Source organism: Sphingopyxis sp. EG6, assembly GCF_003609815.1.
In the GTDB taxonomy this organism is placed as follows: domain Bacteria; phylum Pseudomonadota; class Alphaproteobacteria; order Sphingomonadales; family Sphingomonadaceae; genus Sphingopyxis.
Window position 1 is genome coordinate 747,140 of the sequence record NZ_AP017603.1, and the last position, 111,447, is coordinate 858,586.

Sequence of the window (111,447 nt, forward strand, 5' to 3'; positions counted from 1 at the left end):
TGTGCAGGTGCCCCCGCCGGCCGCCTATTTCGAGCCGATCAACTGGCACCGGACGGCGCTGCACGAACTCGGGCACGCCAGCGGCCATCACAGCCGGCTCGCGCGCGACCTGTCCGGCTCGTTCGGATCGCGCAAATATTTCGTCGAGGAATGCGTCGCCGAGCTGGCGAGCGCCTTCTGCTGCGCCGCGCTCGGGATCACGCCCACCGTCCGGCACAGTGACTATATCGGTGCGTGGATCGAGACGATGCGTGAGGACAATCGCGCCATCGTCCGCGCCGCCTCACAGGCCAGTAAGGCGGCCGACTGGCTCCTCTCCTTCCTGCCGGACGCGGGCGGCCTCGGCGCGGATGACGACCTGCGGGAGGCGGCGTGATCGACCGTCTGCCAGCCTGGTGCGTGGCGCTGCCCCTTCAGAGGAAGAGGGCGGCGCTTCGCTTCGTGACGGATTGAGATCCGAGAGAGAGCCTCTTGGAGTCCGTCATGGAGTGAAGACCATGGCCAAGGCCACACGCAAGAAGACCCCCGTCGCCCCGATGATCGAATTTTCCCGGTCGCGCGACATTCCCTTCAACCGAATCCACCTGTCCGACAGCAACGTCCGCCAAATCGACGTCGAAGACGGGCTCGACGAGCTGACCCATGACATCGACCGCCGTGAAGACATCGTGCAGGGCCTCAACGTCCGCGCGGTGCTGGACGCCGACGGCGCCGAGACCGGCGATTTCGAGACCCCGGCCGGCGGTCGGCGCTATCGCGCCATCGCGCGGCTCGTGCAAGCCGGGCGCTTCCCCGCCGATGGTCTGGTGCCGTGCCTCGTCAAGAAGGCCAATGCGAAGACCTCGGCGGTCGACGACTCCTACGCCGAGAACGTCATCCGCCTGGCGCTGCATCCGCTCGACCAGTTCAAGGCGTTCAAGCGCATGGTCGATGACGGCATGTCGAAAGAAGAAGTCGCCGACGCCTATCGCACCACGCCGCGCTACATCGCCCAGCGCCTGCGTCTCGCCCGTGTCGCCACGTCCCTTCTCGACGTCTATGCGCGCGGCGAGATGACGCTGGCCATGCTGGAGGCGTTCACCGTCAATCCCCACCACGCCCGCCAGGAGCAGGTCTGGGAGGCAATCCAGCGCTCGCACAACCGCCAGCCCTGGCACATCCGCGACCTTCTCACCGAGACGACGGTTCCGACCGACGACAAGCGCGCGCTGTTCGTCGGCGTCGATGCTTATGAGCAGGCCGGCGGCGTCATGCTGCGCGACCTCTTCTCCGACGAGGACGAGGGCTGGCTGGAAAACCCCGAGCTGCTCGACCGGCTCGTCTCCGACAAGCTGAAGGCCATCGCCGACGAGGTGGCGGCCGAAGGCTGGAAGTGGGTCGCGGTCGATACCGATCTGCCCTACGGCCATGACCGCGGCCTTCGCATCCTCGCCGGCACCTTCCTCGACCTCACCGACGCCGAGCGCGCGACCCGCGAGGCGCTGCGCGAGGAATATGAGCGGCTGGAAGCCGAGAACGCCGATTACGACGAGCTGCCCGATGATGTCGATGCGCGTCTCGGCGAGATCGAGGCGGCGCTGGCCGCCTTCGAGAAGCGCCCGACGATCTACGACGAGGCCGAGATCGCCCGCGCCGGCGTCTTCATCAGCATCGGCCGGGCCGGCGAACTCGTCGTCGCGCGCGGCTATGTCCGCCCCGAGGACGAGGCGCCCGTCGATGTCGAGGGCCAGGACAACGCCGGCGATGGCGAACCGGGCGCCGAGACCGGCGCGGTTGCCGCCCATGCCGGCGTTCAGCGCGCCGTCATCACCATCGGCGGCGAGCCGGTCGATGCGGAGGACGACGAGGATGAAACCATCAAGCCGCTCCCCGAACGGCTGGTGATCGAACTCACCGCCCATCGCACGCTCGCGCTCCACGAGGCGCTCGCGAACAATCCGCATGTCGCGATGACGACGCTCCTGCACCGCATGGTGATGGAGCGCTATCATTACTCGGCTCCGACCGGCTGCTTGGAGATCTCCGTGCGTCAGCCGTATCTCTCGACGCAGGGCAACGATCTTGGTGAGACGCCCTCGGCCAAGGCGATCGGCGAGCGTTACGACGCCTGGAAGGCTGATATGCCGACCGACGAAGGCGCGCTCTGGGACTGGCTCGCCGCGCTCGACGACGCCAGCCGGATGGCGCTGCTCGCCCATTGCGTCAGCTACGGCATCAACGCCCTCTATGAGCGGCCCAATCCCCATAGCGGGTCCGGCGTCTCGCAGCACGGCCTTGATCGCCGCCTTTCCGGCGCGGATCGGATCGCGCGTGCGACCGGCTTCGACATGGTGGTCGATGGCGGCTGGAGGCCGACCGTCAGCAACTATCTCGGCCGCGTGACCAAGCCCCGCATCCTCGAAGCGGTTCGCGAAGGCGCGGGCGAGCGTGCCGCCCAGCTCATCGGCCATTTGAAGAAGGGCGACATGGCGAAGGAGGCCGAGCGCCTGCTGGCCGACACCGGCTGGCTCCCAGAGCCGCTGCGCCTTGCCGATCTCGACGGCGATGTCGCCGGGGCCGAAGGCGGCGGCGAGGCCCAGGAGCTGCCGGACTTCCTCGCCGACGACGAGGACGATGGCGACGGCACCGACGATACCGACACGGCCGATCTCGACGACGAGCGCCATCTCGCCGCGGCCGAGTGACCGGAGGGGCGTCCGCGCCCCTTCGAGCCCATCCACCTCATCGGCCCCGGTCCTCAGACCGGGGTCTTTTCATGTCTGGAGAACCGCCATGGCAATTCCCGAACACGCCCGCACGAACTTCAACACCCTGCTGCGCGCGGCAGGAGACGGCAATCTGGCCCTCATGGAGTGCCTCGATGCCGACACCCGCAAGCCGCGATACGTCCTTTGCGCCGTCGACCGCGATCACGGCGACTATGTGATGACGCCCTTCGGCCATCTCGCCGACGGCAACCCCTATGATGCCTATCTGCCACCGGACCCCGACGATCCGACCGGATTCCTGTCGGCAGACGCGAGCACGGCGTCGTGACCGTCGACGACATCTTCGCCGAGGACCGGCGCAACCCTCCCGCGGAGCGCTCGCTTCCGTGGGAGGAAGTCCGCGACGGGATCATCGTCGTGGTCGAGCCGAAACCGCATTGGGCGTCGGACATGGCGGCGTTCCGGCTCATGGATCGCCAGTGGTGCGACTATGCCGACTGGCGGGCGAACGGCCCCGGCGCGCGTTTCGTCCACAATCCCGAAACGCGCGGCGACGATGTGATTATGAAGGCGCGCGCCATGATCGCCCGCGAGATCGCGGACGGCCTCTAGGATGCGCAAGAGAGATAGAGAGGGGCCGGGACGGGTTTGAGCCCGTCTGGTCCGAGAGAGAGCGCCGGCGGGCTTGCCCTTTTCCGCTCTCCCGAGGATGTCCCGATGAACGCTCCGTTCCCTCTCGCCAATACGCTGTCGGCAGCACCGCTCGCCGCGCCCGTCGATCCCGCCGCCGCCGTCCACGCGGCCGCGCTCGCGCTCCTGCCTCATCTCGAACGCGGCGCGCGCGTCGATGCCGCCATCCTGCGCGGCGCCATGGAAACCGCGTTCGGCGCGTCCGACGCCACCGGCCTCTGGGACTGGAAAACCGCCTATGAGGCTTGCGAGGCGGCGACCGTCCTCTTCCTGCGCAAATATGGCAGGACGCTGCTCCGCAAGGCCGGTTCCACAGCCTCGGCGCTGCCCCTGCTCGGCAAGATCGCCCATCTCCTGCCCACCCACACGCGCCGCTCCGAAGAGAGCCAGGCCCTCCAGCAATTCTCGACTCCGATCCCGCTCGGCCTCGTCGCTGTCGCCGCTGCCGCCATAACGCCTTCGGATCGCGTGCTGGAACCATCGGCCGGCACCGGCCTGCTCGCCATTCTGGCCGAGATCGCCGGCGGCACACTCGTTCTCAACGAGCTGGCCGAGATGCGCGCCGCGCTGCTCTCCTCCCTCTTTCCGGCCATCGCCGTGACCCGCTTCGATGCGGCACAGATCGACGATCATCTCGACGCGGCCATCGTCCCTTCCGTCGTGCTGATGAACCCGCCATTCTCGGCCATGGCGCATGTCGATGGCCGGGTGGCCGACGCGGCGTTCCGCCATGTCGCCTCGGCGCTCGCGCGCCTGGCGCCCGGCGGGCGGCTCGTCGCTATTACCGGCGCGAACTTCTGCCCCGAGGCTTCGGCTTGGACCTCGGCCTTCGCCCGCCTGCAGGAGCGTGGCCGCGTCGTCTTCTCGGCCGCGATCGACGGCTCGGTCTATGCCAAGCATGGCACTACCGTCGCCACGCGCCTGACCGTCATCGACAAGCTGCCGGCCGAGGACGCCACCGTCTTCCCGGCCTCTCCCGGAGTCGCGCCCGACACGGCGACGCTCATGGGCTGGATCGAAACGCTGGTGCCCGCGCGCGCGCCCGTCGATTCGGCGATGCTGGTTCCGGTCGCGGCGCCTCTCGCCCCGCGCAGCGTGCGCGGCTATCTGAACCGCGTTGCCAGGACCGCACCCGCCGCTGCGGCGACCGACCCGGATGGCGTCGCGCTCGACTATGAACTCCTCGACGCGCAGGCCGAGGACAGCGGCCGCCTCTCCGACGCTATCTATGAAGAATACGGATTGCAGGCGATCCGCATCCCCGGTGCCCAGGCCCATCCGACCAAGCTGGTCCAGTCGGCCGCAATGTCGAGCGTGGCTCCACCGAAGCCGAGCTATCGCCCGCAGCTCCCCGCCAACATCCGCGATCTTCTGTCCGACGCCCAGCTCGAAACGCTGATTTACGCGGGCGAGGCCCATTCCGACTATCTCGCCGGTTCGTGGACGGTCGATGAGACCTCCGATCTCGTCACCGCCGCGCGCGACGACGCCGAAAACGCCGTGCGCTTCCGGCGCGGTTTCATGATCGGCGACGGCACCGGCGTCGGCAAGGGCCGCCAGTCGGCCGCGATCATCCTCGACAACTGGCTGCAAGGCCGCCGCAAGGCGGTCTGGATCTCGAAGTCCGACAAGCTCCTCGAGGACGCGCAACGCGACTGGTCCGCGCTCGGCATGGAGCGCCTGCTAGTCACGCCTCTGTCACGCTTCCCGCAAGGGCGGCCGATCACGCTCAGCGAAGGCGTCCTATTCACCACCTATTCCACGCTGCGCTCCGATGATCGCGGCGAGAAGGTTTCCCGCGTCAAGCAGATCGTCGAATGGTTGGGCTCCGATTTCGATGGAGCGATCATCTTCGACGAAGCGCACGCCATGCAGAATGCCGCCGGCGGCAAGGGTGAGCGGGGCGACGTCGCCGCGTCCCAGCAGGGACGCGTGGGCCTTCGCCTCCAACACGCGCTCCCCAATGCGCGCATCACCTATGTCTCGGCGACCGGCGCCACCACCGTCCACAATCTCGCCTATGCCCAGCGCCTCGGCCTCTGGGGCGGCGAGGACTTCCCGTTCGGAACCCGCGCCGAGTTCGTCGAGGCGATCGAGGCCGGCGGCGTCGCGGCGATGGAGGTGCTGGCCCGCGACCTGCGCGCGCTCGGCCTCTACACCGCCCGCTCGCTCTCCTTCGACGGCGTGGAATACGAGCTGGTCGAGCACGCGCTGACGCCTGAGCAGACCCGCATCTACGACGCCTATGCCGGGGCCTTCGCCATCATCCACAATCATCTCGACGCGGCGATGGAGGCGGCCAACATCACCGGATCGTCGGGCACGCTGAACCGGCAGGCCAAGTCCGCCGCGCGTTCGGCCTTCGAGAGCGCCAAGCAGCGCTTCTTCGGCCACCTCCTCACCAGCATGAAGACGCCGACCCTGATCCGGTCGATCGCGCGCGATCTCGATGAAGGCCATTCCGCCGTCATCCAGATCGTCTCCACCGGCGAGGCGCTGATGGAGCGGCGGCTGTCCGAACTGCCAACCGAGGAATGGAACGACGTGCGCGTCGACATCACGCCGCGCGAATATGTTCTCGACTATCTCGCCCATTCCTTCCCGACGCAACTCTACGAGCCGTTCACCGACGGCGACGGCAATATCTCCTCGCGCCCCGTCTTCCGCGACGGCCAGCCCGTCGAAAGCCGCGAGGCTGTCGCACGCCGCACCGAGCTGATCGAGAAACTCGCCAGCCTGCCGCCCGTGCCCGGCGCGCTCGACCAGATCGTCCAGTATTTCGGCACCGACATCGTGGCCGAGGTGACGGGCCGCTCGCGCCGCATCGTCAGGAAAAGCAGCCCCGGCGCGATCGACCGGCTCGCGGTCGAGAACCGCGCCGCCTCGGCCAACCTCGCCGAAACGCAGGCGTTCATGGATGACGCCAAGCGCGTGTTGATCTTCTCGGACGCCGGCGGCACCGGGCGCAGCTACCATGCCGAACTCTCGGCGCGGAACACGCGGCTGCGCGTCCACTATCTGCTCGAACCGGGCTGGAAGGCCGACGCCGCCATCCAGGGCCTCGGCCGCACACATCGCACCAACCAGGCGCAGCCGCCGTTGTTCCGCCCGATTGCGACCGACGTAAAGGCCGAAAAGCGCTTCCTCTCAACGATCGCGCGCCGTCTCGACACGCTCGGCGCCATCACGCGCGGTCAGCGCCAGACCGGCGGTCAGGGCCTGTTCCGGCCCGAAGACAATCTGGAAAGCGCCTATGCGCGCGATGCGCTGCGCCAGCTCTATCTCCTCCTGGTGCGCGGCAAGGTCGAGGGCTGCTCGCTCGACCGCTTCGAGTCCGCCACCGGCCTGAAGCTGATGGACTCGACCGGCATCAAGGACGAACTGCCGCCGATCACGACCTTCCTCAATCGCCTGCTGGCGCTGACCATCGAGCTTCAGGGCGTGCTCTTCACCGCCTTCGAGCAGCTTCTGACGGCGCGTATCGAGGGCGCGATCGCCAGCGGCACCTATGATGTCGGCCTGGAGACGCTGAGCGCCGAGCGGTTCATCGTCACCGACCGCAAGACCATCTACGCCCACCCCGGCACCGGCGCGGAAACCCGGCTGCTGACCATCACCCAGCGCGAGCGCAACCGTCCGCTCTCGCTGGACGCGGCGCTCGGCCATCTCGATGACCGGCGCGCCCGGCTCCTCGTCAATGAGCGTTCGGGCCGCGCCGCCGTGCAGGTGCCGACGACGAGCATCATGCTCGACGATGGCGAGATCGAGCGTCGGGTGCGGCTGCTACGGCCGATGGAGGCGCATAACCTGCCCGTCAGGGCCATGGGCGAAACGCACTGGATCGAAGCCGATCACGCCGCTTTCGCCGCGGCCTGGGCCGCCGAGATCGCCGAGGTGCCGGAATTTTCCGACAGCACCATCCACGTCGTCACCGGCCTCCTGCTGCCGATCTGGAAACGCCTGCCGAACGAATCGACCCGCATGTATCGGCTCCAGACCGATGACGGCGAGCGCATCATCGGCCGCAAGGTCTCCCCGGCCTGGGCCGTGAACGCGACCACGACCGGCGCTACCACGCTGACGGCGGACGACGCCTTCATGGCGCTGATGGACGGACGCACCATTCTCGATCTCGCCGAGGGCCTTCAGCTTCGGCGCGTCCGCGTCATGGGCGCCAACCGCATCGAACTCTCCGGCTTCACCGACACGATGCGCGAGCGGCTCTCGGCCTATGGCCTCTTCCACGAGATCATTTCGTGGAAGCTGCGCATGTTCGTGCCGACCGATGACAAGGGCGCGGCCGTCGTCGACAGGCTGCTCGAACGCTGGCCCGTCCAGCGCATCGGCGAAAAGGAGGCCGCATAATGGCCCGCCTCGACGCTGGCGAACTCGCGATCCGCCTCGGCCGTCAGGCCGAGGCGGTATGCCGCCACTATCTGTCCTCGGGACACCGCGAGGGGCGCTACTGGCTGGTCGGCGATGTCCGCAACACGCCCGGCCGCTCGATGTTCGTGCGCCTCAAGGGTTCGGAGACCGGCAAGGGCGCGGCAGGAAAATGGATCGATGCGGCGACGGCAGAACATGGCGATCTTCTCGACGTCATCCGCGAAAGCTGCGGTCTCATCGACTTCAAGGACGTCGCCGAGGAAGCGCGGACGTTCCTCAGTCTTCCCCATCCTGACCCTGAACCGGGGAGATGGAAGGGGAGCGCCGCACCCGCACCGGCAGGATCGGCGGAAGCGGCGGGGCGGCTGTTCGCCATGTCGCAGTCCATCGCGCGGACGCGCGTGGAGACCTACCTCCGGGATCGCGCCATCACGGCCTTGCACGAAACCGGCGCGCTGCGCTTCCATCCGCGCTGCTACTATCGGCCCGACGAGCACTCACCGACCGAGATCTGGCCGGCGATGATCGCCGCCGTCACCGACCTCTCCGGCAAACTGACCGGCGCGCATCGCACCTGGCTCGACCCCGGCGGCTTCAGCGAAGCGCGACTCGGCCGCGCGCCTATCGAGACACCCCGGCGTGCGATGGGTGATCTACTCGGATCGGCCGTCCGCTTCGGCATGGGCTCGGAAGTGATGGCGGCCGGCGAAGGCATCGAAACGGTGCTGTCCGTCCGATCCGTCCTGCCCACCATGCCGTCCATGGCGGCGCTCTCGGCCGCGCACCTCTGCGCGATCCTGTTCCCGGCGACGCTGCGGAGGCTCTATATCGCCCGCGACAACGATCCGGCGGGCGACGGCGCGATGAAGACCCTGATCGAGCGCGCCGGCGCAGTCGGGATCGAGACGGTCGTGCTCACACCGCGCCTCGGGGACTTCAATGAGGATCTCCGGCTGCTCGGTCGCGACACATTGGCGGCGGGGCTGCGGGACCAGATCATCCCCCGGGATGTCGCCCGCTTCATGTCCCTGGCGGCCTGACCGGCAAGGGAGGGTGATGGGGCCTCGCGGCGTCGGGACGATCAAGGTGATGGCGGGGTTTTCGTCTCAAGGAGCCGCACCCACGGCCTTCTGAGAGGGCGATCGGGCGACAGCCGGGCCGGACAGGCAATAGCTGCGCCCGACGATTTTCCGCCGCGTCCTGCGGACGCTTTGCATCGCGAAGCAAAATCGCCGGCCTTCGCCATCCTCCTCTGCGTTCCGGCCTTCCGCTTCGCGTCAGGTGCAGGTCCGTCCCGCCCGCCGCCTTCGTCGCCATGAAGGCCGCGATGGGCGCGGTCACGAGACGAAGGAAGTCCGCCATGACCGAAGAACACGACACCAGCTACGAACCGCACCACGCCTCCTCCCCGACCGATCACGTCCTTCAGGAACTCGCGCTCTACGGCTACCGTCCCTTCGAGGACGAACCAGACCCGCGGCCGCTCCCCGAAGGCCATGTCGTCGCCGGCAGCATCGCTGACATCTTCGACGCCCTCGTGGTGGCGCTCGCAGATACCCGCCTCGAACCCGACCTCGAAGAATTGCTCTGGGGCACGGTCAACCTCTTCCACCGCGCCACCGACCGGATCGAACGCGAGCTGGACGATAACGAAGTCGCCCAGCGCCGCCTCCAGCGGGAACAGGATGGCTCCGAGGTGAAGTCGGTCGAACTCGAACGCCTGACGGCCGAGGGACAGACCCTTCTCGAACGGCGCGACGCCTTCGAGCTGATGCGCGACCAGGCCGCCGAACACTTCGAGCGCAACACCCATTCGATCTGGCGGCCCCGCACCGGCTCGATGGTCAACCATCGCAACCTGACCGCCGCGATGATCGACAGTCGCGACTTCCTCGCCGCCAAACGCCGCGCCTCGAACGAGGTGCTGTTGCCCGCCGGCCCCAAGATCGCCTTCACCGGCGGTCTCGACTTCAACGACCACCGCCTGATCTGGGCCAAACTCGATCAGGTTCTCGCCAAGCACCCCGACATGGTGCTGCTGCACGGCGGAAGTCCGAAGGGCGCCGAACTCATCGCCGCGAAATGGGCCGCCAATCGCAAGGTCGTGGAGGTTCCCTTCAAGCCCGACTGGACCAAGCACGCCAAGGCGGCCCCCTTTAAACGCAACGATGCGATGCTCGATACGATGCCGATCGGCGTCATCCATTTCCCCGGCACCGGGATTCAGGACAACCTCGCCGACAAGGCCCGCAAGCTCGGCATCCCGGTCATGAAGTTCGACGGCGGCGCGTAAAGCGCCGCCTTTCAACTCAACCTTGCTGAGCGTCGGGATTGTTGGTGATGGTCGGCGTTCGGTCGTCGCTTGTTCGACCGGAAATGAAGGTAATCGTCGGAACCTCAACATCATGTTGCCTGACGCGGATCGACGGGCCATCCGGCAAGCGGCGACCGACATCGCTGGCGACGACGAGGCCGTTCGGCTCCAGAAGGCGGCGGATGACCGCATCCACATCGTCCCTGCCTTTGGCGCCAAGGGCATCCCAGCGATACCGCTCTCTCAAGGATTGCTGCACGAAATCCGGCGGAGGAACGGCTTCGCCCTTCCAGTCTCCGGGCGGGCACAGGATCGCCTCGATCCCGAAGAAATGCTTGCGCAGATGGCTGAGCCGTTTGTGGTGCTTGATCTTCCTCGGCGTTGCCGACGCGGAGGCCAGTTTCACCTCAAGCTCATCGGCGATGTCACTGGCAAAGGCCAGATTGATCCCCTTGATGGTCGGCGTTGTCCTGACGAATGCGGGATCGCGCGTTACGCTGTGATGATTGTAAAACATATAGAGCGGTATCCACGGATCAGGCGCGTCGCGCAGAACCCGGAACTGGTAGTCCGTGGCCGTCGGCGGATAGTGAAGCAGCTCATTGTAAGCGCGATGTTTGATCTTGACCGCTTTGGAGCCCTTGTCCGCGGCGTTCAGGCGCTTGGCCTGAATCCTGACGCAGAGGTTGCGGCGGCTCTCGGCGTGCCAGAAGCGCAGATCAAGATCGCCGCCAGTATTGACTTCGACCGGATATTGAATCACGAGATTGGGGCCGGCAAACGCAGCCAGCGCACCCGTGAAAATATCGGTCATCGTCTCCTCCCGAAAACGCCCGCGCTCAAGATGGCTTTCGCGATCGAGAAGCTGGCCGATCAAGAGCGGCAGCTTGGTCGCCAGTTCACACATTGTCGTCGGCATGAATCCCCCTTTGCGAACACAGATAGAATTGCGCCGGGGGTGACGCCAGCTCGGGAGCGCCGCCCGTTCACCGTTACTTTCCCCAACACACTGTCCTGGCGTCCCTCTAAAGCAAATCCGCTTCCCCAAGCTGACTTGACGAATGGATCAAAGCTCACTCTTATCTTTTGCGAAGAACCGGAGAAGCAACATAGTCGCAGGCAGAGCGTATCCAGAGGCAGCCTGTCGTGATCCTCATCCGTTCACCCGGAGGTTTCCATGACGCTGATCCTTCTTGCCGCCTCGCTGACCATCGCGCTTAGCCTGATTGCCTGGCACCTCGCCATCTATGCGCTGCCCGTGATGACCGCCATCACGGCGTTCCAATATGCCCATGGGGCCGGCGCCGGCTTCCTCATGTCCGCCGCCGCCGCCATCGGCGCGGGGCTCGCCTCGGTCGTGTTCGTGCTCGCCGTCCTCGGTTTCGCGAAGAACCCGGCCCTGCGCCTCGGCGCGCTCGCGCTGTTCGCCACCCCGGCGGCTATCGCCGGCTACGCGCTGGTGCATGGCGCGACGAAGACCATGATCGACTCGGCCATCGCGCTGAACCTGCTCTGCGGCGCGAGCGGACTGATCGTCGGCATCGCCGCCCTCATCAATCTGAACGGCGTCGCAGGCTCCAACCCATCCCGTTGAGGGGCGGCGCTCCAGCGCTCCCATGCCGATCCTGGCAGCTTTCGCCGCCGGTTTCCCCTTCCGGTCAGAGGCTGGCGTCAAAGCCGTGGCGCTTCGATCGTCCCATCCCCGGCGCGCTTCATCCGGCACTGAGAGAAGATCGACATCGGCGGAGATCCGGGCGCGGAGAAGGTCGGCGCGATGCCGGCCAGTCCCTTGGCTGCGTCTCGGTCGTGGCCGTGAACCCCGTCATCCCTCACGCGCATGGTCTGGAGCCACGCCATCTCCTGTCGCCGGATTCGATCCTGTCCTGTTGGTGTCCTGATAACCCGTCAGGCGCTTCGCGGTGACGAGGGCCTTTCCCATCGCAGCGATGCGGTGATCGGGTCGAAACGGCCTGATGCGATGCGCAGGGCGTCGATGCGGGCTGGGGCCTGATCCGGGCGTCACGCCGGCAAGGACGATGGTTCTGAAAAGGCGTCTCCATCGGGCTTTCGGACGCACCAATCCCCCCGACTGACTGATCCCCTAAGTCCGTTCTGTTTCCTCCGGCAACCCCCGCGGTTTCCGGCCGTGTTGCCGCGCAAGCGCGGCTGCCCGCACCACCCGGACCTTGCGGGTCAAGCCGCCGCCGAGGGCGGCGATGCAGGAGTCTCCAGACGTCCTTTTTCGGGTCTCGTCGGAGGGAATGGTCCCTTCGGGAAGCAACGGAGACTTGAAAATGCAGAACATCGTCATCCTCGCCGGCAACATCGGCCAGACCCCGGAAACCCGCAACACCCAGAGCGGCACGAGCATCACCCACTTCACCCTCGCTACCTCGCGCCCCCGCTACTCGGAAGGCAAGGTCGTCCGCGACAGCGAAGGCCGCCGGGTGCAGGACACCGAATGGCACCGGATCACCGTCTTCAACGGCCTCGGCAAGACGGTCCAGGCGCATTGCGACAAGGGGATGAAGGTTCTGGTTCGCGGCCGCATCCACTACACCAAATGGACCGACCAGCAGGGCAACGACCGCTACGGCTGCGAGATCATCGCCGAGACGGTCGACTTCCTGAGCCGGGCCAAGCAGGCCCAGGACGGCAACGACCAGCGCGACATGGATGACGACATCCCGTTCTGATCGGAAGGAAAGAACCCGGCGGCGAAAGCCGCCGGGATTTTTCATGTTCGCGCAGGACCACCGCCACACACGGGCGATATCGCCGCCAGATCGCGCCATCCCCGGTTGACGCGGAAGGATCGAGAGGCTGGCGCTAACGGCGCCGTCATATTCGGCGGCAGGCATCACATTCGTCCAGACGATCACGACGGACGATGCGGCCATCGGGGAGCCAGTGTCGCGAAAGCGGCGATGGCGGCTGTGAGGCTCACCCGGCTTGCCGAAGAGGCACGAACCACCCCGCTCTATGGGCTCAACCTTGGTTCTGGTCCCGGCCTTCCAGGGTCAACCCTCATGGGGTCCGCTACGCAAGCGTGCGGTCGCTTCAGCTTCGCCTGCGCGATGACCCCGGCCCAGACCAGAACACTTCGGCCGCCGTCGAGCGGGGAATGGTCCCCGCCGGAACGGGAGCCGGATCATGAGCTTCACCACCGCCAACGCCTACGCCGTCAGCCTGGCCGCCACCCTGATGGTCGCCATCGTCATCTTCCGCGCCGGCGACGGCACCATGAGCGTGATGCCCGCCACCGAATATGACGGCGATGAAGACAGCATCGTCTCCGAGATCGATCCCTTCGCGTAGGCCAGCGAGGCATTCGTCCCTCTGAACGCAAGGGTGTTCGCGACCATGCCGATCCGACGGTGCGGACCGGCGGTGCGGCTACGCCCGAGGACATGGCCGTGCTCGCCGTACTGCGCCCGGCTCGCAAAACAACAACTGTGATGCTACGAATAAATTAACCAATAAATTGATCGTGTTAGCCGATCCAGTTATCGCGACAAAACGGCTACAGTTATTTCCACCGATGCTGGAAGGTCTCTATTCGGGCGTTGCTTTGCATGTGTCCGGTATAGAGAGGTAACGCCATGCTGAGCATCGACTGGCGTTCTCCGGCGGCATACAGATTTGCCAAGAGCATCCCCGCTGCCGGTTTCGCTTGGGAATATCTTCGCCGCGATGACGAGTATCATCGCGAGTTTCAGGCCATCACCGCGTCGCCCAAACCGGACCCGGAGCGGCTGGAAGCGTTCGCGCAGCGCTGGGGGCTGCGATTTTCCGACTGATCCTGAAACCCCATCCGATCGGCAATCGCTGTTCTGGAATCCGAGCCTTCAACCGCGGGCCATATGGCTCTCTCCCGTGCAGCATCACGCCAACGAGATGCAGCCGATCGTCACGCTGGCGCATCTCGACGGCCTTGACCTGCGCCAGGCCGCGGACGGTTGGCACGGCATCTGGCAAGTCAACGGCGTTGCGCACCAATTCTGGTTGCCCCACGCCGTTCCCGACGCCGCGGCTTTCTATGGAACAGTCCTGCCGATGGACGACCTCTACGACCTGCGCGTTCACGCTGCCCGGAGACTTTGGCGGTCCCTCAAAGGTCGACCGCCCGGTCCTGATTTTCGCGCGTTGCCCGAGCAGCTCCGGCAATGGCACATCCTGTCCTTGCGTGCGCTCGACGCGCGCCTTCGTGGAGAGAGCTACCGCGCCGTCGCCGAAGTCCTGCTTGGTTTCAGCGGCACGAAAGAGGATTTCGAGGTCGATCCACGCAAGAACAAGGCTCGCCGCCTTGTCGCCCATGGCATCAGAACGATGCGGGGCGGTTATCGACTCCTGCTGCAATATCCGATCAAGGCAGTGGGCAAGTAAGCTTACGCCTGCCTGCCGCCGCGCGTAGCCATTGCAACCGCCTGTTCCAGAATGCGCCGATAGCCTGAGCCTGAGAGCCACTGCGCGCGGGCGAGATGACTTTCCCAACAATGGCGGCTGCGCGCTTCTTCGGCAATTGGATCGCGATGCAGGACGATGCGAGCGACCTCCCGCCAGTCCGCGCCGTCCCGGCTGGCGTCCAACAGGCGCAGGTAGGTGACATAGTGCTGCTCGTCATAGGGCGAGACGGCGTTTCCGCTCGGCGCTTCGTCCGCAACGTCGGGATCGAGTTCGACTGCAACTGGCATAACTATTCCCCAAGTCCGAGGTGGCTTGGTCTGCGGTACGCCCCCGCAAACATCCTCTATGACTCTTGGTGATCGGGGAGTTCGAAACCGTCACGAAACGGCCCCGTGGCCTTTAGTTCGGGTGAACCTGTTGCATACGCCACAGGCTCCCCGACCATAAGGTCAAGGAGTGTGGTGCTGTAACGGCCAACACCAACCGTTCGTGAGGGGTTTCGACGCCCCGAAGCAGTGCGTTCCTGCTCCGTCGCCAGTCATAGCCGAACCACGCGGGAATGTCTTCGCCGAATCTACCCAGTCGACAATGACCCGCTGAATTACCTCAGCTTATTCGTTCCGGAAAAGCTTCTTGGGGTGCCGCCTGCGCATAGGCGCAAATGCGGCACGCTACCGGCCGCCGATCCCTCGCCATGGTTCGCCATAGCCCGCCGCCACGACGGCAGCGGCATCCATCGACGAACCAGAGGTGATCCCTATGGCCATCCGCCCTAACGCGGACATGCCGCCGCGTCTGCTGCGCACACAGGAAGCCGCGCGCTTCCTCGGCATCTCCATCCGCACCCTTGAGAAACATCGCACCTACGGGACCGGCCCGACCTATCGCAAGGTCGGCGGTCGCGTCCTCTACGCCATCCGCGATCTGGAAGCCTGGACCGAGATCGGCACCCGCAAATCCACCCGCGATCCGAACGCCGGCACGGTCTTTCCCGCGCGTCCGCTGACACCGCAAGAGCGGGGTGAGTGCTGAATGCTGCGCGACGACGATCATAGCCCCGCCGCCGGGCAAGGCCGCGACGCCAGCGAACGGAGCCGCCTCGACCCTTTCGTGGTCGCGACCGGCGATGCGAGCCCGCGCGATCAGCGCGACCTGATGGAACGGCCGTTCTTCTCGCTCGCCAAGGTCAAACGCACCGCGCCAATCCTCTACGAATCCGGTGGCGTCCGCGTCGAGGTCTTCGGCATGGCCGAATACGGCATGGCGACCATCTGGGACGCCGACGTGCTGATCTGGGCCGCCTCGCAGATCGTCGCGGCCGAGAATAACGGCCTGCGCACCTCTCGCTTCTTCCGCTTCACGCCCTATCAGCTCCTCATGGCCGTCGGCCGGGGAACCGGCGCGCGGGAATATCGCCTGCTCAAGAACGCGCTCATCCGCCTGCAATCCACCTCCATCCGCACGACCATCCGCCAGGGCGAGCACTGGCGGCGGCATCAATTCTCCTGGATCAACGAATGGGAGGAGCTGACCACCCGCGACGGCCGCGTCGAGGGCATGGAATTCGTCCTGCCCGACTGGTTCTATCGCGGCGTCACCGATCGCTCGCTCGTGCTGGCGATCGACCCAGCCTATTTCCGTCTGACCGGCGGCATCGAGCGCTGGCTGTATCGCGTCGCCCGAAAACATGCCGGACATCAGCCGCACGGCTGGCTGTTCGAGGTCACGCACCTTCACCAGAAATCCGGCAGCATGGCGCGGATTTCGGACTTCGCGCTCGACCTGCGTCGCATCGCCGCCAAGCAATCGCTGCTCGGATACCGCCTCGAAATCTACCGCGAAGGCCGCCGCGAGCTGCTGCAAATCCGGCCCGCCGGCACGTCCACAGTGCCTGTTGAAAAGGGTGTGGAAACACTCGTGACTTCGGGCGCAAAGGGTATCGGGACTTCAGGCGCAGCACTATCGGGACTTCAGGCGCACGAACCCCAGTTAAGCCTTTGGCCTGCAAAGCGGAATCCGGGCGCTAACTTAGAGTCTAACCAAGAATCTAACTTTTCTTCTTTGACGGGCGCGCGCGCAAAGCGTGGTGCCGGTGCCGCAAGGTCCGTCGCCGACGTATTGCGCGACCTGTTCTCGCATGACGCCCCCGGCAGCGACGGAGAGCGGCTATGAGCGGCAAATCCTCCCGCCGCGTGCATGGCCGTCCGCAGCCGGACGGGCCTGCGCCGTTCACCACCCTGGTCGAACTAACCTTCGAGAAACGCAAGGTCGAACGCTGGATCAGGTTCGGGCGCAAGAGCTACGAACAGATCCTCGACCGTCGCCGCAGCATCGTCGGCTTCGCGCCCGACAGCATCTTCGCTTTCGTCCGCTGGGCGGCGGGCGAGTATGGCACAATCGTCTCGCGCATCGACATCGTGCGCGCCATCGGCCGCGGCGAACCCTTCCAGACCTTGCCCTTCGTGCAGCCGGGCGGCGACATCCTGTTATGGATCGACGGCTGGCCCAAGGTCCAGCGCGCGCTTGCCGCGATCGACGCGGTGGAAGGGCTCGGCCTCGATCCCGCCGAGGCTTCGCCCGACCACTGGCGGCACGTCCATAACCGGCTCGCCGCCGGACTGGCGCCGAACGCCTACACACCCGAGCGTCATGCCGCGTGGATCGGCCGCCGGAGGATCGACCCATGAGCCGCCGCCGCATCGTCGCGGTGTCGGCGTTCGCCGTCATCGCCATCGCCGCGACCGCCGTGGTCGAGATGCCGACACGGCTGGTCTGGAACGTCACCGCCAGCGCGCCGGTCGGGCTCTACGCCATCGCCCCGGCCGAGCGGCTAGCAGTGCCCGAGCTGGTCGCCATCATGCCGCCCGAACCGCTCGCCCGCTTCATGGTCGCGCGCGGCTATGTCGGCGACGGCGTGCCGCTCTTGAAGCGCGTCGCAGGGCTTCCCGGCCAGCAGGTTTGCCGCACCGGCCGCGTCGTCACGGTCGATGGCGCGGCGATGGGCGATGCGCTCGACCGCGACCGGATCGGTCGCGATCTGCCCGTCTGGCAGGGCTGCCACATCATCGCGCCCGGCGAACTCTTCCTCATGAATCCCGGCGTCCGCGACAGCCTAGACGGCCGCTACTTCGGCCCCGTTCCGGCGCGCGCCGTCATCGGCCGTGCGCGGCCGCTCTGGACCGACGAGGACGGCGACAGCCGCTTCGTCTGGCGCGCCCGAACGCCTTCCGCCGCGCGCTGACCGCTTCGCCGTTGGCGGGAGCGGTGCCCGCCGATGGCTTTTCCACCACCACCGCATGGAGACAGTCATGCCGCAAATCGGTCAATTCCATCGCGACGCATCCGGCTTTGCCGGAGAGCTTGTCACGCTCACCCTCAAGCGCGAACTCGTCATCGTTCCCGCCGATCCTTCGGACTCGGAGAACGCGCCAGACTATCGCGTGCATCACATCGCCGATGACGGCCCGGAAGTTGGCGCGGCATGGAAACGCACCGGCGAGAAGGCCGGCGAATATCTCTCCGTCCTGCTCGACGATCCCGCCTTGCCGCAGCCGATCCGCGCGAACCTCTTCCGCGACGACGATGCGGGATCGTCATGGTCGCTGCACTGGACGCGCCCGAAGTCGCGCGAAGAGCGGGACTGAAGCCATGCGGTCCCGTATCATCACCGCGCGCAAAGCCCGCATTCCTTTGTTCGCGGGAAAACCGTCTCATTCCTTCGTCCCGCTCGACCACAAGTCGGCCGGCGCGCGCAGCGAAGGTCAGGGGCGGCCTCCGGCCGGCGCTTCGCGCGCACCCTTGACCGCAGCGAGCACGCTGGCAGGCTGGTGGTTCGGCGGAGAAAGATCGTCACGGCGCAGGACCGTTCTTCTCCTCGCCATCGCGCTCGCGCTTCCGGCGGGGCCGACGGTCACGATCGCGCAATCGGCATCCGTCATGCGCCCCGCCGCCGATCCGCACCGCGCCCACATCACCGAGGCGTCGCAGCGCTTCGGCATTCCCGAGCACTGGATTCGCGCGGTGCTGCGCGCCGAGAGCGCGGGCGACGTGCGCGCGATCTCAACGGCCGGGGCGCTCGGCTTGATGCAGGTCATGCCCGACACCTGGGCGGGCTTGCGCGTGCGCTATCGGCTCGGCAGCGATCCCTACGATCCACGCGACAACATCCTCGCAGGCACCGCATATCTGCGCGAGATGTGGGACCGCTACGGCAATGTCGCTGCGATGCTCGCCGCCTACAATGCCGGTCCCGGCCGCTACGACGATCATCGCGCGACGGGCCGCCCGTTGCCCGCCGAAACCCGTGCCTATGTCGCTGCGCTGCTGCCGCTGCTTGGCGGGGCGGCTGCGCCCGAGACGCCGGAGAAGCGTTCGGAACCGCCGCCCGATTGGCGCGAGGCACCGTTGTTCATCCTGCGCGCGGCCGACACGCAAACCGCAGCCGGGCCGTCATCAGGCGCACAGTCCGGCGGACGATCCGGCGACGGTCGCGCTGCCGTTCCGGTGCGCGATCCCGCCGATACGGAGCTGCAGCGCGGCGTCATGTTCGTGGCCCGAGCGAACGGCGGAGGGGTGCGATGAGCATCGCGTTCTCGCGTTCGAGCGGGCCGCATCCGGTGTGCAGTCAGGCAGGGGGTCGCCTGGCTGCATTCCAGGTTCTCAGGGCAGGAAGGGAAGAAAGGGCGGAGGGCAAGATAAAGGAAACCGGCACCATGGGGTGGCGGTTTCGGGGCAAGCCCTTGTCTGCACACTGTTTTGGGGCACCGTTTCCGGCACCTTCCTTGTGGAACCCGCGTGCCGCGTATCGGCGGAAAGCCTTGGCTTTACAGGGTTTCGACCGGCACCATAGCCCAATATCGGGAGGTTTTCTGCGTTTTAGGCCGGAGGCGCATCCTTGAGCGCCGACGACGAATTCCACTTCCGGCCGAAGCCCGGCCGCATCCGCGCCGATACGCCGAAGGCGGGCAAGGCCAGGAGCTTTCTCACGCAGGCGAAGAAGCTCGCCCGCCAGCAGAGCAACAGCCCGTCGCGGTCCTCAGCGTCATCGCCATCGCGCTCCCGATCGTCGGCCACGGCCAAGGGCGGCAAGGCTTCACGGACGAGCGCGCCGGGCCTCAAGCGCGGACGCGGTGCTGCCTTCGTGCGCGCCCGAACATTGTCGGGCGGCTGGAAGCACAGCGCACCGGGGATACGCCGCGTCGTCGTCAAAACCCGCTACGTTCAGGGCGCGGGCAAGAACGGGAAGTCCGCCGCTCATCTGCGCTACATCCAGCGCGACGGCACTTCGCGTGATGGCGAGCGCGGCCAGCTTTATTCCGCCACCGAGGATCGCGCTGATGGCGCAGCCTTCGTCGAGCGCGGCGCGGATGACCGCCACCAGTTCCGCTTCATCGTCTCGCCCGAGGATGGCGCGGACCTATCGGACCTCACGGCCTATACCCTAGACCTGATGAGCCAGGTCGAAACCGATCTCGGCACGAAGCTCGATTGGGTCGCAGTCAATCACCACAACACCGGCCATCCTCATGTGCATGTCATCGTCCGCGGCAAGGACGAACTGGGCGAAAACCTCGTCATCAACGGCGACTATCTGGCCAACGGCATTCGTGAGCGGGCGAGCGATCTGGCGACGCTCGAACTCGGCCCCGTCACCGAGATCGAGCAGAGCCGCAAGCTCTCGGCTGAAGTCGATCAGGACCGTTTCACCCGCATCGATCGCACTATGACCGAGGAAGCCCAAGACCGCCTTCTCGACCTGCGCCACGAGCCCGCCGATCCGAAGCGCCAGTTCAACCGGACGCTTCGCCTGCGTCGTCTCGCCAAGCTGGAGAAGATGGGCCTCGCCACCGAGCACGCACCGGGCGTCTGGGAGTTGGGCGAGTGCATGGAACCGGCGCTGCGCGAGTTGGGCGAGCGCGGTGACATCATCCGCACCATGCACAAGGCGCTGAAGGCTGATGGGCTGGAGCGCGACCCCATGACCTTCCGGATTCACGACGCCGCGCCGGAAGTCCCGATCGTCGGCCGCGTCGTCGATAAATATCTGACCGACGAGCTGGGCGAGAACCTGACCGTCGTGGTCGATGGTATCGACGGCCGCACGCACCATGTCGCCGGCATCGACGCCGCCCATGTCGCGGATGCCCGGATTGGCAGCGTCATCGAGATCGGACCGGCCGAAACCTCGAGCCGCCCGTCCGACCGCACCATTGCGACGATCGCCGAGCGCGGCGTCTATCGGCCGAGCCGCCATCTTGAACAGGCGAAGTTCGAGGGCCGCGTTCCGGGCGGCGATTACGACGGCTATGTCGATGCCCATGTGCGTCGGCTGGAGGCCCTGCGCCGCGCCGGGATCGCCGAGCGGATCGACGCCGACCAATGGCGCATCCCGCAAGACTTTGAGAGCCGCGCCGCCGCCTATGACGCCGGCCGCAACCGGCAGGCCAATATTAGCATCCTCGCCACCGCCCGGCTCGAACAGCAGATCGGCGCGGACGGCGCGACCTGGCTCGATCGGCGGCTGGTCTCAGCCGAGACGTCGGATCTCGCGCCCGCCGGCTTCGGCCGCGAGGTGCGCGACGCGATGGACCGCCGCTGCGAGCATCACATCGACCGGGGTGATGCGGCCCGCCAGCCGAACGGTGGCATCGCCTATCGGCGCAATCTTCTCGCCACTCTGCGCGAACGGGAGGTCGCCCGTGTCGGCAGTGAACTGGCTGCAACCAAGGGCCTGCCGTTCCGCGCCGCTGCTGACGGCGAGACCGTCAGCGGCCAGTTCACCGGCACGGTGCAGCTCTCCAGCGGCAAGTTCGCCATGGTCGAGCAGAGCCATGAGTTCACCCTTGTCCCATGGCGGCCGGTCATCGACCGTCAGCTCGGCCGTGAGGTGAGCGGCATCGTTCAGGGCGGGTCGGTGTCGTGGCAGTTGGGCCGGCAGCGGGGGCTGGGCTTATAGACAATTTTCTCTCAGGAAAGCTCAGCGATTGCTTCCTCGAACGCTACGGGGCTGGCAAGCACATTCGCCAACAACATTGCCCCTTCCAGTATAGCCATTACTCGCATTGCCTTTGCCTGCGACAAGCCACCCCCGATGAGCTTTTTAAGCCCAAGCTCGAAAAATCGCCGTGCCTCGACTAAGACCTCATTCGGAAGATTACCCGAGGTAGCGCCGAGCGCACCGCACAGGCACATTTTGCCATCACTGCGCAGCGCGTGCTGGAACGCTGCTATCCAAGCTCCGACCACGTCGCTGCCGCCTGCCATTTCCTTGTCTATCGCAGCCATGAAACGCTCGGTGTAACGACGCGCGACTGCCGCTGCCAGGCTCTCCTTGGTCGGAAAGTGATAATGCACGCTCGCACTCTTCACGCCTACATCAACGGCGATCTCTCTAAAGCTGAATCCGTCATAGCCTGCGTCCCTTATGCGACGCTCGGCAGCGTCCATGATGGCATCCGCCGTCTCGCTCAATTTCTCATCCTTTCATCTATCATCTGACAGATAGGTCTTGCGCGGACCGAACGCAATCGCTATGTGTTGTCTATCTACCGATAGATATACAAAGGAGCCACAGATGCGTTTTGAAGGAAAAATCGTTGCAATCACCGGCGGGGGGTCGGGTATCGGAAAGGAAACCGCCTTGCGCTTCGTTGCGGAAGGTGCCCGTGTGGCGATCAACGGCCGTGATCTCGGCAAGCTCGAAGCCGCTGCTCGTGAAATCGACCCGAGCGGGCAGAAGGTTGTCGTCTCGGCTGGAGACATCGCCGATCCGGCAACCGGCGTGGCTCTCGTGGACGCGGCCGTTTCGCGCTTCGGCAGGCTCGACGTGCTGGTCAACAATGCCGGCGTGTTCAATCCCAAGCCCTTCCTCGAACTGACCGAGAAGGACTACGACTGGTATCTTGATACTATTCTGAAAGGTAAGTTCTTCACGGCGCAGGCCGCCGCCAAAGCTATGAAGGACAAGGGCGGCGCGATCGTGCAGACAGGCTCGATGTGGGCGATCCAGGCAATCGGCGCGACCCCTTCGGCTGCCTATTCCGCCGCCAATGCCGGCGTCCACGCCATGGTGCGCAATCTCGCCATTGAACTCGCGCCCTACAAGATCCGCATCAACGCGGTCGCGCCCGCTGTTGTCGAAACCCCAGTCTACAACACCTTCATGACCAAGGAGCAGGTCAAGGAAGTGCTGCCGACCTTCGACTCTTTCCATCCGCTCGGTCGCAACGGCCAGCCGCGGGATGTGGCCGAGGCGATCCTTTTCCTCGCCTCCGAGCAGGCGTCGTGGATCACCGGCGCCATCTTGCCTGTCGATGGCGGTGTCACAGCCGGACGACAGTAGTTGCGATAGGGGCGGTGCTTTCACCGCCCCATAATTATTCCCGCGCCGGCACAAGTCCCTTCTGGCTGCCGCCCTGAAATTCACGTCTGCGGCGTCGTCTGAATATCGGCGTCTGCTTTTCGCCCCATTCAAAGGAACATGGACCCATGAACAACATGCAAGACTGGAACGCCTATCGCGGCGCGCTTCTCAATCGCGTTGGCGATTTCGCCAAACTGAGTCCCGACGTGATGCGCGGCCTCCATAGCATTGAAAACAGTGCAGCCAAGACCGGCAAGCTGGAGCCGAAAATTCACGAACTGATCGCGCTCGCCGTGGCCGTCACGACTCGTTGCGATGGCTGTATCTCCGTCCATGCCAAGAAGGCTGTCGAGTTGGGTGCGACGAACGAGGAAATCGCCGAGGCTCTCGGCACCGCGATTGCCCTCAACGCGGGCGCGGCTCTGACCTACACTGCTCGCGTCTTCGATACGATCGAAGCTCTTCCGAAAGAATGACAAGGAATCGAGGGTTGCTTTGCCTGCCCTCGTATTCTCTCTCGAAAGCAAAACACCTTGAACTATCCTGTCCTCATTATCGGAGGCGGCCTCGCCGGCCTGAACGCAGCCCGTCTCATTCATGAGGCCGATATCGACTTCCTGCTATTGGAAGCGCGGGACCGGCTCGGCGGCCGTATTCTTTCAGCCGATGCCGCTGGCCAAGTATCCGATGACGGCTTCGATCTCGGACCTTCGTGGTTCTGGCCAGACATCCAGCCAGCAATGGGTGATCTGGTTGGTAGGCTTGGGCTTCCCTTCTTTCCGCAGAACAGTGCCGGCGATGTTGTCTTCCAGAGGATGTCGCGGGAGACGCCGCAACGCTATCGCGGTATGCGGCAGGAACCGGAATCGATGCGGATCGCCGGAGGAACGGGAGCCATTATTTCCGCGCTTGCGTCCGGCCTTCCGAAAGAGAGTATCCGCCTCGGCGCTCGCGTGACAGCTATCACGCTCAGAGGGCCGGAGGTCGAGGTTGGCTTCATCGATGCGAGTGGTGCAAAGAGAACTGCAAAGGCGGCGCACGTCCTACTTGCTGCGCCGCCACGACTGATCGAAGCGACAGTTTCCTTCTCACCTGCTCTCGACGCGGCAACGGTCCGGCGTTGGCGCGAGACGCCGACTTGGATGGCCCCACACGCGAAGTTCTTCGCACTCTACGACCGGCCCTTCTGGCTTGAGGCTGGTCTATCCGGCACAGCCCAAAGCATGGTCGGCCCGCTCGTCGAAATCCACGACGCGACGACAGCTTCAGGGCAAGGTGCATTGTTCGGTTTCGTCGGCGTACCCGCCGGGCAACGCGCGGCGGTCGGACGCGACGCCATTATTGCGGCTTCCGTCCAGCAACTCGCACTGTTGTTCGGGCCGGCCGCCGGAACGCCGCGCGCGACGCTGTTTAAGGATTGGGCGGCCGACCCCCTCACGGCGACCAAAGACGATCAATCAGCCGGCGGCCATCCTGTCCCTTCGGCACAGTCATGGGTCGGCGCTGAATGGCAGGACCACGTCGCTCTGGCCGGGAGCGAAACCAGTCTTACCGAGCCTGGCTATCTCGCCGGTGCGGTCGAGGCGTCCAAACGCGCCGCGGCCGCCATCGTGAGCAAACTGGCCAAGTCTGGAGAGCGGACCTCCGCTGCTCCCTCCGAACAACCTGGATTCAGGGAATCAGACCATGAAGAGCACATATCGAGCCATGCAGGTCACAACGCCCGGCACGCTGGAACTGGTCGAGCGCACGACGCCTAAGCCCGGCAAGGACGAGGTGTTGATTGCGGTCGAAGCTTGCGGCATTTGCGGCGCAGACAGTGCTGATATTGAGGGTGCCGATCCGTCCCTGAATCCGCCGCGCGTGCCCGGCCACGAGGTCGTTGGGCGCATTGTCGCCATCGGTGAAAACGCACCGTCGATCTGGAAACTCGGGCAGCGCGTCGGAGTTGGGCGGCTCGGGGGTCATTGCAATGAATGTGCCCAGTGCCGTCAGGGCCAGTTCCAGCTTTGCGAGAAACAGAACTTCGTCGGCGCATCGTGCGACGGCGGCTATGCCGAACTGATGCTCGCGCGTGGTACCGGCCTCGTTTCTATTCCTGACGAACTCGATTCCGAGGAGGCCGCGCCGATCCTCTGCGCTGGTATCGCCACTTTCAACGCGCTGAAGAAGTCGGGCGCGGAAGCCGGTGATCTCGTCGCAATCCTGGGAATCGGCGGCCTCGGCCACATGGCGCTGCAATATGCCCGAAAAATGGGTTTTAAGGTCGCAGCGATCGGACGTGGGCGGGACATTGCCGAAGATGCTCTCGACCTCGGCGCACACCTCTATATCGACACCAAGTCTGAAGATGCCGCAGCCAAGCTCAAATCCATGGGCGGGGCGACGGCGATCATCACCACGATCGGCAATACCGAAGCAGTGTCCTCGCTCCTGGGCGGTCTCGCACCGCGCGGCCGTCTTGTGCTGCTTGGCTCGGGCAAAGACCCGCTGCCGGTCTCGTCCGGCCAATTCGTAGTCGGCGAACGCAGTCTGCGCGGCTCCATCACCGGGACGCCCTACGAGAATGAAAAAACTCTCAATTTTAGCGTGCTCGCCGGCGTGCGCCCGCGGATAGAGACCATGCCGCTAGAGAGGGCTTTCGAGGCTTATCGAAAGATGAAGTCCGGTGACGTCAAATTCCGAATGGTCCTGACAATTAAGGAGGCGGACGATGCGCATTAACGACGATCTGACCAAACCTGTCATCGTCCATTCCGCGAAACTCGACTGGGTATCCAGCCCGGCGGCGGGCGTCGATCGACGCATGTTGTTCCGCATCGGGCGTGAAGTAGCGCGTGCAACAACTATCGTGCGCTACGCCCCCGGCAGCGTGTTCCCGCGCCACACCCACACCGGCGGGGAAGAAATCCTTGTTCTGGACGGCACATTTCAAGATGAACATGGCGACTATCCGGCCGGTAGCTACTTCCGCAACCCACCCGGAACGTCTCATGTCCCTGCCGCTAAGGACGGCTGCGTCATTTTCGTTCGTCTCTGGCAGTATCGCGAAGGCGACCAAGCGCAGATTGTACACCGGCCCGGAGAGGGTGAACGGGTCGAACCGCGTGCAGGTGCAGATTCCGCGACTGTTCTCTTCGACGACGGCCACGAGCAAGTGCGCCTGGAGGACTGGAAAGCGGGTGAGACGGTAACGATCGCCAACGCACGCGGATTGGAGTTCTTCGTCCTCTCGGGCGGAATGATCGTTGCTGGTGAAACGCTGGAGCCACTGAGTTGGGGGCGGCTGCCTGCCGGCACTGACCTTATCACGACCGTCGGCGCCGAAGGCGTCAAAGTCTGGCTCAAGGATGCGCCGCTGATACATCCCGACGTTCTCCAAATGCCGGAATAGACCGGCCCAATCATTTGCACTGTTCCTATTAGGAAAGAAAACAGAAAATCCAGCGCCAAGGAAAATACGACGAGTTCTTGTGAACGGTGAAAGTTGCGTTGCTTTGGAGCCAGGTTGATCTTGGCGGTAGACCTGTAGGGAGTGATATGCGGCGACAGGGAAAGAAAAGGCACGACGCACCGGAATTGATTTCACTGCCTAGCCGTCGTGTTCCGATGATCGCTCTGATTCAGACCCTTGCCGTTGCAGAGTATCTCAGCTTCCATCGCGCGGCTCGGGCGCTCGGCACCAGCCAGTCGAGCGTAAGCGCGCGGATCAAGGCATTGGAGGACGACCTTGGCATCGTCCTTTTCGACCGCAATACACGCGGCGTCCGTTTGACCGAAGCCGGCCGCCGTTTTGTCGATCAGGTCCATGACGCCATCGGCATCCTCGACCATGCGATCAAGACGGCGGGGATGCAGGCGCGCGGTGAGGAAGGGGAACTACGGATCGGCCTTCATGGCTTGATTCCCGGCGGCTTTCTCGACCACCTGCTGAAGCGATACCGTGTGGAACATCCCGCCATCGCTGTCGCTATGATTGAGGGATCGGCACGCGATGCGATCATGCAAGTGAGAGCGCACCAAATCGACGTCGCGTTTCTAGTCGGAACCTTCAATCTACTTGATTGTCTTTCTCGGCCGATCTGGACCGAACCGTTAGTCGTCGCACTGCCGGCAAACCATCGGCTCGCCGACGCGTCCGCCGTCACATGGGCCGATCTCGCCGATGAGACATTCCTTGTGCGGCACGGTGGCACGGGACCGCAAGTCCATGACCATATCGTGTTGCGTCTTGCTGGGCGCTGGCCACCACCCGCCATCCAACGCTTCGAAGTAGAGCGCTGCACGCTGCTGTCCATGGTTGCGCAGGGATTCGGGATCACAATCCTTGGAGCCGCGAGCCGGCTGTTCCCGACAGCAGGTATCGTCTTTCTGCCTTTCCTCGACGAGCCGGAGCCGATTGTATTTTCGGCGGTCTGGTTGCCGCAAAATCGCAGCGCCTCACTCCAAAACCTGCTGGCGCTGGCAAGTGAAATGGCGCGGTCAATGCCGCCCAACTGACTTCCTGTTGTTCGCCAACAAGCCCAAGCGTATCGCCGCGACGCCAACCCATCCTATTCGCCGCCTACAGTATCCAGCGCCCCTCCGGGATCGTCTTAGCTGTTGCACCTCCCGAAAACCTCCATTCTCTGATCGGCTCCGACATTTTTGCCGATTGGAGCTTGTATGCGTGGAGGCCGAATTCTCTGGGGTCAAATTGCCGTCGTCCTGACCATCGTGTTCGTGATGATGTGGGCGGCGACGCAATGGACCGCATGGCGGCTCGGCTTTCAGGCGCAGCTCGGGGAACCCTGGTTCGAGTTGGCGGGCTGGCCGATCTACTATCCGCCGGCCTTCTTCTGGTGGTGGTTTTCCTACGACGCCTATGCGCCGTCGATCTTCACCGAAGGCTCGATCATCGCCGCATCCGGCGGATTCATCGCCATCGCCGCCGCGATCCTCATGTCCCTCATTCGAGCGCGCGAAGCCCGCAACGTCGCGACCTACGGTTCGGCGCGATGGGCCGAGAAGGAAGAGGTGTTGGTGGCGGGGCTGCTCGGCCCCGATGGCGTCGTGCTCGGAAAATACGAACGCGATTACCTGCGCCACGATGGCCCCGAACATGTCTTGTGCTTCGCCCCGACCCGCTCCGGCAAGGGCGTCGGCCTTGTGGTGCCGACGCTGCTGACCTGGCCGGGGAGCTGCATCGTCCATGACATCAAGGGCGAGAACTGGACGCTGACGGCGGGCTTTAGAGCGAAGCATGGCTGCGTGCTGCTGTTCGATCCGACCAACGCAAAATCGTCGGCCTACAATCCGCTGCTGGAAGTTCGGCAGGGCGAATGGGAAGTCCGCGACGTGCAGAACATCGCGGATATTCTGGTTGATCCCGAAGGCAGTCTCGACAAGCGCAACCACTGGGAAAAAACCAGTCATAGCCTGCTGGTCGGCGCGATCCTGCACGTCCTCTACGCCGAGACGGACAAGACGCTGGCCGGCGTCGCCAACTTCCTCTCCGACCCGCGCCGCCCGGTGGAAGCCACCTTGCGCGCGATGATGGACACGCCGCATCTCGGCGAAGCCGGCGTCCATCCCGTCATCGCGTCGTCGGCGCGCGAGCTGCTGAACAAATCCGACAACGAACGCTCCGGTGTGCTCTCCACCGCCATGTCCTTTCTCGGCCTCTACCGCGATCCGGTCGTGGCGCGCGTCACGGCGCGCTGCGATTGGCGCATCGCCGATCTTGTCGGAAGCCGAAAGCCGGTGAGCCTCTACCTCGTCGTGCCACCGTCCGACATCAACCGCACCAAGCCGCTCATCCGCCTCATCCTCAACCAGATCGGCCGCAGGCTGACCGAGGAGCTGACTGCAACGGCCAAGCGCCACCGGCTGCTTCTGATGCTGGACGAGTTTCCGGCGCTGGGGCGGCTCGACTTCTTTGAATCGGCGCTCGCCTTCATGGCGGGCTACGGCCTCAAGGGGTTCCTGATCGCCCAATCGCTCAACCAGATCGAGCGCGCCTACGGGCCGAACAACGCCATCCTCGACAACTGCCATGTGCGCGTGAGCTTTGCGACCAACGACGAGCGCACCGCCAAGCGCGTGTCCGACGCGCTCGGCACCGCGACCGAACTGCGCGATTCCACCAACTATGCCGGCCATCGTCTCTCGCCCTGGCTTGGCCATCTCATGGTCTCGCGGCAGGAGACGGCGCGGCCGCTACTGACGCCCGGCGAGATCATGCAGCTTCCGCCGTCCGAGGAAATCGTCATGGTCGCAGGCACCCCACCGATCCGCGCCACCAAGGCCCGCTATTTCGAGGACGCGCGCTTGCAGGAGCGCATCATCACGCCGCCCGAGCTGGCGGCCGCTCCCGCCAACGCCGCCACGTCCGACGACTGGTCGGGCCGCGTCGTCGCGGCGACAGGCCAGGCGGGCGCGATGGGCGCAGGCGAAGACGGCGGCGATCCGGCCAATGCCGGTATCCGCCGCGAGCCGGAATTGCCCGAGCACGAAGAGATCATCCCGCCGCCACGGCTCGCGCAGGAATTCGAGCTTCTGGACGACGAACCCGATGTCGATGCCGCCAAGGCCAACGCCATGCGCAGCCGTATGCGGATGGTCGCGCGGCAAGCCTCGCTCGACCCCGGCGACGGCATCGAACTTTGAGGACCGCACCATGACGCCCCGCACCCGCAGGAATGTCTATTTCGATCCCGCCTTGCTTAAACAGGTCGACGCCCTGGCGATGCGCCGCAAGGTCTCGGCATCGGCCATCGTGGAGGCCGCGGTCGCGTCCTTCCTGTCCGGCGACACGACCGAGAAGCTGGAGGCGGCCATGTCGCGCCGCCTCGACAAGCTCGGTCGCCAGGTCGATACGCTCGACGAGGATCTCGCCGTGCTCGGCGAAACCCTCTCGCTCTTCATCCTAATCTGGCTGTCCGCCACGCCGCCATTGCCGGAGAACGCACAGGCCGCCGCACGCGCGAAGGGCGCCGAGCGGTTCGAGGGCTTCATGCAGAATCTCGGCCGCCGGTTGGCGAGCGGCGACAGGTTCCTGAAAGAGCTTTCGCGCGACGTCGAGTCGATACCCGAGGGGCCGACGGCGGACCGGCAAGCGACGAACGGCGCTCCGCCAGAATAACCGATCCGTCCTATTCGCCGCCGATAGCCGCCGATAGCCGCACGCCTCTCGATACTTGTTGAACAGGCCCGATTTCGGGCTCTTTTAATCATCCCCGATCGGGGAACTGTCTGTTGCGTCCCCTTCAAATTTGGGGACGGCATGACTTCTTCTCACCAGAAACCGGAGGCGATCCAGCGTGGCGCGCGAATGCTCCGCACCGCGCTCGGCCCCGCCATCGCACGCTTTCTGGAAGACCCCGCCGTCGTCGAGGTGATGCTGAACCCCGACGGGCGCATCTGGATCGACCGCCTCTCGGAAGGACTGTCCGACACCGGCGAAATCCTGTCGCCTGCCGATGGCGAGCGCATCGTGCGCCTGGTTGCTCATCACGTCGGCGCGGAGGTTCACGCCCGGTCGCCGCGCGTCTCGGCCGAACTGCCCGAGACCGGGGAGCGGTTCGAGGGCCTGCTTCCTCCCGTTGTCGCGTCACCGGCCTTCGCCATCCGCAAACCCGCCGTCGCCGTCTTCACGCTCGACGACTATGTAGCCGCCGGGATCATGCGCGCCGATCAGGCCGCGACGCTGCGCGAAGCCGTCGCATCGCGTGCCAACATTCTCGTCGCAGGCGGCACCTCCACCGGCAAGACCACGCTTACCAACGCGCTGCTCGCCGAAGTGGCGAAGACCGCCGATCGCGTCGTCATCATCGAGGACACGCGCGAGCTGCAATGCGCTGCGCCCAACCTCGTCGCCATGCGGACGAAGGATGGCGTGGCGACGCTCTCCGATCTCGTCCGCTCATCGCTACGCCTGCGCCCCGACCGCATCCCCATCGGCGAGGTGCGCGGCGCCGAAGCGCTCGACCTCCTCAAAGCCTGGGGCACCGGCCATCCCGGCGGCGTCGGCACCATCCATGCCGGAACCGGCATCGGGGCGCTGCGCCGCCTCGAACAGCTCATCCAGGAAGCCGTCGTCACGGTCCCGCGCGCGCTGATCGCCGAGACGATCGACCTCGTGGCCGTCCTCTCCGGCCGCGGCGCCGCGCGCCGGCTCGCCGAACTCGCCCGTGTCGAAGGGCTCGGGCCGGACGGGGACTATCGCATCACTCGCCCCAGCCCTTTGGCCACCCCCAGCAGCACAGGAGAACCCTCATGATCCGTATCCCCATGCGCGTGCGCCGCACCGTCGCGACGGTCGCCGCCGTCGCCTATGTCAACCTCGTCCTCGCGCCCGCCGCGCACGCTTCCGGCTCCTCCATGCCGTGGGAAGCGCCGCTCCAGAAGATCCTCCAGTCGATCGAAGGCCCGGTCGCCAAGATCATTGCGGTCATCATCATCATCGCGACCGGCCTGGCGCTTGCCTTCGGCGACACATCGGGCGGCTTCCGCAAGCTGATCCAGATCGTGTTCGGCCTGTCGATCGCCTTCGCGGCATCGAGCTTCTTCCTGTCGTTCTTCTCGTTCGGCGGCGGGGCGCTCGTCTGATGGCAGTCGCATTCGAGCAACTGGACGTGCCGGGATTCACGGTCCCGGTTCACCGCGCGCTGACCGAGCACATCCTGCTCGGCGGCGCGCCGCGCTCCATCGCGATCCTCAACGGGACGCTGGCCGGGGCCGTGGGCCTCGGCCTGCGCCTCTGGCTGGTCGGCTTGGCTATCTGGGCCGTCGGTCATTTCGCGGCGGTCTGGGCGGCCAAGCGCGATCCGCTCTTCGTCGAGGTCGGGCGCAGGCACCTGCGCATCCCCGGCCATCTGTCGGTCTGAGGGGACGCAGCCATGATGAATCTCGCCGAATATCGCCGTTCCGCCAGCCGCCTCGCCGACTATCTGCCGTGGGTCGCGCTCGCCGCCGAAGGCGTCGTGCTCAACAAGGACGGCAGCTTCCAGCGCACGGCGCGCTTTCGCGGTCCCGATCTTGATTCCGCCGTCGCCGCCGAGCTGGTCGCGGTTGCATCCCGCATCAACAACGCCTTCCGTCGTCTCGGCTCCGGCTGGAGCATCTTCGTCGAGGCGCAGCGCTCCGAAGCCGCGACCTATCCCGATAGCACTTTCCCCGATCCGGCCTCCGGCCTGGTCGATGCTGAGCGCAAGGCCGACTTCGAGGAAGCCGGCGCGCATTTCGTGTCCGGCTATTTCCTGACCTTCCTCTATCTGCCGCCCGCCGAGGAAGCCGCCCGCGCTGAGACCTGGCTCTACGAGGGCCGCGAGCGCACCGGCGTCGATCCCCATGAAATCCTGCGCAGCTTCACCGACCGCACCGACCGCGTACTGGCGCTGCTCGACGGCTTCATGCCCGAATGTGCTTGGCTCGATGACGCGGAGACGCTGACCTATCTGCACTCGACCGTTTCGACGAACCGGCATCGCATCCGCGTTCCCGAGACGCCGATCTATCTCGATGCGCTGCTCGCCGATCAGCCGCTGACCGGCGGGCTCGAACCGCGCCTTGGCGGCGAGCATCTGCGCATCCTCACCATCATCGGCTTTCCGACCGCGACGACGCCCGGCCTGCTCGACGATCTGAACCGTCTGGCGTTCCCCTATCGCTGGAGCACCCGCGCGATCCTGCTCGACAAGACCGACGCAACCAAGCTCCTCACCAAAATCCGCCGCCAGTGGTTCGCCAAGCGCAAGTCGATCGCCGCGATCCTCAAGGAAGTCCTGACCAACGAGGCGTCGGCCCTCGTCGATACCGATGCGTCCAACAAGGCGGCCGACGCCGACATGGCCTTGCAGGAACTCGGCGCGGATGTCGCCGGCATGGCCTATGTCACGGCCACGATCACGGTCTGGGACGCCGACCCGCGCATCGCCGACGAGAAATTGCGGCTGGTCGAGAAGGTCATTCAGGGCCGCGATTTCACGGCCATGACCGAGACGGTGAATGCGGTGGACGCCTGGCTCGGCAGCTTGCCCGGCCACGCCTACGCCAATGTCCGCCAGCCGCCCATCAGCACTTTGAATCTCGCCCACATGATCCCGCTTTCAGCAGTGTGGGCGGGGCCGGAACGGGACGAACATTTCGGTACGCCCCCCTTGCTCTATGGCAAGACCGAAGGCTCGACCCCGTTCCGGTTATCCCTTCATGTCGGTGACGTCGGCCATACGCTGGTCGTCGGCCCGACCGGCGCGGGCAAGTCCGTGCTGCTCGCGCTCATGGCCTTGCAGTTCCGTCGCTACAGCCAAGCCCAGGTCTTCGCTTTCGACTTCGGCGGCAGCATCAGGGCGGCCGCGCTCGCCATGGGCGGCGACTGGCACGATCTCGGCGGCGGCCTCACCGAAGGCTCCGACGCTTCCGTCTCACTTCAGCCGCTCGCCCGCATCCACGATTCCTACGAACGCGCCTGGGCGGCCGACTGGATCGTGGCGATCCTGATGCGCGAGGGCATCACGATCACGCCGGAGGTGAAGGAGCATATCTGGACGGCGCTAACATCGCTCGCGTCGGCCCCGGTCGAAGAACGCACCATCACCGGCTTCGCCGTCCTGCTCCAGTCTAACGACATCAAGCAGGCGCTCCGGCCCTATTGCGTCGGCGGGGCCTATGGCCGGCTGCTCGACGCCGAGGCCGAACATCTCGGCGCGGCCGACGTGCAGGCGTTCGAGATCGAAGGGCTGGTCGGCACCGGCGCGGCGCCCGCCGTGCTCGCCTATCTCTTCCATCGCATCGGCGACCGGCTCGACGGCCGCCCGACGCTACTCATTATCGATGAAGGCTGGCTTGCGCTCGACGATGACGGGTTTGCCGGCCAGCTCCGCGAATGGCTGAAGACGCTGCGCAAGAAGAACGCCAGCGTCATCTTCGCCACGCAGTCGCTTTCCGACATCGACAACTCGAGCATCGCTCCGGCCATCATCGAAAGCTGCCCGACACGGCTCCTCCTGCCGAACGAACGCGCGATCGAACCGCAGATCACGGCGATCTATCGCCGCTTCGGGCTCAACGATCGCCAGATCGAGATCCTGGCGCGGGCGACGCCCAAGCGGGATTACTACTGCCAGTCGCGGCGCGGCAATCGCCTGTTCGAGCTGGGCCTGTCCGAAGTCGGGATCGCGCTCTGCGCCGCATCCTCCAAATCCGACCAGACCCTGATCGCCAACCTCGTCGCCGAACACGGCCGCGAAGGTTTTCTCGCCGCGTGGCTGCGCGCCCGCGACGCCGCCTGGGCGGCCGACCTCATCCCGACTTTCCCCAAAGCAGCAAAGGAGTCCTGACCATGATTATCCGCCGTTTCCGCTCGCGTGCCATGGCGCTCGCCGCAACCATGCTCGCGGCCGCGCCGCTCGCGCTGTCGCCGATGGTGGCGACGCCCGCGCACGCCATCATCGTCTTCGATCCCTCGAACTACGCGCAAAACGTCCTGACCGCCGCGCGCACGCTGGAGCAGATCACCCACCAGATCACCTCGCTTCAGAACGAAGCGCAGATGCTTATCAATCAGGCGAAGAACCTCGCCAGCCTGCCGTTCTCGGCGCTCCAGCAGATTCAGCAGTCCGTCCAGAAAACGCAGCAGCTTTTGCAGCAGGCCCAGGGCATCGCCTTCAACGTCCAGCAGATCGACCAGATGTTCCAGCAGAAATATGGGAACGTCTCGCTCTCGGCGTCCAATCAGCAGCTCGTCGCCAATGCCCGCGACCGTTGGAAGAATACGGTCGGCGGCTTGCAGGACGCGATGCGCGTGCAGGCCGGTGTCGTCGGCAACATCGACAGCAACCGCGCGCAGATGTCCGCGCTGGTCGGCCAGAGCCAGTCCGCCACCGGCGCATTGCAGGCGGCGCAGGCCGGCAACCAGCTTCTCGCGCTCCAGTCGCAGCAGCTTTCCGATCTCGTCGCGGTCATCTCCGCCAATGGCCGGGCGAGCGCGCTCACCGATGCGGAACGCGCTGCCGCCGCCGAACAGGGGCGTGAACAGCGCCGCAGGTTCCTGACGCCCGGCGCCGGCTACCAGCCCGGCAACGCCCAGATGTTCAACAGCGGCAAGTAATCGCCAGAAGGAGCAGCCTCATGGACGGCAAGATGCTGGCCCGCCTCGGCGCTATCGTGTTCGTCGCTGTCGCCATCACGGCAACGGCGATCGAGATGACCCGCAAGGAGGACGCGCCGGCATCTTCGCCGACTGCCCTTCACCAACCCGACCGCGATCCGCTGCGCGAAGGCCAGCGCCGATGCCAGAGGCTCGGCCAGAAAGCGGCCGATGACGCCGACTGCCTGCGCGTCTGGTCCGAGACCCGCGACCGCTTCCTTGGCCGCGCGCCCGCGCCGGCCGCACCGGAAGGAAGGTGAGTCATGGGCGGCGCAGGCGTCATCGACAACTTCCTCGGAACCTTTACCCGCTACATCGACTCAGGCTTCGGCCTTCTCTCCGGTGAAGTGGCCTTCATCGCCACGACGCTGATCGTCATCGACGTAACCCTGGCCGCGCTCTTCTGGTCCTGGGCCGCCGATGACGACATCATGGCGCGGCTCGTCAAGAAGACGCTGTTCGTCGGCATCTTCGCCTACCTGATCGGCAACTGGAATAGCCTGGCGAAGATCGTCTTCGACAGCTTCGCCGGCCTCGGCCTCAAGGCCAGCGGCACCGGCTTTTCGACCGCCGATCTGCTCCGCCCCGGCAAGGTCGCACAGACCGGCCTCGACGCCGCCCGGCCGCTGCTCGAATCCATTTCTGACCTCATGGGCTGGGTCGCCTTCTTCGAGAACTTCATCCAGATCGCGTGCCTGCTCTTCGCCTGGGCGCTGGTCATTCTCGCCTTCTTCATCCTCGCCATTCAGCTCTTCGTCACCCTGATCGAATTCAAGCTGGCTACGCTGGCCGGCTTCGTCCTCATTCCGTTCGGCCTGTTCGGCAAGACCGCCTTCATGGCCGAAAAGGTGCTCGGTAACGTCATTTCGAGCGGCATCAAGGTTCTGGTGCTCGCCGTCATCATCGGCATCGGCTCGACGCTGTTCAGCCAGTTCACGCAAGGGTTCGGCGGCCAGACCCCCAGCATCGACGACGCCATGGCCGTCGTGCTCGCCGCACTCTCGCTGGTCGGTCTCGGCATCTTCGGTCCCGGCATCGCCAACGGCCTCGTTTCCGGTGGCCCACAGCTTGGCGCGGGCGCGGCGATCGGCACGGGCCTCGCCGTCGGCGGCGCCGCCATGGCCGCAGGCGGTGGTGCGATGCTGGCCGCGAAGGGTGGAACCGCCTTGCTCCCCGGCGGAGCCGCAGCGGCGCGCGGCGGCGCGACCGCGGTAGGTGCTGCGTCTGCCGCTTACAGCGTTGGCTCGCTCGGCAAGTCCGGGGCTTCCGGCGTCGCATCAGGCATCGGCGGTGCCGCCCGCGCAGCCGGCAACGCCGCAGGCAATGCCGCGTCGTCGCCGCTTCGCCGTGCCGCCGCCAGCCTCAAATCCAGCTTCAGCGACGGCGCGAAGGCCGGCTTCGGTGCGACCGGCGGCTCTTCGACCATGGGAACGGTAGGCGGCGAAGCTGCCGCCGCCGCACCCACGCCATCGGCCACGACGGACGGCACGCCGCCCAATTGGGCCAAGCGCATGAAGCGCGGCCAGACGGTCAGCCACGGCGTCAGCGCCGCCGCCCATGCCGTCCGCTCCGGCGACAGCCACGGCTCCGGTTCTTCCATCAACCTCTCTGAAAGCGACCGCTCATGAACCTCTTCAAACGACCCGCCGCGCACTACGGCAAGACCGTCCAACCCGAGACGCCCTATCAGAATGCCGCCCAGGTCTGGGACGAGCGGATCGGCTCGGCCCGTGTGCAGGCCAAGAACTGGCGCTATATGGCCTTCGGCTCGCTGATCCTCTCGGCGGGCTTCGCCGGGGCGCTCATCATCCAGTCCGCGCGCGGGACCGTCGTGCCGTGGGTGGTGCAGGTCGACAAGCTCGGCCAATCGCAGACCGTCGCGCCAGCCGTGGCGGATTTCCGCCCGACCGATCCGCAAATCGCATGGCATCTCGGCCGCTTCGTCGAGCAGGTCAGGAGCATTCCCGCCGATCCGATCATCGTCCGCCAGAACTGGCTTCGCGCCTATGACTGGACGACCGATCGCGGCGCGGCTGCGCTCAACGACTATGCCCGTACCAACGATCCGTTCGCCAAGGTCGGCAAGCAGCAGATCGCCGTTGAGGTCTCCAGCGTCATTCGCGCATCGCCCAACAGCTTCCGTGTCGCCTGGATGGAGCGGCAATTCGAGAACGGCGCGCTCGCCTCGACCCAGCGCTGGACCGCGATTCTCACGATCACACTTCAGCCGCCGCGCGACGCCGAACGGCTGAAGGCCAATCCGCTCGGCATCTACGTCAACGCCATCAACTGGTCGCGGGAGATGGGCCAGTGAACCGCGCAATCCGCAAGCCCGCCGCCATCGTCCTCTTGCTGTCCGCCTCAGTGCTCGCCGGCTGCGCCACCAACCGGCCGCCCGAGATCAGCTACGACGCCAGCGTGCCGCCGCTGCCCGCCGTTCCTGCGACCGTCACGGACGAGCGCCCGAAGCCCCTCAACACGCCGCCGGCCTGGACCGTCGCACGCGGCGGCGAGACTGCCGGCACGCCCACCGGCCGCGTAGAGAACGCCAATGCCGCCGCGCGCGTGCAGCCGCGCCGCGAGGGCTATTACAACGCCATCCAGGTCTATCCGTGGTCGGAAGGAGCGCTCTATCAGGTCTATGCCGCGCCCGGCCAGATCACGAGCATCGCGCTCGAACCGGGCGAGAGCCTGACCGGCTCCGGGCCGATCGCGGCGGGCGACACCGCCCGCTGGATCATCGGCGACACCGAATCCGGCTCCGGCGTCGGTCGCCGCGTCCTCGTGCTGGTGAAGCCCTCGCGGGCCGACATCACCACCAATCTTGTCATTACGACCGACAAGCGGACGTACATGATCGAGCTGCGTTCGGGCGAGAAGCCCTATATGCCCGCCGTCGCCTGGGCCTATCCGTCACCCGCACGCGGCGGGCAGCAGGCCATCCCGGCAACGCCGGTCATTCCCGCCGCCCCCGCGCGCAACTATCGCTACGGCCTCACCGGCGATACGCCGCCCTGGAAGCCCGTCGCCGTCTATGACGACGGCCGCCGCGTCTATGTCGAGTTCCCGCGCGGGATCGTGCAGGGCGAGATGCCCCCGATCTTCGTCATCGGCCCCAACGGCGAAACCCAGATCGTCAACAGCCGCATCTATCAACACATCCTGATCGTCGACCGGCTGTTCGGCGCGGCCGAGCTGCGCCTTGGTGCCGGCGACCGCCAGCAGACCGTCAGGATCGTCCGCACCGACGGGAGGCCACAATCATGACCGAGACCCCAGACACCAATGCCGCAACGATGCGCCTGCGCAGCGAGCCGCCGCGCGTCACCCGACTATCGCGCAAGATGCTCGCCAGCGTCGCCGCTGTCGCCCTGATCGGCATCGGTGGATCGCTGATCTATGCTCTCCAGACCCGCGCGCCGGGCGATACCGGCGAAGAGCTCTATTCCACCAACAACCGCCAGACCGCCGATGGTCTCGCCGGATTGCCGAAGGACTATACCGGCCCGGTCCTCGGGCCGGCGCTGCCCGGCGATCTCGGCCGACCGATCCTCGACGCGCAGAACAGCGGCCAGCCCGTCGCCACGCCCGCGGTCCCGACGCCCGGCGTCAGCGAGGCCGAACAGCGCCGCCGCGCCGAGGAAGAGGCCGCCCGTCTCAGCACCGTCTTCTTTCAGTCGCGGCAGGGCTCGATGGCCGCCAGCCCCGCCGGCGCGATGCCCGGTCTTGCGGGCCTCGACCTGGCCGGCGCAGCGGGCCAGCCTGCCACCGGCCAAGACAAGCAGCTCGCCTTCCTCAATGCGGCGGCCGACCGCCGCACGGTCACGCCCGATCGCGTCACGCCGCCGGCTTCGCCCTTCGTGCTTCAGGCCGGCGCCGTCATCTCAGCGGCGCTCATCACCGGCATCCGTTCCGATCTTCCGGGCCAGATCACCGCCCAGGTCACGGAGAACATCTATGACAACCCGACCGGGCGCATCCTGCTCGTGCCGCAGGGCACGCGCCTCATCGGCCAATATGACAACGGCGTCCAGTTCGGACAGCGCCGCGTACTGCTCGTCTGGAACCGGCTCATCATGCCGAACGGCCGCTCCATCGTTCTCGAGCGCCAGCCGGGCGCGGACACGCAGGGCTATGCCGGTCTGGAGGATGGCATCGACTACCACTGGTGGGATCTCGCCAAGGCCGCCGCGCTCTCGACCCTGCTCGGCGTCGGCGCGGAACTCGCCACCGACGACAATGATCGCCTGATCCGCGCCGTCCGCGACGGAGCACAGGATACGGTAAACCAGGCCGGCCAGCAGATCATCCAGCGCCAGTTGCAGGTCGCGCCGACGCTGACCATCCGCCCCGGCTTCCCGGTCAGGGTCATCGTCACGCGCGACATCGTGTTCGAGCCCTACAGGAACTGACCATGGCCAAGCTGAAACTCGGCCCCATCGCCGACGACAAACCCGTCAGGATCGCGCTGGAGCTGCCGGCGGCGCTCCATCGCGACCTGACCGAATACGGTCGCCTGCTCGCTGAAGGCGGCGCGCCGATCGAACCCGCCAAGCTGATCGTGCCGATGCTGGAGCGCTTCATTGCCACCGATCGCGGCTTTGCCAAGGCGCGGCGGACGCCGGGCTAAGCCGTGGGAGCGGCGGTTACGCTCCCGCTGCTCCCTACGCTTCGACCTTCTCCAGCCAGCGCCGGCGGGGTGCCTTCTGCGCGTAGGCGCGAATACGGCACGCTACACGCCGCCGATCGCCCTCCACAGTCCGCCATGCGCCGAGGAGATCGCAGTCACGTTGCTGGCCGCCTCCCGGCGAACGCTGAACACGGTGCTGAAGGAGCGAGGCGCGCTATGGCGACCCTGAACGTCGGAGCTACCGACAAAGAAGACACGAAGGCCCGCACCACGCGGATCGCTGGCGACGGGGGCCGGAGATGAGCCAATCGCCCCCACTCACCAAGCGCACCATTCGGCGGCATCAGCTTCGCGAGATCGTCCCGCTTGCCGACACGACCATCTATGACATGGAACAGCGCGGCGAGTTTCCGCAGCGCTTCTATCTGACCGCCCGAACCGTGGTCTGGGATCTCGGCGAAGTGGAGGCTTGGCTTGAGCAACGCCGCCAAGCCTCCAGAGCAAAAGCCATCAAGCGAGCGCCGTCACCTGACGTCAATCTGAGGAAAGCCCGGCCCGTCAAAGACTAGGCTCGGGAACCAGAAGGTCCATGGACGCCGGATAGAGCGTCGGGACGTATTTCTGGCCTGCGACCCAGGCGTCGATGAGATTGGCCCATTCCTGCATCATGTGGCGGCGCTGGTGCTCATATTCCGCCTTGTTGTAGATGCCGCGCGACGACCGGCCGTCCTCATGCGCGAGGCACTTTTCGATCCAGTCGCTGTTGAAGCCCAGCTCGTTGAGCAGTGTCGAGCCCGTCCGGCGGAGATCATGGACGGTGAACGGGTCCAGCGGCAGTCCCGCCTTCTTGGCCTGCTCGACGACCGCATAGGTCACGCGGTTGAACGTCGCCCGCGACATCGGCGCGTCCGCGTCATAGCGCGACGGCAGCAGGTATCTGGAGTTGCCGGCGCAGGTCTTGAGCGCGACAAGGATGTCGATCGCCTGATCCGGCAGATAGACATTGTGCGCCTTGGAACGCTTCATCCGTTCCTTCGGGATCGACCACACCGCATTCTCGAAATCCACTTCATCCCAGGTCGCGTCCTGCAACTCGCTCTTGCGAACCATGGTGATGAGGAACAGCTTCAGCCCGAGCCGGATGGTCGGCAGGGTCGCCACATGCTCAAGTTGGCTGAGCATGACGCGGATTTCAGCGGGCGATAGCGAGCGGTCCTTGGGAACGAAGGTGGCGATCGAGGCCGGCCCGACTTCCTCGGCGGGATTCGGCACCTTCTCCCCGTGCAGGATCGCGAAGGCGTAAACCAGCTTCACGATGTCCCGGACATGGACCGCCGTGGCGGGCGCGCCACGGGCTTTCACCTTCGCACACATCGCCCGCAAATCCTCAGAGCTGATTTCCGTCAGCAGCCGATTCCGAAACGTCGGAAGGATGTCCCGCTCGTAGATCGAGCGGCGCATCGCACGGGTGCTTTCAGCCATCCGGTGCTCTTGCAGCCAGCGTTCACCAAACTCGCCGAAGCTCTTTGCCTCCTTGATCCGGCGCTTCTCCCGCTGCTTTTCCTGAGCAGGCGACCGCCCTTCGAGAATGGCGCGCTGCGCGTCGATCAGCTTCTCCCGCGCACGCGCCAGAGATAGGTCGGCCGAGCCGTATCGGCCAAGCGTCAAGGTCTCGCGGCGACCGTTCATGCGGTAGTCGTAACGAAACACGATGGCCCCCGAGGGCTGCACCGCGACGTACATACCGTCACGGTCAGCGACCTTGTATAATTTGTCTTTTGGTTTCAGTGCCTTGATGGCGGCGTCAGTCAGCATTGGACCCTCCGAAATCGTTCAAAAAACGCTAGAGAGCCACCAATTATACCGTCAGGCCAAAACCGGCCTCCCTGAACGGAACATTTCCTTTTTATTTCAAAGAAGTAATGCCGAAAAAAATACCGTCATAAGCTCTCTAAGCCGTGACGGTATATGCAATCTGACGATGAAACAAGAGCCGCCATACCGTCAGCTATACCGTCGATCCCGAGGCATGCCCCGCGATAGACGGCGATAGATGGCGGACAATTTATTTAGCTATTTCAGCGTGTTATGGAGGGCTATAGCGTAAAATCGGCGGCGTTCGGATGGGCCTGAATCATTCCCACTCGATCGTCCCCGGCGGTTTCGACGTATAGTCGTACACCACGCGGTTGATGCCCTGCACCTCGTTGATGATGCGCGTCGCGCAGCGGCTGAGGAAGCTGGCGTCGAAGGGGTAGATGTCAGCGGTCATGCCGTCGGTCGAGGTGACGGCGCGGAGCGCGCAGACATGATCGTAGGTGCGGTAATCGCCCATCACGCCGACGGTCTTCACCGGGAGCAGCACCGCGAACGCCTGCCAGATCGCATCGTAGAGACCGGCATTGCGGATTTCTTCCAGATAAACCGCGTCGGCCTTGCGCAAGATGTCGCAGCGTTCCTTGCTGACTTCGCCGGGGATACGGATCGCGAGGCCGGGGCCGGGGAAGGGGTGGCGGCCGACGAAGATGTCGGGAAGGCCAAGCTCCTTACCGAGCAAGCGCACCTCGTCCTTGAACAGCTCGCGCAAGGGCTCGACGAGCTTCATGTTCATGCGCTCGGGCAGGCCGCCGACATTGTGGTGGCTCTTGATCGTGACGCTGGGTCCGCCGGTGAACGAAACCGATTCAATCACGTCGGGATAGAGCGTGCCCTGCGCCAGGAAATCGGCGCCGCCGATCTTCTTCGCTTCTTCCTCGAACACGTTGATGAATTCGGCGCCAATGAATTTGCGCTTCTTTTCGGGATCGGTGACGCCCGCGAGGCCCGCCATGAAGCGCTCCTCGGCATCCACGACGACCAGCGGGATATTGTAATGGTCGCGGAACAGCCGCTCGACCTGTTCGCGCTCGTTCATGCGCAGCAGGCCGTGGTCGACGAAAACGCAGGTGAGCTGCTCGCCGACCGCTTCGTGGATCAGCACCGCCGCGACCGCGCTGTCGACGCCGCCCGACAGGCCGCACAGCACGCGCTGGTCGCCGACCTGCGCGCGGATTTCGGCGATCTTGGTGGCGCGGAATTCGGCCATCGTCCAGTCACCGTGGCAACCGCAGACGTGGCGGACGAAATTGGCGATCAGCTTGGCGCCGTCGGGGGTGTGGACGACCTCGGGGTGGAATTGCGTCCCATAATAGCGACGCTCGTCGTCGGCGATCAGCGCAAAGGGGGCGCCGTCGCTGACCGCGACGATGCGGAAGCCCGGGGCGAATTGGGTGACCTTGTCGCCGTGGCTCATCCAAACCTGATGCCGTTCGCCGACCTCCCACAAGCCGTCGAACAGCACGCAGGGTTCGGTGACGGTCAGGAAGGCGCGGCCAAATTCGCCGTCGCGCTCGCCATCGGCACCGCCGGGTTCGACGCGGCCGCCGAGCTGCTGGCTCATCACCTGTTGCCCGTAACAGATGCCGAGGATGGGGAGGCCACTGTCGAACACCGATTGCGGTGCACGCGGGCTGCCGTCAGCGGGGACCGAGGCGGGCGAGCCGGAAAGGATGATCCCTTTCGGCTGCATGCGTTCGAGCGCGGCCTCGGCCAAAGTGAAGGGGACAATCTCGCTATAGACCCCCGCTTCACGGACGCGGCGGGCGATGAGCTGGGTCACCTGGCTGCCAAAATCGATGATCAGGATTGATTCACCATGATCGGACTTCGGCGCGGCGGATGTGTCTGGAGTCGGCATGGCTGGCCGATAAGGGCAGCGCGCCATGCTGTCCAGCGGTCGATATGGCCCGTTGGTGGAACGCGGATGGCCTCGACACATTGTTGCGACAATTGCGACATAAATGAACCGGCCACAAAGATGCGCGTCAGCAAGGGTTCAGTCCGGTCGCGCCAAAAAGAAGCAAGAAAAAACAGAAGGCTCTCCCCCCATGAAGCATGCCCATCTCTCCCTTTCCGCGCGCGCGCTGTTGCTCACCGCCAGCGCCGCGCTCGCCTGGCCCGCCATGGCCGAAACCGATGCGATGCCTGCCAGCGCCGCGGTGACGGCGATCGCTGACCAGCCATCGGCGCCGGTCGTCAGCGCGTCGAGCGACCCCGAAGATGAATATGAAGAGATCGACGGCGACGAAATCGTCGTGACCGCGCCGCGCCTTGCCGGGCAGCTGGAAACCGACATCAAGGCCGAGGCCGAGCTCGATGAGGCGGCGATTGCCAGTTACGGCGTATCGAACGTGTCGGAGCTGCTCGAGGCGCTGGCGCCGCAGACGCGCTCGGGCCGTGGGCGCGGCGGCGGGCGACCGATCATCCTGATCAACGGACGCCGGATCGGCGGCTTTGGCGAAGTGCGCAACCTGCCCCCTGAGGCGATCGCCAAGGTCGAGATTTTCCCCGAAGAAGTCGCGCTGCAATATGGCTATTCGGCCGACGAGCGCGTCGTCAACATGGTGCTCAAGCCCAATTTCCGGCAGGTCGCGGTCGAGGCCGAAGGCGGCGTTCCGACGCAGGGCGGGCGGTTCCAGAGCGAAGTCGAGGGCAGTTTCCTGGCGATCGGCGAAAATGGCCGGGTCAACGTCAATGCGGGCTGGGAACAGTCGACGATGCTCACCGAAAGCGAGCGCGGACTTGGCCCCGCAACGCGCAGCTTGTTGCCCGAAAGCGATACCTATCTGATCGATGCGACGATCCAGCGCAGCCTGAACAAGGTGACCGATGCGTCGATCAACCTGCGGCTGGACCAGACCGACAGTCTGTCGTTCCTTGGTCCTGTCGTCGCGGGCGGCGATGTGCCGCTGGAACGTGACAGCCGCAGCCGCAATCTGACGACGACCGCCAGCGTCAACGGCATGCTCGGCGATTGGCGCTGGTCGCTGTCGGGCAATTATGGCGACGCCGATCAGCGCACCTTCACCGACCGGGTGACCGGCGCGCGCGACCGCTTCGACAGCAGCCAGCAAAGCTTTGGCGGCAGCGCGAACCTGTCGGGGACGGTGACCGAGGGCTGGGCCGGGCCGATCCGCCTGTCGATGACCGGCAGCTATTCGGGGCTGCGCTTTGACAGCCAGTCGGAACGCTCGGGCCTGGTCACCACCACCGATCTGTGGCGCGATACGCCCAGCGTGTTCGGCTCGCTGACGCTGCCACTGCTCGATCCCGAATATGAGGTGGGCAACATCGGCCGGATGTCGCTGACGCTGAGCGGTCAGGTCGCCAATCCCAGCGATTTCGAGGCGCTCAAAAGCTGGGGGGCGAGCCTCAACTGGGGCGTCACCGACAATCTGTCGCTGATCGCCAGCTTCAACAATGACGAGGCGGCCCCCGGCATCCAGCAGCTCGGTGCGGCACCGCTGGTGACGCCCGCGGTCACCTATTATGATTTTGCGACCGGGCAGACGGTGGAGATTACGACGACGACCGGCGGCAATCCCTTCCTGCTCGCCGAACAGCGGCGCGACCTGAAGCTGGGGCTGAACTGGGAAGTACCGATGATCGAAGGCCTGCGCCTGTCGGTCAATTACAACCGCAACAAGAGCAACGACACCGCGAACAGCCTGCCGCTGCTGACGCCCGAGATCGAGGCGGCGTTCCCGGGCCGCGTGACGCGCGACGCCAATGGCGTATTGATCGCACTCGACCAGCGGCCGGTGAACTTCGACCAGGTCGAAAATTCGCAGATTCGCTGGGGCTTGAACTTCGGCAAAAGCTTTGGCCAACCCGAGCAGGCTGGACGCCCCGGTGGCGGCCCGGGCACAGGTGCGGCAGGCCCGCGCGGCGCTGGTGGTCCGCGGATGGGTGGGCGCGGCGGGCGCGGCGGCGGCGGGCCCGGTGCCATGTTTGGCGGCGGTCCGCAGGGCGGACGCTGGTCGGTGTCGCTGTATCATACGTACAAGCTGACCGACACGATCCAGATCCGCCCGGGGGTTCCCGAACTCGATTTGCTCGACGGTTCGGCGACCGGCAGCGGCGGCGGCAGCAACCGCCACCTGCTCGAACTCGACGGCGGGCTGTTCTACAAGGGGCTCGGCTTTCGCCTGAGTGGCAAATATGACAGCGGCAGCACGGTGACCGGCGGCACCGCGGGCGACCTCAACTTCGGCGATCTTGCGACGTTCAACCTGCGCTTTTTCGCCGACCTTAATCAGGTGCCGAAGCTGACCGAGAAGCTGCCGTTCCTGAAGGGATCGCGCCTGCGCCTGTCGATCGACAATCTGTTCGATGCGCAGCGCAAGATCACCGACGCGAACGGGGTAGTGCCGCTGAATTATCAGCCCGGCTACATCGACCCCTTGGGCCGTTATATCGAGCTGGAGTGGCGCAAGACGTTTTGACGAACATCTTCCCTCCCCCTTGATGGGGGAGGTAGCGAGACTTGCCAGCTTGCTGGCGTAGTCGCAGCGGTGGGGGTGGGCTCTCGGTCTGAAACTACGGTGCAAGGCCGCACCGCCACCCCCATCCAACTTCGCCTAATCACTTCGCGATAAGGCTGCGTATCCTTCCTCCATCAAGGGGGAAGGGATCAGGCTGCGACACGGACGGTTTCGAGCTTGCTTTCGGGCATCTGACCAGCGGGGACAAATGACAACGCCTGGACGAACTGCCCCGTGCAGCTCATCCAGCTGTAGCGCGCACCCAGCGCAGCGGCGTCGGCGCGGTCGCACGTCAATGCGGTATCGATCGCGCGGCCTAGATCCTCGTCGAGCGCTCCGGCGCCATCGCGGATGATGTCGCCGGGGCCGGGAACCGGGAAGGCGGCAACGGGCGTCCCGCAGCTCAGCGCTTCGATCACCACCAGCCCGAAGGTGTCGGTGCGGCTGGGGAAGACGAACACGTCGGCACCGGCATAGGCCGCCGCGAGCGCTTCGCCGCCAAGCTTGCCGAGGAACAGCGCGCCGGGGTGCTGCGCCTTGAGTGCCGCAAGCGCGGGTCCATCGCCGACGATCACTTTCGTTCCCGGACGGTCGATGTCGAGGAACGCCCCGACATTCTTCTCGACCGCGACGCGGCCCACATAGAGCTGGATCGGGCGCGGCAGACCGGCATAAGAGGGGTGTGCGGCGCGGTCGGGGCGAAACAGATCGTGGTCGACGCCGCGCTCCCACATCATCGTCTGCTCAAGTCCCTGTTCGGCGAGTTCGCGCACCAGGCTGCGCGTCGCGACCATGATGTGCCGCGCAGGGCGGTGGAACCAGCGGATGAAGCGCCAGACGACTTTGGGGGAAATCGGCAGCCGCGCCGCGACATATTCGGGAAAGCGCGTGTGATAGGCAGTGGTGAAGGGAAAGCCGTGCTTCAGGCACCAGCGCCGCGCTGCCAGCCCCAATGGTCCTTCGGTCGAGATATGGATCGCCTGCGGGGCGAAGGCGCGGATATGCCGACCGACCTTGCGCCACCCCGCCAGCGCTAGGCGGATTTCGGGGTAGGAGGGGCAGGGGATCGACCGGAACAGGTCGGGCGAGACGACCGCGACCTCATGCCCCGCCTGGCGCAGTTCGGCGATCGTCGCCTGCAGTGTCCGCACGACGCCGTTGACCTGCGGCTCCCATGCGTCGCTGACGATCAGGATCTTCATGCGGCGCGCGCCGGTGCGGGCAGTTCGAGCGTCGCGGGAGCGCTGCGCTTCGCGACTTCCTCGGCCCAGTGCAATATCTCCATTCGCCCGTCATGATGCTCGACCAGCGCGGTGCAGCCTTCGACCCAGTCGCCGTCATTATAATATTCGGTGCCCTCGATCTCGCGCATCTCGGCGCTGTGGATATGGCCGCACACCACGCCGTCGACCCCGCGCGAGCGCGCGGCGTGGGCGACGACTTCTTCGTACCGCCCGATGAATTGGACCGCATTCTTGACCTTGTGTTTGGCGACCATCGACAGCGACCAATAGGGGAGGCCAAAGGCGCTGCGGATGCGGTTGACCACCACATTGCACTTCATCAGCGCGGTGTAGGCAGCGTCGCCGACGAAGGCGAGCCAGCGGTGCGCGAGCATCACTGCGTCGAACTCGTCGCCATGGACGACGAGCAACTTGCGACCGTCGGCGGTTTCGTGGATCGCCTCGCGGCGGATTTCGACCCCGCCGAAATCGAAGCCGTCGAACGGTTTGACCATCTCGTCGTGGTTGCCGGGGACATAGACGACGCGCGTACCGCGCTTGGCGCGCTTCAGCACACGCCAGACGACGTCATTATGCTCGGGCGGCCAGAAATGCCGCTTTTTGAGCCGCCAGCCGTCGATGATGTCACCGACCAGATACAGGGTTTCGCAATCGACATGGTCGAAGAAGTCGATAAGCATCGCGGCGTTGCAACCCCGGGTGCCGAGGTGGATGTCGCTGACCCACACGCTGCGATAGTTGCGGCGCTCGCCGATCACGCGTTCGGGAATATGCGGATCGGTGGTGAAGGGATCGGCAAAACGGGCGGGGATCGGCAGGGTCGAGATCGAGGCCATGTCATGCTCCGTGGCAGCCTTAGCTGCTCACGGGCTAGACAGGAGTTTTGTTACACTGTGCGATTCAAACCCGCGTCGGTTCGGCGACGGTTTGGCGGCGGTTTTGTGACGTTAGTCGGGTAACGTCGCCCCCGCGCAGGCGGGAGCCGCGATCGGTTTACGCGGCCCTGCAGGAATAGGCGGCTAGCGGCCCCCGCCTGCGCGGGGGCGACGAATTACGTCCGCCGGATCACCAGATTGCGGATCTCGCTCATATCCTCGATCGCAAAGCGCACGCCCTCGCGGCCGAGGCCGCTGTCCTTCACCCCGCCATAAGGCATGTTGTCGACGCGGTAGCTCGACACGTCGTTGACGACGATACCGCCGACGTCGAGATGATCCCACGCCTCCAGCACCTTTTGGATGTCGCTGGTGAACAGACCGGCCTGCAGGCCGAACTTGCTGTCGTTGACCTCGGCCAGCGCTTCGTCCCATTGGGCGAATTTCGACAGCACGACGACCGGGCCGAAGGCTTCCTCGACGACGACATCCGCATCGCGCGGCACATCCTCTAGCAGCGCCGCCTCGAGCATATTGCCCTCGCACCCGCCGCCCGCGAGCAGCGTTGCGCCCGCGGCGACCGCATCGTCGATCCAGCCTTTCAGCCGCTGCGCTTCCTTGACCGAAATCATCGGCCCGATGAAGGTGTCGCGATGCTTCGGATCACCCGATTTCAACGTCTTGACCTTCGCGGTGAGCATGTCGCGGAACTTGTCGTAGATGTCCTCGTGGATGATCGCGCGCTGGACATGGATGCAGCTTTGCCCCGACTGGTAATAGCCGCCAAAGATGATCCGCGCGAGCGCATGGTCGAGGTCGGCGTCCTTGTCGACGACCACCGCCGCATTGCCGCCGAGTTCGAGCACGACCTTTTTCTTGCCCGCCTTGGCTTTCAGATCCCAGCCGACGCCCGGCGATCCGGTGAAGGACAGGAGTTTCAGCCGCTCGTCGGTGGTGAACAGGTCGGCGCCTGCGCGGCTCGCGGGCAGGATGCTGAACGCGCCCTCGGGCAGGATGTCGCATTCGGCGAGCACCTCGCCCATGATGATCGCGCCGAGCGGGGTCAGCGACGCGGGTTTCATCACGAACGGACAGCCGATCGCGATCGCCGGGGCGATCTTGTGCGCGGCAAGGTTGAGCGGGAAGTTGAAGGGCGAGATGAAGCTGCACGGGCCGATCGGAACGCGTTTCCACATCCCCATATAGCCCTTGGCGCGCGCCGAAATATCGAGCGGTTGCACCTCGCCATAATTGCGCGTCGCTTCCTCGGCCGCGATGCGGAAGGTGTCGATCAGGCGCGTGACTTCGCCCTCGCTGTCGGCGATTGGCTTGCCCGCCTCGACACACAGCGCATAGGCTAGCTCGTCGAACCGCTCCTGAAAGCGCGTCACGCAATGCAGCAGCACGTCGCGTTTCTCGAAACTCGCCAGCCGCGCCATCGGTTCGGCGGCGCGGACGGCGCCCGCGATCGCCTCGTCGATCACGTCGGGGGTCGCCAGCGCGGTACGAAACGCGACCTCGCCGGTGAACTTGTCGGTCACCTCTAGATCGGTGTTCGGCTGCACCGCCTTGTTGTTGAGATAGAGCGGATAGACGTCGTTGAGTTTCATAGCTTACTTCTCCGTTCCCCGGCGAAAGCCGGGGTCCAGGGCTGGAACGCGCAACGGTGGCGCAAGGGCGCTCTGGACCCCGGCTTTCGCCGGGGAGCAGCGAGCAAGGAATTACATTTCCTTCGATATCTTCTTGATATCGATGTTCAAGATCTGATCATTCTCCGAATAATCGACCGGGCAGTCGATCAGGTGCACGCCCGGCGTATCGCGCGTGTGCGCCAGCAGTTCCTTGAGATGCGCGGCGCTTTCCACGCGGTGGCCGTGCGCGCCATAGCTTTCGGCATATTTGACGAAATCGGGGTTGCCATAGGTCAGCCCCCAATCCTTGAACCCCATGTTCGCCTGTTTCCAGCGGATCATGCCATAGCTGTTGTCGTTGAGGATCAGTACCGTCATGTTGAGCCCCAGCCGCACCGCGGTTTCCATCTCCTGGCTGTTCATCATGAAGCCGCCGTCGCCGCACACCGCCATCACCTTGCGGTCGGGATAGACCATCGCCGACATCATCGCCGACGGCAGCCCCGCGCCCATCGTCGCGAGCGCATTGTCGAGCAGCACGGTGTTCGGGCGATAGGCGGTGTAACCGCGCGCGAACCAGATTTTATAGACGCCATTGTCGAGGCAGATGATGCCGTCGTCGGGCATCGCGTCGCGGATCGACTGGACCAGATGCGGGGGAAAGATCGGAAAGCGTTCGTCCTTCGCCAGCGGCGCGGTATGGTCGACCTCGCCCTGACGATAGGCCAGCATATGGTCGAATTTCCAGCTGCCGCTGGGGACGATGTCTTCCTTCATCTGCCAAACGGCGTTGGCGATGTCGCCGATCACTTCGATATGCGGGAAATAGACCGGATCGACCTCGGCGGTCTTGCTCGAGATGTGGATCACCGTCGGGCCATCTTCCTTCATGAAGAAAGGCGGCTTTTCGATCACATCATGGCCGAGGTTGACGATGCAGTCCGACGCCTCGACCGCGCGGTGGACGAAATCGCCAGCCGACAGCGCAGCGCAGCCGAGAAACTTCGGGTGCCGCTCGTCGATCACGCCCTTGCCGAGCTGGGTGGTGAGGAAGGGGATGCCGGTCTTTTCGATGAACTGCAGCAACATGCGGCTCGTCATCGTCCGGTTGGCGCCTGCGCCGATGACGAGCACCGGGGATTTTGCGTTCTCCAGCGCCTTCACCGCCTCGCGGATCGACTTGGTATCGGCGTTCGGGCGGCGCGAATGGCTGCGCTTCAGCGGACGCGAATCGGTGTGTTCGTCGGCAATATCCTCGGGCAGCTCGATATGCACCGCGCCGGGCTTTTCTTCCTCGGCCAGGCGAAACGCCTCGCGCACGCGGCTCGGAATATTGTCCGACGACGCCATCTGGTGGGTGAATTTGGTGATCGGCGACATCATCGAACAGACGTCGAGAATCTGGAAGCGGCCCTGTTTCGATTTCTTGATCGGTTTCTGCCCGGTGATCATCATCATCGGCATGCCGCCGAGCTGCGCGTAAGCGGCCGCGGTGACGAAGTTGGTCGCGCCGGGGCCGAGCGTCGCGAGGCAAACGCCGGTCTTGCCGGTGTGGCGGCCATAGGTCGCGGCCATGAAACCGGCGCCCTGTTCGTGGCGGGTCAGGATCAGCTTGATCTTCGTCGACCGCGACAGGCTGTCGAGAAAGTCGAGATTTTCCTCGCCCGGAACGCCGAAGATATATTCGACACCTTCTTCCTCCAGGCATTCGATGAACAGGTCGGATGCTTTTTTCATGTGACAGTCGCCCCCTCAGCCGCGCACCGCCATCGGTGCAGCCCCAAGCCATGCTGGCGACCCACAGCATGATTATTCGGTGCAGCGGCGCTCGTCGTCAGGCCGCGAGTCCCTGCTGCTCCGGTGCCAGTTTGTAACGAGGGGGGAGGGGGTTGTCACCCTAGCGTTGGAAGGACCGCGGAGACAATTCCCTCCCCCTCGATGGGGGAGGCAGCGAGACTTACGAACTTGTTCGTTAGTCGCAGCGGTGGGGGTGCCGTCTGGGCATGCGATGACGGTGCCATGACGCGCCCTCACCCCCATCCAACGTCGCCTAATCGCTTCGCGATAAGGCTGCGTATCCTTCCCCCATCAAGGGGGAAGGGCAGCGCAGTCAATCCACGTCAAACAGTCCCGCCAGCTGCTCGACCATCGTGCCGCCCAATTGCTCGGCATCCATGATCGTCACCGCGCGGCTGTAATAGCGTGTGACATCGTGGCCGATGCCGATCGCGCACAGTTCGACGGGTGAGCGGTTTTCGATCCAGTCGATCACCTGGCGCAGATGCTGGTCCAGATAGGCGCCGTGGTTCACCGACAGCGTGCTGTCGTCGACCGGCGCGCCGTCGCTGATCACCATCAGGATGCGGCGTTCCTCGGGGCGCCCGATGATGCGCTGGTGCGCCCACATCAGCGCTTCGCCGTCGATATTTTCTTTGAGCAACCCCTCGCGCATCATCAGCCCCAGCGATTTGCGCGCGCGGCGATAGGGTTCGTCGGCGGGCTTGTAGATGATGTGGCGGAGGTCGTTGAGGCGACCGGGATGCGCCGGGCGGCCCGCGGCCAGCCAGTCCTCGCGGCTCTGTCCGCCCTTCCACGTCCGCGTCGTGAAGCCCAGGATTTCGGTCTTCACGCCGCAGCGTTCGAGTGTGCGCGCCAGGATGTCGGCGCTGATCGCGGCGATGCTGATCGGCCGCCCGCGCATCGATCCCGAATTGTCGATCAGCAGCGTGACCACCGTATCGCGGAAGTCGGTGTCGCGTTCGATCTTGTGGCTCAGCGACTGGCCGGGCGAGACGATGACACGCGCCAGCCGCGCGGCGTCGAGCTGGCCCTCTTCCTGGTCGAAATCCCACGCGCGGTTCTGCTGCGCCATCAGGCGCCTCTGCAACCGATTGGCGAGCTTGGTCACCGCGCCCTGCAGATGCTGCATCTGGGTATCGAGATAGGCGCGCAGCCGCGTCAATTCGTCGGCATCGCACAATTCGGTCGCGAGGATGATCTCGTCATGCTTGTCGGTGAAACGCAGGTAATTGAAATCGGGAATGTCGCTCGGCAGGCGGTTGGGGCGCACGGGCAACATGCCCTCATCGCCTTCGCCGCCCATTTCGGGTTCGCCATCGGCTTCCATTTCCTGCGCGTCGGGGTCGCTGTCGCCATCGTCAGCCTGATCGCCCGCCATTTCGGCGCGCGCATCGACCTGGCTTTCTCCGGCGCCGCCGTCCTCGCTTTCCTGCTCGTCCTGGCTTTCCTCGGCTTCGCTCTCATCCTCCTCGCCGCCACCTTCGCCGCCCTGTTCCAGCGGTTCGTCGCTGTGGATCAGGTCGAGGTGGCGCAGCGCGAGCTTGGCGGTTTCGGCGAACGCCGCCTGATCGTCGAGCAGCATCGACAGCGCGGTCAGATCGCCGCCGGCTTCCTTGGCGATCCATTCGCGGACCATCGAGAGACCGGTTTCGGTCCCCTGCGGTGCGGCGTCGCCGGTCAGCGCCTCGCGCAGCATCAGTTCGAGCGCGCTCGACATTGGGACATCGTCGCGGCCCTGCGCGCGCGAAATCGGGTCGCTGCGCATCCGCATCGCGAGGCTCGCCGACAGGTTGGCGCGCATCCCGTCCATGTGGCGCGCGCCCAGCGCCTCGATCCGCGCCCGTTCCATCGCATCGAACGCCGCGGCAGCGAGCGGTTCGGTGGGGCGCGCCGCCGCGTGCAGCTTCTCGCTGTGATGCTTCATGCGCAGCGCATAGCCATCGGCAAACCCGCGCGCTTCGGCGACCTGATCCGCCGGGAGCGTGCGCGACGGCGTCGGCACCTTGATCGCCTTGCCGATCTGCGCCGGGGCATCGGCGGTAAAGCCGACCTCAACCTCGGCGTCGCGGGTAACGGCGCGCGCAACGCTCGACAGCGCGGCTTTGAAATCTTCGAGGGGCGATTGGGCGGTCATGGCAGGATGCGGTCTTCTAAAGCCCTCCCCCTTGATGGGGGAGGGTTGGGTGGGGGTGAGGTCTCGGCCAAAGCTCTTGTCAGAATGGTAGCAACACCGTCAATATTGGCGAGGACATCATTGTTCCAGAAACGGATCACGCGATAGCCGTCATTTTCGATGATCGCCGTGCGCGGCGCGTCGATAGCCTCATTATGTTGCCCGCCGTCGATCTCGACGACCAGTCGGGCGCGATGGCTCGCGAAATCGGCAATGTACTGACGGATTGGGACTTGGCGGCGGAATCTCCAATTGGCAAACGCCGTGCGTAGCAGAGTCCAGACTTTCCGTTCAGCGTCAGTCATTTCCGCCCGGAGTTTACGAGCACGCTTCGTAGTTCCGTCGGGCGGTGTTCGCTTCACGGTGCGAAATTATCCGCTCTGCTGCGGCGGTGATGAGAAGACCTTCCCCCTTGATGAGGGAAGGATACGGAGCCTTGCCGCGCAGCGGCTAGGCTAAGTTGGATGGGGGTGACGGTGCGCCGTTGCGCCGTCGCTTCAGGTCGAGAGCACACCCCCTCCGCTGCGACTAAGCCAGCAAGCTGGCAAGTCTCACTGCCTCCCCCATCAAGGGGGAGGGATCCAAACTGTCCGGCGATAGGGTGTGAAAACTGATGCGTCGCGATGATGTGCTGTACCCGGCATTCGGCTTGCGGGGAATATAGCTATGCTTGCTTGACCTTGCACGAGCGCGGGCGCATCCGCGCGGCATGGTCTCTCCCATGCGCCGTCCCTGGATCGTCATCCTTTGCGCCGCCTTCATCGTCACGCTGGCGATGGGGGTGCGCCAGTCGTTCGGGCTGTTCCTGCCGCAGATGAGCACCGATATCGGGATCAGCCGGTCGGATTTCGGGCTGGCGATGGCGCTTCAGAACCTGCTGTTCGGGCTGGTGCAGCCCTTCGTCGGCGCATTAGCGGACAAGCATGGCGCGGGGCGCGTCGTGCTGGTGGGGGCGCTACTCTATGCCTTGGGGCTGATCGGCGCGGCGTTCGCGACCGACGCGATCGGGCTCCACATCAGTTTTGGCATTTTCATCGGCATGGCGCAGTCGGCGACGACCTTTGTCGTGGTGCTGGGTGCGGTCGGGCGCGTCGTCAGCCCGGAAAAGCGCAGCAGTGCGTTCGGTATCGTTACCGCGGGCGGCTCGCTAGGCCAGTTCCTCGTCGTGCCGCTGGCGTCGATCCTGCTCCGCGATATCGGTTATCACGAGACGCTGTGGATCATGGCGGGGCTGGTCGCGCTCTGCGGACTGCTCGCGATCGGGGTCGCGGGGCGGACCGATGGCGGGCCGGGCGTCGCTGCCGACGTCGAGCAGACCGCGCGCGAGGCGCTGCGCGAAGCGTCGGTTCACCGTGGTTTCTGGCTGCTCAACGCCGGATTTTTTGTCTGCGGTTTCCACATCGCGTTCATCGCGACGCATCTGCCCGCCTATCTCGACGACAAGGGGCTGGGGATTGAAATCGGGGCGCAGGTGCTGGCGCTGGTCGGGCTGTTCAACATCCTTGGTTCTTACATCTTCGGCCGCGCGGGCGACGTGCTGCGCCAGAAATATGTCCTGTCGGGGCTTTATACCGCGCGCTCGGTGGTGATCGCCTTGTTCCTTTTCATGCCGCTCAGCCACGCGAGCGCGCTGGTGTTTGCAGGGGCGATGGGCTTTCTGTGGCTTGGCACCGTGCCGCTGACCAGCGGCATCGTCGGGCGCATCTTCGGCATCCGCTATCTTTCGATGCTCTATGGCATCGTGTTCCTGAGCCACCAGGTCGGCAGCTTTTTCGGCGCGTGGATGGCGGGGCTGATCTTCGACGCCACCGGCAGCTATGACATCGCCTGGGGCTTTGCGATCGCGCTGGGGGTCTTTGCGGGACTGGTTCATCTGCCGATTGCGGATGCTCCCGTCAGGCGGTTACAACCGGCATGAAATGGGCGCGGCAGGACGCAGCAGCGCTCGGGCTGTTCGCGGTGATTGCGGCGGGTGGGTTGTGGCTGTGGCGTGGCGAAGGCCCAGCCGTCTGGCTCGCCGACTTTGCCATCATGTGCGGCTTTTAGAAGCTGGCAGCCACCGGCACGCGATTGCAGATCGCTTCGTCATCGGGCTTCGGTTCCGCCGGGTCGGGAAGCAGCCGGAACACATGCGCCAGGTGCGTTGCCACCCGGTCGGGTCGCGCGCGCTTGTCGGCTACCACGTCCACGAAGTCGCGGCACGCGACCGCGCTGCGCAGGAAATTGCTATGCCCAGTGGTGGTGCGCGACACATCGGTGGTGTCGACCACGGTCAGGCCTGCAACCGATTTCGGATAGCAGCGCACCGGCAGTCCCTTGGTTTTCAGATCGGCAGCTTCAAAGGGGTTGAAGCAATAGGGCGACCCCAGCCGCGGATAGCCGTGCAGCGCGCGTGACGCGGCGAGTGCCTTGTCGGCGTGCGAGACGTAAACGGTGATCCGCCGGTTGTTGGCGACGCGGCGCGGCGCCAGCACTTCTTCCTCGATATCGCGTTCGAATGTTTCGCGATCGATGTCGGGCGATGCCAGGATGACGTTCGAGATGTTGCTGCTGTCGGCGCTGCTCGACGTGCGGTCGACAAAGGCGATGGCCGGGATCACCAGCCGCGCGCCCAGCGAGTGCGACACGACGACGATTTCCTTGACCCACGGCCGCTCGGCGAGCGTTTTCAGGAAGTCGCGGAAATTGCGGACGTCGTGATACATGTTGGTTTCGTCGACCGCATAGCTCAGCACCTCGCCCTGCGACGGCCAGCTATATTCGATCACCGGCCCGTCGAAGCCCGTCATCCGGGCGATCTGCGCGGCGTCCTTCGACGTCGTCTCGAATGTCTCGCGATAACCATGGACATAGAGCAGCACGCGGCCCTGCCGCCGGTCGGTCTCGGCCTGCAACGCGGTCCACCAGTCCACTGACGCCTGAAACGCCATCGGCGTACGCAGCTTCTTCTTGCCGCCGACCTCGCTTTCGCGCGGCACGGCAAAGCGGCCATAACGGATCGTGTCGCCGCGGTGTCGGAGCAGGCGGATATCGTCGGTGCGGCAGTCGGGCAGGCGGCTCGTCGCGAAGAACAGCGGCAAGGCGTCGCCATCGACCACTGCGCCCGGCTGGGCGGTGCAGCGCGGATCGGCGACATAGTCGGCATGGCGTACGGGGCCATAATCGACCGCGGCGATGCTGCACCCAGACAAAGCCAGCGTAGTTGCGGCCACCAACAGGCGGCGCGGCATCGTCACTTGCCGATTACGCTTTCGGGCAGGTCTTGGCCGAACACGCGCTGATAATATTCGGCGACAATCATCCGCTCGGCCTCGTCGCACTTGTTGAGGAAGCTCAAGCGGAACGCGAAGCCGATATTGTGGAAGATCGCGGCGTTCTGCGCCCAGCTGATCACCGTGCGCGGGCTCATCACGGTCGAGATGTCGCCGTTGATGAAGCCCTGGCGGGTCAGGTCGGCGACCTTGACCATATTGGCGACGGTCGTGTCGTCGGTGTCGGGCACCTTGGCGAGGATGATCGCGCTTTCGGTCGCGGCGGGCAGATAGTTCAGCGTGACGACGATATTCCAGCGATCCATCTGGCCCTGGTTGATCTGCTGCGTGCCATGGTACAGCCCGCTCGTGTCGCCGAGCCCGACGGTGTTGGCGGTCGAGAACAGGCGGAAGTGCGGGTTCGGGCGGATGACGCGGTTCTGGTCGAGCAGGGTCAGCTTGCCTTCGGTCTCCAGCACGCGCTGGATCACGAACATGACGTCCGGACGGCCCGCATCATATTCGTCGAACACCAACGCGGTCGGGGTTTGGAGCGCCCAGGGGAGCAGGCCTTCACGGAACTCGGTGACCTGCTGGCCATCGCGCAGCACGATCGCGTCGCGACCAACGAGGTCGATGCGACTGATGTGCGCGTCGAGGTTGACGCGGATACACGGCCATTTCAGCCGCGCGGCGACCTGTTCGATATGCGTCGATTTGCCCGTGCCGTGATAGCCCTGCACCATCACACGGCGGTTATATTTGAAGCCCGCCAGGATCGCGAGCGTGGTATCGCCGTCGAAGACATAGGCGGGGTCAAGGTCGGGGACACGCTCATCGGCCTCGCTGAAGGCCGGGACCATCATGTCGATGTCGACCCCGAACATCTCGCGCGCGCTGACCTCGACGTCGGGCGCCGCGAGAAGCGTCGAACCGTGGTGATCGGGGAGGCTGTTCGGAATATCGGTCATGTCACAAGGTCCAGCGAAGGCGGTCGGTAGAGAGTCGCCGGTCGCGCGGCGCTTCGGCTAGCGCGGTATAGGCGTCGGTTTCAGCTTGCAACGCCTTTTCAGAGCAACCCAAGCGCCTTCATCACCGCAGACGGGTCGTAATAGGGGCGTTCGCAGATAATTTTGTCGCTATCCGGGGCAAATTCGAAACTCGCCGCCATGCGGATGCGGAACGCCTTTCCGGTCGGCTCGATCGTGCGCAGGCCAAGCTTCAGCGGGCCAAGATGCGTGCCGGTCAGCCAGAATTCGACGAGCACGGTATGCGTCACGGCGTCCGCGGCGATCGCGATGACTTCGTTCGCCTGATCGGGAAAAGGCTCGCGCGACGCCGCGAAATAGGAGCGGACCGCGGCTTCGCCGTCAAACACCGTGCCGGGGCCGAGCAGTTCGTAGCGCGGATGATCGAAGGTCGCGATGACGCCGTCCCAATCGTGGGTGATCTCGAGCGCCATATGGCGGCGCACCACGTCGATCCGTGCTTGGTCCAGCTCGCTCATTGCGCGTCTCCTATGCGAATGCCTTGGTCTTCCTCAGCAACTGATATGCTGCAACCACCTCGCCGAGTCTCGTCTCGAAACTACGATCGCCGCCATTTCGGTCGGGATGATATTTGCGCACCAACTCGCTGTAGCGGCGGCGGAGCGCGGCGCGGTCGGCGTCGGCGGCGAGGCCGAGCAATTGCATCGCGGCCCGTTCGTCGCGCGAAAGGCCGGGGTTGGCGGCCTCGCGCCGCGCTTCGTCCATTCGCTGGCGAAATCGCGCGCCGAGCGCGTCGATGGGATCCTTGAAATCGGCCCAGCGCGGCGGCAGGTCGGCGCTGCCTGCGGCGCGGAAGGCACGGCTTTCGGTTTCCCAGCCCGCGGTCGGCGATTGCGCGGCCATGATCTGGTCGGCGCTCATGCCTTCGAAGAAATTGTAGCCCGCGTTGAATTCGCGGACATGGTCGAGGCACAACCAGCGATATTGCGGCGGCCCGTCGGGCGAGCGGGTCCAAGCCATCGGCGCGCGAAATTCGCCCGCCTCGCGGCATCCGGGCACGGCGCACGGTGCCTCGCGGGGAACGCGGCCATGGAAGCGGTTAGGGCGAGGAGGCGTGGACAAAATGCGCTTTCGAGGTGGGGAGCAGGGGACGGGGGGTCTTATAATTTGGCGACGGACCACTTATGGTCAACCCCATGAGCAGCAATGGCCCCGTGCAACAAGAGATGGAAAGGCTGCTCCGCGCGGCATTTCCCGATGCCAATTTTGTCGTGAGCAACGACAGCGCCAAGCATCATGGTCACAGCGGAGACGATGGATCGGGCGAATCGCATTTCAGCCTGACCATCGAATGGGCAGGGTTCGCAGACATGAACCGCGTCGCACGCCAGCGTACGGTGAACAAGGCGCTTGGCGATTTGCCGGGGCAGCGCGTTCATGCTCTCGCGATCAAGGCGACGGCGCCGGGGGAGTGACGATGGTTGCCAAGGTGAACCTCGCCGAAGCCTTCGCCAAAATCCCCGAAGCCTGGAATCCGCATGTCGCGGGCGACATCAACAATTTCCAGATCAAGCTGGTCAAGCTCGAGGGCAAGTTCGATTGGCATCATCATGATATCGAGGATGAATTGTTCCTGGTCGTCGCGGGCCGGATGAAGATGGGCCTGCGCAGCGGCGATGTGATCGTCGAGCCCGGCGAGTTCATCATTGTACCGCGCGGGGTCGAACATTGTCCCGAGGCGCTGGACGGCGAATGCCATGTCGTGTTGCTCGAACCGGGATCGACCCTGAACACTGGCAATGTCGAGACCGAAAAGACGCGGCGAACGCTGGCAAGACTGGACGCGCGATGACGGCCGCCCCTGTCGAGCTTCGCTACCGCTCGCGGTTGCGTACGCCCGCCGCCGATGTCTGGGCGGCAGCGATGTCGCTTGCAGGGGTCAACGCCGAGGCGATGCCGATCTTCCGGATGACGGCCCCGCCGGGAATTCGCGGGATGGTCGATGCCGAATTTGTTCCGGGGCAAATGCTGTTTCGCAGCCGCGTGCTGGCGTTCGGGCTGATTCCATATGACTGGACCGAACTGACGCTGGTCGAATTCGAACCGGGCAGGCGTTTCGTTGAGCGGTCGCGGATGGGGTCGACGCACAGCTGGCAGCACATCCGGACCGTCGATCCCGTGGATGGCGGTTGCGTGGTCACCGACGAACTGCGCTTCGAACCGAAATGGCCGCGGCCGATCGCCCGGCTGATGATCGACATCGCCTTTCGCAATCGTCATCGTCAGTTGAAGCGCCGGTTTGGCAAATATGGAGATGCCCCAAATGCCTGACGCCGACTTGCAGATTATCACCCCCTCGACCCACGACCTTGGCGCATTTGAGGTGCGGCGAACGCTGCCGAGCAAGGCGCGCACGATGGTCGGCCCTTTCATCTTCGTCGACCAATTCGGCCCGGCGCATTTCGACATCGGCGCGGGCATGGACGTGCGGCCGCATCCGCACATCAATCTGGCGACGGTCACCTATTTGTTCGAGGGTGCGATCGACCATCGCGACAGCCTGGGGACGCTGGCGACGATCCGCCCCGGCGCGTGCAATCTGATGACGGCAGGGCGCGGTATCGTCCATTCGGAGCGCACCCCGGCGGCCGAGCGGGCGACCGGGTCGGGCATTTCGGGGATGCAGACCTGGCTCGCCTTGCCCGACGGTCAGGAAGAGATCGAACCGGCATTCGAACATGTCGCAAAGGGCGACCTGCCGCTGATCGAGGATAGCGGCGTTTCGGCGCGGGTGATCATGGGCAGCCTGTGGGGCGCCACCTCGCCGATCACCCAGCATGCCGCGACGATCTACGCAGACATATTGATGAATGCCGGGGCGAGCATTCCGATCGAGGCCGAGGCCGACGAACGCGCGGTGCTGGTGGCGCTCGGGGATGCCAGTCTCGATGGCGACCGGCTCGATCGCCACAGCCTTTACATATTGAAGCCGGGGCAGGCGATGACGCTGCGTGCCGACAGCGACGCGCGGGTGATGCTGCTCGGCGGCGAAGCCTTCGCGACGCCGCGCCATGTATGGTGGAATTTCGTCAGTTCGTCGCGCGACCGCATCAACCAGGCCAAGCATGATTGGAGGGATGGCAAATTCCAACTGGTTCCGGGCGACAGCGAGGAATTTATCCCGATACCTGAGGTGCCGAAGACGGTGAGTTATCCGTAGGGGTTGGGTTGCGGCCGGAAGCTGCCGGTCAATCCAATCCCCGTTCGTATCGAGCGAAGTCGAGATACGCGTGGCTTGGCGTGAGTCTTCGGCGTGTCTCGACTTCGCTCGACACAAACGGAGGTAGGAGACGGGCGGGAATCCACCCCAACGCCGCCGCGATCCATCCTTTCAACCCGCACCGCCATTTGCTGCAACTTGCCAGCCACGCGCTTCCTCGCCATCAGGTTTCGAAACGAAACCAAGGGAGCGATGGCGATGATCGGCGATTTTGAGCAGCAGCGCGTGAAACTTTCGACCGGTGTGGAGCTCGATGTCGTCGATATCGGCCCGCGCGACGCCCCGGTGCTGATCTTCCTCCACGGCTTTCCCGAATCGCACCGGACATGGCGGTACCAGCTGCCGCATTTTGCCGAGCGCTTTCGCTGCATCGCGCCCGACCAGCGCGGCTATCGCGGTTCGTCGAAGCCGCAGGATGTCGAATCCTATACGCCCGACAAGCTGATCGCCGACGTCTTCGCGCTCGCGGATGCGCTGGGCGTCGGTGAATTTACCGTCGTCGGCCATGACTGGGGCGGGGCGATCGCGTGGGGGGTAGCCTTGGGTGGCCAGCCGGACGGGCTGCATCCGGCGTGGTCGGGCCGCGTCACCCGCGCCGTCATCGCCAACGCCCCGCATCCCGCGATCTTTCAACGCCTGCTGCAGACGAACGAACAGCAGCGCGCGGCGAGCCAGTATATCAGCATCTTTCGCGATCCGGCGAGCGATGCGATTATCGAGGCGCATGGTATCGCGGGCATCCTTGCCCACGCCTTCGCGGGCCGGGTGCCGAGCGGCGGGATCCAGCCGCCCGACGAGATCGCGCGATTGCTGAAGGATTGGGAAGATCGCGATACCTGCCGCGCGATGATCAACTGGTATCGCGGTTCACCCGCCATCGTTCCGGCCACGGACGCGCCTTATGCCGAGCCGCCTGCGGTGCCGTTCCCCAGGCTCACCATACCGACGCTCGTCATCTGGGCGCTCGACGATGTGGCACTGCCGCCATGCAACCTCGACGGGATGGCCGACCTGGTTCCCGCCGTCGAGATCGTACACGTCGCCGATTGCGGCCATTTCGTTCCGTGGGAAGCGCCCGATGCAGTCAATGCGGCGATGGATGCGTTTCTGACCAACGGCTGATTTGGGCCACGGTGACGCCCCCAAAAAAGGTGGCGGGCGGCATATTTGCCGCCCGCCTTGGGGGGGGTCTCGTCAGGCGCGCCAAAGGGCGCACGAAAGGGGCGATGCAACAGCATTTTTTCCCCAATTTCCGCCGTTTCGGAAGAATTTGGAGCTTCGATTTAACCATAGATTTGGCGTAAATGGCAGGCTTTCACATTCTCCCCAACTTGCCATACTTGTGTCATGGAAGTGGGAGGACTCAGGGTCGCCTCGATCGTTGATCGTATCGAAGGTCCGTTGAGCTGGACGGTCGAACGCGACGTCCATCTCCTCTACTTATACGAAGCTGGAAGCTATCATTGGCTGGAAACCTGGCTGGACGATCAGCGGACCTCGCTGGGCGACCCCTTGCCCGGCGAGATGTGGCTGGCGCCCGCCGGACGCCGCTATCATGGCGAAGCAAAGGGCGGCGGGGTCCGCTATATCGAGGTGGAAATACCCGCGGCACGGCTGGTCGTCGCGCCGGACGCACGCGCGCTTGCCGGGCATTATGACATGGCCTTGGCCGCGCTGGTGCGCGCGCTGGCCGCAGGCGACGCCGCCGCGGCCGATCCGCTGGTCACCATCCTTGCCAAAACGATGGAAGCCATGGTGGGGCGCCGCGATTCGTCCGCGGTCACCCAGCGCATCAACGACTTGATGGCCTATATCCAGACCCAGCTCGAATTGTCGCTGACGGTTGAGGAAATGGCGGCCGAGGTGGGGATGTCGGTCAACAGCCTGATCGTTCATTTCGCGCGCGCGACGGGGTACACCCCGGCGCAATATATGCTGCGCCAGCGGCTGCGCCGCGCCTGCTGGTTCCTGATGAACCGCCCGCTCTCGGTCGCCGAGATCGCCTTTGCGACCGGCTTTTCCAGCCATGCGCACCTGTGCGCGATCTTTCGCCGCAAGCTGGGCATGTCGCCGGGCGAGTGGCGACGGCGCCATGTCTCGGCGATTTTGCCGCCAGCCTGGGAGGACTGATCGATGTCGCATACGGCAATCATGCTGCTCGCCGGACTGGCACTGCTGACCCTGCTCCGCCTGACGAACCGCGACGCGGCACGGGCGACGCGGATGTTCCTCATCTTGTGGCTGGTCATCTCGATCGGCAACCTACTCGTCGGAGTGCTTTACGCCGGTTACGGCTGGGTCGAGGAAGCCGGGATATGGTTGCTGGTGTTCGGCGCCCCGGCGGCGGCTGCGCTGTTGGCGCGGCGGATCGCGGCTTAGTTTTCGGGCCGCAGCAGGCAGCCGCTCACGCCCGCATAGCGCGCACTGCGCGAGGCGAGCAGCGGGACGCTGCCGGTCACCGTCTTTGTCGCCGGGTCTTCGCTAAGCGATACCATCTCCATGCCGGGTTCGAAATCGCTCTGGCAGCTCTCCAGGCTGCGCCCCTGGACATAGCGGCACGAACAGCCGACCCGCGCCGCATAGGCCGATCCGAGTTCGGCCTGTGCCTTGAACGACGGGAATTTCCAGATCGCAAAGCCGGTCAGCAGCACCGCAAGGACGAGCAGCCATGGCAGGCAGCCGCCCCAGCGGCTCGGCGTCTTGCCGGGGCGCGGTCGGGTTGCGGATTGTGTCTCGGGCAGCGGTGCCGCGGTCGGCGTCTCGCCCGTTGAAGGACCGGTCGGGTTGGTGCTAGTCACTCATCCCATGATCACGAAAAAACGGCTGCTGGCAAGTGCCGCTCTCGCGATGCTCGGCGCCTTGTCGCTGGTACAGGCGGCGGGGCAGGGCAACATGGCGCCCGCATCGCCCGCGCCGAAATTCGGCACCTCGCTCGATGAAGTGGCGGCAACCGACACGCTGCAACCGCTGCCGGTGCTCCCCGCGGCGATCAAGGCGCGCGCCGATGCGCTGTTCGTCAATGGCGACGACGTCGGTGAGACGCGCGCGCTGATCGTGCTGCGCGACGGCGAGCTGATCTATGAACGCTATGCCGCGGGTTTCGGCCCCGAGACCAAGCTGATCAGCTGGTCGATGGCAAAAAGCATCACCGCGGTGCTCATCGGCTTTCTGGTCGCGGACGGGCAGTTGGCGCTCGACGGTCCGGCGCCGGTCGCGGCGTGGCAGCGCAGCGGCGATCCGCGTGGTGCGATTACGCTGAAGCACCTGCTCCATATGTCGGCGGGGCTCGAGCATGTCGAAAACGGCGATCCGATCTGGCAGGGCGATACCGTCAATATGCTGTTCGGCGGCGGCGCAACCGACATGGCGGGATTCGCCGAAGCGAAGCCCGCGGCGGCGCAGCCGGGTGAGATTTTCAACTACAGTTCGGCGACCAGCGTCATCCTGTCGGACATTTTGGCCGACACGCTGACCCCGTCGCAAAGTCCGGCGGCGCGGCGCGACGCGATGCGCGAATTCATCGCGGGCCGCCTCGTCGAACCGCTCGGCATGACCAGCCTGACGCCCGAGTTCGACGCGAACGGCACGATGATCGGCGGGTCGATCATGCACGCGACGGCGCGCGATTATGCGAAGTTTGGCGAATTCCTGCGCAATCATGGTGTGGTGAACGGCCAGCGGCTGCTGCCCGAAAGCTGGATGAATTTCATGCTGAGCCCGTCGCCCAATGATCGCGGCTATGGCGGCCATATCTGGCTCAACCGGGCGCGCCCGGCGGGAGCGCAGCCGGCGTTGTGGCCCGACCGCGGCCCGAACGACCTGTTCGCGTGCATCGGCCATCAGGGGCAATATATCATCGTGTCGCCGTCGCAGCGGGTGACGATCGTCCGGCTCGGGGTGACAAAGGGCGACCAGTTTCCGGCGCTGCGGCGCCATCTCGCGGATCTGACGGCGGCGCTTTGAGCGGTGCAGGGGCGCGCCGTTCGCTCAAAGTTCAGTAAAGTTCAGCTTTATGCGCTGCCGATTTGCACCTTGGGAGGCGCCCGACGCGCGCGGTGCGCCCGATCGTGTGCAAGCCGGGGAGCGACGGCTTGATCCACCGCATCAACGAGCCGGGAAGAAGGCTGGCACAGCCGGATAATGTAGGAAAGCGCCTTTTTTTTTGCGGCGGATGGTGGCTTGGAGGTGGGAAGCGGACGGAGCAATCCTCCCCGGAACGGGGAGGGGGACCAGCGAAGCTGGTGGAGGGGCACCATCGGTTTGCCTTGCCGCCGAAGTCGTACTCCACCGCGAGGCTCCCGGAAAGCGCAGTTCTTTAGGCCCGGCGCTGCGGTAACCTCCTGTGCCCCTCCACCACCCTTCGGGTGGTCCCCCTCCCCCGGTGGGGGAGGATCGGCTATGTCCGCAACGGGTCGCAAGCCGACACGCCGTTTTTTTTACAGCAGGAAATCGCCCACCAGCGTCGTGACGCAGCGACCGGTCAGTTCGACCATGTCGCCGTCGAGGCGGCAGCCGACGTGGCCGCCGCGCGCGCTGGCCTGATAGGCGGCGAAACGGTCGCGGCCCAGGCGCGCTGCCCAATAGGGGGTGAGGACGCTGTGCGCCGAGCCGGTGACCGGATCTTCGTCGATCCCGGCACCGGGGGCGAAGGCGCGGCTGACGACGTCGGCGCCCGACGGGTCGCCGTCGCCGGGCGCAGTCGCGATGTAAAGCACATCGCCGCCTTCCTTCAGCGCGCGGAAGTCGGGAGCCAGCGCACGAACGCTCGCCGCATCGCGATAGGCGATGATCGCATAGCCGCCGGGGTGCCACTGCGTCTCGACGGGATCACCGCCCAGCGCGCGGACGATGTCGGGCATCGCCTTTGGCGCCGGGGGATAAGCGGGCAGCGCCATGCGGTAGCCTTCGTCGTCGTCCCCGTCGCCAGCGACGCGAGATACCTGCAAGATGCCCGCCTTGCGGGTGCGAAAGCGCATTTCCTGCCGCCATGGTGCCGCCGACAGCAGCACATGGCCGCTGGCGAGCGTCGCATGGCCGCACAAGGCGACCTCGACCGTCGGGGTGAACCAGCGCAGCTCATAATCGGCCTCGCCGCTCTCATCGGGGACGAGGAAGGCGGTTTCGGCGAGATTGTTTTCGGCGGCGATCGCTTGCAGCACGCCGTCGCCCAGCCACTCCTCGAGCGGCATCACGGCGGCAGGATTGCCGGTAAAGGGTCGGCTGGCAAAGGCATCGACCTGGCTGATCGGCAGGCGGCGCGCCGCGCTCATGGATAGAGCATCCCGCTCGCCCAGCCATCGCCGGTACGCGTAAATACCATTCGCTCGTGCAGCCGGTGCGCGCGATCCTGCCAGAATTCGATCGCGGCAGGGGTCACCCGCCACCCCGACCAGCGCGGCGGGCGCGGTACATCCCGTCCTTCGAAGCGCGCCTGCATGTCGGCAAAGCGCGCCTCGAACGTGGCGCGATCAGCCAGCGGGCGCGACTGGTCGCTCGCCCAGGCGCCAAGCTGGCTGTCGCGGCTGCGCGTCGCGAAATAGGCATCGGCGGTGGCGTCATCGACCGGCGTCACCGGACCTTCGATCCGAATCTGACGCCGCAGCGATTTCCAGTGAAAGAGCAGGGCGACATGCGGATTGGCGGCCAATTCGCCGCCCTTGCGGCTGTCGAGATTGGTGTAAAAGATAAACCCGTCGGGCCCATGACCTTTGAGCAGCACCATCCGCAGCGACGGGTGCCCGTCGGCGGTCGTCGTCGCGAGCGCCATCGCATTGGCGTCATTGGGCTCGCTCGCTCGCGCTTCGGCGAACCATGTGTCGAACAGGTCAAAGGGATCGTCGGCCATGCGCGCTGTCATAAGGCGGTGCGTGATATCGCGAAAGCCGGAACTTGATCGCTTTGCGACACATTCCCACATCGACGCTCAATCGGGCCTTCCCGGCCAATCACTTATCGGGCTACAGGAACAAAATGGCAGATCCCTATTCCACCCTGGGCGTCGCAAAGGGCGCGAGCGAAGCTGAGGTCAAATCGGCCTATCGCAAGCTCGCCAAGGAATTGCACCCCGACAAGAACAGGGACAATCCGAAGGCTTCGGAGCGATTTTCCGAGGTCACGCGGGCGTATGACATATTGTCCGACAAGACCAAGCGCGCGCAGTTCGACCGCGGCGAGATCGATGGCGACGGCAATCCCGCGATGCCGTTCGGCTATGGCGGCGGCGGCGGTTTTCGCGGCGACCCGCGCGGCGGGCAGGGCGGATTCGGCGGCTTCGGCAATGAGGGCGCCGATTTTGGCGACATATTTGAAGGCCTGTTCGGGCGCGGCGGCGGTGCGGCGGGCGGCGGCTTCGGCGGCTTTGGCGGGCGCAGCGCGCCGCCGCAAAAGGGCGCCAATGTCGCCTATCGCCTGTCGGTGTCGTTCGTCGACGCCGCGACGCAGGCGCCGCAGCGCATCACGCTGGCCGACGGCGGTACGATCGACCTGAAACTGCCCGCCGGGGTCGAAACCGGCACCCAGATGCGTCTGGCCGGCAAGGGACAGGCGGGACCGGGTGGCACCGGCGACGGGATTGTGACGATCACGGTGAAGGATCATCCGTTCTTCGTGCGCGAGGGCGCCAATATCCGGCTCGACCTCCCGGTGACGCTGGACGAGGCGGTGAAGGGCGCCAAGGTCAAGGTGCCGACGGTCGACGGCCCGGTCATGCTGTCGATCCCGGCGGGGTCGACGTCGGGCAAGGTCATGCGGCTGAAGGGCAAGGGGTTCAGCCAGAAGGGCGGCGCGCGCGGCGACCAGCTCGTTCGCCTGATGGTCGATCTGCCCGCCGATCCCGCCGAGCTGTCGGCCTTGCTCGGCAACTGGACCGATCCGCGCGCCGTGCGGGCCGATCTGGGTGTGTGATGCGTGACTGAGGCGACCGACCAGAAGGCGGCGGATGCTCTCGCCAAACAGGTCGCCGAAGAGGTCGGCAAGGAATTTCTGGCCGAAGGTCATTCGCCGCATTCGCCCGAAGCGCGCGCCGAGCGTGAGAAGCGGATCAAGCTGCGCGCGCGCGCCCAAGGGATCATCGATCGCGGCCGCGAACGGCTGGGGCCGGGGACGCGGGTGTTTCATATCGTCCGCCGTGTCGTCGTCGGCACCTATACCGACGGCTTCATCCATGCCGGCAACCTTGCCTATCTGGCGCTGATCGCGCTCTTTCCCTTCTTCATCCTGCTCGCCGCCGCCTTTTCGCTGATCGGTGGCAGCGTCGGGGGCGAAGCGGCGATCGAGGCGGTATTCTCGACGATGCCGCCATCGGTCGCCAAGGCGCTGGCGGGGCCGATCCGCGAAGTGATGAGCGCGCGCACTGGCATTTTCCTGTGGCTCGGCGCGCTCGTTGCGCTGTGGACCGTGGGCAGCCTGATCGAAACGGTGCGCGACATATTGCGCCGCGCCTATGGCACGCATTTCAGCAAGGGCTTTTTCCATTATCGCCTGCTGTCGATCGGCATCATCACCGGCGCCGTGGTGCTGATGCTGCTATCGTTCAGCATGCAGGTGCTGATCGTCGGGGTCGAACAATTCGTCACCCGCGTGCTGCCCGAGCAATATCAGTCGGTCGGCGTCGTCGCGATCTCGCGCACGGTGTCCGGGCTTGGCCTGTTCCTTGCGATCTACATGCTGTTCTACAGCCTGACGCCATCGAAATACCGCACGCGGCAGTTTCCGAAATGGCCGGGGGCGCTGTTCACGACGCTGTGGTGGATCGGCGTGACGCTCGCGCTGCCGCCCCTGCTCGCCAGCCTGCTGAGCTATGACGCGACCTATGGCAGCCTTGCAGGGGTGATGGTCGCACTGTTCTTTTTCTATCTCGTCGGATTGGGTATGGTGATGGGCGCCGAACTCAACGCTGCGCTCGTCGAGGTTGAGGATTTGGGCCATGACGCTATTGGGCGCGTCGATGATGTGATTATTGAAAAGGCCGGAGACACAAAATGACGGGTCTGATGACGGGCAAGCGCGGGTTGATCATGGGGCTTGCGAACGACAAGTCGCTCGCCTGGGGTATTGCCAAGGCGCTGCATGCGCAGGGCGCCGAGCTGGCGATCTCGTACCAGGGCGATGTGATGCTGAAGCGGGTGAAGCCGCTCGCCGACGAGCTCGGCTGCGATTTCCTGATCGATTGCGACGTGTCAGACATGGACAATCTCGACGCCGCCTTTGGCGCACTGTCGGCGCGCTGGCCGACGATCGACTTCGTCGTCCACGCGATCGGCTATACCAACAAGGAAGCGCTGCGTGGGGCTTATGCCGATGTGACGCTCGACGATTTCCTGATGACGATGAACATCAGCGTGTACAGCTTTACCGCGGTGGCGAAGCGCGCCGCGGCGATGATGACGCCGTTCGACCCCGAGACGGGCAAGGGCGGCGGCTCGCTGCTGACCTTGAGCTATTATGGCGCCGAAAAGGTCATTCCGCATTATAATGTCATGGGCGTGGCCAAGTCGGCGCTCGAGACCAGCGTGAAATATTTGGCCAATGATTATGGTCCGCAGGGGGTGCGCGTGAATGCGATTTCGGCGGGGCCGATCAAGACGCTCGCGGCGTCGGGCATCGGCGATTTCCGCCTGATCCTGAAATGGAACGAGCATAATGCGCCGCTGCGCCGCAATGTGACCATCGACGATGTCGGGGGGTCGGCGCTGTACCTGCTCAGCGATCTGGCGTCGGGGGTGACGGGTGAGACGCACCACGTCGATGCGGGATATCATACGGTGGGCATGAAACAGGAAGACGCGCCGGATATCGCGCTTGTCTGAAGCCTTCGGCATCCGCGCCGCCGCGGCGGCGGATGCCGACGCCATCGATGCCGTTATCCGCGCCGCCTTTGCCGGGACCGAATTCGGTCATCAGGGCGAGGCAGAGCTGGTGCGGATGATCGACGCCGACGGTGACGCCATGGTGTCGCTCGTCGCCGAGCAGGGCGACGAAATCGTCGGGCATCTGCTGTTCAGCCGCATTGATGTCGAGGCCGACGGCACCGCGATGTCGGGCGCCGGGCTCGCGCCGGTGTCGGTCGCGCCCGACTGCCAAGGGCAGGGCATCGGCGGGGCGCTGATCCGCGCCGGGATCAAATTGCTCGGCGCGCAGGGCTGTGCGATCAGCTTCGTGCTGGGGCACGAAGGCTATTATCCGCGCTTCGGCTATTCGCCCGACCTTGCGGCGCGCTTTAAGTCGCCCTTTGCCGGGCCGCATTTCATGGCGATGATGCTGGACTCGGCGGCGCCTTGGCCGCTAGGCGGTCGGGCGGACTATGCGCCCGCATTCGGCCGGATGGGATAGAGGCATGAGTTTCAACAGCTTCGGACGCGTTCTTCGCTTCACCACTTGGGGGGAGAGCCATGGCCCCGCGCTCGGCGCGGTCGTCGACGGCTGCCCGCCACGGCTGTCGCTGTCCGAAGCCGACATCCAGCCTTTCCTGGACAAGCGTCGTCCGGGCCAGTCGCGCCACACGACGCAGCGGCAGGAGCCCGATCAGGTCCGCATCCTGTCGGGGGTGTTCGAGGGCAAGACGACGGGGACGCCGATCAGCCTGATGATCGACAATGTCGACCAAAGGTCGAAGGATTATGGCGAGATCGCGCAGGCCTATCGCCCCGGCCATGCCGATTATGCCTATGACGCCAAATATGGCATCCGCGATTATCGCGGCGGCGGCCGGTCGAGCGCGCGCGAGACCGCGGCGCGGGTTGCGGCGGGCGGCGTCGCGCGGCTGGTGATTCCGGAGGTACAGATCCACGCGTGGGTCGCCGAAATCGGCGGCGATGCGATTGATCCTGCGAACTTTGACCTCGAAGAGATTGATCGCAATCCCTTTTTCTGTCCTGATCCCGCTGCGGCGCAGCGCTGGGAAGGGCTGATGGATGCCGCGCGGAAAGCGGGCAGCTCGCTCGGCGCGGTCATTGAATGTGCGGCAAGCGGGGTTCCCGCAGGATGGGGCGCGCCGGTCTATGCGAAGCTCGACAGCGATCTCGCCGCGGCGATGATGGGGATCAACGCGGTCAAGGGCGTGGAGATCGGCGCGGGGTTCCATGCGGCGCGGCTCCGCGGCGAAGAAAATGCCGACCCGATGCGCCCCGCCACCGACGGCAGCAACCGCCCGGACTTCCTGTCGAACAACGCTGGCGGCATCGCGGGGGGCATTTCGACCGGCCAGCCGGTCGTCGTCCGCGTGGCGTTCAAGCCGACCAGCTCGATCCTGACCCCGGTGCCGACAATCAACAAGGCGGGCGAGGCCGCCGACATCGTCACCAAGGGCCGCCATGACCCCTGCGTCGGCATTCGCGGCGCGCCGGTGGTCGAGGCGATGATGGCGCTGGTGCTGGCCGATCACAAATTGCTCCACCGCGCGCAATGCGGTTGACGCGACGGTAATGGAAGCGATCCGGGCTTTTATCGAAGCGCATCAGGCGGTCATATCGCTGGTCATTCTGGCCGGTATTTTTGTCGGCTTCATGCTGGAACGGCTGCCCGCCACGGTCATCGCGGTCGTTGGCGCCTGCATCTATCTGGCGCTGGGCATTCTCGATTCCGATGCGATGTATTCGGTGTTTTCGAACTCGGCGCCGATCGTCATCGGCGCGATGTTCGTGCTGTCGGGGGCGCTGATCCGCACCGGGGTCATCCAGCGCGTCGCCGATGCGATCATGAAGCGCGCCGACAAACATCCGCGGCTCGCCATTGTCGAAGTGCTCGTCGGCGCGCTTGTCGCCTCGGCATTCCTCAACAATACCCCGGTCGTCGTCGTGCTGGTCCCCATCATGTTGAAGCTGGCGGAAGTGACAGGGGTCAGCGCCAAAAAACTGCTGATGCCGTTGTCGATCGCGGCAGTGCTTGGCGGCACTCTGACGTTGATCGGGACATCGACGAACCTCGTCGTCGACGGCATCGTGCGCGATGCGGGAATGGAGCGGTTCGGCATCTTCGAGATTACCCCCATCGGCTTGGTGACCGCGGCATCGGGCATGATCGGGCTGGCGCTGATGTGGTGGCTGTTGCCGTCGGACAAGCCGGTCCACGGCCCGGCGGGAACCCATGACGCGCACCAATATCTGACCGAACTGGTGCTGGAAGACGATGATGACCTGGTCGGAATGACGATCGAGGCGTTCCGCGACCTGCCGCGTTCGGGGCGCATCGTCGGGATTCGCCGCGCGTCCGCGGTTGTTCATGGCACCGACCTCGAGAATTGGATTCTGGCGCCCGGCGACCGTCTGATCCTGCGGGTCGATGGCGCCACGCTGATGACATGGCGCGAACAGGGGCGATTTCGGCTCGGGATCGGGAGCGGCGACCCGGCGGAGGGCGATATGGTCGTCGAAACCATGGTTGCATCGAACCATCCCGCGATTGGCCAGCGGCTGATCGACATCCCCTTTCTGCAAAAGATCCGCGCGCGGATCATCGGACTTGACCGCCCGGCGCACCAGCCCGGCCCCGATCTGGCCAGCGTCCGCATTCGCCCTGCGGACCGGCTGTTGGTTGCGGGGGGGGCGGACGAGGTCGAAGCCCTGCGCGATAACCCGCACCTGATCGGCGCCGACCTCGCAAAAGTGCGCGCCTTTCGCCGTGGCAAGGCGTGGATTGCGATCCTCTGCATGCTGGGAGTGGTCACGCTCGCGGCGCTAAATGTGCTGACCATCGGGGTCGCGGCGATCATCGCGATCGGCGTGATCCTGATCACGCGTTGTATCGACAGCGAAGAGGCATGGGGGACGATCGACGGCGACGTGCTGATCCTGATCTTTGCGATGCTGGCCGTAGGGCTTGCGCTGGAAAACAGCGGCGCGGTCGCAATGATGGTCGGCTGGGTCAAGCCGTCGCTCGCCGATGCGCCGCCGTGGGTGCTCGTCTTTGGCATCTATTTCTTTGCGTTGATCCTGTCCGAACTGCTGAGCAACAATGCCGTCGCGGCGTTGATGACGCCGGTCACCCTGGCGATCGCGTCCGAACTGGGAGTCGATCCGCGGCCGCTGGTGATCGCGCTGATGATCGGCGCCTCGGCCTGTTTCGCCACCCCGATCGGCTATCAGACCAATACGATTGTCTATGCCGCGGGCGACTATCGCTTTATCGATTTCGTCAAGATCGGCGTACCGCTCAACATCATCACCGGGGTGTCGACCTGTTTCGCCATTGTATTTTTCATGACATGACGCGCCCTTGACGCTGCGCGTTGTGGCGGCTCAAAGGGTGCGCAGAACGGGTCCGCAAAAGCGCGCCACTCATTAAGAAATTCAAGGGGGACGGCCGCATGGACCGCAAGCTGACTTGGTATATATTGGCGGGCATGGCGCTCGGTGTGATCGCGGGATATGCGGTTCACGTCGGCCTGCCCGCGGACCATCCGTGGTTCGAATATCTGACCAAGACGTTCAAGCTGTTATCCGACATCTTCCTCAACCTCATCAAGCTGCTCGTTGCGCCGCTGGTGCTGTCGACGATCGTCGTCGGCATCGCGAACATGGGTGACAGCAGCGCCCTCGGCCGCATCGGGACGCGCGCGATCATCTGGTTCATCACCGCCAGCTTTATCTCGATCGCGCTGGGCCTGTTGATGGTCAATCTGTTCCAGCCTGGCATCGGCGCGCCGATCCCCGACGCGGCCGAGGCCGCCAAAATGGTGGGCGAGGTCAAGAAGCTCGACGCGTGGGAATTCACCCTGTCGATCTTTCCCAAAAATGCGCTGGAAGCGTTGGCGACCAACAATATCCTGCAAATCCTGGTCTTTTCGATCTTTGCCGGCGTTGCCTTGTCGGCGATCGGCGAAAAGGGGTCGGCGCTCGTGCGCGGCGCCGACGCGCTCGCCGAAATGATGCTCCAGATCACCGGCTATGTGATGCGCTTTGCGCCGTTTGCGGTGTTCGGGGCGATTGCCAATGTCGTTGCAAAAAGCGGCCTTGGCATCCTCGCGACCTATTTCGAGCTGCTCATCGAATTTTACATCTCGCTGGTGCTGCTCTGGGTCATTCTGCTCACGTTGGGCTGGGCCTTCCTGCGTCAGCGTATCTGGATGCTCATTCGCTATATTCGCGAGCCGCTGCTGATCGCCTTTTCGACCGCCTCGTCGGAAGCGGCGCTGCCCAAGATGTTCGAACAGCTCGATCGCTTCGGCGTGCCGCGCCGCATCTCGGGCTTCATGCTGCCGCTGGGGTACAGCTTCAACCTCGATGGTTCGATGATGTATATGAGCTTTGCGACGATCTTTATCGCGCAGGCCTATGGCATCGACCTGTCGATCACCACCCAGGTCCTGATCCTGCTGACGCTGATGATCAGTTCAAAGGGCATCGCCGCGGTGCCGCGCGCTAGCTTGGTCGTGATCACCGGGACGTTGGCCCAGTTCGGCTTGCCCGTCGAAGGCGTGGCGATTATTCTGGCGATCGACCAGTTCCTCGACATGGGCCGCACCGCGACCAATGTCGTCGGCAACGCGGTGGCAACCAGCGTCATCACCAAATGGGAAGGCATGCTCGAAGTGCCCGAACCCGCCGACGCCGAACGACCGCATGCCCCGGCGCATACACCGCACCATGGAACCCGCGGGCTCGATCTTCGTGATGACATAGGGGACGGCGCCAACAAGCCAGCGGTCGACAAGGCATAAACCGCAGCTTCGCGCCGTCCCCATGGGGGCGAGCAAGGAGCTGAGCCATGGCCGAGGCCGCCGCGATTGACGAAGCAGACCGGGACGCTTTGCGTGCACGGCGGCTGCGATGGCGCATGCTGCTGGGCTTTCTCGCCGGGCTGATTATCGGGCTGGCGGTTCATTATGGCGCGCCCGACGCCCCTTGGGTTGCGGCGGTGACCACCTATGTCACCGGGCCGCTGGGCCAGATATTCCTGCGCCTGCTGTTCATGCTCGTTATTCCGCTGCTCGTATCAGCGCTGATCGTCGGCGTCGCCGACATGGGTGAGATGCGCGCGCTAAAATCGATCGGCACGCGCACGCTGATCTACACCGTTGTGGTTGCGGCGATTTCGGTCGTGGTCAGCCTGATCGTCGTCAACCTGCTCCAGCCGGGGGGTGGGGTCGACCCGGCGCTGGCGCGCAGCCTGATCGCCGAGGGGGCTGAGGGCGCTAAGGCCATTACCGACCGCGCGGGCGAGGCGAAGACCGGGATGGACGCGGTCGTCGCGATCGTCCCTGACAATTTCGTCGCCGCGATGGGCGCCAATGACGTCCTTGCGGTGATGTTCTTTGCGCTATTTTTCGGCATCGGGCTGATGCTGGTGCAAACACCCCAGACGGCAGCGCTGAAATCGGTCGTCGAGGGGGTGTTCGCGGTTGCGATGAAACTGATCGGGCTCGTGATCCAGCTCGCGCCGATCGCGATTTTCTGTTTCATGTTCAACTTGGCGTCGCAGTTCGGATGGGATCTGATCATCCGCCTGTCGGCCTTTGTCGGGGTCGTGCTGCTCGCGCTCGCGCTTCAGATGTTCATCGTGTTCCCGGTCATTTTGAAGACGCTGGCCAAAAAGTCGCCGATCGCCTTTTTTCGCGAGACGCAGGAGGCCTTTGTCATGGCCTTTGCCACCGCGTCGTCGAACGCCACGCTGCCGACCGCGCTGCGCGTCGCGCACGACCGGCTGCACCTGCCCGACAAGGTGGCGCGTTTTGTCCTGACGATTGGCGCAACCGCGAACCAGAACGGCACCGCGATGTTCGAGGGGGTGACGGTGATCTTCCTCGCACAATTTTTCGGCATCGAGCTGACGCTGACGCAGCAGATTTTCGTGATGCTGATCTGCATATTGGGCGGCATCGGCACGGCCGGCGTGCCCGCCGGGTCGCTGCCGGTGATCGCGTTGATCCTGGCCTCGGTCGGCATCCCGCCCGAAGGCATCGGGCTGATCTTGGGGGTCGATCGCTTCCTCGACATGTGCCGCACGACGCTGAATGTCATCGGCGATCTGGTCGCCGCCACCGTAGTGTCGGCAGGGGTGAACGACGATGAGGCGGTGGCGCAAGACGCCACCGCCTGATGGCTTGAATCCTATTCCGGACGAACGGCGTTTTCGGCGTCGACCCGGCTGACCGTGGCCGGCGGGTTGGCGCGCGGCGCTTGCGCAGCGGCCGGCGGCGGGCGGAATGTCGGCGCCGGACGCTCCGACCGCGGGGGGCGATCGGGCATCGCGGATGACGATGGCCCGCGACGTGGGGGCGAAACCGCTTCGCCGGGCGCGCGTACCGGCCTGTTGCGGACGGGGCGGGGCTGTCCCGTGTTGCCGTCGACTTGCGGAACGGGGCGCGGGCGAGCGGTCCCCCAATCGGGGCGGCCGGGGCGTGCGGGAGTGGTCGTCACGGGCGGCGTGCCGGTTGCACTCTCTCCGCGCTCGCGACCCGGCCGCGTGCCGCGCGGTCCGTCACTGTCGCGATCGCCGCGGTTCCAACCGCCGGGACGACCCGGTCGACCATCGCCCGGCCGCCCATCGCCGTCACCGCGGTTCCAGTCGCCGGGGCGTCCCGGCTGGCCGTGGCCGCGGCTGCCATGATGTTTCCACCACGCGCGGCGGCCGCCCCAATAGTTCAGATAATGGTCGCGCAGTGGATAGCGGTTGCGGTAATTGTCGAACATCCACATCCCATAGCCGGGATAATAATAGTCATCGTACCAGCCGCCACCGAAGCCAATGTTGACGAAGCCGCTGCCATAATCCGACGCGTCGTAACAATCATAGCCATAGCCGTCGTCATAGGCATAGCCGTCATAATCATAATAGGCGCTGCCATAGCGCGCCGCGCAATCGCCGCCCGACGCATAGCTCGCGCCATAGACGTCGCCATAATAGCAACCGCCGAGCGTCGTCGTGGCGAGGGCGCCGAGCGCGAGGGAGAGGGGGCGTTTGTAGGTCAGGGGCATCGAGCCATTCCTTTGTCGGGTCCGGGCGGACCGGTCATGTTGGCGGCGAAGCTGCATGAGTCGAGTTGAATTTGCGGTGAATAGTGGCGCAGTGGACAAATCGCGTTACTTGCATCGATGTCAGTAGTGCGATACGCTTGGCGATAAAGCAGCACCACAGAGGATGGACCCGATGAACGCGCCGACCAAGATCACATGGCCCGAAGCCCGTTTTGGCCCCGAAACGCAGCATTGGCTGCCGCGCAACCCCGATCAGGCGCTCGATCATATTCCCGGCGAGGATGGCTATCCGGTGATCGGGAACACCCTGGAACAGCTCAGCGACTATCGCAGTTTTACCAAGCGGATGGTCGCCAAATATGGCCGCGTCTATCGTAACAACAGTTTTGGCGGGCGCAGCGTCGCGCTGCATGGACCCGAAGCGAACGAGCTGGTCATGTTCGACCGCGAAAAGATCTTTTCGTCCGAACAGGGCTGGGGACCGGTGCTCAACCTGCTGTTCCCGCGCGGGCTGATGCTGATGGATTTCGAAAAGCATCGGGCCGACCGCAAGATCCTGTCGGTCGCGTTCAAGCCCGAGCCGATGCGCCATTATGCCGAATCGCTGAACGAAGGGATCAAGGATCGCGTCGCGTCATGGAGCGGCCAGACGTTCCAATTTTATGCGGCGATCAAGAAGCTGACGCTCGACCTGGCGGCGACCAGCTTCCTCGGCATTCCCTTTGGCCCCGAGGCCGACAAGGTGAACAAGGCCTTTGTCGACATGGTGCAGGCGTCGATCGGCGTCGTCCGCGTGCCGATGCCGTTCACCGCGATGGGCCGCGGCGCCAAGGGTCGCGCCTATCTGGTCGAATATTTCGGGCGCATGGTGCCGGAGCGGCGCGAAGGGACGGGCGAGGATATTTTCAGCCAGATCTGCTGCGCCCGCGACGACAATGGCGACTATATGAGCGCTGAGGCGATCGTCGATCATATGAACTTCCTGATGATGGCGGCGCACGACACGATCACCAGTTCGATCACGTCGATGGTGTGGATGCTCGCCAAGCACCCCGAATGGCAGGACAGGCTGCGCGAGGAAATGCTGGCGGTGTCGCCCGCGGGCGAGGGCGTCGGCCACAACAGCCTGGGCGAGCTGGAAATGACCGAATGGGCGTTCAAGGAGGCGCTGCGGCTGGTGCCCCCGGTGCCGAGCTTTCCGCGCCGCGCGCTCAAGGATTTCGAATATGGCGGCTATCGCATCCCGGCCGGGACATCGGTCGGGGTCAGCCCCGCCTATACGCATATGATGGAAGAACATTGGCCCGAGCCCGACAAGTTCGACCCGATGCGCTTTTCGCCCGAGATCGCGCGCGAGCGGCACAAATATGCGTGGGTGCCGTTCGGCGGCGGCGCGCATATGTGCCTGGGGCTGCACTTTGCGTACATGCAGGCGAAGATCTTTTTCCATCATGTCATCACGACGCACCGCATCGTGGTCGAGTCCGGCTATGAGCCGAAATGGCAGGTGCTGCCGATCCCGCGTCCGAAGGATGGTCTGAAGGTGACATTCGTACCGCTCTGAGCTTGCACAGTTCGGCGTCGCACCCCATTGAAATGGGGTGAAAAGCGCGCGTCCCTATCTGATCTGGTTCGGTATCGCGGTCGTGCTTGCGCTTGTCGCGATCCGCGGCATGCAATGGGTGCGCGATCATCCCGAACATATGCCAACCGCGCGCTTCGAGGTCGCGCATCCGCAGGGATGGGCGACGCAGCGCAAGCTGGTCGGGCTCGCGCGCGACGACACGGCCTGCTTTGCGGCGCTCGACCGCGCGGGCGCCGGATATGAACGGCGTCCGGTGATCGGCACGGGCACCTGCCGCGCCAGCCAGCGCCTGGTCCTCACCGGCAATCGTTTCGTGCCGACGATGCGCCCGGCGAATGCCGCGCCGGGTTGCGCGGTGACCGTCGCGATGGCGCTATGGAATCGCGACGTCGTTCAGCCGCTGGCGCAAAAGCATTTCGGGCAAAAGGTCGTCGCGCTGGAAAATCTGGGCAGCTACAACTGCCGTGCCATCCGCGGCGGGCAAGCGCCGAGCCAGCATTCGACCGCCAATGCCATCGACATTTCGGCGTTCGTCCTGGCCGATGGAACACGCATCGCGTTGATCAACGACTGGGACGATGCCGACGTCCGCCGCCAATTTCTACACGAGGTTCGCGACGGGTCGTGCGACCTGTTCAGCACGGTGCTTTCACCCGATTACAATGCCGCCCATGCCGACCATTTCCATTTCGACATGGCGGCACGGACTGCGGGATGGTCGGTTTGCCGCTGATCAGACGGTGAAGCTTTCGCCGCAACCGCAGGCGCCCTTGGCGTTCGGATTCTCGAACACAAAACCCGCGGCGAAATCATCCTCGACCCAGTCCATGACGCTGCCGATCAGATAGAGCACCGACGCGCCGTCGATGTAGAACACCCCGCCGGGGGTTTCGATCTTCTCGTCGAACCGTTCTTCGCTCGTCACATAATCGACCGAGTAAGCGAGACCCGAGCAGCCGCGGCGCGGGGTCGACAGCTTGACGCCGATCGCGTTTGCGGGCGCGGCGGCCATCAACGCTGCGACGCGGGCTTCGGCGTTGGGGGTCAGCGTGACTGCGGCGGGGCGGGTGCGGGTTTTCGTTTCGCTCATTACAACATTCCCAACTCAAGCCGCGCTTCGTCGCTCATGTTCGCGGGCGACCAGGGCGGATCCCAGACCAGATTGACTTCGGCGTCGCCCACGCCCGGCACCGCGCCGACGCGCAATTCGACTTCGGCAGGCATCGATTCCGCGACGGGGCAATGCGGGGTGGTCAGCGTCATGGTGACGACCGCATGGCCCTCGTCGATCTCGACATTATAGATCAGGCCAAGGTCGTAGATGTTCACCGGGATTTCGGGATCGTAAATGTCCTTAAGCGCGTTGACCACGGCCTCGTACAGGTCGCCGCCGACGCCGTGCGGATCGACCGCCGCGGGCTTGGCAGCAAGGAAACCCTCAAGATAGTCGCGCTTGCGTTCCAATTTCTCGGGCGCCGTCTCGACATCCGCGACGCGCGCCTTGGGCGGCGCCTCGACGCTGGTGACTTCTTCCACCTTGATCATCCGATCCTCACTCATCCGAAAATCCTCTCGACGCGGGCGAGGCCGTCGGTCAGCGCCGCCACATCGTCGTCATTGCTGTACACACCGAAACTTGCGCGCGCTGTCGCGGCAACGCCCAGATGCTCCATCAGCGGCTGCGCGCAATGGTGCCCAGCGCGGATCGCGACCCCGCTTTCGTCCAAGATAGTGCCGATGTCGTGCGGATGCACCCCCGCCATCGAGAAACTTACGATTCCAGCACTGTTTTCAGGGCCATAGAGGGTGATGCTGTTCTTGCGCGCAAGTTGTTCGCGCACGCTGGTTACCAATGCGACCTCATGCGCATGGATCGCATCGACGCCCAGCGCCGCGACATAATCGACCGCTGCGGCCAGCCCGATCGCCTCGATAATCGCGGGCGTTCCAGCCTCGAAGCGGGTGGGGGCGGGGGCGTAGGTCGTCTTTTCAAACGTCACACGGTCGATCATCGAGCCGCCGCCCTGCCAGGGCGGGAGCGTATCGAGTTTGTCGCTCCACAGCACGCCGATCCCGGTGGGGCCGTAGAGCTTGTGGCCCGAAAAGACGTAATAGTCGCAGCCAAGCGCGGCGACATCGACGGGCAGGCGCGGCACCGCCTGACAGCCGTCGATCAGCAGTTCGGCGCCGACGTGGTGCGCGATATCGGCGGCACGCGCGACGTCGAGCGGGCTGCCGAGCACGTTCGAGACATGCGCGAAGGCGACCATATTATGCTCGGGTGTGAGCAGCTTCTCGGCGGCGTCGAGGTCGATGCAGCCGTCCGCTGTCAGCGGGCAGACATCGACCTGCCAGCCCGCGAGCTGCCAAGGCACGATATTGCTGTGATGCTCGAGCATCGATAGCAAAACGCGGCCCTTCTTCGGATGCGAATAGGCTACGAGGTTGATCGCCTCGGTCGCGCCGCGCACGAACGCGATCTCATTCTCGCGCGCGCCGATAAACGCCGCGATCCGCCGCCGCGCCGCCTCATAGGCGAGCGTCATGTCGGCCGAGCGCGCATAGACCCCGCGATGCACCGTCGCATAGTCGCGGCCCATCGCGTTCACGGTCGCGTCGATCACCGCCTGCGGCTTCTGCGCGGTCGCGGCGGTGTCGAGATAGTGCCAGCCGGGCGTCAGACCGGGAAAATCGGCGCGGACGTCGGGGAAGGTGCGAAGAGCGGTGGTGGTGCTCACACCAATTCCCCCAGCTTGGCGAGCGCCAGTTCCTGCAACCGCGCCTCATCCTCGGCGCCGTCGAACACGCCCGCGACGAAGGCCTGCAGCAGGATCTTTTTCGCTTCGGCGGGCGGCAGGCCGCGCGACTGGAGATAATAGAGGCTCATCGCGTCGAGCTCGCCGATCGCGCAGCCGTGCGCGCATTTGACGTCGTCGGCGAAGATTTCGAGTTCGGGCTTGGCGTTCGCGGTCGCGCTGCGACCCAGCAGCATTGCCTTCACATCCTGTTCGCTGTCGGTCTGCTGCGCATCGCGCGCGACGGCGACCTTGCCGAGATAGGTTCCGGTCGCGGTGCCGCCGAGGACCGAGCGCACCATCTGCCGCGACGTCGCGCCGGGTTCGGCGTGGGTGACGGTGGTGACGATCTCGAGATTTTGATCGCGGCCGCCGATCTGCGCCGCGCCGAGCGTGAAGTCGGCACCTTCGTGGAGCGTCACCGCGAGCTCGATGCGGCCATAGGCACCGCCGATGTTGAGGATGTGCAGCGCGGCGGTTGCGCCCTTGCCGATGCTCATCTCGATCTGATGGATCGCGCCTGCATCCTGCACGATCGCGCGGCGAAATTCGCCGCCCGCGGGCACGACGATGCTCTCGGGCGCGGGCAGCGGCCATGCGGCAGTCACCGCGTCGATGTCGGAGTAGCGCCATGCTTCGTCGCGGCGTGAAGGGTGGGTGGTGGCCGTCATGCGATCCTCCCTGTGCCCATAGGGCATGGGGAGGGGGACCGCCGCGAAGCGGTGGTGGAGGGGCAGCGACGTCGCGCCATGGCCCCTCCGTCAGCGGCTTCGCCGCTGCCACCTCCCCATCGCTGTGCGACAGGGAGGATAAAGACGGGCAGCGTCATCACGCCGCGATCTCCGCATAGCCTTCGCGTTCGAGTTCGAGCGCGAGTTCGGGGCCACCCGACTTCACGATCCGCCCGCCCGCCAGCACATGCACGAAATCGGGTTGCACATAGTCGAGCAGGCGCTGGTAATGGGTGATCAGCAGCACCGCCTTGTCCGGGCGCCGCATGATGGAATTGATCCCGTCGCCGACGGTGCGCAGCGCGTCGATGTCGAGGCCGCTGTCGGTCTCGTCGAGGATCGCGAGCTTAGGGTCGATGATCCCCATCTGCACCATTTCGTTGCGCTTTTTCTCGCCGCCCGAAAAGCCGACATTCACCGGGCGCTTGAGCATGTCCATGTCCATCTTGAGCAGCCCCGCCTTCTCGCGCGCGAGTTTCAGGAAATCGCCGCCCGACAACGGCTCTTCGCCGCGCGCCTTGCGCTGGGCATTGAGGCTTTCGCGCAGGAACTGGACGTTCGACACGCCGGGGATTTCGACCGGATACTGGAAGCCGAGGAACAGCCCCGCCGCAGCGCGCTCATGCGGCTCCATCTCGAGCAGGTCGGCACCGTCAAAGGTCGCCGATCCGTCGGTCACCTCGTAACCCGGCCGACCGCCGAGCACATAAGACAGTGTCGACTTGCCCGCGCCGTTCGGCCCCATGATCGCATGGATCTCGCCCGCATTGATGGTCAGCGACAGGCCTTTCAGGATCGGCTTGTCGGCGACGGTGGCGTGCAGGTTTTCGATTCTCAGCATGTCAGACTTTCAGGCAGAATGAAGCGCGGCGCGCGCTGATCGGGTGCGCCGGTTTGTGGACTGGATGTGGGAAAAGCCCGCGAAGGGCAGGGGCTGAGCGGCGCCTATTCGGCGGCGAAGATTTCCGCCAGCTCCGAATTGGCGACTTCCTCGACGCTGATCACGCTGGTGTTCTGCAGATGCTGCAACCGCCGGATCAGCATGGTCACCGCATGATGCGGAACCATGACCACCTCGTCGCGATCGCGTTCCGATTTCCGCTGCTGCCGGATGATCACGCCCTGATGCGTCGGATAGGCGGTCACGGCCTGCACAGGATGGACGACCAGATCGGCGTCCGACCAGTTGAATTCCAAACCGCGTGCCATGACTGTTTCTCCGGATCGACTCGGACAGAGGGCGAGCATATGACAAAGGCGTGACGTCCCATGTCCCCGGATGCGGACTGGTGATAATTATAGTTAATTCGGGCCGGTTAATGCCGGAGTTGAGGTGGTTTCCAGCCCATATTGTCTCAATTCGGGGCATAAGCGGGGGCACCGCGGACATCGCTGTCCCCGTCGGTTTGGCTTGGTGCCTGGGCGAGCCGTTAAGATCGTCAATTTTGCGCATCTTGCGCTTTCATCCGGTCCAGAACGCGCCGCTCGGCGGTGCCGATGATCGCATCGGCGGCCTTTTCCGACGTCTCTCGGCTGGCAAAGGGAATCTGCTCGCCGATGCCGTCAGCTAGGATATTCATCGCAACCTCACGCGCCCCGGCGACCGATGCCACCTCGGCGAAGCTGACCGGCCAGCGGCCGAACTCGGCCTTGTAGGTGGCCGCGGCGTTCAACAGGTCCTGCTCGTAGGAGGTGACCGCGCCGCGGACCTCCGGCGGCAATTTCTCCACGAGCGTCGCGGTGTCGAGCAGGCCGCTCTCGCCCGCTGAGCCAGCGTCGCCGCACGCGGCGAGCAGGGCAAGGCTTAGGCAGGCGGGAATGACGAAGCCGCGGCGCATCATCCGACGCTCCCCTCAAGGCTGATGCCCAGCAGTTTCTGTGCCTCCACCGCAAATTCCATCGGCAGTTGCTGCAGCACTTCCTTGGCGAAGCCGTTGACGATCAGCGCCACCGCCTCTTCCTGCCCCAGCCCGCGCTGCATCGCGTAGAAAAGCTGGTCGTCCGAAATCTTCGACGTCGTCGCTTCATGCTCGACGGTCGCGGTCGGATTGCGGACTTCGATATAGGGGACGGTATGCGCGCCACAGGTGCTGCCCAGCAGCAGGCTGTCGCACTGGGTGAAGTTGCGCACGCCTTCGGCATTCGGCGCGACGCGCACGATGCCGCGATAGGTGTTGTTCGACTTGCCCGCGCTGATCCCCTTGCTGACGATGGTCGAGCGCGTGCGCTTGCCGTTGTGGATCATCTTGGTGCCGGTGTCGGCCTGCTGATAATTGTTGGTGACCGCGACCGAATAGAATTCGCCGACGCTGTCGTCGCCGTTGAGCACGCAGCTTGGATATTTCCAAGTGATCGCGCTTCCCGTTTCGACCTGCGTCCACGACACCTTGCTGCGCTTGCCCTGACACAGTGCGCGCTTGGTCACGAAATTATAGATGCCGCCAAGACCCTCGGCATTGCCCGGATACCAGTTCTGGACGGTCGAATATTTGATCTCGGCATCGTCCAGCGCGACCAGTTCGACCACCGCGGCATGAAGCTGGTTCTCGTCGCGCATCGGCGCGGTGCAGCCTTCGAGGTAGCTGACGTACGCGCCCTTGTCGGCGACGATCAGGGTCCGCTCGAACTGCCCCGTATTCTCGGCATTAATGCGGAAATAGGTGCTGAGCTCCATCGGGCAGCGCACACCCTCGGGCACATAGACGAAAGTGCCGTCGGAAAAGACCGCGCAGTTGAGCGTCGCGAAATAATTGTCGTGCATCGGCACGACCTTGCCGAGCCACTTTTTCACCAGCTCGGGATATTCGCGGATCGCTTCGGAGATCGACAGGAAAATGACGCCCGCGCGCTTCAGCTCCTCGCGGAAGGTCGTTGCGACGCTGACGCTATCGAACACCGCGTCGACCGCGACCTTGCGCGCGCCCTCGACCCCGGCGAGCACCTTCTGCTCCTCGATCGGGATGCCGAGCTTTTTATAAACTTCGAGGATCTCGGGATCGACCTCGTCGAGGCTGCCGAGCTTGGGCTTCGGCTTGGGCGCCGCGTAATAATAGGCGTCCTGGTAATCGATCGGCGGCACGTTGAGCTTCGCCCAGTCGGGGGTCGCCATCGTCTGCCAGTGGCGGAACGCCTTCAGCCGCCAGTCGAGCATCCATTCGGGCTCGTTCTTCTTGGCCGAGATGAAGCGGACCGTATCCTCGGTCAGCCCCTTGGGCGCGAAGTCGGTCTCGATGGCTGAGGACCAGCCATGTTCGTAGTCGGCGACTTTGGCGGCGGCGTCGTGCGCAGCCTGGTCCTTGATGCGGGTTTCGGTGTTGTCGGTCATATCTATCTCGTCGCCCCCGCGAAGGCGGGGGCCGCTGTCGTTGGTGCACTGGGTCCAGCGGCCCCCGCCTTCGCGGGGGCGACGGACAAGGAGGCCAAGCTGATCTCCGCCAGCGCGCCGCGCACGGCGCCGTTCACGACACCCCAGTGCGGCTGCACCTTGCAGCTGCCCTCCAGCGTACAATCGTGGCGGCCTTCGACAACGCAGCTGGTCAGCGCGATCGGGCCTTCGACCGCTTCGATGATGTCGGCGACGCTGATTGCCGCTGCCGGCCGCGCCAGCCGCACCCCGCCGCCGCTGCCGCGCGAGGCCACGAGCAGGCCAGCGCGCGCGAGCTGGCTCACCAGTTTCTGTGCGGTCGGTCCCGGAATCCCCGTCTGCTCGGCAAGCATGCCGGCGTGAAGCGGCACCGACCCGCATTGGCGGGCGGCGGCGCTCATCAGCACCACGGCATAATCGGCAAGGTTGGACAGGCGCATCGTTTCTCCGCTCGCAAATTGCGAACGATTCTTAACTGGAGTAAATTACTCCACTTATATAGGCGCGCCGTTTGGACGGTGCAAGCAAGCGCGTTTGTCGGCGGGGATAGAAATATTGCGCCAAAAAAAAGGCACCCACCTGGCCGGAGCCAAATGAGTGCCGAGATGAAGGTCTCAGTCCTCGTCAGAGGATGAGCTCTTCTGGGTCGCAGCACCCGATTATGCTCGCGCGGCGATTCGCGATTGTACGGAAACGCCAAAAACGGCCTAGGTCAGATTTTCGTGGTTAATAGGGTCGAGCGACCGCGAACGCCGCCGCCGAACCTTCACCGTAGCCCTGAGCTCATCGAAGGGCGCCTGTCCGAGAAACGCCCTTCGACAAGCTCAGGGCTGCAGTGACGATCACACCGCAAAATCCGCCCTACGTCTCCGACACCAGCGGACTGACCTTGCCGGCAAGCTGCTTGCGGCCCTTGGTCGTCGCCTCGGTGTAGGAAGTCGGCTTGCTGAGCTGACCCGGCGTCGCGCCGGCGAAGCGCTTGATCTCGCGGATCAGATGCGACTGGTCGTAAAAGGCATCGCCGAGCTGTGCGGCATCGAGCCCTTCGCCGCGCGCGAGCGCCGATGCGGCGCGCACGGCGCGATATTTGCGCGCCAGCATTCGCGGCGACAGGCCGTAATAATGTTTAGTCATCCGCTCGACCGAGCGGATCGACATGCCGGTGGCATCGACCAGATCGGCGACCTGCGGCGAGGGCGTCGCGGTGAGCCACTCGTCGACGGTGCGGATGAACCACAAAGGCGGCGCTTCGCCGCGGGTCAGCACTTCGCGCGCAAAATTATTGCCGATCACCAGCTTGGCCTCGACGTCCGCCGCCTGTTCCAGCGTTGTCGCCACGTCTTCGATCCACGGCCCGAACCGGTCAGTGGCATCAAGCGCGCGGTCGGTCAGCTTTTCCGCATCGTCGCCCATCAGCGCCGCCCATCCCGCGGGCAGCAGGCCGAACCCGAACAATTGCGCCGGGCAATTGCTGATCGCGCGCACCCGTCCGCTCGTCGGGCCGATGATGATCGCGCGCGTCACGTTGGCGCGGTGGCCGTCGGCAAAGACATATTCGCCGTCGGCATTGGTGACGAAACGGAACTGCGGCCGGTCGGCGCGTTCATATTCGTCGAATTTCGGCATATTGAGCCGCGCGAAATAAAAGCTCGACACCAGGTCCGCCAGATCGGGATCGGGCGGGAAATAGTGCAATTCGAACGGCGCGCTGCCGTCCACGCTGTCACGCGACGATGATGATTCCGACATGAGACCCAGCCCCGACAGCCTTTCCGCGGCTGCCTGTTATCTGGAACAAGTCTTTTGCGCTTCTTCCCTGCGCGTCAAGCGTGAAGTTTGTTCGATTATTAGCTTTTTTGGCTTGCGATCCATGCATCGACGCGCCGTTCGAGGATGTCGAGCGGGACCGGTCCCGATTCGAGGACGACGTCGTGAAAGGCGCGATAGTCGAATTTGGCGCCCATCGCCGCTTGGGCACGGCCGCGCAGTTCCATGATCTTGAGCTTGCCGATCAGATAGGCGGTCGCCTGTCCCGGATAGACGATATAGCGCTCGATCGCCTTTTCGATGTCGCCGTCGGGGTTCGGCGTATTGTCTTTCAGATACTGGATCGCGCGTTCGCGGCTCCAGCGCTTGTCGTGGATGCCGGTGTCGACGACGAGGCGGCAGGCGCGCCATAGCTCCATGCCGAGCCGCCCGAAATCGCTGTACGGATCGGTGTAAAAGCCCATGTCCTTGCCGAGCTCCTCCGAATAAAGCCCCCAGCCTTCGGTATAGGCGGTGAAACCGCCAAAGCGGCGGAAGGGCGGCAGGCCGGTGAGTTCGGTCTGGACCGCGCGCTGGAGATGATGGCCGGGAACCCCCTCATGATAGGCGAGTGCTTCCAGCTCGGTCTTGGGCATGTCGCGCAGGTCGTAGAGGTTTACATAATAGGTGCCGGGGCGCGACCCGTCTGGCGAAGGCGACTGGTAGAAGGCCTTGCCCGCCGATTTCTCGCGGAACGCCTCGACCGCCTTTACCTGCAACGCGGCCTTGGGCAGCGTGTTGAAAAAGGCCGGGAGCCGCGCTTCCATCGCCTTGGTGCGGGCGTCAACTTCGGCGAGATAGGCCTCGCGCGTCGTGTGATAATATTGCGGGCTAGTGCGCAGATGCTCGAAGAATTGCTGCAGCGTGCCCTTGAAGCCGACCTTGGCCATGATCGCCCGCATCTCGCCGTGGATGCGCGCGACTTCGGCGAGGCCGAGGTCGTGGATCTCGGTCGCGGTCATGTCGGTCGTCGTGTAATTGGCGAGCAGCGCCTCATAATAGGCTTTGCCGTCGGGTAGGCGCCACACCCCGTCCTGCGTGGGCGCGCTCGCCTGCTGGCGCTTCATTTCGGCGAGCAGGCGCCCATAGGCGGGGCCAGCGCTCTCTGCCCATGCGGCCTTCGCCGCGGCGGTCAGTCGCGCCTTTTCGGCGGCATCGATGTCGAGCTTGGCGACTTTTGCGGCGAGATCCTCGACGACGGCGTTGTTCGGTCCTTGCAGGTTGCCGATATCCGAAATCAGATAGGCATAGACCCATTTGGGCGGTTGGACGCCCTTGGCAGCGCGCTTCACCGATTCCGCATTCAGCGCGTCGAGCACCGGGCCCAGCCCGCGGATGCGCGTAACATAGGCTTCGGCCTCGGCAACATTGGCGACGCGGTGGATGTTGATCAGAAAGGCGGGGAGCTGGCTTTGCGGGCCGTTCATCTGGTCAAAGACATAGCCGCGATCGCGGAACGGGAACAGCCGCTCGGCGCGCCCCGCCTGCGCGTTGAACAGCTCGAATGACAGCGCCTCGTCGGTCGACATGCTGGCCGGATCGAAGCTGCCGCGCATCGCTGCGGCGGTCGCCTGTTGCAATTTGTGGTTCGCGATCGCCGCTTCGTCGCTGACGTCGTTCCAGCGGCCATAATCGGCGTCACGAATTCCGCGATACGCCTTGCCCTGCGGGCTCAGCGAGAGCTGCGCGGCGTCATAATTGTCGAAAAATTGCGCGAGGTTCGCTCCTGCGGGCACCGCATCCGGCGCGGGCGTCGCTGCCGCGGTGGCGGGCGCGTCCTGCACCGCGGCGGGCGCGCAGCCCGCGACGGCGAGCAGCGCGATGGCGGTAGACAGGCGAGCGATGAGGTGAAGCTGCGACACGATTTTCTCCCGGTTTTTCCGATGGCTTTTTGGCGATGGCGAATTGGTTGCAGCGGGGCTTGCCATAGCCGCGCGGGGCGCGCAATGGCGGGCCATGTCGCTCTTTGCCTCCGCCGCCGATGCCGCTTATGCGCTGGTCCGCCCGATCGTCCATGCCACCGATGGCGAGGCGGCGCATAATCTGACCCTCAACGCGCTTCAGCCGCTGCCGCGCGCGCGCACCGCATTGTCGAGCCCGGTGCTGGCTACCGAACTTGCGGGGCTGCATTTCCCCAATCCGGTCGGCCTCGCGCCCGGCTTCGACAAGGATGCGCGCGTCGCGCATGCGATGCCGCATTTCGGTTTCGGCTTTGTCGAGGTCGGCACGCTGACCCCGCTGCCGCAGGACGGCAACCCGCGCCCGCGGCTGTTCCGGCTGGTCGAGGATCGGGCGGTGATCAACCGCATGGGGTTCAACAATGGCGGGCAGGAGAGGGCGGCCGACCGCATCGCGTGCCTGCGCCGCCACGGGCTGCCGGTGCCGCTCGGCATCAATATCGGCGCCAACAAGGACAGCGCCGACCGCATCGCCGATTATGCGCGGGGCACCGCGGCGATGGCGCCGCTCGCCGATTATTTGACCGTCAATATCAGCTCGCCGAACACGCCGGGGCTGCGCGCCTTGCAAGACAAGGGCGCGCTCGAGGCGCTGCTCGACGGTGTGGCAGCAGCGCAGCCGGTGGGCGCGGCCAAACCGGTGTTCCTGAAGGTCGCGCCCGATCTGGAGCCTGCCGACATCGACGACATCGTCGCGGTTGCGATCGACAAGGGGCTCGCTGCGGTGATCGTCTCGAACACCACGATCACGCGCCCGACGCTGGCATCGCGCCACGCCGCGCAGGCGGGCGGCCTGTCGGGGGCGCCGCTCGCCGATCTGGCGCTCCCGCGCGTTCGCGATTTCCGCGTGGCTGGCGGGGGCAGGGTGCCGCTGGTGGCGGCAGGCGGCATCGCCTCGGCAGAGCAAGCGTGGGAGCGCATTCGTGCGGGCGCCAGCCTGGTGCAGATTTACTCGGCGATGGTTTACGAAGGACCGGGGCTCGCCGCGCGGATTGCGAAAGGGCTCGAAAAGCTGGCGGTGCGTGACGGTTTTGCGCGGGTGAGCGACGCGGTGGGGGTAGGCGAATAAATCCTCCCTGCCGCGAAGCGGTGGGGAGGGGGACCGCTCGCGCAGCGAGTGGTGGAGGGGCTTTGCAACGTCGCGTCATGGCCCCTCCGTCAGCGCTTCGCGCTGCCACCTCCCCATCGCTGCGCGACAGGGAGGATCGGTTGGGCTTGCACTCCCTCCGACCGCGCGCCAATGTCGCTGGCATGTTGAAAAGATTCCTGCCGCTCGTCGCGCTCGCCACCCTGACCGTCCCATCCACCGCGCTCGCACAGGGTGTCACCTCGTCCGCCGACTCGCGCGCGACCGAGGCGGGGCGGCAAATTCTCCATCAGGGCGGCACGGCCGCCGATGCGGCGGTCGCGATGGTCGCGGTGCTGACGCTGGTCGAGCCGCAATCGAGCGGAATCGGTGGCGGCGGCCTGATGCTGCATCACGATGCCAGGGACGGCAGCATATCGACGATCGACGGTCGCGAAATGGCGCCCGCCTCGGCGAAACCCGACCGTTTCCTCGGCCCCGATGGCAAGCCGCGAAGCTATTCGGACGCGATCCCCGGCGGATTGTCGGTGGGCGTGCCCGGCAATATGCGCCTGATGGAAATGGCGCACAAGAAATGGGGCAAGCTGGAATGGGCGGCGCTGTTCCAGCCTGCGATCAAGCTGGCCGAAGAGGGGTTCGAAGTCACCCCGGTGCTGCACAACTGGATGACGCGGTTCGAATCCTTGTGGAAGGATTTCCCCGAGGCGCGCGCGATCTATTATGTCGACGGCAAGCCTGCGCCGGTCGGCACCCGCATCCGCAATCCCGCCTATGCCGCGCTGCTGCGCGACGTCGCGGCGCGCGGTCCCGACGCCTTTTACACCGGCGCCAACGCCAAAGCGATCAGCGACGCGGTTGCCAATGCCCAGCGCAACAAGGCAACGCTGACGGTCAAGGATGTTGCGGCCTACAAGGCCAAGGAGCGCCCCGCGGTCTGCACGACCTATCGTATCTACAAGGTGTGCGGCATGGGTCCGCCCTCGTCGGGCGCGACGACCGTTTTTGGCATCCTCGGGATGATCGAGGGCTGGGACATGAAGACGATGGGCAAGGATAATCCGATGAGCTGGCACCTGCTCGCCGAAGCGATGCAGCTGTCCTACGCCGATCGCGGTGCCTATCTGGGCGATGCCGATTTTGTTGACGTACCCGTGGCGGGACTGCTCGACAAAAAATATCTTGCCGAGCGTCGCCAGCTGATCTCGCCCTTTGCCGCCGCCGGACGCTATGAGCCCGGTACGCCGCCGGGCGCAAAGCCCCGCGCCGAAGCGCCGCCGATCCCCGAGCAGGGCACCACCCATTTTGCCGTCGCGGACAAGGCGGGCAATGTCGTGTCGATGACCTCGACGATCGAAAGCATTTTTGGCAGCCACCTGATCGCCAACGGCTATTTCCTCAATAACGAACTAACTGATTTCGACCTTGCGCCGACCCAGAACGGCGTGCCGACCGCCAACCGCGTCCAGGCGGGCAAGCGCCCGCTGTCGTCGATGTCGCCGACGATCGTTTATGGCCCCGACGGCAAGGTCGTACTCGCGGTTGGCTCGGCGGGCGGCAAGCGGATCATCATGCATGTGACGAAAGTGCTGGTCGGCGTGCTTGACTGGGGGCTCGATGCCAAGACGGCGATGGAACTGCCCAATCTCTATTTCGGCGAGCCCGGCGTGCTGATCGAAAATACCGACGCGGGCGAGGCGATGGCGGCGAAGATGAAGCCCTTCGGCTACAGCTTTACGCCCACGGACCTTGGTTCGAAGCTGAACGCGGTCGAGCGCGTTGGCGATGGCTGGCGTGGCGCCGCCGACCCGCGCGGGCCGGGAACATCCTCGGTGGATGGCGCACCGCCGCAGGGGTGAATTCGCTGATCTTGCGATCTCGTCATTGCGAGCGCCGCAGGCACGTGGCAATCCAAAGCGGCGCAAGACCATATTGGATTGCTTCACCCAGCATTCGCCGCGGTCGAAATGACGTGTATTTGAATCGATAAGAACAGAAAACAATCTCCCTGGAGAGAGGTAGAATGAAGCTGGACAACCCCCATCTCGACCATTTTCCAAGCCTGGTCGCGATGTTCTTCGACCGCGCCGCGCGCGGCGGCGAAGATCCGTTCCTGTGGCGCAAGGCGGACCGCGTCTGGCATCCGCTGAGCTGGCGGCAGGTCGCCAACCAGGTTGCGGCGCTGGCGCATAATCTGCGCGAAATGGGGTTGAAGGACGGCGACCGCGTCGTGCTGGTTAGCGAAAACCGCCCCGAATGGTGCATTGCCGATCTCGGCATCATGGCCGCCGGTTGCATCACCGTGCCGACCTACACGACCAATACCGAACGCGACCACCAGCACATCCTCGACAACAGCGGTGCGACCGCGGTGATCGTGTCGACCGCGAAACTGGCCCGCACGTTGATGCCCGCGGTCACGCGCTCCGACGCGCATATCGTCATCACCATGGAAAGCCTGCGCGTCGGGCAGCAGGGCGATGTCGCGATCCACGAATGGGAGCCGCTGGTGACCGGCGGCGAAGCCTGGCTGGACGGAGCCAAGGCGCGCGCCGCCGCGATGACGCGCGAGGATACTGCGTGCCTGATCTACACCAGCGGCACGGGCGGCGCGCCACGCGGGGTGATGCAGCATCATGGCGCGATCCTGCACAATGCCGCGGGCGCGGCTGAAGTGCTGGTCAATGATTTCGGCATCGGCGACGAGGAAGTGTTCCTGTCGTTCCTGCCGCTTAGCCACGCCTATGAACATTCGGGCGGGCAGTTCCTGCCGATCATGGTCGGCGCGCAGATTTATTACAGCGAAGGCCTGGAAAAACTGGTTTCGAACATCGAGGAGACGCGCCCGACGATCATGGTCGTCGTGCCGCGCCTGTTCGAAGTGATCCGCGCGCGGATGATCAAATCGGTCGAAAAGCAGGGCAAGCTGGCGAACTGGATGCTGAACCAGGCGCTGCGCGTCGGCGAGAAGGATTATGAGCGCCGCATGGGGCTGCTCGACCGCCCGGTCGACCTGCTGCTCGACAAATTGTTCCGGCCCAAGATCGGCCAGCGCTTCGGCGGACGCATGAAAGCATTGGTTTCGGGCGGCGCGCCGCTCAATCCCGAAATCGGCGTGTTTTTTCACTCGATCGGGCTGACCTTGCTCCAGGGCTATGGCCAGACCGAGGCGGGGCCGGTGATCAGCTGCAACCGCCCGAGCGCGGGGGTCAAGATGGACACCGTCGGCCCGCCGCTGATGAACACCGAGGTCAAGATCGCCGATGATGGCGAGATATTGGTGCGCGGCGAGCTGGTGATGAAAGGCTATTGGCGCAATGACGCCGAGACCGCGCGGGTCTTGGTTGATGGCTGGCTCCACACCGGCGACATCGGCCATATCGACGAAAAGGGCCGCATCGTCATCACCGATCGCAAGAAGGATCTGATCGTCAACGACAAGGGCGACAATGTCTCGCCCCAGCGCGTCGAAGGGATGTTAACCCTCCAGCCCGAGATTTTGCAGGCGATGGTCTATGGCGACAAACGCCCACACCTTGTCGGCTTGCTGGTACCCGATCCCGAATGGATGGCCGAATGGGCGGAGGCCGAAGGGCTACCGAAAGACCTGTGCCGTCTGCGCGAGCATGAAAAATTCCGCGCCTCGCTGCGCGCCGCCGTGGACCGCGTCAACGGCCAGCTGTCGGTGATCGAAAAGGTGCGCAAATTCGACTTCGCCGACGAGCCGTTCACGATTGAAAATGAACAGATGACCCCGTCGATGAAGATCCGCCGCCACGTGCTGCGCGAGGTCTATGCCGACAAGATCGCGGCACTTTACAAGGCTTAATCGTCGCCCCCGCGAAGGCGGGAGCCGCTTTCGGATTACACCGCGAGCGCTGCATAAACCGGCGGCGGCCCCCGCTTTCGCGGGGGCGACGGTTTGTTAAAGCAGGCGGGGGTGCGACCCGAAGGGCTCGGCGCAAACCGGTCCCCGCCTGCGGCTGAACCGCGGGTTCAGCCAGCGTCCCCCGCCGGTTTGCGATAGGGGACGAATTCGCCAAAAACGCAGGTCGGACCGCGAATGCCGCTCGACCGATCGACCAGATGGAAGAAATCGCCTTCGCAGGTCGAGGATCCGAACTGGCGGACGACCATGATATCGCTGTCGCGGGCGAGGCCGGGGCAACTGCTTTTCAGGTCGTTGCGATACACAAGGTTGCCGCCCGACCGATAAAGCAGAATATTGTCCGACACGCGGATCGTGTCGTTGCTGCGGTAATTGGGCAGGCAGCGCATCGGTTCGCCCGGAACCTTTCCCGCCAGTTGTTTGTCGAGCCGCTCGGCCTGCTTGGGGGTCAGCGCCGCGGCGCCGGGTTCGGCGGTGCCCGCCGGCGCGCAGCTGGCGACCAGCGGCGCCGCTGCGATCAGCAGTACGGCGCGCATCGGGTTCAGCATGGCCATGGCATTGCTCCTTGAGATTGCTGAATATATTGCTGGCAGATGAACGGGCGCTGAAGCGGCAGCATCAGGCCGCGTCCTTCAGCGCGCGGATACGCCCGAGTTCGGTCGCGCTCGTCGCGCGCAAAAAGGGGTTGGTGGCGCGTTCGGCGCCGATCGTCGTCGGGACCGTCGCTTCCCCCGCCGCGCGCGCCGCTTCGACCGCCGCGAGCCGCGCCGCCAATGCTTCATTGTCGGGGTCGACAGTCACCGCAAAGCGCGCATTCGAAAGCGTATATTCGTGCGCGCAATAAACGCGCGTTGCATCGTCGAGCGAGCCGAGTTTTTGCATGTTCGCGAACATTTGTTCGGCGGTGCCTTCGAACAGGCGGCCGCAGCCCATCGCGAACATCGTGTCACCGACAAAGATCGCGCCGTCGTCAGCGAAATGATAGGCGATATGGCCTGCGGTGTGGGCGGGGACGTCCCACACACTCGCGACATGATTGCCCAGTCGCACCGTGTCGCCGCCCTGTACCTGCACGTCGAGCGTCGGGATGCGCGCATATTCGGCGGCGGGACCGGTGATCGTGCAGCCGGTTGCTTCCTTGATCGCGGCGTTGCCACCGGTGTGGTCGGGGTGCCAATGGGTGTTCCAGATGTCGGTGATCGTCCAGCCGCGCATGGCTGCGGCTTCGAGTACCGGATCGGCAACCGCGGGATCGACAACCATCGTCGCCCGGCTTTCCGCATCATGGACCAGCCAAACATAATTGTCGCTGAGCACCGGGATGCGGGCGATTTCGAGTGCAGTCATGCGTCGCTCCTTTCGTTCACCGGCCTCATGCCTGCAAGACGGAGGCGCAGCGCCGCCGCCTTGGTCGCGCCGCCTTACCAGCTACCGACGTTCGGCATCGACGACCAGGGTTCCTGCGGTGGTAAGTGACCGTTTTGGAGGAGTTCGACCGAAATGCCGTCGGGTGACCGGACGAACGCCATATGGCCGTCGCGCGGCGGGCGGTTGATCGTCACCCCGGCGTCCATCAGTCGCTGGCACGTCGCGTAGATATCGTCGACGCGGTACGCCAGATGGCCGAAATTGCGCCCGCCCGTATATTCCTCCGGCACGCTGCCGTCTTCGGGCGGCCAATTATAGGTCAGTTCGACCTCGGCGACCCCATCCTGCCCCGGACAGGCGAGGAAGATCAGCGTGAAGCGCCCCTGTTCGCTGTCGAAGCGGCGGACTTCTTCCAGCCCGACAAGCTTGAAAAAGGCGACGGTCGCGTCGGGATCCGACACGCGGATCATGGTATGGAGATATTGGGTCATGCGGCCATCCTACGCGCGCAGGCTCTGTCCTTCAAACGCTTCGAACAGATTTACGAATTCATCGGGTACCGGTGTCGGCGCGCCTTGGGCTTCGGCGACATGGACGCTGACCTCCAGTCCGGTCGCGCGCAGATCGTCTTGCCCCGCGCCGTGCAGTTCAAACAGAAATGTCATCGAGCTTCGGCCCACGCGCGAACAGCGCACGCAAATGTCGATCTCTTCGTCGAGCAGGATCGGTACCTTGTAATCGACCTCGGCGCGCGCGACGTGAAATTCGGGGCTGTCGCGCTGCGGCCAGCGGTCATAGACCCCCGCGGCGCGCCAATATTCGGTGATGCCGATGTCGAAATATTCGAGGTAGCGGCTGTTGAACACCACCGCCTGCGCGTCGATTTCGGCGTAGCGGACGCGCTTGGTGACGTGAAATTTGAAGTCGCTCCGGGCCATGACAATCCTCTAATTTGTCGCGATCCGCGCGACGGTGTCGATCAGCAGCGCGATGTCGGTATCGCGCGACAGGCGGTGGTCGCCGCCCTTGACCAGCGTCACCTGGACATCGTCGCTGGCAAGCGCCGCCGACAGCCGCATGCTGATGTCCGGGGGCACGTCGCCATCCTCTTGTCCGTGCAGCAAGCGCACCGGGCAGGCGAGGGGGATCTCGGCATCCAGCAACCGGTTCGCCTCGCCCGACTGGAAAAAACCGCGTGTCGTCACATAGGGCTGGTCGCTATATGGGGTTTCCTCGACCAGCGCGCCCTCGGCAAGGATGATCGCTTTCTCCGCGTCGCTGAAACCCCAATCGGTGAAATCGGGCGCCGCGGCGATGCCGACGAGCCCCGCGACGCGGCTTGGCCCGTCGCGCTGGACCAGCGCGATCGCGGTCAGCAGCATCAACCAGCCGCCCATCGACGATCCGACGATGACGACCGGCCCATCGACCTTTGCATCGATGACGTCGAGTATATCGCCGCGCCAGTCGAGCAAATCCTGCTCTGCAAACAACCCGTCCGACAATCCGCATCCGGCATAGTCGAGGAGCAGGCAGGCATGGCCTTCCGCGACGGCCCAGTCGAACAGCGCGGTCGCCTTGCCGCCCGCCATGTCGGACATATAGCCGGGCAGAAAGATGATCGTCGGACCGGTGCCCGGCGTATGGCGACAAGCGAGCCGCGGGCGGCCCGCGCGGTCGAGATAGTCGGGGGCGGCGGGCGCCGTCATTCTCTAATCCCGCTCGACGCGAGAGCAAAATGGGGCGCGTGGACGAAGCGCACCGGGATCAGATGACCCAGTCGATCGTGCTCATCTGCATCACGGCCTGGCCCTTGGCGCGCCGCTGCTCGACCATGATATGGTTGAGCCGTTTGATCGTGTCGCTGCCCGTGGTGATGCACCAGCCGGGAACAACCGCGTGAACCAGCGCGCAGAGCCCCCCATAGATCATCGTCACCCCGAATTTCGACGCGACGCCGAAATGTTCGATATAATTTTCATCGACGCTCTTGGGATGGTCGACGAACAGGCGCTTGAACATGGAGGTCTCCCTTTCCGGCTGCCGCCGCCCTAGCGGGCGGTCGACCGGCTCGCAAGGCCAGGGTGCCGATCGACGCTCATTCGGCGAGAAAAGCATCGATCGCGCGGGCAAAGGCCGCGGGTTGGTCGAGCATGATGAAATGGCGGCTGCCCGGTACCATGTGCGCAGAGAAACGGACGAGCCCTGCATATTGAGGTTCGAACGCCGCCTTTGCGCGCTCCGGCGTCATCAGCGCATCGTCCTGTGCATAGAGCAAGGTGACCGGCGCTGCGACCGCTCCCAGTTCGCCGCGCATGTCGGTGGTCATGACATCGTAAAGGACCTGCGCCGTGACGCGCGGGTCGGCCTGGCGCATCCAGCCGGCGATCGCGGTGCGTCCCGCGGCGCTGTTCGACATGCTGGCGGCCATGCTGGCCGGGCCGGGATCGGTGACGGGGGTTGTCGGCACCGGATGGCCATATTGCGCGCGCATCATCGCGGCCATCTGCTCGGCCTGCGGCTTCGTGCTTTCTGCCGTCGCGGCGGGATTGAACAGGGTGCCGATGAAGGGCAGCGCGTCGACGATCATCAGGCGCGCGACTTCGTCCGGCGCGCGCGCCGCGATCATCAGCCCGGTAAGGCCGCCCATCGAATGACCGATGATTGCGGGCGCTGCGCGGCCCCGATCGGTGATGCAATCGTCGATATAGTCGGCAAGCTCGCGCATCGTCGAACCGAGCACCGGCCCCTCGGCGTTGACCCCCGCTGCGTCACCAAAGCCGCGGATCTGGACGCGGTGCAGCCGGTGCGAGCTTTTCAGCCGGTCGGCGGTGGCGTCCCACACGCTGCGTGGGCTCGACAGACCGGGGATCAGCACGACGTCGGGTCCGTCGCCCTCGATCAGCACGGTGATGCGCTTGCCCTCGACCAACCCCGCGGGGCAGGGTTCGGTGGCGTCGACGGGGCTCGCGATCAGGCCGACGAACAGGGCGAAAATTGTAGCAATCGCAATGCGGCGTTTCATGTTCTTCAGTCTTTCAGAAAAATCTCTTCGATCGGCAGCCCGAACAGGTCGGCGATGCGAAAGGCGAGGGGGAGGGAGGGGTCATATTTGCCCGTTTCGATCGCGTTCACCGACTGGCGCGACACCTCCAGTCGCTCGGCCAGATCGCCCTGGCTCCAGTCGCGCTCGGCGCGCAGAACTTTCAGGCGGTTTTTCACGCGCATGGTCCCGCGTCGCCAATGGTGGCCTTGTTGACCAGCGATCCGACCGCCAGCCCCAGGCACCAGACCGGGAATACATAGAATAGCTGTACCCGCGGCACGTCGGTGAACAGCTCCAAAATGCCCCAGCCGCTAGCGAGCGCCAGCGTCAGGCCGGTCGCGACCAGCATCTTGCGGATTTCCAGCATCCGGACATATTCATCCTTCAACTCGGCGATATAGCGCGCCATCGCCCAGATGAAGCCCGAGGTTGCGAGCGCGGGGACGAGCGCGATCGCCACGGTCAGCGGCGTGGCCGCCGCATCGTCGGGGATGAGCCAGCTCGCAATCATCACCGTCGCGATATAGACGAGCGAAAGCGGGATCATCCGGCGGATATAGCGGCGCTGGGCAGGGTTTTGGGTCATGGTTCAGCGCTCCAGCGGGCGGCAGCGCCGCGAGCCGACGACTGTCGTCACCATGATCAGCGGAAGGACCGTCACCAGCGTGCTTGCCACGTCGGCGGGGATCACGTCGACAGCACCCAAAAAGGCGATGGCGAGGATGGCGATTGCCCAAGGCAGGGCGCGCAGCATTGGCGGCATTGGTCAAGCTTCCTTGTTGTTCAGTCAAGGAACATTGACATCTGGATTCGTGATTGTCAAGTAACATTGACCAATTGACAAGCTCGCCAATCTCATAGGCCGGTTCGTTGCGGCGCTGCGCGCGCTGGTATCAGCGAAGATGCTCGCGAAAAATGTGGCGCCAGCGCCAGTTGAGCAGGTGCGCGGTGGCGAGCACTATCGCGCCCAATGACGTCAGCAACCGGTCAGCGGCTTCGGGCTCGGCCAGCGCCAGCCATCCCTCGTGCGCCGCCAGCCCTGCCGCCAACAGGCCCAGCCCCGCTCCGGCAAGCAGCACCGGCAGCGCCCGTCCGTGCCGCCGCCAACCATCCGTCATCGCAAAGGTCGCCGCGGGCAGCGCCAGCATCAGGATCGCGGCATGCACCCATTCGGGCATCGCGAACCAGGTCCCGAGCGCGGGCGCGAGCAGGATCAGCAGCGGCAGCGCGAGGCAATGGACGAGGCAGGTCAATGACAGCGTGATCCCCAGCAGGTCGGCAAGGCGCGGGCGCGCGGCGGGGATACACATGAGGAACGATCTTTCGCGGGAGGAGCTTGCGGTGCGAGATAGTGATACAATGTATCATTGCAAGCCCGATTGTGAATCCGCCCCTTGCCGCCCCCACCGCATGCTGGCAAAGGAACCCGGCAATTTTGCCCAGAAAGGCCGATTTTCCCGATGTCCCAGATGATCCGCGTCACTCTTCCCGATGGCTCTGCCCGAGAAGTCGCGCGCGGCACTACCCCGGCGCAGATCGCCGCCGACATCGGACCCGGTCTCGCCAAGGCGGCGCTTGCCGCGAAAATCGACGGCGAGCTGCGCGACATCATGCGTCCGCTGGAGGAAGACACCAACCTGGCGCTGGTGACGAGCCGCGACGAGGCCGATGCGCTCGAGCTGGTGCGCCACGACTATGCGCACGTCCTCGCCGAAGCGGTGCAGAACCTGTTCCCCGGAACGCAGATCACTTTTGGCCCCTCGACGGGCGACGGCTTCTATTACGACTTCGCACCGACCGCCGAGCATGGCCCGTTCCGCGACGAGGAATTGCCGCTGATCGAAGAAGAGATGCGGCGGATCATTGCCGCCGACCTGCCGCTCACGCGCGAAGTGTGGGAGCGCGACAAGCTGATCGCCAAATGGCAGGCCGATGGCGAGACGTTCAAGGCCGAATGGGCCGCCGAACTGCCCGCGAACGAGCAACTGACCGTCTATCGCTCGGGAGACGGCTGGATGGATATGTGCCGCGGGCCGCACCTCGCCTCGACGGGCAAGCTCGACCCGGCGGCGTTCAAGCTGACGCGTGTGTCGGGCGCCTATTGGCGCGGCGACCAGAAAAATGCGCAGCTCTCGCGCATCTACGGCACCGGCTGGCTCAACAAGAAGCAGCTCGGCGACCATCTCGTCCGGCTGGAGGAGGCCGCGAAACGCGACCACCGCAAGCTGGGGCAAGAGATGGACCTGTTCCACCTCCAGGCCGAAGCGCATGGCTCGGTGTTCTGGCACCCCAAGGGCTATATGATCTGGCGCGAGCTGGAGGCCTATATGCGCCGCGCGATCGACGGCGCGGGGTACCGCGAGGTCAAGACGCCGCAGGTGATGGACGCGCGCCAGTGGGAGCAGTCGGGCCATTGGGGCAAATATCGCGAGAATATGTTCGTCATCCCCGACGAGGTTCCGAATGTCGAAGACGAAGGCCCGATCGTTTCGAACGAAGCCGAGTGGATGGCGCTGAAGCCGATGAATTGTCCGGCGCATGTGCTGATTTTCCGCCAAGGCATGAAGTCGTACCGCGACCTGCCGCTGCGCCTCTATGAAAATGGCTGCTGCCACCGCAACGAGCCGCATGGCGCGCTGCACGGGCTCATGCGCGTGCGCCAGTTCACCCAGGACGACGCGCATATCTTCTGCCGCGAGGACCAGATCGTCAGCGAGGTGCAGGCCTTTTGCGCGCTTGCCGACCGGATCTACAAGGAATTCGGTTTCACCTATTCGATCAAGCTCGCGCTCCGCCCCGAAAAGCGGTTCGGGACCGAGGAAATGTGGGACATGGCCGAGGCCGAGCTGCGCGCCGCCGTGGTCGCCGCGGGGCTCAACACCCCCGAATATGGCTGGGAAGAACTGCCGGGCGAGGGCGCCTTTTATGCGCCCAAGCTCGAATGGCATCTGACCGACGCGATCGGGCGGACGTGGCAGGTCGGGACGATCCAGTCCGACCGCGTGCTGCCTGACCGCCTCGATGCGTCGTACATCGCCGAGGATGGCGAACGTCACCGCCCGGTGATGCTCCACCGCGCGATCTTTGGCAGCTACGAACGCTTCATCGGCATCCTGATCGAGCATTTCGCGGGCAAGCTGCCGGTATGGCTGGCGCCGGTGCAGGCGGTCGTTGCGACGATCGTCAGCGATGCCGACGACTATGCGCGCGACGTGACGGCGCAATTGACCGCCGCCGGGGTGCGTGTCGAAACCGACCTGCGCAACGAAAAGATCAACTACAAGGTCCGCGAGCATAGCCTGGCCAAGGTTCCGCACCTGCTCGTCGTCGGCAAGCGCGAGGCCGACGAAGGCACGGTTGCGATCCGCACCCTCGGGCAGGAAGGTCAGCGTATCATGCCGCTGGCTGAGGCGATTGCGCTGCTCAAGGGCGAAGCGACCCCGCCCGACCTGCGCCATTGATCGCCACGCCTGAACGTCGACCGCGCCGGTGGCGGCGCTGGCTGCTGCTGCTGGCGCTGTTCGGGGTGGCGCTCCTCGCCAAGGGCTATTGGAATGCGACGCGCGATCCGCTGATCCGCACCGCCTCGGTCGCGGTCGCCGACTGGTCTGCGGGGCAGCCGCCGCTGAAATTGCTGCTCTTGTCGGACATTCATGTCGCTGGTCCGGACATGCCCCCTGAACGGTTGACGCGCATCGTCGCCGAGCTCAACCGGCTGCGCCCCGATCTGGTGCTGATTGCGGGCGATCTGGTCAGCGAAAAGCGCAGCGCGACGCATATCTATTCGGCGGCAGAGGTTGTTGCGCCGCTCGGCAAGCTGCGCGCGCCGCTGGGGGTGGTGGTCGCGCCGGGCAATCACGACCATTGGTTCAAACCCGACGCGCTGCGCGGCGAACTGGAAAAGCACGGCCTGCGCGTGTTGCAGAATGACGCGGTGAAGCTCGGCCCGCTGGTGGTCGGCGGGGTCGATGACGATTATTCGGGGCATGACGACGTCCCCGCGACGCTGGCGGCGATGGAGCGCGCGGGGCCGGGCGTGCCGTTGCTCCTGACGCACAGCCCCGACATCATCCCCGACGTCGAGCGCGCGGTCGCCGCGATCTTCGCCGGGCATACCCACTGCGGCCAGATCCGCTTCCCCTTCGTCGGCGCGCTCACTTATGTTTCGCGCTACGGTAATCGCTTTGCGTGCGGCGACATGACCGACAAGGGCCAGCGCGTGTTCGTCGGGGCAGGGCTCGGGACCAGCCTGTTGCCGCTCCGCTACCTGACGCCGCCCGATGCTTGGCTGGTGACGGTGGGGCCGCAATCATCGGCGGCCGGGACAATGCCCTGATGACCGGGATGGGCATCGGTGTGCACGCGGCCAACGAGTGCCTGCCGCGGCACCGCCACGCCGACGGCTATATCGCTGTCGTGCTCGGCGGCGGTTATCACGAGGCGGGGGACGAGGGACGGTTTGCTGCCCATCCGGGAACTGTGGTCGTCCACGGCCGCTGGACCGCGCACTTCGACCATTTTGGCAATCGCGGCGCGCGGGTGCTCAACCTGCCCGCCATTCCCGGGCTGGCGCCGGGAGCGGGAACGATCGCTGACGTCGACATCGTGGCGCGGATCGCCGAACGCGATCCGGTTGCTGCTGCCGAGCATGTGCGCGCGCATTGCTGCGCCGACGTCGGCCTATCCAACGACTGGCCCGACCTGCTCGCGGCAGTGCTCCGGTGCGACCCTGACACGCCGCTGGCGCCATGGGCGCGGCACATGAAACTTGATCCGGCCTCGGTCAGCCGAGGCTTTGCGCGCGCATACGGGGTCAGCCCCAAGCGCTTCCGACTCGAGGCGCGAACGCGGCGCGCAATTGCCGCGCTCGCCGATTGGCACGGCAGCCTTGCCGATCTTGCCGCCGATCAGGGCTTTGCCGATCAGGCGCATCTCACCCGGTCGGTTGGCGCGATGACCGGGGTTCCGCCCGTCGTCATACGGGCAAAGTCCGTTCAAGCGCAGGGCAAACAGACCGGTTAATCCGGCCCCATGGATCGCCGTTTCTTCCTCGCCGCATCGCTCGGCAGCTTCGCCATTCCCTCGCTTGCCTATGCACAGCGTCCACCGATGCGCACGCGCTGGAAAGTCCGGGCTTCCGAGGGGTTCGATGCGCTGGCCTTTCTTGGTCCGTTGGCGGGCGGCGAGCTTTATCTGCCCTATTACCAAGCCGACGTGGACGCATTTGCGCCGCGCCTTGCCGCCGCAGTCCGCGCCGATGTCCCGGCGTTGGCGCAAGAGGCCGAACGCAGTGGCTTCGGGTTGCTCGGACCCAATTTGTCGGTGCTGTTTTCGAACGGGGCGGACGGCGATCTGGGGAGTCTGATTGCGAATATGTCCGCGCCCGAGGCACGGCTGCTACCGGCCTACCGCGCCAGCCCCTATTGGAACGAGAAGGACTGGCGCTGGTTCATGGCGGCTGTTCCCCGGCTGCGGACGGTATTCGAAGCGATGCAGGCCGCCGACTTTGCCGCCTTTCGCGACGAGCGGGCCGGGGGTATCGCACGACGTATCGCCGAACTCGACCGCGATCTTGCTGACTATGACGTCATTCGCTGGCACGAAAAGCTCACCGGGCGCGTTTTCGATCCGCTGATTGAAGTGGTATTGCTGCAATTCTGCAAACCGCATGGGATCAAGGTACAGGGGCAGACCTTTCTGCAGGCAGCGGACTGGAACACGCCGACCACGGTGCGCAACGCCGCCCATGAAATGCTCCATCCGCCGGTGCCGATGGATGGTGCCGCGGCACAGGCTGCGCTGGCGGTGCTGGCTCGCGACCCGCTGATCCCGCGCATAGTCGCCGACCACGACCCGAAATGGGGCTACACCACGCTCGAAGGCCTGCTCAGCGAGGATATTGCCCAGGCGCTCGATCAGCTGATTGCCGAGGCGCTGGGCGTCGCGCGCAATCCCGCGGACCGCTGGCGCAAGGCCGACGATGGCATCCATGTTCTCGCGGGTGCCATCTATGGCATTTTGCGCCGCGATCGGTGGATCGACACTGGCGGGTCGATCGAAGATTGGTTGGCCGATGCGGTGCGCGGCGGACGATTTGCCCCGGGCCACCTGCACGCCGTCGCCGCGCAGGTGCTCGAGCGCCTGGTGACGGGGCTGTGGCCGCTGGCCTGAGCCGATCTCCAGGGGCTAGGCGGCATCGCTTTGATGCCCTATCGGCCAACGCAGCCCGTTCGGGCGCGCGGAGGACTCAACTGCCCATCAATTCAACCCTGTGCGGTATGGCCGCAGCCCGATGAACGATCTGCAAAGTCTCACGGGGATTGCGCCGCTCACGCTGGTTGGCGCGGCGGCGATGACCTTTGGCGCGGCCTATGTGCGGGGGCTCACCGGGTTCGGCATGGCGATCATCCTCGTGCCGTTGCTGGGGCTGATCATCGCACCGGGGGAGGCGGTGGTGCTCGGCATCCTGCTGCAACTGCTGATCGGGCCGGTCGGGCTGAAGGTGATCCTTGCCGACGCCGACCGGTCGACCGCGGTGCCGATCGCGCTGATCGCGATGGTGACAACCCCGATCGGCATGGTCGCGCTCGATCTGGCGACCCCGGACGTGGCGCGGCTGCTCATCACCTTGATCGCGGTCGGCGCCTTTGTTGCGGTGCTGCTGCCCAAACAGCCCGAGGGACATCGCCCCGGCCGGGCCGCGATCAGGGGCACGGGGATCGCCTCGGGCATATTGACCGGCTTTGCCGCGATGCCGGGGCCGCCGGTCGTTCCCTTTTACCTGCGCCGCTCGCTGCCCCCCAGCGTCGCGCGCGCATCGATGATGCTGATCTTTTTTGCGACCGCGATTGCCGGGACGCTCGCCGCGCTGTGGGTCGGGATCGCCACCGGACGCCTGTTCATCCTGTCGCTGCTGCTGTTCGCGCCGATGTGGCTCGGTAACCGCATCGGCGGGCGCCACTTCGGCAGCGTCGCGCCGCATGTGTGGCAGGCGATGGTCGCGGTTGTGCTGGGCGTGGCGGCGGTCGCGGCGGTGGTACGGATCCTGAATTAAAGGCTCCGCAGCGCCTGCGCCGGTTTCGCAGACAACAGCGGCCAGCTGCCCGCAATCCCGATCAGGAACGACAATCCGGCCCCGCCGACCAGCGTCGCGCCGACGATCAGCGGGTCGGGGGCGAAGGTGAAATCGAACAGGCTGACCACGACATAACGCGCCGCGATCAGCCCCAGCCCGAGCGCCAGCACCGCAAGCACTGCCGCAAGCACCGCATATTCCATCGCCTGCGCCCCCAATATCTGGCGGCGCGTCGCGCCGAGCAGTTTCAGGATCACGCTGTCATATACGCGCCGTTCGCGGCTGGCGGCGATCGCGCCGATCAGCACCGCGATGCCGGCGAGGATCGCGATGCTGGCCGCCGCGGCGATCGCCTGGCTCATCTGGGTCAGCAAAATCGTCACCTGCGACACCACATCGCGCACCGCGATCAGCGATGCCGAGGGGAAGGCGCGCGGGATGCTGCGCGCCAGCTCGGTTTCGGCCTTGTCGTCGACCGCCACCGTCGCGACCATATTGTGCGGGGCGGCGTCGAACGTCCCGGGTGAGAAGACGAGTACATAGTTTAGCCCGAAATTGTCCCAATTGACGGTGCGGAAGGATGCGACCTTCGCCTGCACTTCGACCCCCAGCACGTTGACGCTCAGCGTATCGCCGATCTTGAGGTCCAGCGAGGTCGCAACCTCCTGTTCGACACTGACCAGCGGCGGTCCCTTGTAATTGGCGGCCCACCATTGGCCGCCGACCAGCTCGCTGCCGTTTGGCGGCGCGGCGCTGTAGGTCAGCCCGCGATCGCCGCGGAGCACCCACGCACCCTCGGGCAGTTCGGCGAGTTCGTCGACGCGTACCCCTCGAAATTCGGTGACGCTGCCGCGCAGCGCCGGGATCATGTTGATCTGCGCGTCAGGTGCGGCGTTTGTGACCATCGATCGGAACTGCGCGGCGCCTTCGCGCGGCACGTCGAGCACGAAAAAGCTCGGCGCGCGCTGCGGCACGGTGCGCGAAATTTCGTTGGTGATGCTGGTCTGGATCGCCGCGAGGGTGACGAACAGGGTCAAGCCTAGCCCGAGGGCTACCACCAGCGCGCCGGTCGACGCGCCCGGCCGGTGCAGATTGGCCAGCGCCAGCCGCAAGAGGGGACGGCGCGGACGGGGTAGGCGGCTCGCGATGCGGCGCACCAGCCAGCCCAGTCCGACGAGAATCAGCAGGAGGCCGATCGCGGCGCCAATAAAGCCGAGCGCGAACAACGGCTCACGCGCGGTACCGACTGCGAGCGCGACGATGGCGAGCAGCGCCACCGCGACGGCGATCAGCGCGGGGCGGTCGATCCGCGCCGCTTTATCGACCGTCGCCCGGTACAGCCCCGCCGCCGGGATGTGCTTCGTTGCCGCCAGCGGCGGCAGCGCGAAGGCGATCGCGATCAGCAGGCCATAGGCGGCGCTGACGCCAAGCGGTAGCGGGTAGAGCGCCAAGCCCGGGCGTACAGGCAGGACATCGCCCGCAATCGCCCCGATCGCGAACGGCGCCAGCGCGCCGACGACCAGGCCCGCAAAGATCGACACCGCCGCAACCGCCAAAATCTGCAAGCCATAGATGCGCAGAACGGTCGCGCTGTCGGCGCCCAATACTTTCAGCGTCGCCAGGCCGGGGCGTTTGCCCGCCAGATAACTTGCCACCCCATTGCCGACGCCGATCCCGGCGATGACCAGCGCGGCGAGGCCGACGAGCGACAGGAACTGCCCCATGCGTTCGATGAAGCGCCGGGTCCCGGGGGCGCCGTTGCTGCTGTCGGTGATGTCCCAGCCGGCGCCGGGGAATTGCGCGGTCAGCGCCTCGCCGACTACTTGCGCGTTGGCGCTGGCGGGCAGGCGGACACGATATTTGCTCTCGAAAAGGCTACCCGGTTGGATCAGCTGCGTCGCGGGGAGGTCGCCCAGACCGATAATCGCGACGGGACCAAGGGTGAAGCCCTCGCCCAGCCGGTCGGGCTCTTCGGCGATGATGCCGTCGATAAGGAACGCTTTTTCGCCGAACTTTACGCGCGATCCGACTTTCAGGTCGAGCCGCGACGCAAGATCCTTGCCGATCCAGATGCTGCCAGCGGGTGGTGGGCCGCGGCGTGCGCCGCTTTCCAGCCGCAAGGTTCCATAGAGCGGATAGGCGCCATCGACTGCCTTGAGTTCCGACAATAGCGCGTCGCCCTCAGGCGCATTGGCCATCGCGCGCATGCGCACGGTGGACGATGTCGTTCCTGCCTTGCGGAATGCCGCCATTTCTTCGGCGGTCGCTTCGCGCTGCGGAATACCGAATTCGATGTCGCCGCCCAGGATCGTCTGCCCGCGCACCTCCAGCTCGGAGGTGATGCCGCGCGTCAGGCTGCCGATCGCGGCGAGCGTCGCGACGCCGAGGAACAGGCAGACGGCGAGCAGGCGCAGCCCGCGGATGCGGGTCGCGAGGTCGCGGCGCGCGATCCGCCAGAGGGAGGCGAGAGGGAGCATCAGATCAAGGACTCCCTTACCCCGTTCGTATCGAGCGAAGTCGAGACACGCCGCTTGGTGGCGCTTGTCTGCCGGGTGTCTCGACTTCGCTCGACACGAACGGAATTGGACGGCGGCATCACGCCGTCCGCTCCTCGATCCGCCCGTCATGCATCACGACAACACGGTCGCAATGCTCGGCGAGTTCGGGGTCATGGGTGATGATCAGCAAGGTCGCGCCCAGCGATGCGCGGCGCGCGAAGATCAGATCGATGATCGCATGGCCCGTCGCGGTGTCGAGGTTGCCGGTGGGCTCGTCGGCAAAGATGATCGCGGGTTCGCTCGCCATCGCGCGCGCAATCGCGACGCGTTGCTGCTCGCCGCCCGACAGCTGCGCCGGATAATGGGTCAGGCGGTGGCCAAGCCCGACGGCCTCGAGTTCGGCCGCCGCGCGCCCGAACGGGTCGGCGATCCCCGCCAGTTCCAGCGGCACCGCGACATTTTCCAGCGCGGTCATCGTCGGCAGCAGGTGGAACGCCTGGAGCATGATGCCGATCCGCCCGCGCCGCGCGCGCGCAAGTTCGTCTTCGTCCATCGTGGCAAAATCGAGCCCGGCAACGCGGATGCTGCCGCCGTTGGCGCGCTCCAGCCCCGCAAGCACCGCCATCAGCGAGCTTTTGCCCGATCCCGACGGCCCGAGCAGCGCAACCGACGCCCCTGCCGGTACCTCCAGATCGACGCCGCGCAAAATTTCCACGGGGGACTTGTCGCTCCCTAGCGTCAGCGTCACATTATGGGCGGCGATCGCCATATCAGGCGCCACGGCCTGAGGGGGTCGAGTGTCGGGCAAGGAGAGAACCCTTTGGAAAAACGAACGGCCGGATGGCGCTCTTACGCCATATATGGTTGCGCGCTGGCGCTTTGCCAACCGCTTGCTGCGTGTGGATCGGCGGAAACCCCGGCGGCTTCGACCAACGACAAGGTAGCGGCCCAGGCGTCCCCCGCAATCCCCGCCGACGCGCCGCTCGTCATCGCGTTCGGCGACAGCCTTTATGCGGGCTACCAGCTTGGGCCGAAGGAGGGCTTGGCGCCGCAACTGCAGGCCGCGCTGGCCGCAGACAGCGTTGTCGCGCGGGTACAGAATGCGGGCGTGTCCGGCGACACGACGGCGGCGGGGCGTCAACGGCTGACCTACGTGCTCGACAATGCCAAGGTGAAGCCGGCGCTGGTGTTGCTGGGCCTGGGCGGCAACGACATGCTGCGCGGCATCGGCCCCGACCAGACGCGCGCCAACCTCGACGCGATGCTCGCCGAGCTTAAAAAGCGCGAGATCCCGGTGCTGCTGACGGGCATGATGGCGGCACCCAATCTGGGCAGCGATTATGCGAAGAAATTCAATCCGATCTATTCGGAACTTGCCGCCAAATATGATGCCAGCTTCTATCCCTTCATCCTCGACAATGTTGTCACCGACAAAACGCTGATGCTGAGCGACAATCTGCACCCCAATGCAAAAGGGGTAACGGTCGTGGCGGAAGCGCTGGCGCCGCTGGTGGAGCAGGCGCTGCCGGATGCGGGGTAGGCCTATCCTCCCTGTGGCGAAGCCATGGGGAGGGGGACCGTCCGCGAAGCGGATGGTGGAGGGGCCGCGACGGTAGCGCCAAAGCCCCTCCGTCAGCGCTCCGTGCTGCCACCTCCCCATGGCTTCGCCACAGGGAGGAACAAGGGCTCAACCGCCGCGCGGCCCGAACAGGATGATCGCGGCGCCGCCGAGGCATACCGCGGCGCCGATCAGGTCCCATCGGTCGGGCTTCGCGCCCTCAACCACCCACAGCCACAGCAGCGCCGCGACGATATAGACCCCGCCATAGGCCGCATAGGTCCGCCCCGCATGTTCGGCATCGACCAGGGTGAGCAGATAAGCGAACAGCGCCAGCGAAGCCATGCCGGGAACCAGCCACCAAATTGGCTTGTCGAGCCTGAGCCATGCCCAGAAGGCGAAGCAGCCCGCGATTTCGGCGAGCGCGGCGGCGATATAGGCAAGAGCGGTCATGCGCCGATCGTGGCGCTGCGCCGGCCGAAAGGGAAGGGTGTTATCCCGCCGCTTGCTCGAACTTCGGTTCGCGGCCGGTCAGCGCGGCATCGACCAGCTCGTCCAGATGCCGGTTCCGCTCTGCCGACATCATTCCGGCGCACTGGTTGACCACACGGCTGGCCTTGCCGTCTTCGCCCACCGGTTCGATTGCAAGCGGGCACCACCAGCCGCTGCCGTTCTGGCTGTCGTCGAGAACCTGCCACTCCAGCGTTTGTTCGTAGTTCACCCACACCTGGGGTTTCAGCAACGACCATCCGGGCAGAATGCCGCGCTCAAAATCGGCCGATAGCAAAATGCGCCGCGCGTCCTCGGCGGGCATCGCGTAGGTCTTTTCCGCCACGCCGCCCGCCGAACAGCCCCCGAGCGCCGCGCCTGCAATCAGACCGAAAACAAGATTCTTCATCCCCATCCTCGGTTGGCGACGGCCCTAGTGCAATGGGGTAAATATCGACTGAACACGGGGTTAGCGGCAGCTGGCGTTCAAAAGAAAAGGGGCGACCCGCAGGCCGCCCCTCCCCGTTTTGGCATGTCGCTTCCGAATAATCAGAAAGCGAAGCCGACGCCCGCGACGAAGGTGTCGAAATCGCCGAAGTTGTTGATGAACTGGTGGCGATATTCGGCCTTGGCATAGATGTTCTGGCCCAGCTTGTGCTGGTAACCGGCGCCGACATAGGGATCGTCGATGTCGCTGAAGGTGTAACCACCGGTGACATAGGCCTTGCCGTTCGCGCCAACCTTGGCGCCGACGCGGCCGCCGGCCGAGAACTGGACGTCCGCACCGTCGATCAGTACCTTGTCGCCGGCAACTTCGGCGCCGACAAACGCGGCCGAGCCAAGGTCGAAGTCATAACCGGCGGCGAGGCCGATGGTGCCTTCGTCAATGCCGTTGCCGGTGATCAGGCCACCGCGCAGTTCGACGCGGCCTTCGCCGCCTTCGGCTGCCATGGCGGGGGTTGCAACGATGGCCGTCAGGAGAGCGGCTGCAACTGCGAATTTCTTCATTTTATTTTCCTTCTGCTTTTACATGGCCACGCCCTTTGGGTCGCGGTCCACCG

115 protein-coding genes (1 of these 115 running past the window's edge) are annotated in these 111,447 nt (G+C 65.0%); 69 read left to right on the forward strand and 46 right to left on the reverse strand.

From position 1 onward, the window contains the following. From SPYCW_RS03610 to SPYCW_RS03640, 7 genes are all read left to right on the forward strand, one after another. Positions 1-376: the 3' portion of an ArdC family protein gene (locus tag SPYCW_RS03610; RefSeq protein ID WP_120215634.1), read on the forward strand. The gene continues 578 nt to the left of window position 1, outside the view; only the last 376 of its 954 coding nucleotides appear in the window; its start codon lies beyond the left edge, outside the window; its stop codon occupies positions 374-376. Between the two features lie 121 nt (positions 377-497). Further along, positions 498-2,684 (forward strand): ParB/RepB/Spo0J family partition protein, encoded by a 2,187-nt coding sequence (locus tag SPYCW_RS03615; protein ID WP_120215635.1) that lies wholly within the window; start codon positions 498-500, stop codon positions 2,682-2,684. Positions 2,685-2,772: 88 nt separating this feature from the next. Further along, entirely contained in the window at positions 2,773-3,036 is a 264-nt protein-coding gene (locus tag SPYCW_RS03620) for a DUF6117 family protein (protein WP_120215636.1), read from the forward strand. After that, a complete protein-coding gene (locus SPYCW_RS03625) occupies positions 3,033-3,320 on the forward strand; it encodes a hypothetical protein (protein WP_232014821.1) in 288 nt (95 codons plus the stop codon). The genes SPYCW_RS03620 and SPYCW_RS03625 overlap by 4 nt, the downstream gene beginning before the upstream one ends. Before the next feature lie 105 nt (positions 3,321-3,425). Then, the gene (locus tag SPYCW_RS03630; protein ID WP_120215638.1) at positions 3,426-7,763 is read left to right on the forward strand and encodes a strawberry notch family protein; all 4,338 of its coding nucleotides are present in this window, start codon (positions 3,426-3,428) and stop codon (positions 7,761-7,763) included. Continuing rightward, complete coding sequence (locus SPYCW_RS03635) at positions 7,763-8,824, forward strand: DUF7146 domain-containing protein (protein ID WP_120215639.1); 1,062 nt, start codon at positions 7,763-7,765, stop codon at positions 8,822-8,824. Before SPYCW_RS03630 ends, SPYCW_RS03635 begins: the two co-directional genes overlap by 1 nt. A 320-nt stretch (positions 8,825-9,144) precedes the next feature. Then, a complete protein-coding gene (locus SPYCW_RS03640; RefSeq protein ID WP_120215640.1) occupies positions 9,145-10,077 on the forward strand; it encodes a DUF2493 domain-containing protein in 933 nt (310 codons plus the stop codon). A gap of 16 nt (positions 10,078-10,093) precedes the next feature. On the opposite strand, the gene SPYCW_RS03645 is transcribed toward SPYCW_RS03640, so the two are convergent. Then, complete coding sequence (locus tag SPYCW_RS03645; RefSeq protein WP_120215641.1) at positions 10,094-11,017, reverse strand: DUF6615 family protein; 924 nt, start codon at positions 11,015-11,017, stop codon at positions 10,094-10,096. 258 nt (positions 11,018-11,275) lie between these two features. On the opposite strand from SPYCW_RS03645, the gene SPYCW_RS03650 reads away from it, so the two are divergent. The 5 genes from SPYCW_RS03650 (at position 11,276) to SPYCW_RS03670 (ending at position 14,484) form a co-directional block, all read left to right on the forward strand. After that, a complete protein-coding gene (locus tag SPYCW_RS03650; RefSeq protein WP_120215642.1) occupies positions 11,276-11,692 on the forward strand; it encodes a hypothetical protein in 417 nt (138 codons plus the stop codon). Positions 11,693-12,392: 700 nt separating this feature from the next. Continuing rightward, positions 12,393-12,794 (forward strand): single-stranded DNA-binding protein, encoded by a 402-nt coding sequence (locus SPYCW_RS03660; RefSeq protein WP_120215644.1) that lies wholly within the window; start codon positions 12,393-12,395, stop codon positions 12,792-12,794. A 457-nt stretch (positions 12,795-13,251) separates the two neighbouring features. Further along, positions 13,252-13,416 carry a hypothetical protein gene (locus SPYCW_RS18895; protein ID WP_172595410.1) on the forward strand — a complete coding sequence of 55 codons (165 nt, stop codon included), beginning with the start codon at positions 13,252-13,254 and terminating at the stop codon, positions 13,414-13,416. 284 nt (positions 13,417-13,700) lie between these two features. Beyond that, entirely contained in the window at positions 13,701-13,898 is a 198-nt protein-coding gene (locus SPYCW_RS19215) for a transcriptional regulator domain-containing protein (RefSeq protein WP_120215645.1), read from the forward strand. Positions 13,899-13,974: 76 nt separating this feature from the next. Next, a complete protein-coding gene (locus SPYCW_RS03670) occupies positions 13,975-14,484 on the forward strand; it encodes a DUF2285 domain-containing protein (RefSeq protein ID WP_232014822.1) in 510 nt (169 codons plus the stop codon). A gap of 2 nt (positions 14,485-14,486) precedes the next feature. Here the strand turns inward: SPYCW_RS03670 and SPYCW_RS03675 are convergent, their stop codons facing one another. Continuing rightward, positions 14,487-14,792 carry a DNA -binding domain-containing protein gene (locus SPYCW_RS03675; RefSeq protein WP_120215647.1) on the reverse strand — a complete coding sequence of 102 codons (306 nt, stop codon included), beginning with the start codon at positions 14,790-14,792 and terminating at the stop codon, positions 14,487-14,489. Positions 14,793-15,264: 472 nt separating this feature from the next. Between SPYCW_RS03675 and SPYCW_RS03680 the strand changes: the two genes are divergently transcribed. The 7 genes from SPYCW_RS03680 to SPYCW_RS19110 all read left to right on the forward strand — a co-directional run bounded on the left by SPYCW_RS03680 (position 15,265) and on the right by SPYCW_RS19110 (position 21,460). Further along, on the forward strand, positions 15,265-15,537 hold the full coding sequence (locus tag SPYCW_RS03680; RefSeq protein WP_172595412.1) for a helix-turn-helix transcriptional regulator: 273 nt from the start codon (positions 15,265-15,267) through the stop codon (positions 15,535-15,537). Further along, complete coding sequence (locus SPYCW_RS03685; protein ID WP_120215648.1) at positions 15,538-16,677, forward strand: replication initiator protein A; 1,140 nt, start codon at positions 15,538-15,540, stop codon at positions 16,675-16,677. Further along, positions 16,674-17,192: a DUF2840 domain-containing protein gene (locus SPYCW_RS03690; RefSeq protein ID WP_120215649.1), complete on the forward strand. Its 519-nt coding sequence runs from the start codon at positions 16,674-16,676 to the stop codon at positions 17,190-17,192. The genes SPYCW_RS03685 and SPYCW_RS03690 overlap by 4 nt, the downstream gene beginning before the upstream one ends. Beyond that, positions 17,189-17,746: a S26 family signal peptidase gene (locus SPYCW_RS03695; protein WP_120215650.1), complete on the forward strand. Its 558-nt coding sequence runs from the start codon at positions 17,189-17,191 to the stop codon at positions 17,744-17,746. Before SPYCW_RS03690 ends, SPYCW_RS03695 begins: the two co-directional genes overlap by 4 nt. A gap of 67 nt (positions 17,747-17,813) precedes the next feature. Continuing rightward, positions 17,814-18,149 (forward strand): DUF736 domain-containing protein, encoded by a 336-nt coding sequence (locus SPYCW_RS03700; protein WP_120215651.1) that lies wholly within the window; start codon positions 17,814-17,816, stop codon positions 18,147-18,149. 4 nt (positions 18,150-18,153) lie between these two features. After that, positions 18,154-19,086: a lytic transglycosylase domain-containing protein gene (locus SPYCW_RS03705; protein ID WP_120215652.1), complete on the forward strand. Its 933-nt coding sequence runs from the start codon at positions 18,154-18,156 to the stop codon at positions 19,084-19,086. Between the two features lie 1,141 nt (positions 19,087-20,227). After that, a complete protein-coding gene (locus SPYCW_RS19110) occupies positions 20,228-21,460 on the forward strand; it encodes a DUF3363 domain-containing protein (protein WP_197715678.1) in 1,233 nt (410 codons plus the stop codon). An 11-nt stretch (positions 21,461-21,471) separates the two neighbouring features. Here SPYCW_RS19110 and SPYCW_RS03715 read toward each other — a convergent pair whose 3' ends face one another. Next, positions 21,472-21,975, reverse strand: coding sequence for a TetR/AcrR family transcriptional regulator (locus tag SPYCW_RS03715; RefSeq protein ID WP_120215654.1), 504 nt, complete (start codon positions 21,973-21,975; stop codon positions 21,472-21,474). 103 nt (positions 21,976-22,078) lie between these two features. Here SPYCW_RS03715 and SPYCW_RS03720 point away from each other — a divergent pair, with 103 nt between their 5' ends. From SPYCW_RS03720 to SPYCW_RS03815, 20 genes are all read left to right on the forward strand, one after another. Continuing rightward, positions 22,079-22,846, forward strand: coding sequence for an SDR family NAD(P)-dependent oxidoreductase (locus tag SPYCW_RS03720; protein WP_120215655.1), 768 nt, complete (start codon positions 22,079-22,081; stop codon positions 22,844-22,846). Between the two features lie 146 nt (positions 22,847-22,992). Further along, positions 22,993-23,343, forward strand: a complete 351-nt coding sequence (locus tag SPYCW_RS03725; RefSeq protein WP_120215656.1) for a carboxymuconolactone decarboxylase family protein — start codon at positions 22,993-22,995, stop codon at positions 23,341-23,343. A gap of 57 nt (positions 23,344-23,400) precedes the next feature. Continuing rightward, a complete protein-coding gene (locus SPYCW_RS03730) occupies positions 23,401-24,627 on the forward strand; it encodes a flavin monoamine oxidase family protein (RefSeq protein ID WP_120215657.1) in 1,227 nt (408 codons plus the stop codon). Continuing rightward, positions 24,554-25,591, forward strand: coding sequence for an alcohol dehydrogenase (locus tag SPYCW_RS03735; protein WP_120215658.1), 1,038 nt, complete (start codon positions 24,554-24,556; stop codon positions 25,589-25,591). The genes SPYCW_RS03730 and SPYCW_RS03735 overlap by 74 nt, the downstream gene beginning before the upstream one ends. Beyond that, positions 25,581-26,261: a cupin domain-containing protein gene (locus tag SPYCW_RS03740; protein ID WP_120215659.1), complete on the forward strand. Its 681-nt coding sequence runs from the start codon at positions 25,581-25,583 to the stop codon at positions 26,259-26,261. The genes SPYCW_RS03735 and SPYCW_RS03740 overlap by 11 nt, the downstream gene beginning before the upstream one ends. Before the next feature lie 215 nt (positions 26,262-26,476). Beyond that, positions 26,477-27,367, forward strand: a complete 891-nt coding sequence (locus SPYCW_RS03745; protein WP_120215660.1) for a LysR family transcriptional regulator — start codon at positions 26,477-26,479, stop codon at positions 27,365-27,367. A gap of 165 nt (positions 27,368-27,532) precedes the next feature. Continuing rightward, positions 27,533-29,515, forward strand: coding sequence for a conjugal transfer protein TraG (locus SPYCW_RS03750; RefSeq protein ID WP_120215661.1), 1,983 nt, complete (start codon positions 27,533-27,535; stop codon positions 29,513-29,515). A 10-nt stretch (positions 29,516-29,525) separates the two neighbouring features. Then, positions 29,526-29,990: a CopG family transcriptional regulator gene (locus SPYCW_RS03755; protein WP_120215662.1), complete on the forward strand. Its 465-nt coding sequence runs from the start codon at positions 29,526-29,528 to the stop codon at positions 29,988-29,990. A gap of 141 nt (positions 29,991-30,131) precedes the next feature. After that, positions 30,132-31,127, forward strand: coding sequence for a P-type conjugative transfer ATPase TrbB (gene trbB / locus SPYCW_RS03760; RefSeq protein WP_120215663.1), 996 nt, complete (start codon positions 30,132-30,134; stop codon positions 31,125-31,127). Positions 31,128-31,138: 11 nt separating this feature from the next. Next, positions 31,139-31,456: a TrbC/VirB2 family protein gene (locus SPYCW_RS03765; protein ID WP_443029465.1), complete on the forward strand. Its 318-nt coding sequence runs from the start codon at positions 31,139-31,141 to the stop codon at positions 31,454-31,456. Then, on the forward strand, positions 31,456-31,734 hold the full coding sequence (locus tag SPYCW_RS03770; RefSeq protein WP_069459779.1) for a VirB3 family type IV secretion system protein: 279 nt from the start codon (positions 31,456-31,458) through the stop codon (positions 31,732-31,734). Before SPYCW_RS03765 ends, SPYCW_RS03770 begins: the two co-directional genes overlap by 1 nt. Before the next feature lie 12 nt (positions 31,735-31,746). Continuing rightward, on the forward strand, positions 31,747-34,185 hold the full coding sequence (gene trbE, locus SPYCW_RS03775) for a conjugal transfer protein TrbE (protein WP_120215664.1): 2,439 nt from the start codon (positions 31,747-31,749) through the stop codon (positions 34,183-34,185). 2 nt (positions 34,186-34,187) lie between these two features. Further along, the gene (trbJ, locus tag SPYCW_RS03780) at positions 34,188-34,955 is read left to right on the forward strand and encodes a P-type conjugative transfer protein TrbJ (RefSeq protein WP_172595413.1); all 768 of its coding nucleotides are present in this window, start codon (positions 34,188-34,190) and stop codon (positions 34,953-34,955) included. A gap of 20 nt (positions 34,956-34,975) precedes the next feature. Further along, positions 34,976-35,254 carry a putative entry exclusion protein TrbK-alt gene (gene trbK-alt / locus SPYCW_RS03785; RefSeq protein WP_120215665.1) on the forward strand — a complete coding sequence of 93 codons (279 nt, stop codon included), beginning with the start codon at positions 34,976-34,978 and terminating at the stop codon, positions 35,252-35,254. 3 nt (positions 35,255-35,257) lie between these two features. Beyond that, the gene (gene trbL, locus SPYCW_RS03790) at positions 35,258-36,622 is read left to right on the forward strand and encodes a P-type conjugative transfer protein TrbL (protein ID WP_120215666.1); all 1,365 of its coding nucleotides are present in this window, start codon (positions 35,258-35,260) and stop codon (positions 36,620-36,622) included. Next, complete coding sequence (gene trbF, locus SPYCW_RS03795) at positions 36,619-37,308, forward strand: conjugal transfer protein TrbF (RefSeq protein WP_120215667.1); 690 nt, start codon at positions 36,619-36,621, stop codon at positions 37,306-37,308. The genes trbL and trbF overlap by 4 nt, the downstream gene beginning before the upstream one ends. After that, positions 37,305-38,261: a P-type conjugative transfer protein TrbG gene (trbG, locus tag SPYCW_RS03800; RefSeq protein ID WP_120215668.1), complete on the forward strand. Its 957-nt coding sequence runs from the start codon at positions 37,305-37,307 to the stop codon at positions 38,259-38,261. The genes trbF and trbG overlap by 4 nt, the downstream gene beginning before the upstream one ends. Positions 38,262-38,290: 29 nt before the next feature. Beyond that, complete coding sequence (locus SPYCW_RS03805) at positions 38,291-39,406, forward strand: TrbI/VirB10 family protein (RefSeq protein ID WP_443029466.1); 1,116 nt, start codon at positions 38,291-38,293, stop codon at positions 39,404-39,406. A gap of 2 nt (positions 39,407-39,408) precedes the next feature. After that, entirely contained in the window at positions 39,409-39,624 is a 216-nt protein-coding gene (locus SPYCW_RS03810; protein WP_120215670.1) for a DUF2274 domain-containing protein, read from the forward strand. Positions 39,625-39,923: 299 nt separating this feature from the next. Further along, the gene (locus SPYCW_RS03815; RefSeq protein ID WP_120215671.1) at positions 39,924-40,193 is read left to right on the forward strand and encodes a helix-turn-helix transcriptional regulator; all 270 of its coding nucleotides are present in this window, start codon (positions 39,924-39,926) and stop codon (positions 40,191-40,193) included. On the opposite strand, the gene SPYCW_RS03820 is transcribed toward SPYCW_RS03815, so the two are convergent. Then, positions 40,183-41,439: a tyrosine-type recombinase/integrase gene (locus tag SPYCW_RS03820; protein WP_120215672.1), complete on the reverse strand. Its 1,257-nt coding sequence runs from the start codon at positions 41,437-41,439 to the stop codon at positions 40,183-40,185. The genes SPYCW_RS03815 and SPYCW_RS03820 overlap by 11 nt on opposite strands. A 319-nt stretch (positions 41,440-41,758) precedes the next feature. Continuing rightward, positions 41,759-43,360, reverse strand: a complete 1,602-nt coding sequence (gene guaA / locus SPYCW_RS03825; RefSeq protein WP_120215673.1) for a glutamine-hydrolyzing GMP synthase — start codon at positions 43,358-43,360, stop codon at positions 41,759-41,761. Between the two features lie 190 nt (positions 43,361-43,550). Here guaA and SPYCW_RS03830 point away from each other — a divergent pair, with 190 nt between their 5' ends. After that, a complete protein-coding gene (locus SPYCW_RS03830; protein WP_120215674.1) occupies positions 43,551-45,947 on the forward strand; it encodes a TonB-dependent receptor plug domain-containing protein in 2,397 nt (798 codons plus the stop codon). A gap of 188 nt (positions 45,948-46,135) precedes the next feature. Here SPYCW_RS03830 and SPYCW_RS03835 read toward each other — a convergent pair whose 3' ends face one another. The 6 genes from SPYCW_RS03835 to SPYCW_RS03860 all read right to left on the reverse strand — a co-directional run bounded on the left by SPYCW_RS03835 (position 46,136) and on the right by SPYCW_RS03860 (position 54,071). Next, complete coding sequence (locus SPYCW_RS03835) at positions 46,136-47,188, reverse strand: glycosyltransferase family 4 protein (RefSeq protein ID WP_120215675.1); 1,053 nt, start codon at positions 47,186-47,188, stop codon at positions 46,136-46,138. Further along, the gene (locus SPYCW_RS03840) at positions 47,185-48,066 is read right to left on the reverse strand and encodes a UDP-2,3-diacylglucosamine diphosphatase (RefSeq protein WP_120215676.1); all 882 of its coding nucleotides are present in this window, start codon (positions 48,064-48,066) and stop codon (positions 47,185-47,187) included. The genes SPYCW_RS03835 and SPYCW_RS03840 overlap by 4 nt, the downstream gene beginning before the upstream one ends. Before the next feature lie 215 nt (positions 48,067-48,281). Next, positions 48,282-49,715: an aldehyde dehydrogenase family protein gene (locus SPYCW_RS03845; protein ID WP_120215677.1), complete on the reverse strand. Its 1,434-nt coding sequence runs from the start codon at positions 49,713-49,715 to the stop codon at positions 48,282-48,284. Between the two features lie 111 nt (positions 49,716-49,826). Further along, positions 49,827-51,473 carry an acetolactate synthase large subunit gene (locus SPYCW_RS03850; protein WP_120215678.1) on the reverse strand — a complete coding sequence of 549 codons (1,647 nt, stop codon included), beginning with the start codon at positions 51,471-51,473 and terminating at the stop codon, positions 49,827-49,829. A 373-nt stretch (positions 51,474-51,846) separates the two neighbouring features. Continuing rightward, positions 51,847-53,670, reverse strand: coding sequence for a cobaltochelatase subunit CobT (cobT, locus tag SPYCW_RS03855; RefSeq protein WP_120215679.1), 1,824 nt, complete (start codon positions 53,668-53,670; stop codon positions 51,847-51,849). Then, positions 53,667-54,071, reverse strand: coding sequence for an endonuclease domain-containing protein (locus tag SPYCW_RS03860; protein ID WP_269461338.1), 405 nt, complete (start codon positions 54,069-54,071; stop codon positions 53,667-53,669). Before SPYCW_RS03860 ends, cobT begins: the two co-directional genes overlap by 4 nt. Before the next feature lie 359 nt (positions 54,072-54,430). Here SPYCW_RS03860 and SPYCW_RS03865 point away from each other — a divergent pair, with 359 nt between their 5' ends. Both SPYCW_RS03865 and SPYCW_RS19415 read left to right on the forward strand, forming a co-directional pair. Then, positions 54,431-55,627 (forward strand): MFS transporter, encoded by a 1,197-nt coding sequence (locus SPYCW_RS03865; RefSeq protein WP_197715654.1) that lies wholly within the window; start codon positions 54,431-54,433, stop codon positions 55,625-55,627. Then, complete coding sequence (locus tag SPYCW_RS19415; RefSeq protein ID WP_269461339.1) at positions 55,624-55,755, forward strand: hypothetical protein; 132 nt, start codon at positions 55,624-55,626, stop codon at positions 55,753-55,755. The genes SPYCW_RS03865 and SPYCW_RS19415 overlap by 4 nt, the downstream gene beginning before the upstream one ends. Here the strand turns inward: SPYCW_RS19415 and SPYCW_RS03870 are convergent. From SPYCW_RS03870 to SPYCW_RS03885, 4 genes are all read right to left on the reverse strand, one after another. Beyond that, complete coding sequence (locus tag SPYCW_RS03870) at positions 55,752-56,939, reverse strand: alpha/beta hydrolase (RefSeq protein WP_120215682.1); 1,188 nt, start codon at positions 56,937-56,939, stop codon at positions 55,752-55,754. The two genes, SPYCW_RS19415 and SPYCW_RS03870, sit on opposite strands and share 4 nt — an antisense overlap. Positions 56,940-56,941: 2 nt before the next feature. Beyond that, positions 56,942-57,931 (reverse strand): cobaltochelatase subunit CobS, encoded by a 990-nt coding sequence (gene cobS, locus SPYCW_RS03875; protein WP_120215683.1) that lies wholly within the window; start codon positions 57,929-57,931, stop codon positions 56,942-56,944. A gap of 98 nt (positions 57,932-58,029) precedes the next feature. Then, the gene (locus tag SPYCW_RS03880) at positions 58,030-58,467 is read right to left on the reverse strand and encodes an ester cyclase (RefSeq protein WP_120215684.1); all 438 of its coding nucleotides are present in this window, start codon (positions 58,465-58,467) and stop codon (positions 58,030-58,032) included. Between the two features lie 10 nt (positions 58,468-58,477). Next, the gene (locus tag SPYCW_RS03885) at positions 58,478-58,969 is read right to left on the reverse strand and encodes a DnaJ domain-containing protein (protein ID WP_232014823.1); all 492 of its coding nucleotides are present in this window, start codon (positions 58,967-58,969) and stop codon (positions 58,478-58,480) included. A 176-nt stretch (positions 58,970-59,145) separates the two neighbouring features. Between SPYCW_RS03885 and SPYCW_RS03890 the strand changes: the two genes are divergently transcribed. The 7 genes from SPYCW_RS03890 to SPYCW_RS03920 all read left to right on the forward strand — a co-directional run bounded on the left by SPYCW_RS03890 (position 59,146) and on the right by SPYCW_RS03920 (position 63,608). Next, positions 59,146-59,424: a BolA family protein gene (locus SPYCW_RS03890; protein WP_232014824.1), complete on the forward strand. Its 279-nt coding sequence runs from the start codon at positions 59,146-59,148 to the stop codon at positions 59,422-59,424. A gap of 2 nt (positions 59,425-59,426) precedes the next feature. After that, complete coding sequence (locus SPYCW_RS03895) at positions 59,427-59,801, forward strand: cupin domain-containing protein (protein ID WP_120215687.1); 375 nt, start codon at positions 59,427-59,429, stop codon at positions 59,799-59,801. Next, a complete protein-coding gene (locus SPYCW_RS03900) occupies positions 59,798-60,280 on the forward strand; it encodes an SRPBCC family protein (RefSeq protein ID WP_120215688.1) in 483 nt (160 codons plus the stop codon). Before SPYCW_RS03895 ends, SPYCW_RS03900 begins: the two co-directional genes overlap by 4 nt. Then, on the forward strand, positions 60,273-61,169 hold the full coding sequence (locus SPYCW_RS03905; protein ID WP_120215689.1) for a pirin family protein: 897 nt from the start codon (positions 60,273-60,275) through the stop codon (positions 61,167-61,169). Before SPYCW_RS03900 ends, SPYCW_RS03905 begins: the two co-directional genes overlap by 8 nt. A 258-nt stretch (positions 61,170-61,427) precedes the next feature. Beyond that, positions 61,428-62,351 (forward strand): alpha/beta fold hydrolase, encoded by a 924-nt coding sequence (locus tag SPYCW_RS03910; RefSeq protein ID WP_120218086.1) that lies wholly within the window; start codon positions 61,428-61,430, stop codon positions 62,349-62,351. A 279-nt stretch (positions 62,352-62,630) separates the two neighbouring features. Beyond that, entirely contained in the window at positions 62,631-63,359 is a 729-nt protein-coding gene (locus tag SPYCW_RS03915) for an AraC family transcriptional regulator (protein WP_172595414.1), read from the forward strand. A gap of 3 nt (positions 63,360-63,362) precedes the next feature. Continuing rightward, positions 63,363-63,608, forward strand: coding sequence for a hypothetical protein (locus SPYCW_RS03920; RefSeq protein ID WP_120215691.1), 246 nt, complete (start codon positions 63,363-63,365; stop codon positions 63,606-63,608). On the opposite strand, the gene SPYCW_RS03925 is transcribed toward SPYCW_RS03920, so the two are convergent. Beyond that, positions 63,605-64,027: a hypothetical protein gene (locus tag SPYCW_RS03925; RefSeq protein WP_172595415.1), complete on the reverse strand. Its 423-nt coding sequence runs from the start codon at positions 64,025-64,027 to the stop codon at positions 63,605-63,607. The two genes, SPYCW_RS03920 and SPYCW_RS03925, sit on opposite strands and share 4 nt — an antisense overlap. A 7-nt stretch (positions 64,028-64,034) precedes the next feature. On the opposite strand from SPYCW_RS03925, the gene SPYCW_RS03930 reads away from it, so the two are divergent. Beyond that, complete coding sequence (locus SPYCW_RS03930) at positions 64,035-65,192, forward strand: serine hydrolase domain-containing protein (RefSeq protein WP_120215692.1); 1,158 nt, start codon at positions 64,035-64,037, stop codon at positions 65,190-65,192. A 473-nt stretch (positions 65,193-65,665) separates the two neighbouring features. Here SPYCW_RS03930 and SPYCW_RS03935 read toward each other — a convergent pair whose 3' ends face one another. Together SPYCW_RS03935 and pdxH are read right to left on the reverse strand one after the other, a co-directional pair. Continuing rightward, complete coding sequence (locus SPYCW_RS03935; protein WP_120215693.1) at positions 65,666-66,499, reverse strand: PhzF family phenazine biosynthesis protein; 834 nt, start codon at positions 66,497-66,499, stop codon at positions 65,666-65,668. After that, positions 66,496-67,074 carry a pyridoxamine 5'-phosphate oxidase gene (gene pdxH / locus SPYCW_RS03940; protein ID WP_232014825.1) on the reverse strand — a complete coding sequence of 193 codons (579 nt, stop codon included), beginning with the start codon at positions 67,072-67,074 and terminating at the stop codon, positions 66,496-66,498. The genes SPYCW_RS03935 and pdxH overlap by 4 nt, the downstream gene beginning before the upstream one ends. 125 nt (positions 67,075-67,199) lie before the next feature. On the opposite strand from pdxH, the gene SPYCW_RS03945 reads away from it, so the two are divergent. The 8 genes from SPYCW_RS03945 to SPYCW_RS03980 all read left to right on the forward strand — a co-directional run bounded on the left by SPYCW_RS03945 (position 67,200) and on the right by SPYCW_RS03980 (position 76,262). Next, positions 67,200-68,132 carry a DnaJ C-terminal domain-containing protein gene (locus tag SPYCW_RS03945; RefSeq protein ID WP_120215695.1) on the forward strand — a complete coding sequence of 311 codons (933 nt, stop codon included), beginning with the start codon at positions 67,200-67,202 and terminating at the stop codon, positions 68,130-68,132. A 3-nt stretch (positions 68,133-68,135) separates the two neighbouring features. Beyond that, complete coding sequence (locus SPYCW_RS03950; RefSeq protein WP_120215696.1) at positions 68,136-69,212, forward strand: YihY/virulence factor BrkB family protein; 1,077 nt, start codon at positions 68,136-68,138, stop codon at positions 69,210-69,212. After that, positions 69,209-70,036, forward strand: a complete 828-nt coding sequence (locus SPYCW_RS03955) for an SDR family oxidoreductase (RefSeq protein WP_120215697.1) — start codon at positions 69,209-69,211, stop codon at positions 70,034-70,036. The genes SPYCW_RS03950 and SPYCW_RS03955 overlap by 4 nt, the downstream gene beginning before the upstream one ends. Beyond that, complete coding sequence (locus SPYCW_RS03960) at positions 70,029-70,559, forward strand: GNAT family N-acetyltransferase (RefSeq protein ID WP_172595416.1); 531 nt, start codon at positions 70,029-70,031, stop codon at positions 70,557-70,559. The genes SPYCW_RS03955 and SPYCW_RS03960 overlap by 8 nt, the downstream gene beginning before the upstream one ends. A 4-nt stretch (positions 70,560-70,563) precedes the next feature. Then, positions 70,564-71,640, forward strand: coding sequence for a chorismate synthase (aroC, locus tag SPYCW_RS03965; protein ID WP_120215699.1), 1,077 nt, complete (start codon positions 70,564-70,566; stop codon positions 71,638-71,640). Between the two features lie 10 nt (positions 71,641-71,650). Then, positions 71,651-73,432, forward strand: a complete 1,782-nt coding sequence (locus SPYCW_RS03970) for an SLC13 family permease (RefSeq protein WP_120215700.1) — start codon at positions 71,651-71,653, stop codon at positions 73,430-73,432. Positions 73,433-73,530: 98 nt separating this feature from the next. Then, entirely contained in the window at positions 73,531-74,883 is a 1,353-nt protein-coding gene (locus SPYCW_RS03975) for a dicarboxylate/amino acid:cation symporter (RefSeq protein ID WP_120218088.1), read from the forward strand. 47 nt (positions 74,884-74,930) lie between these two features. Beyond that, complete coding sequence (locus SPYCW_RS03980) at positions 74,931-76,262, forward strand: dicarboxylate/amino acid:cation symporter (RefSeq protein WP_120215701.1); 1,332 nt, start codon at positions 74,931-74,933, stop codon at positions 76,260-76,262. 11 nt (positions 76,263-76,273) lie between these two features. On the opposite strand, the gene SPYCW_RS19115 is transcribed toward SPYCW_RS03980, so the two are convergent. Then, complete coding sequence (locus tag SPYCW_RS19115; protein WP_197715655.1) at positions 76,274-77,140, reverse strand: hypothetical protein; 867 nt, start codon at positions 77,138-77,140, stop codon at positions 76,274-76,276. A 172-nt stretch (positions 77,141-77,312) separates the two neighbouring features. Here SPYCW_RS19115 and SPYCW_RS03990 point away from each other — a divergent pair, with 172 nt between their 5' ends. Beyond that, the gene (locus SPYCW_RS03990; RefSeq protein WP_120218089.1) at positions 77,313-78,704 is read left to right on the forward strand and encodes a cytochrome P450; all 1,392 of its coding nucleotides are present in this window, start codon (positions 77,313-77,315) and stop codon (positions 78,702-78,704) included. 37 nt (positions 78,705-78,741) lie between these two features. Further along, positions 78,742-79,458, forward strand: a complete 717-nt coding sequence (locus SPYCW_RS03995) for an extensin-like domain-containing protein (protein WP_232014826.1) — start codon at positions 78,742-78,744, stop codon at positions 79,456-79,458. On the opposite strand, the gene SPYCW_RS04000 is transcribed toward SPYCW_RS03995, so the two are convergent. The 11 genes from SPYCW_RS04000 to SPYCW_RS04050 all read right to left on the reverse strand — a co-directional run bounded on the left by SPYCW_RS04000 (position 79,459) and on the right by SPYCW_RS04050 (position 89,283). Beyond that, positions 79,459-79,815, reverse strand: a complete 357-nt coding sequence (locus SPYCW_RS04000; protein ID WP_120215702.1) for a HesB/IscA family protein — start codon at positions 79,813-79,815, stop codon at positions 79,459-79,461. After that, positions 79,815-80,285 carry an SUF system Fe-S cluster assembly protein gene (locus tag SPYCW_RS04005; protein WP_120215703.1) on the reverse strand — a complete coding sequence of 157 codons (471 nt, stop codon included), beginning with the start codon at positions 80,283-80,285 and terminating at the stop codon, positions 79,815-79,817. The genes SPYCW_RS04000 and SPYCW_RS04005 overlap by 1 nt, the downstream gene beginning before the upstream one ends. Then, positions 80,282-81,463, reverse strand: a complete 1,182-nt coding sequence (locus tag SPYCW_RS04010) for an aminotransferase class V-fold PLP-dependent enzyme (protein ID WP_120215704.1) — start codon at positions 81,461-81,463, stop codon at positions 80,282-80,284. Before SPYCW_RS04010 ends, SPYCW_RS04005 begins: the two co-directional genes overlap by 4 nt. Beyond that, positions 81,460-82,191, reverse strand: coding sequence for a SufD family Fe-S cluster assembly protein (locus tag SPYCW_RS04015; protein WP_120215705.1), 732 nt, complete (start codon positions 82,189-82,191; stop codon positions 81,460-81,462). Before SPYCW_RS04015 ends, SPYCW_RS04010 begins: the two co-directional genes overlap by 4 nt. A gap of 157 nt (positions 82,192-82,348) precedes the next feature. After that, positions 82,349-83,092, reverse strand: a complete 744-nt coding sequence (gene sufC, locus SPYCW_RS04020) for a Fe-S cluster assembly ATPase SufC (RefSeq protein WP_120215706.1) — start codon at positions 83,090-83,092, stop codon at positions 82,349-82,351. Positions 83,093-83,196: 104 nt separating this feature from the next. Beyond that, the gene (locus SPYCW_RS04025; RefSeq protein ID WP_120215707.1) at positions 83,197-83,460 is read right to left on the reverse strand and encodes a hypothetical protein; all 264 of its coding nucleotides are present in this window, start codon (positions 83,458-83,460) and stop codon (positions 83,197-83,199) included. A gap of 230 nt (positions 83,461-83,690) precedes the next feature. Then, entirely contained in the window at positions 83,691-84,089 is a 399-nt protein-coding gene (locus SPYCW_RS04030; protein ID WP_145985936.1) for a hypothetical protein, read from the reverse strand. Next, positions 84,089-85,576, reverse strand: a complete 1,488-nt coding sequence (gene sufB / locus SPYCW_RS04035; RefSeq protein ID WP_120215709.1) for a Fe-S cluster assembly protein SufB — start codon at positions 85,574-85,576, stop codon at positions 84,089-84,091. The genes SPYCW_RS04030 and sufB overlap by 1 nt, the downstream gene beginning before the upstream one ends. A 2-nt stretch (positions 85,577-85,578) precedes the next feature. Next, on the reverse strand, positions 85,579-86,055 hold the full coding sequence (locus tag SPYCW_RS04040; protein WP_120215710.1) for an SUF system Fe-S cluster assembly regulator: 477 nt from the start codon (positions 86,053-86,055) through the stop codon (positions 85,579-85,581). 421 nt (positions 86,056-86,476) lie between these two features. Beyond that, on the reverse strand, positions 86,477-87,364 hold the full coding sequence (locus tag SPYCW_RS04045; RefSeq protein WP_120215711.1) for an AraC family transcriptional regulator: 888 nt from the start codon (positions 87,362-87,364) through the stop codon (positions 86,477-86,479). Between the two features lie 98 nt (positions 87,365-87,462). Further along, positions 87,463-89,283, reverse strand: coding sequence for a DUF885 domain-containing protein (locus SPYCW_RS04050; RefSeq protein WP_232014827.1), 1,821 nt, complete (start codon positions 89,281-89,283; stop codon positions 87,463-87,465). 94 nt (positions 89,284-89,377) lie between these two features. Between SPYCW_RS04050 and SPYCW_RS04055 the strand changes: the two genes are divergently transcribed. The 3 genes from SPYCW_RS04055 (at position 89,378) to SPYCW_RS04065 (ending at position 94,292) form a co-directional block, all read left to right on the forward strand. Continuing rightward, the gene (locus tag SPYCW_RS04055; protein WP_120215713.1) at positions 89,378-90,448 is read left to right on the forward strand and encodes a quinone-dependent dihydroorotate dehydrogenase; all 1,071 of its coding nucleotides are present in this window, start codon (positions 89,378-89,380) and stop codon (positions 90,446-90,448) included. 182 nt (positions 90,449-90,630) lie between these two features. Continuing rightward, the gene (gene ggt / locus SPYCW_RS04060) at positions 90,631-92,322 is read left to right on the forward strand and encodes a gamma-glutamyltransferase (RefSeq protein ID WP_120215714.1); all 1,692 of its coding nucleotides are present in this window, start codon (positions 90,631-90,633) and stop codon (positions 92,320-92,322) included. Positions 92,323-92,486: 164 nt separating this feature from the next. Further along, positions 92,487-94,292 carry an AMP-dependent synthetase/ligase gene (locus tag SPYCW_RS04065; protein ID WP_172595417.1) on the forward strand — a complete coding sequence of 602 codons (1,806 nt, stop codon included), beginning with the start codon at positions 92,487-92,489 and terminating at the stop codon, positions 94,290-94,292. A 167-nt stretch (positions 94,293-94,459) separates the two neighbouring features. On the opposite strand, the gene SPYCW_RS04070 is transcribed toward SPYCW_RS04065, so the two are convergent. The 11 genes from SPYCW_RS04070 to SPYCW_RS04115 all read right to left on the reverse strand — a co-directional run bounded on the left by SPYCW_RS04070 (position 94,460) and on the right by SPYCW_RS04115 (position 100,076). Beyond that, the gene (locus SPYCW_RS04070) at positions 94,460-94,906 is read right to left on the reverse strand and encodes a hypothetical protein (protein WP_120215715.1); all 447 of its coding nucleotides are present in this window, start codon (positions 94,904-94,906) and stop codon (positions 94,460-94,462) included. 64 nt (positions 94,907-94,970) lie between these two features. After that, positions 94,971-95,699: a hydroxyacylglutathione hydrolase gene (gene gloB, locus SPYCW_RS04075; RefSeq protein ID WP_120215716.1), complete on the reverse strand. Its 729-nt coding sequence runs from the start codon at positions 95,697-95,699 to the stop codon at positions 94,971-94,973. Between the two features lie 74 nt (positions 95,700-95,773). Beyond that, positions 95,774-96,211 (reverse strand): VOC family protein, encoded by a 438-nt coding sequence (locus SPYCW_RS04080; RefSeq protein ID WP_120215717.1) that lies wholly within the window; start codon positions 96,209-96,211, stop codon positions 95,774-95,776. 9 nt (positions 96,212-96,220) lie between these two features. Next, a complete protein-coding gene (locus SPYCW_RS04085; protein ID WP_120215718.1) occupies positions 96,221-96,658 on the reverse strand; it encodes an acyl-CoA thioesterase in 438 nt (145 codons plus the stop codon). A 9-nt stretch (positions 96,659-96,667) separates the two neighbouring features. Next, a complete protein-coding gene (locus tag SPYCW_RS04090; RefSeq protein WP_120215719.1) occupies positions 96,668-97,429 on the reverse strand; it encodes an alpha/beta fold hydrolase in 762 nt (253 codons plus the stop codon). A gap of 58 nt (positions 97,430-97,487) precedes the next feature. After that, positions 97,488-97,742: a DUF6356 family protein gene (locus SPYCW_RS04095; protein ID WP_039572425.1), complete on the reverse strand. Its 255-nt coding sequence runs from the start codon at positions 97,740-97,742 to the stop codon at positions 97,488-97,490. Between the two features lie 76 nt (positions 97,743-97,818). Beyond that, a complete protein-coding gene (locus SPYCW_RS04100; protein ID WP_120215720.1) occupies positions 97,819-98,745 on the reverse strand; it encodes an alpha/beta fold hydrolase in 927 nt (308 codons plus the stop codon). A gap of 5 nt (positions 98,746-98,750) precedes the next feature. Then, a complete protein-coding gene (locus tag SPYCW_RS04105) occupies positions 98,751-98,942 on the reverse strand; it encodes a helix-turn-helix transcriptional regulator (protein ID WP_053556040.1) in 192 nt (63 codons plus the stop codon). Beyond that, the gene (locus SPYCW_RS04110; RefSeq protein ID WP_120215721.1) at positions 98,939-99,352 is read right to left on the reverse strand and encodes a hypothetical protein; all 414 of its coding nucleotides are present in this window, start codon (positions 99,350-99,352) and stop codon (positions 98,939-98,941) included. The genes SPYCW_RS04105 and SPYCW_RS04110 overlap by 4 nt, the downstream gene beginning before the upstream one ends. A gap of 3 nt (positions 99,353-99,355) precedes the next feature. Beyond that, positions 99,356-99,529 carry a hypothetical protein gene (locus SPYCW_RS18900; RefSeq protein ID WP_171005252.1) on the reverse strand — a complete coding sequence of 58 codons (174 nt, stop codon included), beginning with the start codon at positions 99,527-99,529 and terminating at the stop codon, positions 99,356-99,358. Positions 99,530-99,659: 130 nt separating this feature from the next. Beyond that, on the reverse strand, positions 99,660-100,076 hold the full coding sequence (locus tag SPYCW_RS04115; protein WP_120215722.1) for a MerC domain-containing protein: 417 nt from the start codon (positions 100,074-100,076) through the stop codon (positions 99,660-99,662). 150 nt (positions 100,077-100,226) lie between these two features. Here SPYCW_RS04115 and thrS point away from each other — a divergent pair, with 150 nt between their 5' ends. The 5 genes from thrS (at position 100,227) to SPYCW_RS04140 (ending at position 105,820) form a co-directional block, all read left to right on the forward strand. After that, on the forward strand, positions 100,227-102,227 hold the full coding sequence (gene thrS / locus SPYCW_RS04120) for a threonine--tRNA ligase (RefSeq protein WP_120215723.1): 2,001 nt from the start codon (positions 100,227-100,229) through the stop codon (positions 102,225-102,227). Beyond that, on the forward strand, positions 102,224-103,102 hold the full coding sequence (locus tag SPYCW_RS04125; RefSeq protein ID WP_232014828.1) for a metallophosphoesterase: 879 nt from the start codon (positions 102,224-102,226) through the stop codon (positions 103,100-103,102). The genes thrS and SPYCW_RS04125 overlap by 4 nt, the downstream gene beginning before the upstream one ends. Further along, positions 103,102-103,788: a helix-turn-helix domain-containing protein gene (locus SPYCW_RS04130; protein ID WP_120215724.1), complete on the forward strand. Its 687-nt coding sequence runs from the start codon at positions 103,102-103,104 to the stop codon at positions 103,786-103,788. The genes SPYCW_RS04125 and SPYCW_RS04130 overlap by 1 nt, the downstream gene beginning before the upstream one ends. 9 nt (positions 103,789-103,797) lie before the next feature. After that, positions 103,798-104,937, forward strand: a complete 1,140-nt coding sequence (locus SPYCW_RS04135) for a hypothetical protein (protein ID WP_120215725.1) — start codon at positions 103,798-103,800, stop codon at positions 104,935-104,937. Positions 104,938-105,058: 121 nt separating this feature from the next. Continuing rightward, the gene (locus SPYCW_RS04140; protein WP_120215726.1) at positions 105,059-105,820 is read left to right on the forward strand and encodes a sulfite exporter TauE/SafE family protein; all 762 of its coding nucleotides are present in this window, start codon (positions 105,059-105,061) and stop codon (positions 105,818-105,820) included. Here the strand turns inward: SPYCW_RS04140 and SPYCW_RS04145 are convergent. Together SPYCW_RS04145 and SPYCW_RS04150 are read right to left on the reverse strand one after the other, a co-directional pair. After that, positions 105,817-108,318 (reverse strand): ABC transporter permease, encoded by a 2,502-nt coding sequence (locus SPYCW_RS04145; protein ID WP_120215727.1) that lies wholly within the window; start codon positions 108,316-108,318, stop codon positions 105,817-105,819. The two genes, SPYCW_RS04140 and SPYCW_RS04145, sit on opposite strands and share 4 nt — an antisense overlap. 118 nt (positions 108,319-108,436) lie before the next feature. Continuing rightward, on the reverse strand, positions 108,437-109,108 hold the full coding sequence (locus SPYCW_RS04150; RefSeq protein WP_120215728.1) for an ABC transporter ATP-binding protein: 672 nt from the start codon (positions 109,106-109,108) through the stop codon (positions 108,437-108,439). Positions 109,109-109,159: 51 nt separating this feature from the next. Here SPYCW_RS04150 and SPYCW_RS04155 point away from each other — a divergent pair, with 51 nt between their 5' ends. After that, positions 109,160-109,879, forward strand: coding sequence for an arylesterase (locus tag SPYCW_RS04155; RefSeq protein WP_120215729.1), 720 nt, complete (start codon positions 109,160-109,162; stop codon positions 109,877-109,879). A 147-nt stretch (positions 109,880-110,026) separates the two neighbouring features. Here SPYCW_RS04155 and SPYCW_RS04160 read toward each other — a convergent pair whose 3' ends face one another. From SPYCW_RS04160 to SPYCW_RS04170, 3 genes are all read right to left on the reverse strand, one after another. Next, the gene (locus SPYCW_RS04160; RefSeq protein ID WP_120215730.1) at positions 110,027-110,350 is read right to left on the reverse strand and encodes a YnfA family protein; all 324 of its coding nucleotides are present in this window, start codon (positions 110,348-110,350) and stop codon (positions 110,027-110,029) included. A gap of 40 nt (positions 110,351-110,390) precedes the next feature. Further along, the gene (locus SPYCW_RS04165) at positions 110,391-110,801 is read right to left on the reverse strand and encodes a hypothetical protein (RefSeq protein ID WP_120215731.1); all 411 of its coding nucleotides are present in this window, start codon (positions 110,799-110,801) and stop codon (positions 110,391-110,393) included. A gap of 134 nt (positions 110,802-110,935) precedes the next feature. Next, positions 110,936-111,394, reverse strand: a complete 459-nt coding sequence (locus SPYCW_RS04170) for an outer membrane protein (protein WP_120215732.1) — start codon at positions 111,392-111,394, stop codon at positions 110,936-110,938. Positions 111,395-111,447: the final 53 nt, after the last annotated feature.

Excerpts from the sequence above, each read along its gene's own strand:
- SPYCW_RS03660 (WP_120215644.1), top strand. The coding sequence starts at position 12,393 with ATGCAGAACATCGTCATCCTCGCCGGCAACATCGGCCAGACCCCGGAA.
- SPYCW_RS03750 (WP_120215661.1), top strand. The coding sequence starts at position 27,533 with ATGCGTGGAGGCCGAATTCTCTGGGGTCAAATTGCCGTCGTCCTGACC.
- SPYCW_RS04140 (WP_120215726.1), top strand. The coding sequence starts at position 105,059 with ATGAACGATCTGCAAAGTCTCACGGGGATTGCGCCGCTCACGCTGGTT.
- SPYCW_RS03970 (WP_120215700.1), top strand. The coding sequence starts at position 71,651 with ATGGAAGCGATCCGGGCTTTTATCGAAGCGCATCAGGCGGTCATATCG.
- cobS (WP_120215683.1), bottom strand. The coding sequence starts at position 57,931 with ATGACCGATATTCCGAACAGCCTCCCCGATCACCACGGTTCGACGCTT.
- SPYCW_RS04090 (WP_120215719.1), bottom strand. The coding sequence starts at position 97,429 with ATGACGGCGCCCGCCGCCCCCGACTATCTCGACCGCGCGGGCCGCCCG.
- SPYCW_RS03635 (WP_120215639.1), top strand. The coding sequence starts at position 7,763 with ATGGCCCGCCTCGACGCTGGCGAACTCGCGATCCGCCTCGGCCGTCAG.
- SPYCW_RS03930 (WP_120215692.1), top strand. The coding sequence starts at position 64,035 with ATGATCACGAAAAAACGGCTGCTGGCAAGTGCCGCTCTCGCGATGCTC.
- aroC (WP_120215699.1), top strand. The coding sequence starts at position 70,564 with ATGAGTTTCAACAGCTTCGGACGCGTTCTTCGCTTCACCACTTGGGGG.
- SPYCW_RS03690 (WP_120215649.1), top strand. The coding sequence starts at position 16,674 with ATGAGCGGCAAATCCTCCCGCCGCGTGCATGGCCGTCCGCAGCCGGAC.
- SPYCW_RS03640 (WP_120215640.1), top strand. The coding sequence starts at position 9,145 with ATGACCGAAGAACACGACACCAGCTACGAACCGCACCACGCCTCCTCC.
- sufB (WP_120215709.1), bottom strand. The coding sequence starts at position 85,576 with ATGACCGACAACACCGAAACCCGCATCAAGGACCAGGCTGCGCACGAC.
- sufC (WP_120215706.1), bottom strand. The coding sequence starts at position 83,092 with ATGCTGAGAATCGAAAACCTGCACGCCACCGTCGCCGACAAGCCGATC.
- SPYCW_RS04135 (WP_120215725.1), top strand. The coding sequence starts at position 103,798 with ATGGATCGCCGTTTCTTCCTCGCCGCATCGCTCGGCAGCTTCGCCATT.
- SPYCW_RS03620 (WP_120215636.1), top strand. The coding sequence starts at position 2,773 with ATGGCAATTCCCGAACACGCCCGCACGAACTTCAACACCCTGCTGCGC.
- guaA (WP_120215673.1), bottom strand. The coding sequence starts at position 43,360 with ATGCCGACTCCAGACACATCCGCCGCGCCGAAGTCCGATCATGGTGAA.
- SPYCW_RS03905 (WP_120215689.1), top strand. The coding sequence starts at position 60,273 with ATGCCTGACGCCGACTTGCAGATTATCACCCCCTCGACCCACGACCTT.
- SPYCW_RS04150 (WP_120215728.1), bottom strand. The coding sequence starts at position 109,108 with ATGGCGATCGCCGCCCATAATGTGACGCTGACGCTAGGGAGCGACAAG.
- SPYCW_RS03705 (WP_120215652.1), top strand. The coding sequence starts at position 18,154 with ATGCGGTCCCGTATCATCACCGCGCGCAAAGCCCGCATTCCTTTGTTC.
- SPYCW_RS03720 (WP_120215655.1), top strand. The coding sequence starts at position 22,079 with ATGCGTTTTGAAGGAAAAATCGTTGCAATCACCGGCGGGGGGTCGGGT.
- SPYCW_RS03845 (WP_120215677.1), bottom strand. The coding sequence starts at position 49,715 with ATGAAACTCAACGACGTCTATCCGCTCTATCTCAACAACAAGGCGGTG.
- SPYCW_RS04160 (WP_120215730.1), bottom strand. The coding sequence starts at position 110,350 with ATGACCGCTCTTGCCTATATCGCCGCCGCGCTCGCCGAAATCGCGGGC.
- SPYCW_RS19110 (WP_197715678.1), top strand. The coding sequence starts at position 20,228 with ATGACCGAGGAAGCCCAAGACCGCCTTCTCGACCTGCGCCACGAGCCC.
- SPYCW_RS03735 (WP_120215658.1), top strand. The coding sequence starts at position 24,554 with ATGAAGAGCACATATCGAGCCATGCAGGTCACAACGCCCGGCACGCTG.
- SPYCW_RS03680 (WP_172595412.1), top strand. The coding sequence starts at position 15,265 with ATGGCCATCCGCCCTAACGCGGACATGCCGCCGCGTCTGCTGCGCACA.
- SPYCW_RS03820 (WP_120215672.1), bottom strand. The coding sequence starts at position 41,439 with ATGCTGACTGACGCCGCCATCAAGGCACTGAAACCAAAAGACAAATTA.
- SPYCW_RS03835 (WP_120215675.1), bottom strand. The coding sequence starts at position 47,188 with ATGAAGATCCTGATCGTCAGCGACGCATGGGAGCCGCAGGTCAACGGC.
- SPYCW_RS03695 (WP_120215650.1), top strand. The coding sequence starts at position 17,189 with ATGAGCCGCCGCCGCATCGTCGCGGTGTCGGCGTTCGCCGTCATCGCC.
- SPYCW_RS03615 (WP_120215635.1), top strand. The coding sequence starts at position 498 with ATGGCCAAGGCCACACGCAAGAAGACCCCCGTCGCCCCGATGATCGAA.
- SPYCW_RS03895 (WP_120215687.1), top strand. The coding sequence starts at position 59,427 with ATGGTTGCCAAGGTGAACCTCGCCGAAGCCTTCGCCAAAATCCCCGAA.
- SPYCW_RS03830 (WP_120215674.1), top strand. The coding sequence starts at position 43,551 with ATGAAGCATGCCCATCTCTCCCTTTCCGCGCGCGCGCTGTTGCTCACC.
- gloB (WP_120215716.1), bottom strand. The coding sequence starts at position 95,699 with ATGACTGCACTCGAAATCGCCCGCATCCCGGTGCTCAGCGACAATTAT.
- SPYCW_RS19415 (WP_269461339.1), top strand. The coding sequence starts at position 55,624 with ATGAAATGGGCGCGGCAGGACGCAGCAGCGCTCGGGCTGTTCGCGGTG.
- SPYCW_RS04070 (WP_120215715.1), bottom strand. The coding sequence starts at position 94,906 with ATGGCCATGCTGAACCCGATGCGCGCCGTACTGCTGATCGCAGCGGCG.
- SPYCW_RS04015 (WP_120215705.1), bottom strand. The coding sequence starts at position 82,191 with ATGACGGCCACCACCCACCCTTCACGCCGCGACGAAGCATGGCGCTAC.
- SPYCW_RS18900 (WP_171005252.1), bottom strand. The coding sequence starts at position 99,529 with ATGCCGCCAATGCTGCGCGCCCTGCCTTGGGCAATCGCCATCCTCGCC.
- trbJ (WP_172595413.1), top strand. The coding sequence starts at position 34,188 with ATGATTATCCGCCGTTTCCGCTCGCGTGCCATGGCGCTCGCCGCAACC.
- SPYCW_RS03645 (WP_120215641.1), bottom strand. The coding sequence starts at position 11,017 with ATGCCGACGACAATGTGTGAACTGGCGACCAAGCTGCCGCTCTTGATC.
- SPYCW_RS03900 (WP_120215688.1), top strand. The coding sequence starts at position 59,798 with ATGACGGCCGCCCCTGTCGAGCTTCGCTACCGCTCGCGGTTGCGTACG.
- SPYCW_RS03975 (WP_120218088.1), top strand. The coding sequence starts at position 73,531 with ATGGACCGCAAGCTGACTTGGTATATATTGGCGGGCATGGCGCTCGGT.
- SPYCW_RS03945 (WP_120215695.1), top strand. The coding sequence starts at position 67,200 with ATGGCAGATCCCTATTCCACCCTGGGCGTCGCAAAGGGCGCGAGCGAA.
- SPYCW_RS03755 (WP_120215662.1), top strand. The coding sequence starts at position 29,526 with ATGACGCCCCGCACCCGCAGGAATGTCTATTTCGATCCCGCCTTGCTT.
- SPYCW_RS03880 (WP_120215684.1), bottom strand. The coding sequence starts at position 58,467 with ATGAGCGAGCTGGACCAAGCACGGATCGACGTGGTGCGCCGCCATATG.
- SPYCW_RS03810 (WP_120215670.1), top strand. The coding sequence starts at position 39,409 with ATGGCCAAGCTGAAACTCGGCCCCATCGCCGACGACAAACCCGTCAGG.
- SPYCW_RS03850 (WP_120215678.1), bottom strand. The coding sequence starts at position 51,473 with ATGAAAAAAGCATCCGACCTGTTCATCGAATGCCTGGAGGAAGAAGGT.
- SPYCW_RS03770 (WP_069459779.1), top strand. The coding sequence starts at position 31,456 with ATGGCAGTCGCATTCGAGCAACTGGACGTGCCGGGATTCACGGTCCCG.
- SPYCW_RS03725 (WP_120215656.1), top strand. The coding sequence starts at position 22,993 with ATGAACAACATGCAAGACTGGAACGCCTATCGCGGCGCGCTTCTCAAT.
- SPYCW_RS03650 (WP_120215642.1), top strand. The coding sequence starts at position 11,276 with ATGACGCTGATCCTTCTTGCCGCCTCGCTGACCATCGCGCTTAGCCTG.
- SPYCW_RS04145 (WP_120215727.1), bottom strand. The coding sequence starts at position 108,318 with ATGCTCCCTCTCGCCTCCCTCTGGCGGATCGCGCGCCGCGACCTCGCG.
- SPYCW_RS18895 (WP_172595410.1), top strand. The coding sequence starts at position 13,252 with ATGAGCTTCACCACCGCCAACGCCTACGCCGTCAGCCTGGCCGCCACC.
- SPYCW_RS04170 (WP_120215732.1), bottom strand. The coding sequence starts at position 111,394 with ATGAAGAAATTCGCAGTTGCAGCCGCTCTCCTGACGGCCATCGTTGCA.
- SPYCW_RS04130 (WP_120215724.1), top strand. The coding sequence starts at position 103,102 with ATGACCGGGATGGGCATCGGTGTGCACGCGGCCAACGAGTGCCTGCCG.
- SPYCW_RS04030 (WP_145985936.1), bottom strand. The coding sequence starts at position 84,089 with ATGCGCCGCGGCTTCGTCATTCCCGCCTGCCTAAGCCTTGCCCTGCTC.
- SPYCW_RS03980 (WP_120215701.1), top strand. The coding sequence starts at position 74,931 with ATGGCCGAGGCCGCCGCGATTGACGAAGCAGACCGGGACGCTTTGCGT.
- SPYCW_RS19215 (WP_120215645.1), top strand. The coding sequence starts at position 13,701 with ATGCTGAGCATCGACTGGCGTTCTCCGGCGGCATACAGATTTGCCAAG.
- SPYCW_RS03685 (WP_120215648.1), top strand. The coding sequence starts at position 15,538 with ATGCTGCGCGACGACGATCATAGCCCCGCCGCCGGGCAAGGCCGCGAC.
- cobT (WP_120215679.1), bottom strand. The coding sequence starts at position 53,670 with ATGACCGCCCAATCGCCCCTCGAAGATTTCAAAGCCGCGCTGTCGAGC.
- SPYCW_RS03745 (WP_120215660.1), top strand. The coding sequence starts at position 26,477 with ATGATCGCTCTGATTCAGACCCTTGCCGTTGCAGAGTATCTCAGCTTC.
- SPYCW_RS03910 (WP_120218086.1), top strand. The coding sequence starts at position 61,428 with ATGATCGGCGATTTTGAGCAGCAGCGCGTGAAACTTTCGACCGGTGTG.
- SPYCW_RS03955 (WP_120215697.1), top strand. The coding sequence starts at position 69,209 with ATGACGGGTCTGATGACGGGCAAGCGCGGGTTGATCATGGGGCTTGCG.
- trbB (WP_120215663.1), top strand. The coding sequence starts at position 30,132 with ATGACTTCTTCTCACCAGAAACCGGAGGCGATCCAGCGTGGCGCGCGA.
- SPYCW_RS19115 (WP_197715655.1), bottom strand. The coding sequence starts at position 77,140 with ATGCCCCTGACCTACAAACGCCCCCTCTCCCTCGCGCTCGGCGCCCTC.
- SPYCW_RS04055 (WP_120215713.1), top strand. The coding sequence starts at position 89,378 with ATGTCGCTCTTTGCCTCCGCCGCCGATGCCGCTTATGCGCTGGTCCGC.
- SPYCW_RS04165 (WP_120215731.1), bottom strand. The coding sequence starts at position 110,801 with ATGGGGATGAAGAATCTTGTTTTCGGTCTGATTGCAGGCGCGGCGCTC.
- SPYCW_RS04085 (WP_120215718.1), bottom strand. The coding sequence starts at position 96,658 with ATGGCCCGGAGCGACTTCAAATTTCACGTCACCAAGCGCGTCCGCTAC.
- SPYCW_RS03885 (WP_232014823.1), bottom strand. The coding sequence starts at position 58,969 with ATGGCTTGGACCCGCTCGCCCGACGGGCCGCCGCAATATCGCTGGTTG.
- trbK-alt (WP_120215665.1), top strand. The coding sequence starts at position 34,976 with ATGGACGGCAAGATGCTGGCCCGCCTCGGCGCTATCGTGTTCGTCGCT.
- SPYCW_RS03840 (WP_120215676.1), bottom strand. The coding sequence starts at position 48,066 with ATGGCCTCGATCTCGACCCTGCCGATCCCCGCCCGTTTTGCCGATCCC.
- SPYCW_RS03935 (WP_120215693.1), bottom strand. The coding sequence starts at position 66,499 with ATGAGCGCGGCGCGCCGCCTGCCGATCAGCCAGGTCGATGCCTTTGCC.
- ggt (WP_120215714.1), top strand. The coding sequence starts at position 90,631 with ATGTTGAAAAGATTCCTGCCGCTCGTCGCGCTCGCCACCCTGACCGTC.
- SPYCW_RS04040 (WP_120215710.1), bottom strand. The coding sequence starts at position 86,055 with ATGCGCCTGTCCAACCTTGCCGATTATGCCGTGGTGCTGATGAGCGCC.
- SPYCW_RS03805 (WP_443029466.1), top strand. The coding sequence starts at position 38,291 with ATGCGCCTGCGCAGCGAGCCGCCGCGCGTCACCCGACTATCGCGCAAG.
- SPYCW_RS03865 (WP_197715654.1), top strand. The coding sequence starts at position 54,431 with ATGCGCCGTCCCTGGATCGTCATCCTTTGCGCCGCCTTCATCGTCACG.
- SPYCW_RS04080 (WP_120215717.1), bottom strand. The coding sequence starts at position 96,211 with ATGACCCAATATCTCCATACCATGATCCGCGTGTCGGATCCCGACGCG.
- SPYCW_RS03990 (WP_120218089.1), top strand. The coding sequence starts at position 77,313 with ATGAACGCGCCGACCAAGATCACATGGCCCGAAGCCCGTTTTGGCCCC.
- SPYCW_RS04005 (WP_120215703.1), bottom strand. The coding sequence starts at position 80,285 with ATGAGTGAGGATCGGATGATCAAGGTGGAAGAAGTCACCAGCGTCGAG.
- SPYCW_RS03740 (WP_120215659.1), top strand. The coding sequence starts at position 25,581 with ATGCGCATTAACGACGATCTGACCAAACCTGTCATCGTCCATTCCGCG.
- SPYCW_RS03675 (WP_120215647.1), bottom strand. The coding sequence starts at position 14,792 with ATGCCAGTTGCAGTCGAACTCGATCCCGACGTTGCGGACGAAGCGCCG.
- trbE (WP_120215664.1), top strand. The coding sequence starts at position 31,747 with ATGATGAATCTCGCCGAATATCGCCGTTCCGCCAGCCGCCTCGCCGAC.
- SPYCW_RS03700 (WP_120215651.1), top strand. The coding sequence starts at position 17,814 with ATGCCGCAAATCGGTCAATTCCATCGCGACGCATCCGGCTTTGCCGGA.
- SPYCW_RS04025 (WP_120215707.1), bottom strand. The coding sequence starts at position 83,460 with ATGGCACGCGGTTTGGAATTCAACTGGTCGGACGCCGATCTGGTCGTC.
- SPYCW_RS04045 (WP_120215711.1), bottom strand. The coding sequence starts at position 87,364 with ATGTCGGAATCATCATCGTCGCGTGACAGCGTGGACGGCAGCGCGCCG.
- SPYCW_RS04115 (WP_120215722.1), bottom strand. The coding sequence starts at position 100,076 with ATGTGTATCCCCGCCGCGCGCCCGCGCCTTGCCGACCTGCTGGGGATC.
- SPYCW_RS04065 (WP_172595417.1), top strand. The coding sequence starts at position 92,487 with ATGAAGCTGGACAACCCCCATCTCGACCATTTTCCAAGCCTGGTCGCG.
- SPYCW_RS03765 (WP_443029465.1), top strand. The coding sequence starts at position 31,139 with ATGCGCGTGCGCCGCACCGTCGCGACGGTCGCCGCCGTCGCCTATGTC.
- SPYCW_RS03630 (WP_120215638.1), top strand. The coding sequence starts at position 3,426 with ATGAACGCTCCGTTCCCTCTCGCCAATACGCTGTCGGCAGCACCGCTC.
- SPYCW_RS03870 (WP_120215682.1), bottom strand. The coding sequence starts at position 56,939 with ATGCCGCGCCGCCTGTTGGTGGCCGCAACTACGCTGGCTTTGTCTGGG.
- trbL (WP_120215666.1), top strand. The coding sequence starts at position 35,258 with ATGGGCGGCGCAGGCGTCATCGACAACTTCCTCGGAACCTTTACCCGC.
- SPYCW_RS04000 (WP_120215702.1), bottom strand. The coding sequence starts at position 79,815 with ATGAGCGAAACGAAAACCCGCACCCGCCCCGCCGCAGTCACGCTGACC.
- SPYCW_RS04095 (WP_039572425.1), bottom strand. The coding sequence starts at position 97,742 with ATGTTCAAGCGCCTGTTCGTCGACCATCCCAAGAGCGTCGATGAAAAT.
- SPYCW_RS03815 (WP_120215671.1), top strand. The coding sequence starts at position 39,924 with ATGAGCCAATCGCCCCCACTCACCAAGCGCACCATTCGGCGGCATCAG.
- thrS (WP_120215723.1), top strand. The coding sequence starts at position 100,227 with ATGTCCCAGATGATCCGCGTCACTCTTCCCGATGGCTCTGCCCGAGAA.
- trbF (WP_120215667.1), top strand. The coding sequence starts at position 36,619 with ATGAACCTCTTCAAACGACCCGCCGCGCACTACGGCAAGACCGTCCAA.
- SPYCW_RS03890 (WP_232014824.1), top strand. The coding sequence starts at position 59,146 with ATGAGCAGCAATGGCCCCGTGCAACAAGAGATGGAAAGGCTGCTCCGC.
- SPYCW_RS04110 (WP_120215721.1), bottom strand. The coding sequence starts at position 99,352 with ATGACCCAAAACCCTGCCCAGCGCCGCTATATCCGCCGGATGATCCCG.
- SPYCW_RS03920 (WP_120215691.1), top strand. The coding sequence starts at position 63,363 with ATGTCGCATACGGCAATCATGCTGCTCGCCGGACTGGCACTGCTGACC.
- SPYCW_RS04100 (WP_120215720.1), bottom strand. The coding sequence starts at position 98,745 with ATGAAACGCCGCATTGCGATTGCTACAATTTTCGCCCTGTTCGTCGGC.
- pdxH (WP_232014825.1), bottom strand. The coding sequence starts at position 67,074 with ATGGCCGACGATCCCTTTGACCTGTTCGACACATGGTTCGCCGAAGCG.